The organism is Saccharibacillus alkalitolerans, from assembly GCF_011090185.1.
GTDB classification, from domain to species: domain Bacteria; phylum Bacillota; class Bacilli; order Paenibacillales; family Paenibacillaceae; genus Saccharibacillus; species Saccharibacillus alkalitolerans.
Genome location: NZ_JAAFGS010000006.1, coordinates 57,672 through 171,253, shown reverse-complemented (window position 1 = coordinate 171,253; position 113,582 = coordinate 57,672). Strand labels below are relative to the sequence as shown.

118 protein-coding genes and 3 pseudogenes (2 of these 121 cut by a window edge) are annotated in these 113,582 nt (G+C 58.0%); 22 read left to right on the top strand and 99 right to left on the bottom strand.

The window, feature by feature from the left end; translation table 11 throughout:
* From GYN08_RS17225 to GYN08_RS23985, 5 genes are all read right to left on the bottom strand, one after another.
* Positions 1-349: the 5' portion of an amino acid ABC transporter permease gene (locus GYN08_RS17225; RefSeq protein ID WP_166276702.1), read on the bottom strand. 296 nt of this gene lie to the left of the window's left edge; the window shows 349 of its 645 coding nt (coding positions 1-349); it begins with the start codon at positions 347-349; its stop codon lies beyond the left edge, outside the window.
* 42 nt (positions 350-391) lie between these two features.
* Positions 392-1,213 carry a substrate-binding periplasmic protein gene (locus tag GYN08_RS17220; RefSeq protein WP_166276700.1) on the bottom strand — a complete coding sequence of 274 codons (822 nt, stop codon included), beginning with the start codon at positions 1,211-1,213 and terminating at the stop codon, positions 392-394.
* Positions 1,214-1,233: 20 nt separating this feature from the next.
* A complete protein-coding gene (locus GYN08_RS17215) occupies positions 1,234-1,884 on the bottom strand; it encodes a TetR/AcrR family transcriptional regulator (RefSeq protein WP_235946357.1) in 651 nt (216 codons plus the stop codon).
* Positions 1,885-2,200: 316 nt separating this feature from the next.
* Entirely contained in the window at positions 2,201-4,219 is a 2,019-nt protein-coding gene (locus GYN08_RS17210; protein WP_166276697.1) for a hypothetical protein, read from the bottom strand.
* Positions 4,220-4,739: 520 nt separating this feature from the next.
* Entirely contained in the window at positions 4,740-4,874 is a 135-nt protein-coding gene (locus GYN08_RS23985) for a hypothetical protein (protein ID WP_268952892.1), read from the bottom strand.
* A 325-nt stretch (positions 4,875-5,199) separates the two neighbouring features.
* Here GYN08_RS23985 and GYN08_RS17205 point away from each other — a divergent pair.
* A pseudogene (locus tag GYN08_RS17205) lies at positions 5,200-5,406 on the top strand (MATE family efflux transporter); the annotation flags it as partial.
* Positions 5,407-5,907: 501 nt separating this feature from the next.
* On the opposite strand, the pseudogene GYN08_RS23815 reads toward GYN08_RS17205, so the two are convergent.
* Positions 5,908-6,048, bottom strand: a pseudogene (locus GYN08_RS23815) (sulfurtransferase); the annotation flags it as partial.
* Positions 6,049-7,184: 1,136 nt separating this feature from the next.
* Here GYN08_RS23815 and GYN08_RS24135 point away from each other — a divergent pair.
* Both GYN08_RS24135 and GYN08_RS17190 read left to right on the top strand, forming a co-directional pair.
* Entirely contained in the window at positions 7,185-7,364 is a 180-nt protein-coding gene (locus GYN08_RS24135; protein WP_166276694.1) for a matrixin family metalloprotease, read from the top strand.
* A 14-nt stretch (positions 7,365-7,378) separates the two neighbouring features.
* On the top strand, positions 7,379-7,990 hold the full coding sequence (locus tag GYN08_RS17190) for a hypothetical protein (protein ID WP_166276691.1): 612 nt from the start codon (positions 7,379-7,381) through the stop codon (positions 7,988-7,990).
* A 609-nt stretch (positions 7,991-8,599) separates the two neighbouring features.
* Here GYN08_RS17190 and GYN08_RS17185 read toward each other — a convergent pair.
* Complete coding sequence (locus GYN08_RS17185) at positions 8,600-9,562, bottom strand: sulfurtransferase (protein WP_166276689.1); 963 nt, start codon at positions 9,560-9,562, stop codon at positions 8,600-8,602.
* Positions 9,563-9,943: 381 nt separating this feature from the next.
* Between GYN08_RS17185 and GYN08_RS17180 the strand changes: the two genes are divergently transcribed.
* The 5 genes from GYN08_RS17180 to GYN08_RS17160 all read left to right on the top strand — a co-directional run bounded on the left by GYN08_RS17180 (position 9,944) and on the right by GYN08_RS17160 (position 15,799).
* Positions 9,944-11,248, top strand: coding sequence for a hemolysin family protein (locus GYN08_RS17180; RefSeq protein ID WP_166276686.1), 1,305 nt, complete (start codon positions 9,944-9,946; stop codon positions 11,246-11,248).
* 107 nt (positions 11,249-11,355) lie between these two features.
* Positions 11,356-12,420 carry a hemolysin family protein gene (locus GYN08_RS17175; protein WP_166276683.1) on the top strand — a complete coding sequence of 355 codons (1,065 nt, stop codon included), beginning with the start codon at positions 11,356-11,358 and terminating at the stop codon, positions 12,418-12,420.
* A gap of 221 nt (positions 12,421-12,641) precedes the next feature.
* Positions 12,642-13,316: an acetoacetate decarboxylase family protein gene (locus GYN08_RS17170; RefSeq protein ID WP_166276680.1), complete on the top strand. Its 675-nt coding sequence runs from the start codon at positions 12,642-12,644 to the stop codon at positions 13,314-13,316.
* Positions 13,317-13,451: 135 nt separating this feature from the next.
* Positions 13,452-14,870, top strand: a complete 1,419-nt coding sequence (locus GYN08_RS17165; protein WP_166276677.1) for an aldehyde dehydrogenase — start codon at positions 13,452-13,454, stop codon at positions 14,868-14,870.
* 212 nt (positions 14,871-15,082) lie between these two features.
* The gene (locus tag GYN08_RS17160; RefSeq protein ID WP_408015077.1) at positions 15,083-15,799 is read left to right on the top strand and encodes an S-layer homology domain-containing protein; all 717 of its coding nucleotides are present in this window, start codon (positions 15,083-15,085) and stop codon (positions 15,797-15,799) included.
* Positions 15,800-15,898: 99 nt separating this feature from the next.
* Here GYN08_RS17160 and GYN08_RS17155 read toward each other — a convergent pair whose 3' ends face one another.
* From GYN08_RS17155 to GYN08_RS17100, 12 genes are all read right to left on the bottom strand, one after another.
* Positions 15,899-16,771, bottom strand: a complete 873-nt coding sequence (locus GYN08_RS17155) for a CHAD domain-containing protein (protein WP_166276671.1) — start codon at positions 16,769-16,771, stop codon at positions 15,899-15,901.
* A gap of 232 nt (positions 16,772-17,003) precedes the next feature.
* Positions 17,004-17,930, bottom strand: coding sequence for an NADP-dependent oxidoreductase (locus tag GYN08_RS17150; protein WP_166276668.1), 927 nt, complete (start codon positions 17,928-17,930; stop codon positions 17,004-17,006).
* Between the two features lie 206 nt (positions 17,931-18,136).
* Positions 18,137-20,161, bottom strand: a complete 2,025-nt coding sequence (locus GYN08_RS17145) for a beta-galactosidase (protein ID WP_206023812.1) — start codon at positions 20,159-20,161, stop codon at positions 18,137-18,139.
* A gap of 708 nt (positions 20,162-20,869) precedes the next feature.
* Complete coding sequence (locus tag GYN08_RS17140; protein ID WP_166276661.1) at positions 20,870-21,748, bottom strand: carbohydrate ABC transporter permease; 879 nt, start codon at positions 21,746-21,748, stop codon at positions 20,870-20,872.
* Between the two features lie 42 nt (positions 21,749-21,790).
* Positions 21,791-22,681 carry an ABC transporter permease gene (locus GYN08_RS17135; RefSeq protein WP_166276658.1) on the bottom strand — a complete coding sequence of 297 codons (891 nt, stop codon included), beginning with the start codon at positions 22,679-22,681 and terminating at the stop codon, positions 21,791-21,793.
* Between the two features lie 167 nt (positions 22,682-22,848).
* Complete coding sequence (locus tag GYN08_RS17130) at positions 22,849-24,537, bottom strand: type 2 periplasmic-binding domain-containing protein (protein WP_166276655.1); 1,689 nt, start codon at positions 24,535-24,537, stop codon at positions 22,849-22,851.
* Between the two features lie 116 nt (positions 24,538-24,653).
* Complete coding sequence (locus tag GYN08_RS17125) at positions 24,654-26,294, bottom strand: response regulator transcription factor (RefSeq protein ID WP_166276652.1); 1,641 nt, start codon at positions 26,292-26,294, stop codon at positions 24,654-24,656.
* 27 nt (positions 26,295-26,321) lie between these two features.
* Entirely contained in the window at positions 26,322-28,094 is a 1,773-nt protein-coding gene (locus GYN08_RS17120; RefSeq protein ID WP_166276649.1) for a sensor histidine kinase, read from the bottom strand.
* A 214-nt stretch (positions 28,095-28,308) separates the two neighbouring features.
* The gene (locus tag GYN08_RS17115; RefSeq protein ID WP_166276646.1) at positions 28,309-30,042 is read right to left on the bottom strand and encodes a methyl-accepting chemotaxis protein; all 1,734 of its coding nucleotides are present in this window, start codon (positions 30,040-30,042) and stop codon (positions 28,309-28,311) included.
* Positions 30,043-30,177: 135 nt separating this feature from the next.
* Complete coding sequence (locus GYN08_RS17110; RefSeq protein WP_166276643.1) at positions 30,178-30,930, bottom strand: amino acid ABC transporter ATP-binding protein; 753 nt, start codon at positions 30,928-30,930, stop codon at positions 30,178-30,180.
* Between the two features lie 24 nt (positions 30,931-30,954).
* Entirely contained in the window at positions 30,955-31,623 is a 669-nt protein-coding gene (locus GYN08_RS17105) for an amino acid ABC transporter permease (RefSeq protein ID WP_166276640.1), read from the bottom strand.
* Between the two features lie 162 nt (positions 31,624-31,785).
* Positions 31,786-32,628: an amino acid ABC transporter substrate-binding protein gene (locus GYN08_RS17100; RefSeq protein WP_166276638.1), complete on the bottom strand. Its 843-nt coding sequence runs from the start codon at positions 32,626-32,628 to the stop codon at positions 31,786-31,788.
* Positions 32,629-32,985: 357 nt separating this feature from the next.
* Between GYN08_RS17100 and GYN08_RS17095 the strand changes: the two genes are divergently transcribed.
* The 5 genes from GYN08_RS17095 to GYN08_RS17075 all read left to right on the top strand — a co-directional run bounded on the left by GYN08_RS17095 (position 32,986) and on the right by GYN08_RS17075 (position 39,504).
* The gene (locus tag GYN08_RS17095) at positions 32,986-34,080 is read left to right on the top strand and encodes an AI-2E family transporter (RefSeq protein WP_166276635.1); all 1,095 of its coding nucleotides are present in this window, start codon (positions 32,986-32,988) and stop codon (positions 34,078-34,080) included.
* Positions 34,081-34,315: 235 nt separating this feature from the next.
* Entirely contained in the window at positions 34,316-35,410 is a 1,095-nt protein-coding gene (locus GYN08_RS17090) for a YsnF/AvaK domain-containing protein (protein WP_166276632.1), read from the top strand.
* Between the two features lie 168 nt (positions 35,411-35,578).
* Positions 35,579-36,721, top strand: a complete 1,143-nt coding sequence (locus GYN08_RS17085) for a YsnF/AvaK domain-containing protein (protein WP_166276629.1) — start codon at positions 35,579-35,581, stop codon at positions 36,719-36,721.
* A gap of 60 nt (positions 36,722-36,781) precedes the next feature.
* Complete coding sequence (locus GYN08_RS17080; RefSeq protein ID WP_166276627.1) at positions 36,782-37,762, top strand: Gfo/Idh/MocA family protein; 981 nt, start codon at positions 36,782-36,784, stop codon at positions 37,760-37,762.
* 173 nt (positions 37,763-37,935) lie between these two features.
* Complete coding sequence (locus GYN08_RS17075; protein ID WP_166276624.1) at positions 37,936-39,504, top strand: methyl-accepting chemotaxis protein; 1,569 nt, start codon at positions 37,936-37,938, stop codon at positions 39,502-39,504.
* A gap of 150 nt (positions 39,505-39,654) precedes the next feature.
* Here GYN08_RS17075 and GYN08_RS17070 read toward each other — a convergent pair whose 3' ends face one another.
* Both GYN08_RS17070 and GYN08_RS17065 read right to left on the bottom strand, forming a co-directional pair.
* Positions 39,655-40,749, bottom strand: coding sequence for a M23 family metallopeptidase (locus GYN08_RS17070; protein ID WP_166276621.1), 1,095 nt, complete (start codon positions 40,747-40,749; stop codon positions 39,655-39,657).
* Positions 40,746-41,906, bottom strand: a complete 1,161-nt coding sequence (locus GYN08_RS17065) for a hypothetical protein (protein ID WP_166276618.1) — start codon at positions 41,904-41,906, stop codon at positions 40,746-40,748. The genes GYN08_RS17070 and GYN08_RS17065 overlap by 4 nt, the downstream gene beginning before the upstream one ends.
* 282 nt (positions 41,907-42,188) lie before the next feature.
* On the opposite strand from GYN08_RS17065, the gene GYN08_RS17060 reads away from it, so the two are divergent.
* The gene (locus tag GYN08_RS17060; RefSeq protein ID WP_166276615.1) at positions 42,189-44,045 is read left to right on the top strand and encodes a DUF342 domain-containing protein; all 1,857 of its coding nucleotides are present in this window, start codon (positions 42,189-42,191) and stop codon (positions 44,043-44,045) included.
* A gap of 76 nt (positions 44,046-44,121) precedes the next feature.
* Here the strand turns inward: GYN08_RS17060 and GYN08_RS17055 are convergent, their stop codons facing one another.
* Entirely contained in the window at positions 44,122-44,757 is a 636-nt protein-coding gene (locus GYN08_RS17055; RefSeq protein WP_166276612.1) for an XTP/dITP diphosphatase, read from the bottom strand.
* Positions 44,754-45,512 (bottom strand): ribonuclease PH, encoded by a 759-nt coding sequence (gene rph / locus GYN08_RS17050; protein ID WP_166276609.1) that lies wholly within the window; start codon positions 45,510-45,512, stop codon positions 44,754-44,756. Before rph ends, GYN08_RS17055 begins: the two co-directional genes overlap by 4 nt.
* Positions 45,513-45,756: 244 nt before the next feature.
* On the opposite strand from rph, the gene GYN08_RS17045 reads away from it, so the two are divergent.
* Entirely contained in the window at positions 45,757-46,314 is a 558-nt protein-coding gene (locus GYN08_RS17045) for a phosphatidylglycerophosphatase A family protein (protein WP_166276928.1), read from the top strand.
* A gap of 11 nt (positions 46,315-46,325) precedes the next feature.
* Here the strand turns inward: GYN08_RS17045 and GYN08_RS17040 are convergent, their stop codons facing one another.
* From GYN08_RS17040 to GYN08_RS16975, 14 genes are all read right to left on the bottom strand, one after another.
* Positions 46,326-47,096 (bottom strand): enhanced serine sensitivity protein SseB C-terminal domain-containing protein, encoded by a 771-nt coding sequence (locus GYN08_RS17040; protein ID WP_166276606.1) that lies wholly within the window; start codon positions 47,094-47,096, stop codon positions 46,326-46,328.
* 213 nt (positions 47,097-47,309) lie between these two features.
* On the bottom strand, positions 47,310-47,462 hold the full coding sequence (locus GYN08_RS17035; protein WP_166276603.1) for a hypothetical protein: 153 nt from the start codon (positions 47,460-47,462) through the stop codon (positions 47,310-47,312).
* A gap of 284 nt (positions 47,463-47,746) precedes the next feature.
* Positions 47,747-49,474 carry a copper amine oxidase N-terminal domain-containing protein gene (locus GYN08_RS17030; RefSeq protein ID WP_166276600.1) on the bottom strand — a complete coding sequence of 576 codons (1,728 nt, stop codon included), beginning with the start codon at positions 49,472-49,474 and terminating at the stop codon, positions 47,747-47,749.
* Positions 49,475-49,905: 431 nt separating this feature from the next.
* On the bottom strand, positions 49,906-50,919 hold the full coding sequence (locus tag GYN08_RS17025) for an MBL fold metallo-hydrolase (protein WP_166276597.1): 1,014 nt from the start codon (positions 50,917-50,919) through the stop codon (positions 49,906-49,908).
* A 61-nt stretch (positions 50,920-50,980) separates the two neighbouring features.
* Positions 50,981-52,213, bottom strand: coding sequence for a sensor histidine kinase (locus GYN08_RS17020; RefSeq protein WP_166276595.1), 1,233 nt, complete (start codon positions 52,211-52,213; stop codon positions 50,981-50,983).
* 55 nt (positions 52,214-52,268) lie between these two features.
* Positions 52,269-53,009, bottom strand: coding sequence for a class I SAM-dependent methyltransferase (locus tag GYN08_RS17015; protein WP_166276593.1), 741 nt, complete (start codon positions 53,007-53,009; stop codon positions 52,269-52,271).
* 162 nt (positions 53,010-53,171) lie between these two features.
* Positions 53,172-53,975 (bottom strand): DUF429 domain-containing protein, encoded by an 804-nt coding sequence (locus GYN08_RS17010; RefSeq protein ID WP_166276591.1) that lies wholly within the window; start codon positions 53,973-53,975, stop codon positions 53,172-53,174.
* A 3-nt stretch (positions 53,976-53,978) separates the two neighbouring features.
* Positions 53,979-54,977, bottom strand: coding sequence for a GNAT family N-acetyltransferase (locus tag GYN08_RS17005; RefSeq protein ID WP_166276589.1), 999 nt, complete (start codon positions 54,975-54,977; stop codon positions 53,979-53,981).
* Between the two features lie 178 nt (positions 54,978-55,155).
* Complete coding sequence (locus GYN08_RS17000) at positions 55,156-56,418, bottom strand: metallophosphoesterase family protein (RefSeq protein WP_166276587.1); 1,263 nt, start codon at positions 56,416-56,418, stop codon at positions 55,156-55,158.
* 80 nt (positions 56,419-56,498) lie between these two features.
* Positions 56,499-56,834, bottom strand: coding sequence for a DMT family transporter (locus GYN08_RS16995; protein WP_166276585.1), 336 nt, complete (start codon positions 56,832-56,834; stop codon positions 56,499-56,501).
* A complete protein-coding gene (locus tag GYN08_RS16990; protein WP_166276583.1) occupies positions 56,831-57,625 on the bottom strand; it encodes an HAD family hydrolase in 795 nt (264 codons plus the stop codon). The genes GYN08_RS16995 and GYN08_RS16990 overlap by 4 nt, the downstream gene beginning before the upstream one ends.
* 182 nt (positions 57,626-57,807) lie before the next feature.
* Entirely contained in the window at positions 57,808-59,160 is a 1,353-nt protein-coding gene (locus GYN08_RS16985) for an ABC transporter substrate-binding protein (protein WP_166276925.1), read from the bottom strand.
* 109 nt (positions 59,161-59,269) lie between these two features.
* Entirely contained in the window at positions 59,270-60,193 is a 924-nt protein-coding gene (locus GYN08_RS16980) for a carbohydrate ABC transporter permease (protein WP_235946356.1), read from the bottom strand.
* The gene (locus GYN08_RS16975) at positions 60,190-61,068 is read right to left on the bottom strand and encodes a carbohydrate ABC transporter permease (protein ID WP_166276581.1); all 879 of its coding nucleotides are present in this window, start codon (positions 61,066-61,068) and stop codon (positions 60,190-60,192) included. Before GYN08_RS16975 ends, GYN08_RS16980 begins: the two co-directional genes overlap by 4 nt.
* 271 nt (positions 61,069-61,339) lie before the next feature.
* On the opposite strand from GYN08_RS16975, the gene GYN08_RS16970 reads away from it, so the two are divergent.
* Complete coding sequence (locus GYN08_RS16970; protein ID WP_328802970.1) at positions 61,340-61,945, top strand: GbsR/MarR family transcriptional regulator; 606 nt, start codon at positions 61,340-61,342, stop codon at positions 61,943-61,945.
* 521 nt (positions 61,946-62,466) lie between these two features.
* On the opposite strand, the gene GYN08_RS16965 is transcribed toward GYN08_RS16970, so the two are convergent.
* The 5 genes from GYN08_RS16965 to GYN08_RS16945 all read right to left on the bottom strand — a co-directional run bounded on the left by GYN08_RS16965 (position 62,467) and on the right by GYN08_RS16945 (position 65,724).
* Positions 62,467-63,162 (bottom strand): Type 1 glutamine amidotransferase-like domain-containing protein, encoded by a 696-nt coding sequence (locus GYN08_RS16965; RefSeq protein WP_166276577.1) that lies wholly within the window; start codon positions 63,160-63,162, stop codon positions 62,467-62,469.
* A 326-nt stretch (positions 63,163-63,488) separates the two neighbouring features.
* Complete coding sequence (locus GYN08_RS16960) at positions 63,489-63,812, bottom strand: DUF3024 domain-containing protein (protein WP_235946355.1); 324 nt, start codon at positions 63,810-63,812, stop codon at positions 63,489-63,491.
* A gap of 53 nt (positions 63,813-63,865) precedes the next feature.
* Positions 63,866-64,336: a hypothetical protein gene (locus GYN08_RS16955; protein WP_166276574.1), complete on the bottom strand. Its 471-nt coding sequence runs from the start codon at positions 64,334-64,336 to the stop codon at positions 63,866-63,868.
* 249 nt (positions 64,337-64,585) lie between these two features.
* Positions 64,586-65,149, bottom strand: coding sequence for a GNAT family N-acetyltransferase (locus GYN08_RS16950; RefSeq protein ID WP_166276570.1), 564 nt, complete (start codon positions 65,147-65,149; stop codon positions 64,586-64,588).
* A complete protein-coding gene (locus GYN08_RS16945) occupies positions 65,146-65,724 on the bottom strand; it encodes a hypothetical protein (RefSeq protein WP_166276567.1) in 579 nt (192 codons plus the stop codon). Before GYN08_RS16945 ends, GYN08_RS16950 begins: the two co-directional genes overlap by 4 nt.
* A gap of 205 nt (positions 65,725-65,929) precedes the next feature.
* On the opposite strand from GYN08_RS16945, the gene GYN08_RS16940 reads away from it, so the two are divergent.
* A complete protein-coding gene (locus tag GYN08_RS16940) occupies positions 65,930-68,155 on the top strand; it encodes a bifunctional alpha,alpha-trehalose-phosphate synthase (UDP-forming)/trehalose-phosphatase (RefSeq protein ID WP_166276564.1) in 2,226 nt (741 codons plus the stop codon).
* 122 nt (positions 68,156-68,277) lie between these two features.
* Here GYN08_RS16940 and GYN08_RS16935 read toward each other — a convergent pair whose 3' ends face one another.
* Entirely contained in the window at positions 68,278-68,730 is a 453-nt protein-coding gene (locus GYN08_RS16935) for a RidA family protein (protein WP_166276522.1), read from the bottom strand.
* A gap of 164 nt (positions 68,731-68,894) precedes the next feature.
* On the opposite strand from GYN08_RS16935, the gene GYN08_RS16930 reads away from it, so the two are divergent.
* Positions 68,895-69,446, top strand: coding sequence for a shikimate kinase (locus tag GYN08_RS16930; RefSeq protein WP_166276519.1), 552 nt, complete (start codon positions 68,895-68,897; stop codon positions 69,444-69,446).
* An 80-nt stretch (positions 69,447-69,526) separates the two neighbouring features.
* On the opposite strand, the gene GYN08_RS16925 is transcribed toward GYN08_RS16930, so the two are convergent.
* From GYN08_RS16925 to GYN08_RS16855, 15 genes are all read right to left on the bottom strand, one after another.
* On the bottom strand, positions 69,527-69,841 hold the full coding sequence (locus tag GYN08_RS16925) for a hypothetical protein (protein WP_166276516.1): 315 nt from the start codon (positions 69,839-69,841) through the stop codon (positions 69,527-69,529).
* 40 nt (positions 69,842-69,881) lie between these two features.
* Entirely contained in the window at positions 69,882-70,673 is a 792-nt protein-coding gene (locus GYN08_RS16920) for a lipid II flippase family protein (RefSeq protein ID WP_166276509.1), read from the bottom strand.
* A gap of 54 nt (positions 70,674-70,727) precedes the next feature.
* A complete protein-coding gene (locus tag GYN08_RS16915; protein WP_166276506.1) occupies positions 70,728-71,144 on the bottom strand; it encodes a hypothetical protein in 417 nt (138 codons plus the stop codon).
* 71 nt (positions 71,145-71,215) lie between these two features.
* The gene (locus tag GYN08_RS16910; protein ID WP_166276503.1) at positions 71,216-71,869 is read right to left on the bottom strand and encodes a hypothetical protein; all 654 of its coding nucleotides are present in this window, start codon (positions 71,867-71,869) and stop codon (positions 71,216-71,218) included.
* 18 nt (positions 71,870-71,887) lie between these two features.
* Positions 71,888-73,018: a hypothetical protein gene (locus tag GYN08_RS16905; protein WP_166276500.1), complete on the bottom strand. Its 1,131-nt coding sequence runs from the start codon at positions 73,016-73,018 to the stop codon at positions 71,888-71,890.
* A 123-nt stretch (positions 73,019-73,141) separates the two neighbouring features.
* A complete protein-coding gene (locus tag GYN08_RS16900; RefSeq protein WP_166276497.1) occupies positions 73,142-73,603 on the bottom strand; it encodes a hypothetical protein in 462 nt (153 codons plus the stop codon).
* Between the two features lie 46 nt (positions 73,604-73,649).
* On the bottom strand, positions 73,650-74,012 hold the full coding sequence (locus GYN08_RS16895) for a hypothetical protein (protein WP_166276494.1): 363 nt from the start codon (positions 74,010-74,012) through the stop codon (positions 73,650-73,652).
* A complete protein-coding gene (locus tag GYN08_RS16890; protein ID WP_166276491.1) occupies positions 74,009-74,494 on the bottom strand; it encodes an NUDIX hydrolase in 486 nt (161 codons plus the stop codon). The genes GYN08_RS16895 and GYN08_RS16890 overlap by 4 nt, the downstream gene beginning before the upstream one ends.
* 48 nt (positions 74,495-74,542) lie before the next feature.
* Positions 74,543-75,037: an 8-oxo-dGTP diphosphatase gene (locus GYN08_RS16885; protein ID WP_166276488.1), complete on the bottom strand. Its 495-nt coding sequence runs from the start codon at positions 75,035-75,037 to the stop codon at positions 74,543-74,545.
* A gap of 101 nt (positions 75,038-75,138) precedes the next feature.
* Positions 75,139-75,453 carry a hypothetical protein gene (locus GYN08_RS16880; protein ID WP_166276485.1) on the bottom strand — a complete coding sequence of 105 codons (315 nt, stop codon included), beginning with the start codon at positions 75,451-75,453 and terminating at the stop codon, positions 75,139-75,141.
* 77 nt (positions 75,454-75,530) lie between these two features.
* The gene (locus GYN08_RS16875) at positions 75,531-75,851 is read right to left on the bottom strand and encodes a hypothetical protein (protein WP_166276482.1); all 321 of its coding nucleotides are present in this window, start codon (positions 75,849-75,851) and stop codon (positions 75,531-75,533) included.
* Positions 75,852-75,989: 138 nt separating this feature from the next.
* On the bottom strand, positions 75,990-76,394 hold the full coding sequence (locus GYN08_RS16870) for a GNAT family N-acetyltransferase (RefSeq protein ID WP_166276479.1): 405 nt from the start codon (positions 76,392-76,394) through the stop codon (positions 75,990-75,992).
* A gap of 3 nt (positions 76,395-76,397) precedes the next feature.
* Positions 76,398-76,994 carry a hypothetical protein gene (locus tag GYN08_RS16865; protein ID WP_166276476.1) on the bottom strand — a complete coding sequence of 199 codons (597 nt, stop codon included), beginning with the start codon at positions 76,992-76,994 and terminating at the stop codon, positions 76,398-76,400.
* Positions 76,991-77,461 carry an HIT family protein gene (locus GYN08_RS16860; protein WP_166276473.1) on the bottom strand — a complete coding sequence of 157 codons (471 nt, stop codon included), beginning with the start codon at positions 77,459-77,461 and terminating at the stop codon, positions 76,991-76,993. Before GYN08_RS16860 ends, GYN08_RS16865 begins: the two co-directional genes overlap by 4 nt.
* A gap of 114 nt (positions 77,462-77,575) precedes the next feature.
* Positions 77,576-78,175, bottom strand: coding sequence for a GNAT family N-acetyltransferase (locus GYN08_RS16855; RefSeq protein ID WP_408015076.1), 600 nt, complete (start codon positions 78,173-78,175; stop codon positions 77,576-77,578).
* A gap of 265 nt (positions 78,176-78,440) precedes the next feature.
* Here GYN08_RS16855 and pdxR point away from each other — a divergent pair, with 265 nt between their 5' ends.
* Positions 78,441-79,841 (top strand): MocR-like pyridoxine biosynthesis transcription factor PdxR, encoded by a 1,401-nt coding sequence (gene pdxR / locus GYN08_RS16850; protein ID WP_206023800.1) that lies wholly within the window; start codon positions 78,441-78,443, stop codon positions 79,839-79,841.
* 272 nt (positions 79,842-80,113) lie between these two features.
* Here pdxR and GYN08_RS16845 read toward each other — a convergent pair whose 3' ends face one another.
* On the bottom strand, positions 80,114-82,810 hold the full coding sequence (locus tag GYN08_RS16845) for an alpha-L-rhamnosidase (RefSeq protein ID WP_166276467.1): 2,697 nt from the start codon (positions 82,808-82,810) through the stop codon (positions 80,114-80,116).
* 174 nt (positions 82,811-82,984) lie between these two features.
* On the opposite strand from GYN08_RS16845, the gene GYN08_RS16840 reads away from it, so the two are divergent.
* Positions 82,985-83,881, top strand: a complete 897-nt coding sequence (locus GYN08_RS16840; RefSeq protein ID WP_166276464.1) for an AraC family transcriptional regulator — start codon at positions 82,985-82,987, stop codon at positions 83,879-83,881.
* On the opposite strand, the gene GYN08_RS16835 is transcribed toward GYN08_RS16840, so the two are convergent.
* From GYN08_RS16835 to GYN08_RS16725, 23 genes and pseudogenes are all read right to left on the bottom strand, one after another.
* Positions 83,878-84,366 carry a cysteine hydrolase family protein gene (locus GYN08_RS16835; RefSeq protein WP_166276461.1) on the bottom strand — a complete coding sequence of 163 codons (489 nt, stop codon included), beginning with the start codon at positions 84,364-84,366 and terminating at the stop codon, positions 83,878-83,880. The genes GYN08_RS16840 and GYN08_RS16835 overlap by 4 nt on opposite strands.
* Positions 84,367-84,464: 98 nt before the next feature.
* Positions 84,465-84,821, bottom strand: a complete 357-nt coding sequence (locus GYN08_RS16830; protein WP_166276458.1) for a type II toxin-antitoxin system HicA family toxin — start codon at positions 84,819-84,821, stop codon at positions 84,465-84,467.
* A 130-nt stretch (positions 84,822-84,951) separates the two neighbouring features.
* A pseudogene (locus GYN08_RS24130) lies at positions 84,952-85,095 on the bottom strand (glyoxalase superfamily protein); the annotation flags it as partial.
* A 14-nt stretch (positions 85,096-85,109) separates the two neighbouring features.
* Complete coding sequence (locus tag GYN08_RS16820; RefSeq protein ID WP_166276455.1) at positions 85,110-85,865, bottom strand: hypothetical protein; 756 nt, start codon at positions 85,863-85,865, stop codon at positions 85,110-85,112.
* Between the two features lie 96 nt (positions 85,866-85,961).
* Positions 85,962-86,510, bottom strand: coding sequence for a GrpB family protein (locus tag GYN08_RS16815; RefSeq protein ID WP_166276452.1), 549 nt, complete (start codon positions 86,508-86,510; stop codon positions 85,962-85,964).
* The gene (locus GYN08_RS16810; protein WP_166276449.1) at positions 86,507-86,986 is read right to left on the bottom strand and encodes a hypothetical protein; all 480 of its coding nucleotides are present in this window, start codon (positions 86,984-86,986) and stop codon (positions 86,507-86,509) included. The genes GYN08_RS16815 and GYN08_RS16810 overlap by 4 nt, the downstream gene beginning before the upstream one ends.
* 37 nt (positions 86,987-87,023) lie before the next feature.
* Entirely contained in the window at positions 87,024-87,488 is a 465-nt protein-coding gene (locus GYN08_RS16805) for a hypothetical protein (protein ID WP_166276446.1), read from the bottom strand.
* Positions 87,489-87,551: 63 nt separating this feature from the next.
* Entirely contained in the window at positions 87,552-87,863 is a 312-nt protein-coding gene (locus tag GYN08_RS16800; RefSeq protein WP_166276443.1) for a hypothetical protein, read from the bottom strand.
* A 90-nt stretch (positions 87,864-87,953) separates the two neighbouring features.
* On the bottom strand, positions 87,954-88,346 hold the full coding sequence (locus GYN08_RS16795; RefSeq protein ID WP_166276440.1) for a hypothetical protein: 393 nt from the start codon (positions 88,344-88,346) through the stop codon (positions 87,954-87,956).
* A 19-nt stretch (positions 88,347-88,365) separates the two neighbouring features.
* Positions 88,366-88,977, bottom strand: coding sequence for a histidine phosphatase family protein (locus tag GYN08_RS16790; RefSeq protein ID WP_166276437.1), 612 nt, complete (start codon positions 88,975-88,977; stop codon positions 88,366-88,368).
* 15 nt (positions 88,978-88,992) lie between these two features.
* Positions 88,993-89,475 carry a hypothetical protein gene (locus GYN08_RS16785; RefSeq protein ID WP_166276434.1) on the bottom strand — a complete coding sequence of 161 codons (483 nt, stop codon included), beginning with the start codon at positions 89,473-89,475 and terminating at the stop codon, positions 88,993-88,995.
* A gap of 29 nt (positions 89,476-89,504) precedes the next feature.
* Positions 89,505-90,002: a hypothetical protein gene (locus GYN08_RS16780; RefSeq protein ID WP_166276431.1), complete on the bottom strand. Its 498-nt coding sequence runs from the start codon at positions 90,000-90,002 to the stop codon at positions 89,505-89,507.
* Positions 90,003-90,472: 470 nt separating this feature from the next.
* Positions 90,473-92,680 (bottom strand): alpha-galactosidase, encoded by a 2,208-nt coding sequence (locus GYN08_RS16775; RefSeq protein WP_166276428.1) that lies wholly within the window; start codon positions 92,678-92,680, stop codon positions 90,473-90,475.
* Between the two features lie 210 nt (positions 92,681-92,890).
* Positions 92,891-93,211: a hypothetical protein gene (locus GYN08_RS16770; protein ID WP_166276425.1), complete on the bottom strand. Its 321-nt coding sequence runs from the start codon at positions 93,209-93,211 to the stop codon at positions 92,891-92,893.
* 85 nt (positions 93,212-93,296) lie between these two features.
* Positions 93,297-94,121, bottom strand: a complete 825-nt coding sequence (locus GYN08_RS16765; RefSeq protein WP_235946354.1) for an SRPBCC domain-containing protein — start codon at positions 94,119-94,121, stop codon at positions 93,297-93,299.
* A gap of 181 nt (positions 94,122-94,302) precedes the next feature.
* On the bottom strand, positions 94,303-94,452 hold the full coding sequence (locus GYN08_RS16760; protein WP_166276422.1) for a hypothetical protein: 150 nt from the start codon (positions 94,450-94,452) through the stop codon (positions 94,303-94,305).
* Positions 94,453-94,496: 44 nt separating this feature from the next.
* Complete coding sequence (locus GYN08_RS16755; RefSeq protein ID WP_166276419.1) at positions 94,497-95,084, bottom strand: cysteine peptidase family C39 domain-containing protein; 588 nt, start codon at positions 95,082-95,084, stop codon at positions 94,497-94,499.
* A 64-nt stretch (positions 95,085-95,148) separates the two neighbouring features.
* A complete protein-coding gene (locus GYN08_RS16750) occupies positions 95,149-95,631 on the bottom strand; it encodes a hypothetical protein (protein ID WP_166276416.1) in 483 nt (160 codons plus the stop codon).
* A gap of 9 nt (positions 95,632-95,640) precedes the next feature.
* On the bottom strand, positions 95,641-96,618 hold the full coding sequence (locus GYN08_RS16745; RefSeq protein ID WP_166276413.1) for a phosphotransferase enzyme family protein: 978 nt from the start codon (positions 96,616-96,618) through the stop codon (positions 95,641-95,643).
* 21 nt (positions 96,619-96,639) lie between these two features.
* Positions 96,640-97,005 (bottom strand): hypothetical protein, encoded by a 366-nt coding sequence (locus GYN08_RS16740; RefSeq protein ID WP_166276410.1) that lies wholly within the window; start codon positions 97,003-97,005, stop codon positions 96,640-96,642.
* A 3-nt stretch (positions 97,006-97,008) separates the two neighbouring features.
* Positions 97,009-97,512 (bottom strand): hypothetical protein, encoded by a 504-nt coding sequence (locus GYN08_RS16735; RefSeq protein WP_166276407.1) that lies wholly within the window; start codon positions 97,510-97,512, stop codon positions 97,009-97,011.
* 430 nt (positions 97,513-97,942) lie between these two features.
* The gene (locus tag GYN08_RS16730; protein WP_166276402.1) at positions 97,943-98,905 is read right to left on the bottom strand and encodes an alpha/beta hydrolase family protein; all 963 of its coding nucleotides are present in this window, start codon (positions 98,903-98,905) and stop codon (positions 97,943-97,945) included.
* 120 nt (positions 98,906-99,025) lie between these two features.
* On the bottom strand, positions 99,026-99,940 hold the full coding sequence (locus GYN08_RS16725; protein ID WP_166276399.1) for an AraC family transcriptional regulator: 915 nt from the start codon (positions 99,938-99,940) through the stop codon (positions 99,026-99,028).
* Between the two features lie 255 nt (positions 99,941-100,195).
* Here GYN08_RS16725 and GYN08_RS16720 point away from each other — a divergent pair, with 255 nt between their 5' ends.
* Entirely contained in the window at positions 100,196-102,241 is a 2,046-nt protein-coding gene (locus tag GYN08_RS16720; RefSeq protein ID WP_166276396.1) for a methyl-accepting chemotaxis protein, read from the top strand.
* Positions 102,242-102,400: 159 nt separating this feature from the next.
* Here the strand turns inward: GYN08_RS16720 and GYN08_RS16715 are convergent, their stop codons facing one another.
* From GYN08_RS16715 to GYN08_RS16705, 3 genes are all read right to left on the bottom strand, one after another.
* Entirely contained in the window at positions 102,401-103,048 is a 648-nt protein-coding gene (locus tag GYN08_RS16715) for a FusB/FusC family EF-G-binding protein (RefSeq protein ID WP_166276393.1), read from the bottom strand.
* Between the two features lie 286 nt (positions 103,049-103,334).
* Complete coding sequence (locus GYN08_RS16710; protein ID WP_166276390.1) at positions 103,335-103,886, bottom strand: GNAT family N-acetyltransferase; 552 nt, start codon at positions 103,884-103,886, stop codon at positions 103,335-103,337.
* 34 nt (positions 103,887-103,920) lie between these two features.
* Entirely contained in the window at positions 103,921-104,367 is a 447-nt protein-coding gene (locus tag GYN08_RS16705) for a DinB family protein (RefSeq protein ID WP_166276387.1), read from the bottom strand.
* A 229-nt stretch (positions 104,368-104,596) separates the two neighbouring features.
* Between GYN08_RS16705 and GYN08_RS16700 the strand changes: the two genes are divergently transcribed.
* The gene (locus tag GYN08_RS16700; RefSeq protein ID WP_166276384.1) at positions 104,597-105,358 is read left to right on the top strand and encodes an SDR family oxidoreductase; all 762 of its coding nucleotides are present in this window, start codon (positions 104,597-104,599) and stop codon (positions 105,356-105,358) included.
* An 82-nt stretch (positions 105,359-105,440) separates the two neighbouring features.
* Here the strand turns inward: GYN08_RS16700 and GYN08_RS16695 are convergent, their stop codons facing one another.
* The 14 genes from GYN08_RS16695 to GYN08_RS16630 all read right to left on the bottom strand — a co-directional run.
* Positions 105,441-105,869, bottom strand: a complete 429-nt coding sequence (locus GYN08_RS16695; protein WP_166276381.1) for a VOC family protein — start codon at positions 105,867-105,869, stop codon at positions 105,441-105,443.
* 33 nt (positions 105,870-105,902) lie between these two features.
* The gene (locus GYN08_RS16690; protein WP_166276378.1) at positions 105,903-106,283 is read right to left on the bottom strand and encodes a VOC family protein; all 381 of its coding nucleotides are present in this window, start codon (positions 106,281-106,283) and stop codon (positions 105,903-105,905) included.
* 35 nt (positions 106,284-106,318) lie between these two features.
* Entirely contained in the window at positions 106,319-106,765 is a 447-nt protein-coding gene (locus GYN08_RS16685; protein ID WP_235946353.1) for a pentapeptide repeat-containing protein, read from the bottom strand.
* A gap of 154 nt (positions 106,766-106,919) precedes the next feature.
* Positions 106,920-107,387: a GNAT family N-acetyltransferase gene (locus GYN08_RS16680; protein ID WP_166276375.1), complete on the bottom strand. Its 468-nt coding sequence runs from the start codon at positions 107,385-107,387 to the stop codon at positions 106,920-106,922.
* Positions 107,388-107,449: 62 nt separating this feature from the next.
* Entirely contained in the window at positions 107,450-107,923 is a 474-nt protein-coding gene (locus tag GYN08_RS16675) for a hypothetical protein (RefSeq protein ID WP_166276372.1), read from the bottom strand.
* A 43-nt stretch (positions 107,924-107,966) separates the two neighbouring features.
* Positions 107,967-109,445: a HEAT repeat domain-containing protein gene (locus GYN08_RS16670; protein WP_166276369.1), complete on the bottom strand. Its 1,479-nt coding sequence runs from the start codon at positions 109,443-109,445 to the stop codon at positions 107,967-107,969.
* A gap of 39 nt (positions 109,446-109,484) precedes the next feature.
* Positions 109,485-110,420 carry a DUF7638 domain-containing protein gene (locus GYN08_RS16665; protein ID WP_235946352.1) on the bottom strand — a complete coding sequence of 312 codons (936 nt, stop codon included), beginning with the start codon at positions 110,418-110,420 and terminating at the stop codon, positions 109,485-109,487.
* Positions 110,417-110,584 carry a hypothetical protein gene (locus GYN08_RS16660; RefSeq protein ID WP_166276366.1) on the bottom strand — a complete coding sequence of 56 codons (168 nt, stop codon included), beginning with the start codon at positions 110,582-110,584 and terminating at the stop codon, positions 110,417-110,419. The genes GYN08_RS16665 and GYN08_RS16660 overlap by 4 nt, the downstream gene beginning before the upstream one ends.
* 76 nt (positions 110,585-110,660) lie before the next feature.
* Positions 110,661-111,221, bottom strand: coding sequence for a P-loop NTPase family protein (locus GYN08_RS16655; protein WP_166276363.1), 561 nt, complete (start codon positions 111,219-111,221; stop codon positions 110,661-110,663).
* A 12-nt stretch (positions 111,222-111,233) separates the two neighbouring features.
* Positions 111,234-111,956 carry a metallophosphoesterase family protein gene (locus tag GYN08_RS16650; protein ID WP_166276360.1) on the bottom strand — a complete coding sequence of 241 codons (723 nt, stop codon included), beginning with the start codon at positions 111,954-111,956 and terminating at the stop codon, positions 111,234-111,236.
* Positions 111,957-111,970: 14 nt separating this feature from the next.
* Complete coding sequence (locus GYN08_RS16645; protein ID WP_166276357.1) at positions 111,971-112,330, bottom strand: hypothetical protein; 360 nt, start codon at positions 112,328-112,330, stop codon at positions 111,971-111,973.
* Between the two features lie 76 nt (positions 112,331-112,406).
* Complete coding sequence (locus GYN08_RS16640; protein WP_166276354.1) at positions 112,407-113,297, bottom strand: RCC1 domain-containing protein; 891 nt, start codon at positions 113,295-113,297, stop codon at positions 112,407-112,409.
* Positions 113,294-113,476, bottom strand: coding sequence for a hypothetical protein (locus tag GYN08_RS16635; protein ID WP_166276351.1), 183 nt, complete (start codon positions 113,474-113,476; stop codon positions 113,294-113,296). Before GYN08_RS16635 ends, GYN08_RS16640 begins: the two co-directional genes overlap by 4 nt.
* A 61-nt stretch (positions 113,477-113,537) precedes the next feature.
* On the bottom strand, positions 113,538-113,582 hold the end of the coding sequence (locus tag GYN08_RS16630; RefSeq protein ID WP_166276348.1) for a hypothetical protein. Its footprint extends 93 nt past the window's final position; 45 of the gene's 138 nt are visible here — the last part of the coding sequence; the start codon falls outside the window, past its right edge — the gene reads right to left on this strand; it ends in the stop codon at positions 113,538-113,540.

Below are 113,582 nucleotides of genomic sequence, written 5' to 3'. Positions count from 1 at the left end.
CTTCCAGCTGCCCTTTGGGAACCGAGAGAATCGCTCCGCGAAACGTCTCGGACAAATACGCGCCGGCATTTACGCTGAGCGCGATATAGGCCGCGGTCAGAGAACCCAGCGTAATCCCGTAATCCACGACCCCGTAATAAATAATGACGATCTGTACCAGAAGCGGCGTACCCCGGATGATGGAGACATAGGCGCGGGCCAACCACCGAATCGGCCGATTCCCTTTGAGGCGGGCGATCGCCACGACCAATCCGATCATCAGACCGAAGAACATGGACACGACCGTCAGCAATAACGTAAACCCTGCGCCCTTCAGCAAGAAGGGCAGATTGTCGAACACGAGCTGCATGGATTCTACCGCCTTTCTGCCGGAGGGCGAATGTTCCGGTTTTTAGTTGGCCGGCGCTTCGCCGAACCATTTTTCGAAAATCGTATCGTAGGTGCCGTCCGCCTTCATATCCGCCAAAGCTTTGTTCATGGCCTCCTGCAGCTGCGCATTGTCTTTGCGAAGAGCGATGCCGGCTTCGTCCGATTTGATCGGCTCGCCTACGGCTTTGATCTTGAACCCGTTCTCGTCCACGATCGGCTTCAGGGCATACAGATTGTTGATCGTGGCGTCGATGCGGCCCGCGTCCAGGTCTTTCAGCGACGTAATGACGTCATCGTACGTTTTGATGTCGAAATCGCCGACTTTCGGCAGAGCTTCGGTGCGCAGATACGTTTCGTCGTTGGTGCCGAGTCCGACTCCGACTTTTTTTCCTTTGAAATCTTCCAGCTTGGTGATATCGCTGTTGCTCTCGTTCACGATGATTTTGACCTGGTTCTTGATGTAAGGATCGGTAAAATCGATCTGCTTTTTGCGTTCGTCCGTGATCGTCACCTGACTGACCACGACATCGAACTTTTTGGCCTGCAGGCTCGGGATCAGTCCGGAAAATTCCTGGGTCGTGAATTCCGCCTTGACTCCGATTCGCTTGGCGATTTCTTTGGCGATGTCCGGATCGAAACCGTCGACTTCTTTTTGCTCGTTCAAAAAGGTGTACGGCGGATAAGTCCCCATCGTGCCGACCTTGATCACGCCGGCTTTTTTGATCTGCTCCAATTCGTTCCCGGATGCCGCTCCCGAGTTCGAGCTGCCTCCGCACGCGCTCAGAACCAGGCTGAACGTTGTCAATGCCGCGAGAGTCATTCCTGCCATTTTACGTTTAATCATCTTTTTCTCCCCTTATCCGCTTATCTAGGCTTTCCCATTAATCCGTAAAACTCGAAATTCGCCAACTCGCTCGCCAACTGCCCGGCAGTAGACTCCGCGATCTTGGCATACATGTCGTCCGAGCCGAACAGCCAGCGCGAGAGCAGGCCTTCGCACATGCTCATCAGCAGAGCGGCGCGAAGCTCGACGTCGATGCCTTCCGGCAGCATATGCAGCTCTTTCGCCCTTTGAATATTGCGCCTGAAGCCCTGCTCCATCGCGTTTCGGGCGGCGGAAATGCTCTGCCTGATCGTCTGATCGGCTCCATTGCCCATCAGCAGAATTTCCATCAGATGACGATTATCCGCAGCGAAAGCGAACAATCGGAGAAACAAAGCTTCCGAAGCCCGCACCATATCCTCGATCTCTCCGGGATCTTGGCGATAACCCTGGTCGATCACCTGCAGCAGCCGCTCCTTGCCCTGCTCGATAATCTCCAGCCCGATCGCTTCCTTGCTTTTGAAATGCCAATAGAATGTGCCTTGAGCGACGCCCGCTTCGGATACGATGTCAGATATTTTCGTTTGATGATAGCCGAGCTTGGCAAACTTCTCCAAAGCAATCTCCGTCAATTGAGCTTTTCGATCGATCAGTTCTTTGCGCGATTCTTCCTTGGATTCATCGTTAGGCAATCTGCATCCCCTCCCCGATTGACGAGTCAGTCAGTTTATTTTTAAATCCTATTGGATAACTCAGGTATTGTCAAGCGGATTTCTGAGCGCGTTCTAAACTCCCCTATTTTATCTGCTGCTCCTATTCAAAGTAAGGCCTTGTGTGAAATATTTCAGCTGTCGATATCGGTCGAAGGCAATGAGAAAGTATGGGATCTCGGGTACCGGGAAATGCAGTACTTTTGGGAGTGAGACTTGCGCGTTTATGATAAGGCAGACAAGCAGCAAGCCCGATTCCTTATATAGGAACGGGCTTGGGCTTAAGATCCTTTAATCGTTAATTCATCACATAATATGCGCTGGCTACATTATTATTGCTGCTTTCAACTACGAATATTTTTCCTTCTATTTCGTACCAGCGGACCATTTTCCCTCCGGTTTGGGTTGCCTTGGGCGTTCCGTAAACCGTAATCACCTGCGTAAATTTATCGATATCGAAAATGATGTTGCGCAAGGTCCGCCCGCCTGCAGTGTGGATAGCCGCCAGATTTACAAGCGCTCCGTCTTTAAAAATCAGTTTTGTCGAATTCCGGAACTGATAGGTGCTGGCTTCGGACAAAGACTTTGCTGCCGGCTTCCCGTTTTGCATCACATAGTAATTGTTATCCACTCTTAGCGGGGAGTTTTCAATGGCTTCGTACAGATCGGGCCGCGCCATGACATCCGCTTCCTTCAGGTCTTTCGAGAAAACACTCAGACTTTGAGACTCATATCCTTTCCCCAAGATCGGATGTACAAAGCCCCCGGCCATACCCAGCTTGGCGTTCAGCGTTTCCAGCGGAACGAAAGTTTGTCCAGCCCAACGCAGTGCCGTTTTGTCGGTCTTGGAGACGGTCATAGTGTAGGCGCCCCGGGTAATCGTCAATCCGCTTGCATTACGGGTTACTGTGGCATCCGCCGCTTTTGCAAAATCGTTCACCTCTACATACCAGCGGTTATCCATCGTCAGAAAAGGGCCCTGGCCTGCAAACTTCACCGGGTTACCGTTTACGTACATCTGCGGCGGAACCTGCATGGAGATCAGCTTTGACTGGTCACCGATATATTTGCCCGTCCCTTTTTGGATCAGTTGGGAATTTTCCATGTTACGAGTTATGATTCCGGTTGGCAGATGAATGTAATAATCCTTTTTTTCGAACCGGAACAAAGCGATCGCATCGCCGACTTCTTCAAAAAAACCGCCTCCGATATCCGGAAACTCCGATACGACTTTCGCCGTCGCGGTATCTATGATACGGATCGTTTTTTCTTTGGCGGTTTGCTGATGAATAAGCATGAAGCGTTTGCCCTTGGTAAAACGCATCGTACTGGAAGCTTCCGCTCGCGATAAGGGTTTGACTGCCGCATTTGCAGAAGTTCGATAACCGACCATGCGGTTTTCGTTCTTCGGATTTTTATACAAGATATAGGTGATGGCATCTATTTTTTCTTGAGCCAAAATGTTTTTCGGCAGCTCTTTGTAACTCTCTTGTTTCGTTCGGGTTCCATCAGCGTGTAACACCATCGTTTCCGTGAGGAAATATTCACCTTTGTAACCGTTATAATTCTCAATTTGAGCAAGAACTTTCGGGTCACTGGATATTTTTTTGTAATCGGTATAAATCAACGTTTTGCCATCATCGCTTTCTCTCGGATAATTGGTTGTTCGCGCCAGCAGTTTGTTGCTGATCAACGAGTACACCCGAACCTGACGCTTATTATAATCCGTTTCTGCGCTGCCGTCTTGAATGGCGTATCCTCCGAAATCAAAATACAAATCCAGCTGAGCTGGGTCGCCCCAATGTTTTTGTGCATGATGTATCACGCTAAGACGATTCTTTTCGATATCGTATCCATATAAGACGTAATTGTTTATTGCTTCTTTATCGATTTTCGGATTCACTTTTTTGTCCACCGTTGAATCGCAATAAACCGTAAACGCTCTCGGGCCTGTCTCCGTCTCCAGCACATGCGTACCGACGCCCCATCCGCAGCGAGGGAAAAACCGCTTTTTCAGCGACGGGTCATCTTTTATATTTTCGCTATCCGAAGATTGAGCTTCTTTCGATACAGGCCAAGCCTGCTCCGGGAATTCATGCTGCTTCGTCTCCACACGACCGTCATCAAAATAAATCTTGGTTACGTGAACTTGGGGAATCACTCTGGCCGCCTTTTCCTCATACTTGAACTCAAATTTCACGTCCGACTGATAACGCTCCTGCGCTGCCTCTGCCTGTTCCCCCAAATTTGGCAGCATACAACCCAACAAAATGATAATAGCCGTTAAGATAAACTTGGCTGCAAAACGTATTCTCATTTCCCCCACTCCCTTTTTCCTTTTAAATGATTTATTGGTTGCTTGCTTTATTATTATAAAAAATTACCTCTTTAGAGTAAAGCTCCAACAGATATCGCCGCCAAGGTGAACTCGATCCTGGTGCTGTACCGAAGCGAACGATTTTTGTGAATCCGGATACCATTTTGCTGCCTTGCTGTACATAAAATATTGGATACGTATCTTGAGCCTTTCTTTCTCAGTTCTATCGCCCTTGTTAATCCCTCATCTCTTGTTATTCATTCGGTTTATAACGTCATCGCGTTAATAGGGTATATCAGAAGTAGCTTTTAAAAAGAAGAAGATCCTAGAAAACCGGCTGAGCCGCTCCGGCAAACAGCTAACCCCAAACAAAAAGAAACCCTGCCTTCCGTTTTGGAAGACTGGGCTTCTCGACAATCTTGGCCTGCATCAACCGCAGGCTGGTTTTTCTATTACAATCCATCTTACACGTCTAACCCTCTTCCCTGCCGAAGCCTGCCGCTCATTTTCAGAGACGCTTTCACCGCATCTTCCCCTGTGTTCGCTTTCTATAGTCTTCCGCGCCGCCTGTTCCCCGCTCAAAGTATCTCAGCCCGATCAGCAGCATCTCGCAGATCATTTTCCACAAAATCACGATCAGAGCGGCCCCACCCATGATAGCTCCAAAATTCAGCCGGGTCTTTCATTTACCGCATAAAAATTGTCTGGTTGAAGAGACATAACTCGAACCGGGTACATGAAAGCAAATATCTCCCCAAATTGATAAGAGACGTATAGAATCGGCAGCATGCCTGCGTTGAACAAGATACGAATCAGCTCCAAAGGCGACTTGTGTCCAAATTTAAAAACTTGTTATCCATTTTTCACGTTCCTTTCCAGCGATTTTTGACGTATGACGCCGCCGTAGCAGCTTCTCTTCATGTTGAACGCATACAACCGACTCCATGTCTTTTGGAACACAAAAAATTGTTCCAAAAGTCGGACAAGGAACCGCCGCATTGGTCATGGCTGTTATTCAGGGCATCACGCTGATTCCGGTACTTTTTATCGCGAATTCCATGTACGGCTTCCACGGTGTGGTCTGGTCGCTTGTAGTCGCGGACGCTGTCGCTTTTGTTTTAGGCGGGATCATGCTGTGGGCGCTGCGCAGCAAGCTGCAGCCGGATCTGGAGAGTCTGGTACATTGACAACAGCAGGGCGTAGAACGTAGCTCTTTGTAACGCAAAAAAGCAGCCCTGTAGATTACGGAGGCTGCTTCAGTCTGTCGATCTAGTAGGCGCAGCTCGACGTTTCTAACGAACCCTGGTAACGCTATTTACCTTCCGCCTCGCTTTTTTCTATCCTAACGAATCGTCATCACGCTATTTGATCCAAATTGACCTTAAATCAACCCGATCACGCCTAATAAGGATATGACGATTCGTTAAATTGTTAAAGAGGCCGAATATCAGCAAATAGTGATATGAGGATTCGTTACAGTTAAATAGGGTGCGGAACTCACGGAGAAGCTCGGGGAATACATTGGATAACGACTTCAGCCTTTCGGGCCGCCAGCCAAAATCCGAATAACCAAAAGAAACCAGCCCTCTATATGGAGAGCCGGATTTCTCGGCACACTGACAGCCCACATTCACCGTGGGCTGTTTCCTTTTTAATCTGCAAATATCGGTACACTCGTTTCTTAATCGTCAAATCTCTTCCCCCGTCCCGATCGGATTATCCTCATACGAGATCCAATCGCTCCAGCTCCCGGCATACAGCCGTACGCTTGTGAACCCGGCCTGTTCCAGCGCCAGCACGTTCGGGCAGGCGCTTACGCCGGAGCCGCAGGGACAGGCAGAGACCCATCTTGAGGCCTATCAATAGGCCGAACTTGTGGTTCAAGAAGCATACCGCGACGTCTTCACCGGCTTAGGGGAAGGCGGAATCGTAGCGCTGACAGCGCGCTATACCATCGTGAACAATGCTCTACTCCTTTGGATCTGACAAGCATGAGCGCCAAAATCCAGGTCCCCGATGGGGAGTTAACGAGACGCCGGATCTATCTCCGGTCGCTGCTGCAACTCTGAAGCCACGAAGCGCCGAGGAACGGCTCACCGTATTCCTCTTTCTCCAATAGCTGGTCCAGGGCGAAGAGAACTCCAAGCTTGTCTTTGAAGGGCTGGAGACCGAAGGCGGTACGAATACCATTGACAGCGGCACGCCAACCTTTGAATTGGAAGCCCCTTACTGATCTTATCTCTCGTTTATCGTCGGCTTCAAATGATGTCCCGCCTGATCGGCAGGCGTTCTTTCAGGCGGGACTCGCTTCTTTTTCTCCTGTCGACGACATTACAGTCCCTAAGGTTAAAGCGTCAGCCGCAATGATCTGGATGCAGTCATCGAGAACGCCATGCTTGCCGTCGCGGCCAATCCATAATGATCTCGTCACCACCCAAAGAAAAGCTCGCGAAATTGCGGGTTTTTTTGTTGCAGGATCGGTTGTTCAACTTCTGTTTATAACGCATTTTTACATAACTAACACATAAAAAATCAAACTTTTTTTATATTTGTATCGTTAATTATTATATACCTATATTTTCTAATGAGGAAATTGAATGAAGCATTCAAAATTCAAATTAATGTTAAGGCGGGGAATTATTTCAGCAATGATCGTTTCAGCGATACTTACAGGAGCATCCAATAGTTTTGCTTACAAGTATTACTACTCTGGAAATACCGCTTTGAAAATGATCAATGGAATTCTGCTACTAAAGCAAACTTCGGTACTTCTAACCCTGGATTAAGGTCTGAAATCATTGCTTACGGAAGCAACTATGGCAACAATCAGCTAAATGGCTGGGCAACCATGTATAAATCTTCAACTGACACATCTCCAATGAACCCTGAACGTCAAGCGCCTACTACACAGTGAGCTTATGCAAAAGTATACGGAAATGCTTATCATTTTTATGATAAAGATCCAATGTCCTATGAAGAACGTCGAAGAGTTTATGTACACGAAATCGGTCATGCTCTGGGGTTAGACCATCCAGGCGCTTCGACTGTCTCAGTAATGAGAGAAGAAGTTCAGGTTAGAGGAGGAAATTGGAATATGCCTCAGCAAGGCGACATCAATGGTGTGAATAATCTTTATACCTATTAAGAGGGGTGAAAACGATGAAAAAAATATTAGCATTAGCCAGCATTACGCTGTTAACCTTTTCGGTATTGGGATGTTCTAAGCAGAGTCCATCAACCCGCGATTCTGCAAATGAAACGGTTAATGGATCGCCCATGGACTACGCTGCACAAGCAGCGCCTAATTATGCAACGATGGACTTGGCCGAACACTTTTCCACTCTAGATGCGTTAACGCATGACTCCCAACTCATCGCAGAGGTCGAACTGGACGGACAAACGGAGAAGATCGCTTATGAGGGAGCTGATTTTCTGCTATCTTCCGCACTCGTTACAGAAGTCATTAGCGGAGACGCCGCTTACCTCGATCAAAACATCAAAATCCTGGACGTTGAATCTTATAACATTCAATTGACCAAAGAGAGCAACCGCTTTATTTTATTTATGGATAAATATGAAGGGCCGGTCGCTTCCGAAGAAGCATTTGTCACAAAAGGCGTGTATCAGGGCAGATATAACATCAACGCAAATAACCAAGTCGATTACAACGCTGGCGAATACCAGGGGATCACGACATTCCAAGATGACATACAGAAGATGAATGTGAATAGTTTTAAAGAACTGATTAAATCTTCGCTCAAGAGCAGCTAAGAGTTCATTGTTTCCACAGCAAAAAGCCCGCAAAAAATGCGGGCCTTTTCCTTTTCCATGCTATGTTGTCGAAACACGGCAAATCAAAAATCAAGACTCTTTGTGTATCGACCACATCAGCATGGCCAGCGTAGATCGCTTATAGACCGGTCCGGGATTTTAGGCAAAATAAGAATAAAGAAGAGGTTCCAGGCCGCCTTCTTGTTCACGAACCAACTGTCCGAATCACGGTTCGTTCTGCGAGACGACTCCCAATTGCTCGGACAAAAAAGCGGCGAGCGAATCTGTCGTCGAGATAAATTGATTGATCACGCAGTAATGTTTCGAAGCGGCACTCATATTGAGCAGGCCATCTTTCGAGGGGACAGTCGGGCACATCGAAGCAAAAGTCAAATCGAAACGGGACTGCCATCCCGCTTCGGCATTTTGACGAGCCAGTTCCAGCATGTTGGCGGAAATGTCTGTCAGTGTTTTTGATATGTTTCATAATCAACTTTCCTTCATAATAGTCGAGTTGTTATCGATTCCGGTTTGATCCTTTATACAAACCCATCTGGTTCAAGCGCAAAAAGCCCACGCAGCACGCGGGCTTTCCTACTCTAACCAACCTTAAACCTCTTCCCCCGTCGCCACCGGATTATCCTCGTACGAGATCCAATCGCTCCAGCTCCCGGCATACAGCCGCACGCTTGTGAACCCGGCCTGTTCCAGCGCCAGCACGTTCGGGCAGGCGCTTACGCCGGAGCCGCAGTAGACGACGATTTCCGCTTCCTTATCGATGCCTTCGAAGTGCTTCTCCAGCTCCTCGGTGGTCTTGTACGAGCCGTCTTCGCGCAGCAGGTCTTTCCAGAAGAAGTTGACCGCTCCCGGAATATGCCCGCCGACCGGGTCCATCGTCTCGTTCTCGCCCAGGTAACGGTCGTGCGAACGCGAATCGATCAGCACCGGGGTGAAAAAGACTTTCGGGTTCACGGCCGGCGGCACTTCGATGTCCTGGATCGGCTTGTCGACTTCCAGCTCGCCGCGCTCCGCGGCCATTTCTTCCTCGACGCCGACGACGATCTGTTCCGCCTTGATCGTTCCGACGATCCGCTGCACTTCGTTCACGTCCGTCAGCAGATGATGCTGGACGTTCGGCACAAAAGTCGAAGGCACGCGTACCGCCTGCTTATCGTCGACCGGGAATCCCGCTTCTTTCCAGGCCGTGAATCCTTTGTCCAGCACCGTCACGTTCTCATGGCCGAGCCAGCGCAGCAGCCACCACAGCCGGGCCGCGTTCATGCCGCCCTCGTCGTCATAGGCCACGACACGGGTATCGCCGCCGATGCCCAGCTTCGCCAGTCGCCCGGCCAGCTCTTCCGGCTCCGGCAGAGGATGACGTCCCCCGTGGTCAGAAGCCGGCGCGGACAAATCTTTCTCCAGGTCCAGATAGACGGCCCCCGGGATATGTTCCTTGGTATAGGCTTCGCGCCCCGCTTCCGGCTGCCCCAGCGTGAACCGGCAGTCCACGATCGTCTGCTCCGGCTCGTATAGGCGGGCCAGCAGCCATTTTTGCGATACGATATTTTGCATGGTCGTCTCTCCTCTCGGCGTTCGTCCTGCACGATATACACCCGAATCCGCACGGACGAAACTTTTTAACAGAATATCACCTTCCTCCCGCGAAAGCCAACGGAGCCCCTTTTCGAACCTGCTGCTGGAATTTTGTCGTTTTATTGAACCGTAACGCGATGCTGCACGGTTACGAAAGGTTATGGTATAGTAAGAAGTAATACATTGAGGAGGGAGGCAGCAGACTTGGGAAGGCGCTTAACCATACGTTTTATCGTAAACCGTCGTTGATCACCGTTTCTTTGACCTGTCTCTTTCACACGAAATATGCAACCGAGAGGCGAAATTTTGCGTAAACGCTAAAACATCACTGGAGGTGAATCCCTCGTACGAGGGAACTTATTGGACCTAATGACAATCGTCAATTTATTGATTTTGGCCGTGCTGCTCGCGCTCACCGCATTCTTCGTCGCATCGGAGTTCGCGGTCGTTAAGGTACGCGCGTCCCGTCTCGACCAGCTGATCACGGAAGGCAACAAGAAGGCGGTCGTGGCGAAAAAAGTCGCGGGCGACCTGGACTACTATCTGTCCGCCTGCCAGCTCGGCATCACCGTGACGGCGCTCGGTCTGGGCGCGATCGGCAAGCCGGCCGTCGAACTGCTGCTGTACCCGGTGTTCGATTGGCTCAACGTCTCGGATGCGGCCTCTTCCGTCGCTTCGTACGCCATCGCCTTCTTCCTGGTGACGTTCCTGCACGTGGTCGTCGGCGAGATGGCTCCGAAAACGCTGGCGATCCAGTTCGCGGAAAAACTGACGCTGCTGCTGGCTTCTCCGCTGTACTGGTTCGGTCGCATCATGTACCCGTTCATCTGGGCGCTCAACGGCGCCGCGCGCGTCCTGCTTCGGGCGTTCGGGGTGAAGCCCGCCGGTCACGAGGAGGTCTACTCCGAGGACGAGCTGAAGATCATCATGACGCAGAGCTACGAGGGCGGCGAAATCAATGAAACGAAGCTGTCTTATATGGAAAACGTCTTCTCCTTCGACGAGCGCGTGGCGCGCGACATCATGGTGCCGCGCACGCAGCTGGTCACGCTCGACAAGGATATGGATTACGCGGAATTGATTGCCGTACTCGACGAGAACAATTACACCCGCTATCCGGTTACGGAAGAAAACAACAAAGACCGCATCATCGGGGTCGTCAACGCCAAAAAAATGCTTCCGCATGTCATCGCCGGACGAGCGCGCAGGCTGGAGGAATTCATCCGCCGCATTCCGATCGTTTCGGAAGCGACGCCGATCCAGGAAGCGATGCTCAAAATGCAGCAGGAGCGGATGCATATCGCCCTCGTCGTCGACGAATACGGCGGGACCGCCGGAATCGTGACGATGGAAGACGTGATGGAAGAACTGGTCGGCGAGATTCGCGACGAATTCGACGCGGACGAGATCGCCGAGATCCGCCAGACGGGCGAGCGCGAATACGTCATCAGCGGGCGGGTGCTGCTCGACGAGCTGGAGAAGCGCTTCGGCGTCAAGTTCGACGAGCGCAGCGACACCGACACGATCGGAGGATGGCTCCAGCACCGTCAGGGCACCGCGGTCGGCGAGGGAGCGAAGCTGGTCGAGAACGGACACGTCTGGACGATCACGGAAAAAGACGATCTGCAGATCAAGCGCGTGCGGCTGAATTACACCGAACAGTAAAGCCGGTTCGGTTCCGCGCTCCGCGGTTTTCGTAAGGGAACGTTGAACAGCAATCAAACCAAATATCTGAATATCCTGGAGGTGAATCCCTCTCGCGAGGGAATTTATTGGACGGAACAATTGCGTTAAACCTGTTTCTGGTCGCCGTGTTTATCGGTCTTACGGCCTTTTTCGTCGGCGCGGAATTCGCAATATTGAAAGTGCGCATGTCGAGGCTCGACCAGCTGATCGCCGACGGCAACAAGAAAGCGGTCATGGCGAAAAAAGTCGCCCAGGACCTGGACTATTATCTGTCCGCCTGTCAGTTGGGCATCACGATTACCGCGCTCGTGCTCGGCGCGCTCGGCGAACCGACGGTCGAGAAAATGCTCCATCCGGTCTTCGAACGTTTCGACGTGCCGGACACGATCGCGACCGTGCTGTCGTACGGCATCGCGCTGGCTCTCGTGACTTTCCTGCACGTCGTCATCGGCGAACTGGCTCCCAAGACGCTGGCGATCCAGTTCGCGGAAAAAATGACGCTGCTGCTCGCTCCGTCGCTGTATCGTTTCGGCCGCATGACGGCTCCTTTCATCCGCCTGCTCAACGGTTCCGCTTCCGCCCTGCTTCGCCTGTTCGGCGTCAAGCCGGCCGGACACGAATCGGTGCACTCGGAAGAAGAGCTCAAATGGTTGGTCGAGCAGAGCTACGAGAGCGGAGAGATCAACAAGACCGAGCAGGCCTACCTGCAAAACATTTTCGCTTTCGACAACCGTCAGCTCCGCGAGATCATGATCCCGGCGGACAAGATCGTCAAGATCGCGAAAGAAGTGCCGCAGGACGAACTGGTCGCAAAACTGAGCGAGCATGAGTACACCCGCTATCCGGTCACGAACGGAGACCCGGATTCGTTCATCGGCTTCGTGCACAGCAAAGAGGTGCTGACCGCCATCGCGGCGGGACGGGACGGCCGCATCGAAGGCTTCATCCACAAGCTTCCTCGCTTTACGGAGACCGCCACGCTGCGCGAAGTCATGCTCGCCATGCAGCAAAGACGCGTGCATATGGCTTCCGTCTCGGACGCGTCCGGACGAACTATCGGACTGGTCACGATGGAAGACATTCTCGAAGAGATCGTCGGCGACATTCGCGACGAGGCGGACGGCGTGAGGCTGCCGCTGGCTCCGCTGTAAAAAACGAACGGACAACCGCATGCCGGCTTATCCGTTTCCCCAAGCAATCCCCGGTCCGCCGTCATTCGGCGGGCCGGGGATTTTTGCCGCGCGGCTTCCGCGCGCGAACGCCGTTTGTTTTGCCGATTCGGACGTTTTCCCGCAATTCCTGTTCCCGCCCGCCGTTAATGTGGGTAATAGAGTTATTGAGGTTCATTATAGGCCGCAAAGGAGCGGAAATTATGAAAATCACCGAACCGCCCTGGCATCTGACCGGAACGGCGCTGGTCGTCGGTTTTCCGGCTCGCCCGAACCGCAAGCAGCGGGACGTCTCCGCTTCCGCTTCCGGTTCGACTCAATCGCCTGGCAGGGCGATCGGCGGGGCGGGCGCGGTCGTGCTGGCCGATTACCGGACGTCTGACGTCGGTCCTTACCGGGAACTGCTGATAGCGCCCGGACGCTTTCGTTCGGGGACCGACACGGGGCATACGATCACCCGCATCTTCGTCGACTCGGAAGCGAGCGCCGTATCCGGACGCGCCAACTGGGGCATTCCGAAAGAAACGGCGCTGCTGTCGGCGGGTTTCGCCGCGGACGGAAGCTGGCGATTCTCCGCGGCTTCGGCGGACGGGAACGAGGGCGGCAGCGGCGATGCGTTCTTTTCGCTGACCGCCCGGCCTTTCGGGCCCTCTTTCCCGGTTCCGTTCGGCCGCCTTCCGTTCCGTCTGCTGCAGGAAGAGGGCGGGCTTCGCTTCCTGACCCGGCTCGGCGGCAGCGCCAGAGGGCGATTTGCCAGGATCGAACGGGTATGGTCGGACCCTTCGGTCTTCCCTTTTCCCGATCGCAAGCCGCGAATCGTCTTGCTGCTGGAGACGTTCGCGCTCGTCTTCCCGCCGGCCGAGCTGCTCGATCCCTGAACGAAGTTTGCGCGTTCGGACCGTTCCCTTTTCGGCGAGTTTGACATTGCTCCCGCCGAAGCCCTATATTTTTTAGAGAATGTTTATTGGTGATTTCTGGTTTTCGCATTCCATTCCCCAAGGAGGTCAACACGTATGATCGCAAAGGACATGATTGCAAAAGAATGGAGTTCCGAGGAAGTCGCGGCAATGCTCGAGGAGCATCGCGCCTTCTACGATACCGACCGTACCCGCGGTTATAAATTCCGCATGCGCCGTCTGGAGAAATTGAAAGCGGCCATTCAGCGCTACGAACCGGCTCTGATCGAAGCGCTGCAGGCGGATCTCGGCAAGCCCGCTTTCGAATCTTATTCGACGGAGATCGGCTTCGTGCTGAACACCATCACCGAAATTTCCAAGGAACTGTACCGCTGGTCCAAGCCGCAGCGCGTCGCCACGCCGATGTCGCTCGCGGGCGGAAGCAGCTTCGTGATCAACGAACCTTACGGCACCGTCCTGATCATCGGGCCGTTCAACTATCCGTTCCAGCTCGTGATGGAACCGTTGGTCGGCGCGATCGCGGCCGGCAACTGCGCCGTCATCAAGATGTCCGACAGCACGCCGAACGTCTCCGCCGTCGTGAAGCAGCTGCTCGGCGACGTCTTCGAAGACCATTACGTCCGCGTGCTGGACGGCGGCAAAGACACGGTCAACGCGCTGATCAACTCGCCGTTCGACTACATCTTCTTCACCGGCAGCACCGAAGTGGGCCGCATCGTCGCTGAAGCGGCGGCCAAGCAGCTGATTCCGGTAACGCTCGAGCTCGGCGGCAAAAGCCCGGCGATCGTCGACAAACAGGCCGATATCCGCATGGCGGCCAAACGCATTATCTGGGGCAAGCTGGTCAACGCCGGTCAGACCTGCATCGCGCCGGACTACGTGCTGGTGCACGAAAGCAAGAAAGTGCAGCTGCTGATCGCCATGAAGAACGCGATTCGCGAATTCCTCGGCGAAGACATGTGGAGCAGCCCGGACTTCGGCCGGATCGTCAACGAACGGCATTTCGACCGGCTGACCGCGATTCTGGAAAAAGACAAGGACCGTATCGCTTTCGGCGGAAACGGCGACCGCGAGACGAAGTTTATCGAGCCTACGCTGCTGGATATCGACTCTTGGGACGCGGCCAGCATGCAGGAAGAGATCTTCGGACCGATCCTGCCGGTGCTGACGTACGAAGACATCAACGACGCCATCCGCCAGGTCAACAGCCATCCGCGTCCGCTGTCGCTCTATCTGTTCACGACCGACGAGGCCGTGCAGGAACGCGTGCTGGACAAAGTGCCGTTCGGCGGCGGTTGCATCAACGATACGCTGCTGCATATCTCGAACCCGAACCTGCCGTTCGGCGGCACCGGAGCTTCGGGCATGGGCGCTTATCACGGCGTATACAGCTTGACTACGTTCTCCCACCAAAAGAGCATTTTCAAACGCCCGTCCGCGGAGAGCGGCACGACGTTTCTCTTCCCGCCTTACGGCGAGGAGCAGATGGCGCTGATGAAAAAAACGATGAAATAAGGCGAAGCAGGCCGAAACCCTATAAGAGCTTCACAGAAAAAAGCCGTTTCCTCCGGATTCCCCGGCGGAAGCGGCTTTTTCTCGCGCGGGTTCCGAGCGGAAGTTTCGCGAGGCCGGCCGGAAGACAGCCGGCTTTCCGTACTCCCCTTTCCCTGCAACCTTTTCGCCGGCGCGCCCGTCTGGAAGGATAACACACCCAATCGAAGGAGGAGATCGAAATGAACAAAAAAGGTCTGACTTCCGCATTGGCCGTATCGGTATTATCCCTCTCGCTCGGAGGCCGGCTGTTCGCGGCCGGCGCGGACTTCGGCGATTTGAGCGGCGTCGCCGGCCGCGAAAAAATCGAATCCCTCAAAAGCGAAGGTCTCGTCAAGGGAGTGAGCGATACGTCTTTCAACCCGAAGGCCGCTCTGACGAACGCGCAGGGCATTCAGTTTATCGCCGGCGGCCTGCGGCTCAGCCTGGCGGCCGTTACGTTCGAAGCCGGCAAAGTACCGACGGCAAGCGATCTGTTCCCCGCCGCGAGCGACGATGCCTGGTACGCCGAAGCTTTCGTCAACGCGCACTTTAACGGCGTAGAGATTCCCGAATCCGTCGATCCTTCGGCTCGGATGACGAAGGAAACGTATACGCATTACCTGATGCAGGGGCTCGAAAAAGCCGGCAACCTCCCGCTGATCAACATCAAACCTCAGCCGATTGCCGACGAAGGCGAATTGACCGCGGAATATCAAGGTTCCATCCAGCGCGCTCTCTTCCGCGGCATCGTCCAACTCGACGCCGACGGCGAGTTCCGCCCCAAAGCCTCGATCACCCGCGCCGAAGCGGCCGTCATGCTGTACGACGCGCTCGAGTTCCTGAAGCGCCAGCCGGATGCGCCCGCTCCGCTGCCGGAAAATCCGGGAGGCCCGGAACGGCCGGCCGAATAAGTCCGGCTGCCCGGAGTTTCGGCGGAGCGCGCAAGTAAAGGCCGACCGCTCCCGCTTCCTTTTCGCGCAAAGAGGCTCCCTCTCGGGAGCCTCTTTCCTTTATAGTTCGCCCACTTCGGCCATCGCTTCGCGCAGCTGTTCGTCCAGCCGTCCCCGGAAGCTGCTCCAACTGCTCTCGTCCGCGCCGAGCGCTTCGGGACCGTAATCGTCCGCGATGACGATCCGCACATGCCGGTCGTTGACTTCGCCGAGCTGCTTCTGGATCAGCTTGAACTGTTCCGCTTCCTCGGCCTGCTTGTCGTCGATCGCGAATTCCGCCGCCTCCGCCGTATATCTGCAGCGCTTTGCCGCGATTCGCACCTGATGCAGCGCATCGAGCGCTTCGTTGCTGTACCGGCCTTCGCGGTCGGCGGTCACCTGATAGAAATGGCGACGCTTGCGGTAATCGTCTTTCAGATCGCGCAGGCTGCCGCGAACGTCCGCGCTGCCGGCGAACTCGGGCAGGTCCTTTTCGAGAAAAGCTTTCCACCGGCGGTCAAGCTTGCCGTTCACGATCTTCGGCAGCTTGCGGCTCAGCTTTTTGCGCTGGTCTTTCCGTTCCTCTTTCTCCAGCTTTGCCATCCGTTTGAACAGCGAAGCTTCCTCGTCCCGCCCTTCCTGCTTGGCCTCTTTCCGCAAAGTCTTGAACTCGCCGATCAGCACGTCCGCGTCCCGCACGCGTCCGAAGCGTTTTTGCGCCTGCTTGATCGGCCGGTACAATCCCGTTTCGCCGTCGGGCTCGAGTACCGTCAGCAGGGTCAGCAGCTTGCGCGCGCTTACCCGGGCCTGGTGCACGTCTTCCTCGTCGTAGTCTTTCAGCGCGGCCCGGCTCCGCTTTCGAAATTCCGCATACAATCCTTCCAGCGCTTCGCGCCATTGTTCGACCAGATCCGGCGCGGCGACCGCTCCGGCTTGTTCGCGTTCATTTCCCATGACATTCGACTCCTTCGCTAGAGATTCCCTCTGTGTTCTGTGCGCGCTGTCTATCTGTATCATTACCCGAAAAAGGCAGCGCCGCGATGACATTTTGCAACAAACTCCGTCGGGAATGATCCGTATCCGGAATCGTTTGCCCGCGAAAAAAAGCACGGCCGCCCTCACCGCGTACAGCGGCAGGAAACCGTGCTTTTTTCGCAAATCGGCTGTTCCGTTCTTTTTTCCCGTCTTATTTCTCGCGAATGACGATCTTGCCGACGGCGTGATGACTCTCGCTCTTCTCATGCGCGTCGCGCACGCCCTGCTCGTTCAGCCAGTAGGTCGAATCGATGATCGGCTTCAGCTTGCCCTGATCGGCGAGTTCCGCCAACTTCTCGAGCTGATCGCCTTTCGGTTCCATCATGAAGTGTGTCGCTTTAACGCCGAGGTCTTTGGCCAGATGTTCGTCGGGCTTTTCCAACAGCGAGACGAGGCATCCGCCCGGCTTCAGCACTTTGAAGCTTTTGTGCTGAATGTCGCCGCCCATCGTGTCCAGCACCATATCGTAATCCGAGAGCACCTCGGAGAAGTCTTCTTTTTCATAGTCGATAAAACGGTCCACGCCGAGCGTATTCAGCAGTTCCGCATTTTTGCCGCTCGCCGTCGAAGCCACTTCCGCGCCCAGGTATTTGGCGATCTGGATCGCCAGCGAACCGACGCCGCCGGAGCCCGCGTGAATCAGCACTTTGTCGCCCGCTTTGACTTTGCCGTGGTCCACCAGCGCCTGCCACGCCGTAAGACCGGCCAGGGGAACCGCCGCCGCTTCCTCATAGCTCAAGTTCTCGGGCTTTTTCGCTACTACGTCGGCATCTACCGCCACATACTGCGCATACGTGCCAAACGTTCTCGGACGCGCAAATACCGGATCGCGGGGCTTGAAACGGCTGACGTTGTCGCCCACTTCCTTGACGATGCCCGCGACGTCGCCGCCCAGAATCAGCGGAAACTCGCCGGCCGCCTCTCCCATCGCGCCTTCGCGAACTTTGGTGTCCACCGGATTCACCGATGTGGCATACAGCTTGATCAGGACTTGGTTCGCATCGATCTTCGGTTCGGGTACGCTCTGCTCATGCAGCTTGTCCGGTCCGCCAAACTCTTCAATCACGATTGCTTTCAAATTATCCTCACCTTTCTGTAGCAGGTTGGTCTTGCTTCCAATGCTATTACCCTGTCGGATTGTTAAGACCCTGTAAAATCGAAAAAACCCTTCTTCCGGAACGGAAAAAGGGTTCGAACGGGCTTGTTTCATCGATGTCAAGCCGCAAACGGCGTTCGCGGGAACCGGGTCTCAAGCCGAGTCGCCGGGTAAAACCCGTAAAGACGCTACTTCCGGCGGCGTTCCAGCACGCGGATCTCGTAAGGCGTCAGTTCCAGCTCCGTTCCGGCAGGTTCCCCGTTCTCCAGGTCGGAGTATTCGCGGCCGTCCAGCGGGAACGTCACGGCTTCCGGCGTATAATTTTGCACGAAGACGAAGTCGCTCTCGCCGTCCGTGCGCAGATGCGCCGACGTGCCGGCCGGCAGCCGGACGTCCAGCGTCCGGACGATGCCGGTCTGCCGGACCAGCGCCGCGTAAAAATCGTCGTTGAACGTACCGCCGATACGCGCCGCCACGTAATACGCGCGGCCGTCGCCGAAAGCGTTCACCGTCAGAGCCGGACGTCCGGCGTAGAAATCGGAGGCGTATTCGCCGAGGCTCTGCGCGCCCTCCAGGTGAATCAAGTCGCACAGTTCAGAAATTTCGTATTCGCCGGCCAGGCCGAGATCTCCGCCGCCGTTCGGACGCAGCGCGTTCCGGTCCCGGTCGTGCAGCCCTTCCAGCTCCTCCGACCAGATGCCGAGCACTTGACGGAGAGGCCCCGGGAATCCGCCCAGGAAGCACAGATCGGTCTCGTTCACGATGCCCGACCAGTACGTGACGACGAGCGTGCCGCCTTGCCGGACGAACTTTTCCATCCGCTCGCCCACGCCTTCCCGCACCATGTACAGCATAGGAGCAATCAGCAGCTTGTACTTGGAAAAGTCGGCGTCCATGTTGATCACGTCCGTCGGCACGCCCAGCTTCCACAGCGCTTCGTGGTGCTTCCGCACCGTCTCTTCGTACTTCACGCCGATGTTGCGCGGGCCCTGCGAGTCCTTGACCGCCCAACGGTTCTCCCAATCGAAAATGATCGCGGCTTCCGCCGGCACCGACGTGCCGACGATCCGGTCCATGCTTTCGAGCGCCCTGCCTACGTCCGTCACGTCCTTGAACACGCGCGTATGCTCGTGGCCGACATGGTCGACGACCGCTCCGTGCAGCTTCTCGCTGGAACCTCGGCTTTTGCGCCACTGGAAGTACTGCACGCTGTCCGAGCCGTGCGCGACCGCCTGCAGCGACGACAGCAGATGCATGCCCGGCCGCTTCAGCTTGCTCACGTCCTGCCAGTTGGTCAGGCTCGGCGTGCTCTCCATCAAAAGGAAAGGCTGCCCGCCCTTGATCGAGCGCACGATATCGTGCATCATGGCGATTTTGGCTGCCTGATCGGAGTCTTCGTCCGCGTCGTGCCACGTCGGATAGCTGTCCCATGACAGAAAATCGAGAACGTCCGCGAACTTCCAATAGTCCAGCCCTTCGTAGAACTCCATGAAATTGGTCGTGACCGGCAGATCCGGGTTGATCGCTTTGAGCGGCGCCGTCTCGTGCTTGATGAAGTCGACCGTGCGCTGCGTGACAAAACGGCGCCAGTCGAGGTTCATCGCGTGCACCTGCTTTTCCCCGTGCGGCGCGGGCGATTCCACCTGCGACCAGTCCGTCACCGTATGGCTCCAGAACGTCGTCCACCAGGCGTGGTTCAGCTCGTCCAGCGTGCCGTACTTCTCCTGCACGAACTTGCGGAACTCCGCCTGGCACAGTTCGCAGTGGCAGTCGCCGCCGAACTCGTTGGAGATATGCCAGCCGATGACCGCCGGATGGTCGGAGTAGCGTTCGGCCAGCTTGCCGTTGATGATCCGCGTCTTCTCGCGGTACACCGGCGAAGTCGGGCAGTGGTTGTGCCGGAAGCCGAACAGGTTGCGGACGCGGTTCTCTTCGGTTCTCAGCACTTCCGGGTATTTCTGCGCCATCCAAGCCGGACGCGCCGCGCTCGGCGTCGCCAGCAGCGCATAAATGCCGTTCGCCGCGAAGCGGTCCAGCACTCCGTCCAGCCAGTCGAACGCGAAGACGCCTTCTTCCGGTTCGAGCATCGCCCACGAGAAAATGCCGACGGACATGACGTTGCATTTCGCCAGCTTCATCAGGCGGATGTCTTCTTCGAGCACTTCCGGGTAGCGGAGCCACTGCTCGGGATTATAGTCGGCTCCGTGCAGCATGTGAGGGACTTTGCCGCTCACGGGCGGATAAACGTAGGTCACTTGTTTCACTCTCCTTTTTTTATGGGAAGCTTGTTGAGGCGGGAGAGAAGGACGGCGGCTCGGAGGGCGCTGCGGACAAAGGAGGCTTCGATCGCTGTCGAAAGTCGCTTCCCTCTGATTGGATGAAACAAGCCGGATGCACGCCGCCGTCCTTCTCTCTTAAAATCGGGAAACCTTACCGCGCTTCGCTCCCGCTGCCGGCGGGGGAAGTTTCCTCCTTTTTCGCCGTTCGCGAAAAAGGAGGAAGAGATAGAAGGCCTGGGGAACACGGGAGGTTCCGGGTAGGCGGCGCCGAGTTATCCTTTAAATCATTCGCCTTTGATTTCCATTCTCCTGGCGCTCCTTTCCGTCAGAAACGAGCCGCGATCATCCGATCCCGTCTGCCGCGGGCGGACAAACGCCGTTCATCCCTCAAAAAAGGGAGAACACCGACGCCGGGGCGACCGGATTACGCTTTCGCGAAAGAAGCGGACACCCGCGTACCCAGCGGAGGGGCGAAGGAGTCGAAGGTCGCCTTTGGACCCTGATTGTCACCGCCGAGTCTTTTATTCCAATCGAAAAATCAGGGGGAGACAGCGACCGCAGACCCTTCGCCCCGCAGCGCCTTCGTACGCGCGATCTCCGCTTCATTCGAAGCAGCAGCGGATTCCCGGAATGACAGCCGGCTCAGCCTTTCACCGAGCCGACCGTCATTCCTTTCACGAAGTACTTTTGCAGGAACGGATACACGATCAGGATCGGCGCGCTGCCGATAAAGATCTGCGCGGCTTTGACCGTCGTCTGCGAAATCAATTCCATTTCTTTCGGATTCACGCTCATGGAGCTCATATCCTGCTGGATAATGACCGTCTGCAGGAACGTCGCCAGCGGGAAATCCTTGGCGTTATTCAAGTAGAGCAGACCGTCGAACCAGGAGTTCCAGTGGAACACCATGCTGAACAGCGCGACGGTCGCGATGGAAGGCATGGAGATCGGCAGGAAAATGCTGAACAGCGTCCGGAAATGGCCCGCTCCGTCGATCAGCGCCGCTTCCTCCAGCTCTTTCGGAATCCCGCGGAAGAAATTCAGCATCAGGATGACGAGGAACGTGTTGACCGCACCCGGCAGGACAAGCACCCAGAACGTGTTGATCAGGCCGAGCTTTTGGATCACGATGTAAAAAGGAACCAGGCCGCCGTTGAAGATCATGCTGAACACGAAAATCCACGAGTACACGTTGCGGCCTTTGAAGACGCTGTTTTCCTTCGACAGCGCGTAAGCGGCCAGAAAGGTGATCAGCAGCGTGATTGCCGTGCCGACGACCGTCCGCAGCACGGATACCCAGAGCGAGTGCAGGAACAGCGGATTCGCGGCGGTCTTTTTGTACGCTTCGAACGAAAATCCGACCGGCCACAAACCGACCAGGTTGGCGTCCGCGGCCGATTTCGCGCTGAGCGACACGGCCAGCACATGGATCAGCGGGATGATGCACAGCACCGCGAGCAGAATCAGGAAGCAGGTATTGAATACGTTGAATATCCGGTAGCCTGTCGTTTTATGATACATGCGAACCCCTCTTTCAAACCGCGCCGGGGCGCGGAGGTTGAATTAGAAAATGCGATAGCCGGCCCATTTGTAAGCGAGGCGGTACGAGATCAGGATCAAGACCATGCTGATGACCGACTTGAACAAGCCGATGGCGGTACCGAAGCCCATTTCGCCGTTCAAGATGGCCGTGCGGTACACGAACGTATCGATGATGTCGCCTTTTTCGTACACAAGCGGGTTGTACAGATTGAAAATTTGATCGAAGCCGGCGTTCAGCACGTTGCCGAGCGCGAGCGTGCCGACGACCATCAGAATCGGGATCAGCGACGGCACGGTGATGTGCAGCGTCTGCTTGAGTCGGGTCGCGCCGTCGATCTCGGCCGCCTCGTACTGCGACGGGTCGATGCCGGCGAGCGCGGCCAGGAAGATGATCGTGCTGTAGCCGAATTCTTTCCAAATGTCCGACAGGATGACCGTGAAGCGGAACCAGTCGTTATCCCCGAGGAAGAAATAAGGACCCAGTCCGAAAAATCCGAGGAAGCGGTTCACCAGCCCTCCGGTAGCGAGCAGGTCGATCAGGATGCCCCCCAGGATGACCCAGGACAGGAAGTGCGGCAGATACACGAGCGTCTGGATGCCGCGCTGGAGCGCCGTTTTGCGTATTTCGTTCAGCAGAATCGCGAATACGAACGGGACGATCAGGTTGAACACCAGTTTCAATACGGCGATAAACAGCGTATTCCAGATGACCTGCACGCTGTCTTCGCGCTCGAACAGGTAGCGGAAATTATCGAGCCCGATCCATTCGGAACCGCCGATGCCGAGCCACGGTTTGTAATCCTGAAACGCCATGACGATGCCGCCCATCGGGATATAGCTGAACAGAATCAGGAAGATCATCGCCGGCAGCAGCATAAGGTGGAACGGCCAGGTTTTTCTTAATGTTCTCAAACGAAACTCCTCCTTCGACTAAAAAAGGGCATGGGAAAGCAGAGGCCGCAGGGTAACTCCCCTGCCGCCTCCGGTTTCCGCGCTTGCCGCAAAGCGCTTTGATTGTTGCCCTCCCCCGGCACCCGCCGCCTTCGCGGCGGGCCGGATCGGAACCTGCGAATCGCGGCTTACTTTTTGACCTGATCGTACCAGTCGTTGACCTCCTGCGTAATCTGGTCTCCGCCGCCCGCTTTCCAGGTGCTGACGAACTCGTCGAACGCGTCCGCCGTTTTTTTGCCGTAAATGATCTCGTTGAACATCTGGTTCTCCATTTTGTTCAGGTAATCAAGCTTCGTCTTCATCGTATCCGTCGTAGGACCCGTAAACATATTTTTGAACGAGATGTCATCCTGCGCCAGCAGCACCTCGGCCGCTGCCGGCGTCTCCGGTCCGTAGTTCACGGCCACGTCTTTTTCCAGCTTGGTCTTCGGTTCGCTGCCTTCGGCCAAGCTCTTCAGCGCCTTCATCTGGGCATCCGGAATCCGGGCGCCGTCGCGAACGAGCAGATAGCGCACGCTGTTAACGTATCCGCCGTCGATGTTGTCGATCGGCACCTGTTTGCCGCTTGCGTCCAGTTGATAATCGTAACCCTCGAACAATCCGTTATCGTACGGGCTGCCCGGCTCCGGATTCGCGTAGTTGTCGAACAGATAGTTCTGGTAAGTGAAGAACGCTTCCGGGTGTTCCATGCCTTTTTTGATCAGCGTCACGCCGTTGGTGAACTGCGTGCCGTGTCTCATCGCTGTGCCGTCCGGACCCGTCGGAATTTCGATCGGCTTCCATACCGCGTTCGGCGCGTTTTTGACCGTGTCTTTCAGCGGCCAGCCGCTCATCCAGTAAGGCCCCGGAATGATGCCCGCCGTGCCGGCGAAAGCCGGTTCCGCCGTTTTGTTCTCGTCCCACAGCGCCGCTTCCTGCGGAATGTAGCCTTTTTGCAGCCATTCGCTCAGCTTCTGCAGGCCTTCCTTCATGCCCGGTTGGATCGAGCCGTAAGCCAGTTTGCCGTCTTCGCCGACGTTCCACTGCTGCGGCAGCGTGCCGTAAGCGCCGAAGATCCAGGACGGATCGCCCATCCACGTATTCATCGACGTTTTGAAGCCGATGCTGAGCGGAACGACTTTGTCCGGGGACAGGCCGTCCGGGTTCTGGTTCTTGAACGCCTCCATGACTTTCTCGAGCTCGTCGATCGTCTTCGGCGCTTTCAAGCCCAGCTTGTCCAACCAGTCCTGGCGGATCCACAGGATGTAGTCGTGGTTATACGCGTAATCGAGCACAGGAATGCCCATCCGCTTGCCGTCTCTCATATAAGCGTTCCAGACGTTCGGGTCCTGGTTCATCGCTTCTTTCCACGTCTCGGACGCGTATTTGTCGAACAGCGGCCCCACTTCTTCGTACATGCCCGAGTCGATCAGGTCCTGCGCGATCTGGTTGTCGCCCGTGCCGATCGTCAGAACGTCCGGCATATCCTGTCCCGAAGACATCGCGAGACGAAGCTTGGTGCCGAAAGCCCCGTTCGTATCGGTCACCGACCACAGCGACTTGATGTCGATGCCGAACTGCTCTTTGGCCCATTTAGTCGCGACGCTGTTTTCGATCGTTTCGCCGTTTTTGAATTTCAGCTCGGGATCGATGCCCCAGGCCGTCGAGATCGTAACCGGCGGATCGTATTTTTCTTTGTATACGTTTTCAACGCTTGGCGAAGCGCTGGTCGAACTCTCTTCCGTCTTGCCTCCTCCGGAGCAGCCTGCGAGCGTGCTCGCCAGCATAACGCCGGCGGCGACCAGCGGCAGCCATCTTTTGCCGGATTTTGCCTTCATTTGATTTCCCCCTCGTTTGTTCTTTCCTGCTTCTTTATTATAAAATCGGGGGGCCCGGGCTTCCTATGTCGCTTTTGCAACATTCCTGCACCTTTTGCAACCTGTTCGTTTCAGCTTTACTCCCTGAATTCATTGGGCGTCATGCCGTATTGTTTTTTGAACATTTTGCTGAAGTACTGCGGATTCTGATAACCCAGCTCGCTCGTGATTTCATAGATCTTTTTGGAAGAGTGCTTCAACAAATGGGCGGCGCGTTCCATTCTCATGCGAATGATGTAATCGCCCAGCGCTTCGCCGGTTTCGGCTTTATAAATTTTCGACAAATAGACGGGGTGCAGATAGACCTGATCGGCCAGCGTTTTCACGGACAGATCGCCGGACAGGCCCGCTCCGACCAGTTGGCGGATCCGGCTGACCACTTTGCTCCGCCCTTCGCCGACGCCCTGCGACGTCTGTTCGGCATAACCGTCCAGCAGCCCGAGCGCCCAACCGCGCAGCCGCCCCGGATGTTGAACGATTCCTCGGGCCAATACGGGATCGAAGCCTTCTTCGCCGCCGATCTCTCCGATCGGCTGTCCTTCGCGATGCGACAAGAACATGAAAGCGTTCGTTGTCCATAAATAGATCTCGTACATCGGCGGGCCGGCCAGCCCGCTTTTCTCCGCGGCACCGAACACGCCCTCCATTTTCGCCTTCGCTTCCTCCCACTGATGCGACTCCAGCAGGTGCAGCAGCGTGGGCGGCGCATACATCAACTCGGCCACGCAGCCCCGCCCTTCCTCTGCGGAAGAAGCGGTTCCCGCTCCCGCGCGTTCGGAGGCCGAAGCGAAGACGGTCCGCCCTTCCCCTACGGCTGCATACAGCGAACCCAGCGTCTTGCGATAGGCCGCTCCCGGGCCCGCCCCGCCCAATTCGAACACGCCGGAGACGGCAATGGACAGTTCCCCTTTCAAATAAAGGCGAATATGTTCGCGCAGCGTATCCAGACGCCGATCTTTCCCCCGTGCCGTCTCCTCCAGGCTTCCCGCTTCGCCGTCCGTTCCCGCCTGCAGCAGCAGCACAAGACAGCCGTGCGGTCCGCTCCCGTGCCAAAGCGGCTGGCCGCGCAGCACTTCTCCCGCGATATTGCCCGCCGCAAAGTCCATCAGCTCGAGCGACTGCGCATCCATCGACGCCAGGCGTCCTTCCAACCGCGCCAGCAGCAGCAGCGTCGGTTCGCCCGCCCGCAGCGGCAGTTCGTACGCGCGCAGCTGCTCGTCCAGCGCCGGCCCGCCGAATTCCCGCCCGAGCATCAGCTCGTGCAGCAGGTTTTCTCGCAGCACCTTGTAATCCGATTTCCGGCTGTACAGCAGCCGGTGAACTTTGTCGAACTCGTCCCATTCTTCCCGCAGCGACCCGATCGCCTCCGATACGGCGGCAATGAATTCGTCGTCGTCCACCGGCTTGAGCACATAATCGCTGGCCCGCAGCTGCAGCGCTTTTTTCGCGTAGGCGAAGTCGCTGTGACCGGTCAGCAGGATGCATCGCACGCCCGGCCAGCGCCGACCGATTTCCTCGACCAGCTGAAGTCCGTCCATGCCGGGCATCCGGATATCGGTCACGACAAGATCGACGGCTTCCTCTTCCATGATGCCCAGCGCCTCCGCGCCGGAGGCGGCGCGGCGTACGGCGCTTACCCCTATTTCTTCCCAAGGAATCGTAAGTTCCAGGCTTTCCGTGACATATGTCTCGTCGTCGACGAGCAGCACTTCGATCATTCGGCTCTCTCCTTTTTCGCGTCGATCCTATACGAGCCGCTTCCGCGCGGCCGTCTCTCCGTCTTCCGGCGCTTCCGATTCTTCGCTCCAATCCAGGGTCACCGCAAGCCCGCCCAGCGTCGATTCCGCGGTATGGACGCCGGCTCCCCGTCCGCAGCGCAAATGCAGCCGCTGATTCACGTTCCATAGACCGCATCCGGTCTCTTCGCTCATCGGTTCCGCCAGCCGGCGTTCCAGCCTTTCCCTCCCCGCGGCATCCAGTCCCAGGCCGTTGTCCTCCACCTTCAGCACCGCCCGTCCGTTCTCGTACGAACCGGAGATGCGAATCATTCCCGCTTCGGCTTGGGGTTCGATGCCGTGAATGACCGCGTTTTCGACCAGCGGCTGCAAAATAAGCGGCGGCACGTATAAATCGAGCATTTCTTCGGGCAGTTCGACGACATAGTCCAGCCGGCTCATGCGCATTTTCTGAATTTCCAGATAATGCTGCACGAATTCCGTTTCTTCCCGCAGCGGCACCAGCTCCCTTTCCTGCCGGGTCGTATAGCGGTAATAACGCGACAGGCTGTGCGACATCGCCACGACGGCGTCCATCCGCCCGAGCTTGGCCATGCTGGTGACGAACGACAGACAATTGTAGAAGAAATGCGGATTGATCTGCGACTGCAGCTGCTTGAGCCGCGCTTCCTTGACATGCAGCTGCTCCAAATAGACGTGTTCGAACAAGTTCTGAATCTGTCCGACCATTTGATTGAAGCGTTCGGACAGGAAGCTGAACTCGTTGCGTCCCCTCGGCTTAATCCGCACCGCGTAATCTTCCCGCTCCAGCCGCTGGAACCCCCGAATCAACTGGCGAATCGGAATCTGCACCTGAACATAGAGCAGATAGGCCGCCACCGAGCCCATCACCAGCAGAGTCAGAATCGACGAGTAAAAAAGCAGATTCGACTTGCGGATCGGCGCCAGCATATCGGCCATCGGCATGTAATCGATCAGATACCAGTCCGTCTCTTTGGAGAGCGCGATACTCACCATGTACGGTTCCCCGTCCAGATGAACCGTCAGGTTATCGCTGTCCGGCAGAGGCGAAGCTTTCAACTTTTCCAACAGCCGTCCGGTCAGAACGCGATCCGACGTCCGATTATGGATCACGCCGGTATCCGGCTTATAGTAGAAAGGATCATGCCTCCCGTCCGTCTTGAACTTGTCCAGCATATTTTGGATATTGCGGCTGTCGAACTCCAGTTCGACGATCGTTTCCGCATTTTGCGCCGGATCGGAAATGCCGTAAGGCGCGACCGTAAACCACGAGAACCGGAAAATTTCTTCCTCCCCGTCCCTGTCCCTGCGTACCTGCCAGCCCGGCTTGATCTCCTGCTGCAGGGCGTCGGGATCGTAGGAACGCGCATCGTTTTCGGTAATGACCCGTCCGAGCGACGGCGAATACAGCGACAGGCGGCTTTTCCAGTTCGACGAGCTCTCCTGGATGCTCAGTTTGTTCTGGATTCGCTTGACCAGATTAATTTCGTCGAGATTGAAGTAACCGCCGTTTACGTACATTTTTCGAAAGCTTTCGATGTCGGGGTCGTGAATCAGCAGATTGGGCCACGAAGCAAGCAGTTCGATATCGGTATTGACCTGATTTTGAAAAAAGCCCAGCTGATTGCGATTCGACTCGCCGAGCTCCTGCTTCAGTACATCCGTCGTCGTTTTGTTGGAGTAACCGTACAGCAAAGCGACGGGAATCCACATCAGGGTCAAAATCAAGATCGTCTTGGTAAAAAGGTTGGTGCGGGGCATCGGAGTTTCCTCCCTCTCGGATGAATGCCGTCAGGCTGCGCCTGAGCGAGCTCTGCAAGCTTACTAATTGTAAGCGTTAACAAGGAAGGTGGCAATAGCACATTCGCAACATTTCGGCTGTTTTAATAACGAAAAAAGGCTCCCGAAAGGGAGCCCACGCTTTCCGAACCGATAAGGTCGTCCGCCTGCATGCGGCAGGACCGGAAGTCTTCGATCAAATTTTGAATTTCGCGATCAGTTCGCTGAGTTCCACGGCCATCGCGTTCAGGTCTTCCGAAGAGGAAGATACGCTGTCCAGCGACTCCCGCTGAATCTGGGACGCCTGCGTCACTTCGATCGCGCTGCCCGCGGAGTCTTTCGCGATGCCGGCCAGTTCCGATACCGAAGCGGACACTTCTTCGGAACTTGCGGACATCTGCTCCGTGACGGCGGACATGTCTTCGGTCTGCGTCGACACGCTGTCGATGGCCGTCTCGATGCGGCGGAACGCTTCGCCCGTCTGTTCCGACAGTTCCAGGCCCGTCTGCACTTCCTGGATGCCTTCTTCCATCAGCACGACGGCTTCGTCGGTCTCCCGGATCATCAATCCGAGGATGCCCGAGATTTGGCCGGCGGACTGCGCCGACTGGTCGGCGAGTTTGCGCACTTCCTCGGCGACGACGGCGAATCCTTTTCCGTGATCGCCGGCTCTGGCGGCTTCGATAGCGGCATTCAATGCCAGCAGATTCGTCTGGGACGCGATGCCGGAGATCAGCTCCGCGATGCCTTCGACTTCGCGGGAACGTTCCTGCAGCTGGCGAATCCGCGAAGCGGAACGTCCCACGGATTCGCTGATCGCCGACATCTGCCGAGCGACTCGAGCGATCGATGCGCCGCCCGATCCCGCTTCCGTTTTCATGTCGGAAGCCGCTTCGGATACGCCGTAAGCCGTCTGCGCGATTTCTTGAATCGCCCGGGACATCTCTTCCATGACTCTGGCCGTCTCTTCCGCCGCCGTTTCCTGGGTACGGGCGCCGCGGCTGACCCGCTCGGCCGTCTCCACGACTCCATCCTGAATGCGTACGTTCTGTTCCACGCCGCTCTTCAGAGCCGCGGACGATTCGGCCGCCAGCTGAGCCCGGCTCTGCACGCCGGAAATAATGCTTTTCATCTCATCGGCCATTGCGGCAAACTGACGGTTCAGATCGCCGAAGTCGTCGCGGCGTTCCGTATGAAGCTCAACGTTCAGATCGCCGTCGCTCATCTGTCCGATCGCTTTGAACAAGTCGCGAACCGGCTTCATCATCCGGCGCATCAGCACGAATTGGATCGCCAGCACGAAAACCGCGCAGAGCGCCAGCACGAGCAGGGAAGTCGACAAAAGCTGCTTTGTGTTCGCGGCGATATCGGCTGCGCTGATGTCGATCCCGAGGACGGCAATGACTTCTCCCGAATCGTCAGTGACCGGCTGGAGCACGCTCACCCAACTGCCGTAAATATCGGTATACACATTCGTGCCGCTCGGAGCCTTTTGTTCGATGACCTTCTGTATGACCTTCTGCATCTCCGCCGGGTTTTCGTACAGGGTTCCCGGCACCATGCCGTCTTCAATCAGGTGGCTCGGCGTACCGACTACCTGCTGGGCGCCGTTTTCCACTTCGGCACTGAATACATAGGCCTGCGCCACGTTCGGATTCGTCTTCGACACGTCGTCGAGCAGCGCGGTCAGCTGCTTGCCGACCTCGTTATCCGGTTTTGGGTCCTGCGCTGCCTCGGCAATCAGTCCCGCTCCGATCTGCTCGCGGACATAATTCGATACCCCTGCATATTGAGTACGCAGGTTGTCCAGGGCCATTTTCTGCTGCATCTTGACATTAATGCCGGTGAGCAGACCGCCGACGAGAAAAATTCCGATCGTGATCATCAGCATGTTTTTCGCGAAAAAGGTGAGCCTGAGCTTTCGTTTCATTTCTTTTGCCCCTTTTATTCGTGGTTTCTTATAGTCTTGGATATTTTCGACATAAATAGCCATTTTCTAAAGAGCAGATCCAAATTAAAACAAAAAAGCCGCCCGAAAGGGCGGCTTGCCTGGCCTAGAAATATTTCAAAGTTCTTTTTCCGTCAGCAGGTTCAGGAACTGCGCGGCGCGCTCGCTGGAAGGATGCTTCAGCACCTGCTCCGGCGGTCCTTGTTCAAGGATCACGCCGTCGTCCATAAGAACGACGGTATCCGCGGCTTCGGCGGCGAACTTCATCTCGTGCGTGACGACGACCATCGTCATGCCTTCGGCCGCCAGCTGCTTCATGACTTTCAGCACTTCGCCGACCAGCTCGGGATCGAGCGCGGAGGTCGGCTCGTCGAACAGCATGACGTCGGGGTCCGTCGCCAGCGCCCGGGCGATGCCCACGCGCTGCTGCTGACCGCCGGAGAGCTGATGCGGGTAGACGTCTTCCTTGCCGGACAGGCCGACCTTGGCGAGCAGCGCCGCGGAACGCTTGCGCGCTTCTTCCTTGCCCTTTTTCTGCACGACGATCTGGGCTTCCATCACGTTCTCGATCGCGGTCTTGTGCGGGAAGAGATTATACGATTGGAATACCATGCCGGTGCTCTGGCGCAGCTTCAAAGTCTGCTGCTTGCCCGGCTTGCGGCCGCCGTCGAAGCCGATTTCCGTGCTTCCCAGCTTCAGCGAACCGGCGTCCGGCGTCTCCAGCAGGTTCAGGCAGCGCAGCAGCGTCGTTTTGCCCGAGCCGGAAGGCCCGATAATGACGAGCACCTTGCCTTTTTCCAGCGACAAATCGATGCCCTTGAGCACCTGCAGCGACCCGAACGATTTATGCAAATTGCGAATTTCGATCATGGGACTTCTCTCCTTTCCGGCCGGTTAACGGGTTGAAAAGCGGGCCAAGCGCTTCTCCATGACATTTTGAGCCACGGTAAGCACGCTGCATAGAACGAGGTACAGCACGGCGACTTCGCAGTACAGCAGCAGCGGCTCGTACGTGGTTGACGCGATCTGCTTGGAGACCTGAAACATCTCGATCACCGTAATCGTATACGCGAGCGACGTATCTTTGACCAAACTGATAAACGAGTTGGACAGCGGCGGCACGGATACGCGGGCAGCCTGCGGCAGAATGATTCGGAGCAGCGTCTGGCCGCGCGTCATGCCGAGCGAGTATCCGGCTTCCCACTGCCCGTTCGAGATTGATTGAATCGCGGCGCGCACGATTTCGGAATTGTAAGCGCCCATATTCAGCGTAAAACCGATAATGGCGGCCGGGAACGGATCGAACTTGATCCCGATCGTAGGCAGTCCGTAGAAGATGATGAACAGCTGCACGAGCAGCGGCGTGCACCGGATAATCCAGACGTAAATGCCCGCGATTTGGCTCAGCACCGGAATCTTCCACAGCCGAACGAGCGCGACGACGATCGCCAATGCCAGCCCTAGCACGAACGAAATCAGCGTCAGCGTAATCGTATACTGCAGACCGGCCTTGATCATCGGCCACAGCGAATCGATCAAAATTTGAATTTTACGGTCGTCCATATTTCTTGTCACTCCTCTCCAGATCCGGGCGAAGCTTCAGACAAACGAAGCGGGGCTTTCCCTGGACCCGCGGCGCGAATCCGGGATAGCCCCGTGCGGTCAAAGCCTGCACAGGCTTCTTCCGTATCGTCGGTCCGGCTTGAAGCCGGCCCTCGATGTCGATTATTTCGAAACGTCTTCGCCGAAGTATTTCTCGGAGATTTTCGCGTAAGTGCCGTCGCTGTGCATGTCGGCCAGCGCCTTGTTCGCGGCTTCGACGAGTTCCGGACTGTTTTTCGCGAATACGGCGCCGCTCTGCGATGCGTCGTCGGCTTCGGCAACCACTTTCAGCGCGATGTCCGGCTTTTGTTTTTTCAGATCCAGGTACGACAGGTTATCGTTGATCGTCGCGTCGACGCGGCTGGAGTTGAGCAGGTCGATCGCCTGGTTGAAGCCTTCGATCGGCACGATTTCCGCGCCGTGGGACTTCGCGATATCGGCCAGGTTGCTGGTCAGCGACTGCGCGGACTTTTTGCCTTTCAGGTCGTCCAGCGACTTGATGTCCGTGTTGTCTTCGCGCACGATCAGGACGGCGCCCGAAGAGATGTACGGATCCGAGAAGTCGTATTTTTCTTTGCGGTCGTCTCGGATGGATACTTCGTTGAACACCGCGTCGAAGCGCTTGGCGTCGATGCCCGCCAGCAGGCTGTCCCACGGCGCTTCCACGAATTCGGCTTCCACGCCGAGACGCTTGGCGATTTCGCGGGCGATATCCACGTCGAAGCCCGTCAGTTCGCCTGCGGCGTCGTGGAAAGTGAACGGCGCGTAAGTACCTTCCGTTCCGATAATCATTTTGCCTTCGGACTTGATTTTTTCCAGAGAGTTCGATGCGGCGGCTGTCGTTTCTTCCGACGAACCCGCGTTATTCGTAGCGGCCGTGCTGCCGTTTCCGTTATTGCTGCCGCAGGCGGCGAGCATCAGGATCGTCAGGATCGCGGCAAGGCCGAGCAGAGTCGCTTTTTTCATAAGTAAATTCCTCCAAATGGATGATAATGACCGGGCGAGCGTCCTAGGTTCCAAGACCGTTGGCACGCGTTTAGGTCGTGCAAGATTGAATTTTAAACTCTTACGTTATGAAAGTCAATGGTTTTTCGTACAATTCCAATTAAATTCATCGGTTTTAAAAAACGGCCGAAAACCGCCTTTTTCCGCGATTTGCGCTATCTTCGACCGGTACGGCGTAAATCTCCCGTTTTTCGTTTAAATATAAATAGATTCGCTTGCTTGAGCCATACATAGTTAAGAATTCCGGTCTTTTCCTGTGTCCGGACGGGCGGCTTTCGACGATATAACCGGCGCAAGACGCGCCATAGGAGGACGTTCATGTTCAAAAATCGCTTTTTCGTTGTCGGTGCGGGCGTTGCCCTAGTGCTGCTCATCATCCTTCTGGGAACGATGGTCAAATTTATTTTCACGCCGGTCGTTTCGCTGGTCAGCTCGCTGGTGGTGCCGCTGTTGATCGCCGCTTTCTTCTATTATCCGCTGCGTCCGCTGGTTCGTTTTCTCGAACGAAAGAAATGGAAGCGATCCTGGTCGGTCATGCTGATCTTCGTCGCTTTCATTCTGCTGATCGTCGGCGCTTCCCTTTGGGTATGGCCGACACTTCGCGACCAGATCGAAAGCTTCGTCACCAATGCGCCTCAGATCGCGCAGGATGCGGTGTACCAGGTGCAGCAGCTGCAAAATAACCCGACGATCAGCCGTTTTGTCCCGAACGACGCGACCCAGAATCAGGAGCTGCTCGACCGGCTGTCCGGCGTGCTGGACGCTTCGCTGACCTGGCTGTCGGACAACCTGACCAATATGTTCTCGTTCGTTTCGAGCTTCGTGCTGGTCATCGCGACGTTCCCGATTCTGCTCTACTTCCTGCTGCGGGACGACAATAAATTGTCGCCTCAGTTGATGAAAGTGTTCCCGGAAAAAAACAAAGAGGACGGCAAAGCGATGCTGGGCGAAATGGACGACGCGCTCAGCGGCTTTATCGCCGGTCGGGTCATCGTCAACTTGATGCTGTGCGTGCTGCTGTATATCGGTTTCCTGATTATCGGCCTGCCTTATTCGCTTCTGCTCGTCATTATCTCTTTCTTCCTGAACTTCATTCCGTTCATCGGAGCATTTCTCGCGGGCGTGCCGGTCGGCATCGTCGGCTTGATCGAATCGCCGAGCATGGCTATCTGGTCGATCGTGATCGTCATCGTCGCCCAGCTGATCCAGAACAATCTGTTGGAACCGCTCGTGTTCGGCAAGCAGCTCGATATGCACCCGCTGACCGTCATCGTCCTGCTGCTCGTCGGCGGAGACGTCATGGGCATTCTGGGCATGCTGATCTGCATCCCGATTTATATGGTCGTCAAGATCGCGATCCGCCACGGCTATCAGATGTACGTCAAGAGCAAAATTAAGCAAACGCTGAGCTGAGCAAAGCCGCCTCCCTTCTGTGGGGGCGGCTTTTTTTAGTTTGAATCATTTTTCAAAAAAATATTGACTTTTAAATTAATTCGTGTCTAACCCGTTTATATTTTTCCGAGACGTTTAATTATGAAGCGTGGAAGGAAACATCGAAGCCCTTTGAAGAAGCATCGATTCATCGAAAAGAACGAGGACGAAATTTGAACTCAAAAATGATTACCAACAACGAGGAGGCATCATGGACATGAGTAAAAAAATCGTAGGTGTGTTCAATTCGGAAAGAGACGCTTCCAGCGCAATTCAAGCTTTGAAAAGAACAGGTTACAACACGGACGACATCTCGGTCGTAACCCGAGACAAGAAAGACATGCGCAAGCTTGAAGACGAGACCGGCACTATGGCGCCGGAAGGCGCGGCTGGCGGCGCGGCTACGGGCGGCGTGCTCGGCGGCATCGGCGGACTGCTGGCGGGACTCGGAGCGCTGGCCATTCCGGGAATCGGGCCGATTCTGGCAGCCGGACCTCTGGCGGCCACTCTGGCAGGCGCGGCGGTCGGCGCGGCCGGCGGCGGACTGGTCGGCGGATTGATCGGTCTCGGAATTCCCGAGAACGAAGCCAAGGAATACGACGAAGCGGTCGACAACGGCAACATTCTCGTTATCGTGGATACGGAAGAAGCGAATCGCAGCGAAATCTCTCGCATTTTCCGCGACAACAATTCCACTAACAGACGTTATGACGACGAATATGCGTCGGATCGTACCGATGCGGCCATGAATTCGACGATGAACGATACGACGGCTCAAGACCCGATGTATCGCGATACTCCGGCCATGGGCGCGAGCAACCTCGACGCCAACCGCATGGATACCGCGCCGATGGGCGAGCGCGGAATGGGAATGAAAGACGAATCCCTTCTCGACGACGAAGCGCGGCGCATGCAGCTGAGAGAAGAACAGCTTGATATCAACAAAAATACGGTGCGCAGCGGCGAAGTCGAAGTACACAAAGACGTGATCGAAGAGCAGGCATCCGTGGACGTACCGGTGAATCACGAAGAAGTCGTGATCGAACGCCGTTCCGTAGGCGATATGCCGACCGACCAACCTGTCGGAATGGACGAAACGATCCGCGTTCCCGTAAGCGAAGAACAAGTCGAAGTCAATAAGCGCAACGTCGTAACCGGCGAAGTCGAAGTGCATAAACGCAACGTGCAGGAAACGGAGCAGGTACGCGATACGCTGCACCGCGAAGAAGCACGAATCGATAAAGACGGAAATCCGCAAGTTCTGGAAGGCAGCGAAACGCTGAGAGAAGGAGCGCCTTCGAGAAGACGCTAACATCCAAGGCGGCGGCGCGAGACCGCTTCGCGCCGGTTCCCCCTTCCAATCTGAACAAGCCCGGCAGCGCGCCCGGGCTTGTTCGCGTATCGCCGTAAAATCGTACGTACGTTTCAACCGCGGCGATGCGGCTTGAATCCATGTTCGCACAAAGAGGAGGACGACTGCATGACGGATAAAGTGGTAGGCGTATTTCTGACGGAACGGGAGGCTTCCGAAGCCGTCGAAGACCTGAAACGGTACGGCTATTCGGGAGACGATATCTCGATCATCGCAAAAAACCGCAAAGATACCGAAGCGCTTAACGAACAGACCGGGACCAAGGCGCCCGAAGGCGCGGCCGGCGGCGCTGCGGCCGGCGGCATTCTCGGCGGCGTAGGCGGTCTGCTCGCCGGCCTCGGCGCGCTCGCGATTCCCGGAATCGGGCCGCTGCTCGCGGCCGGACCGATCGCGACCACGCTGGCGGGCATTGCCGTAGGCGCCACCGGCGGCGGCTTGGTCGGCGGTCTTATCGGGCTCGGCATTCCCGAAGACGAAGCCAGAAGTTACGACGAACATGTAGGCGGCGGCCGCCTGCTGGTCATCGTGGAGGCGGGCGAAGGACATCGGACAGAAGTCGAGAACATCTTCCGCAATCATTACGCCTTGAATCATACCCAATTCGGCGCCGAAGAGAACGGATCCAATCTCACCGCCGAATCGCCGCGCCCTATGCCGAGCGCCGTCGATTCCGCCGCGCCGGTCAGAGAAGACGCGGGCTTCGACCGCAGAGAACGCTTCGACGATGCGGCCGGTGCGGACCGCGCCCCGGCGGCGTCCCCTTCTTCCGGCGAAGAAACGATGCAGCTTCGCGCCGAACAGCTCGAGATCGACAAGCATCGGGTGCGCACGGGCGAAGTCGACGTTCGCAAAGAAATCGTCCGGGAAGAAAAAACGATTACCGTGCCCGTTACGCACGAGGAAGTGGTCATTGAACGCCGCGCCGTCAACGACATGCAATCCGACGAATCTGCCGGCCGGGACGAAACGATCCGGATTCCGGTCAGCGAAGAACGGATCGAAGTAAACAAGCATAACGTCGTGACCGAAGAAGTCGAAGTCGGCAAACGCAGCGTCGAAGGCACCCGGCATATCGAGGATACGGTAAAACGCGAGGAAGCCCGCGTGGAGCGGACGGGCCGGGCCCCGCTCGAAGAATCGGCACCCCGTCCTGCCGACGTATCGGGCAATCCCGCCTATCGCGGCGACAATACGGTCGATGCCGGAGGAACGTCCGGGCTGCCTCCGCGCAGCGAACGGCCTCGCCGTTAAACGAACAGGTAGATCGAGGATGTCCGATTGCCGATTAACGAAGAAAGGCTGGAATGACGCATGAACGAACCGAACAGCATGCCGAAATGGGCCATATTCGGTCCCGGACAGATTGCGGACGACTTCGCTTCGGCGATCCGCTCCGTGTGCGGAAGCATCGAAGCGGTCGGAGCCCGAAATCCTGACAAAGCCGAAGCGTTCGCCCGCAAGCACGATATTTCCAAATCGTACGGAAGCCTGGACGAACTGCTGGACGACGAACAAGTCGATGCGGTCTATATCGCCACTCCGCACAATACGCATCATGAATTCGTTATGCGGTGCCTCGAAAAAGGCAAGCACGTTCTCTGCGAGAAGGCGATCACCGTCAACGGAACGCAGCTCGGGCAGGCCGCCCAAGCGGCGAGCGAGCGCGGGCTGCTGTTGGCCGAAGCGATGACCGTTTACCATATGCCGCTGTACCGGGAACTGCTTGACCGCATTGCCGAAGGCGAGCTCGGCGCGATCAAAAGCATTCACGTCGCGTTCGGCGACGTAAAGGAATACGAGGCGCAGAACCGCTTTTTCAATCCCGACTTGGCCGGCGGCGTCCTGCTTGACATGGGCACTTACGCGCTTTCGCTGGTCAAAATGTTCATGCCCGGCGGACCGGATCGCCTGCTCACCGACGTCCGCAAAGCCGACACCGGCGTGGACGAGGAAGCGGTCATCATGCTGCACGGCGGTCTCGGCGAAACGGCTTCCGTCTCGCTCAGCTTCCTCGCCGATACGGGCCATCTGGCTACGATCGTCTGTGAAAAAGGAACTATTCTGCTCAAGGACTTTACCCGCGCTACCCGGGCCTTCGTCTCGTACGCCGACGGAACTTCGGAGACGATCGAATCCGGAAAACGCGGCGAAGCGCTCAACTACGAAGTAGCCGATTTCAGCGAATGGGTGCGTCTGGGCAAGACGCCGCCCACGCTCGGCTGGTCGACCGGCGTAATGGCCATGATGGACGAGGCGCGCCGCCATTGGGGGCTTCGTTACCCGTTTGAGTGACAACCTTCGAAATGGACATAAAAATTTCAAATCGATATTGTTTTCGATCAGCTTTCCGAAAAAGTGCATGCTTTTTTGCTTTAAGCCCCTACACGGTTAGGGTCTTTTTGCCGATAATGGAAATAGGTCTTGCGCACCGTGCAACTGAATATATAGATGGGGGAAGTGAGCTCTTGAGCAATCTTGACCGAATCATGTATCAACGAAACAAACTCGTGATGTGGATCCTGTGGGCCGTATTTCTGCTGTTGGGAGCGGCAAGCTTGAATCTCTCGCTGCCGTCGCAGATCGCCGCGGGGGCGACGGGCGTATTCGCGGCCGTCTTCACCTGGCTCACGTTTCGCAAAAAAGCGCTGCACATTTTGCCTTATGCGGCGGCATTGTTTTTCTTTGCCGCTTATGCCGCCGTCCTTACGGACACCATAAACGTACTCGCGGCGCTTGTACCGGCGGTCCTGCTTCTGCTCTATCCGCGCTACCGCTACGTGCTGCTGTATTCGGTTCTGACGGCCGCCGCGCTGCTGATCTCCTGGCTGCGCGGTGCCGAAGTCTTCGTGCCGGAAGGACGCGTCGTCACGCTGATCTTCACGGTAGTCCTGTTCGCCGTCGTCGCCGGCATCGCCGTGGCGGTCGGCATCCTGAACGAGAAGCTGTTCTCCGACTTCGCGAAGCAGCGCGAGAGGAGCCGGGCCGACGCCGAACAGCTTGACCTTGTCTTTTCGCAGATCAAAGCTTCGGTTGACGAGCTGAGCAAATTCGCCCGCAAGTCGAAAGAAAACGTCACGTTGAACGAACTGATTACCGGCGAAATCACAAACGCTTTCACTCAGGTGGCGCAGGGTGCGGAAAGTCAGGCCGACAGCGTATCCGACATTTCGGATAAAATGTCTGCCACCGACGAGGAGATCGAAGGCGTCGTGCAAAATTCTTCGATCATGCGCGATCTGTCCGAACATACGGCCAACGTGACCCAGGAAGGCGCCGGACGCATGGCCGAACTGCGCAGGCATATCGATCAGGTGTATTCGGTCATGAACGACACCGCGCACGACATGGAGATGTTCCGCGAGCAGAATCGCCAGATCGCCCAGATCCTTTCCACGATTTCCGAGATCGCCAGCCAGACCAACCTGCTGGCCCTGAATGCCGCGATCGAAGCCGCGCGCGCCGGGGAAGCCGGACGCGGATTTGCCGTCGTCTCCGACGAAGTCCGCAAGCTTGCCGAACATTCCCGCGAATCGGCCGAACAGATCGGTGGCATTCTCGGCGAACTGCAGACCGGTACCGAACGGCTCATGAGCCAGGTGCTTCGCGGGCGCGAAGCCGCGGAGAACAGCCTGGGCGCCGCGCAGCGGTCCGAAGAAGCGCTGACCGAAATCAACGACAATACGCATAAGCTGCTCGATCAGGCCGGCGAAGTGGAAAGCCGCTCCGAGAAAATGAAAGTGTCATCGTCGGAAGTCTCCGGCCGGGCAGCCGTCATCTCGGCCGTTACGCAGGAAACGAATGCCGCCATGGAAGAAATTCTGGCCGGCATGGGCGAACAGAAGTATATCACCGGCCAGATGTCCGGCAGCTTCGCCCAACTGGAGAAGTTGATCGGCAGCCTGCAGGAACTGACCGCCGCGAGAACCGAGGAAGAGCAGGCCGAGGCGCTCCCGGAAACCCAGAAACGCAAGAAGAAGCGCCGCGCTTCGAACGAAGAGACGCCGACGCAAAGCGAGGAACCGATCGCCGGCTGAACGCTGAGCGAATCATGCGGAGCCGGACGGACCGGCGACGGCGTCAGCGCGCCGCGTCCCTGCCGTTTCGATCCTTCCCGCAAAAGTTCTTCCAACGCCAAAAAGCCTTTCCGCCCGCGTTTTCTCGGGAGCGGAAAGGCTTTTTTTCGATTATCGAATCGTGAAGACCCGCGAAGCCGCGTCCGCCTTCGCCGAAGACGATGCGTACAGCACCCGGTCCGGCTGCTTGTAGAACTGCGGCCACAAGCCGTGACGGTAGGAGGCCGAATTCGGGAACGTCGGATCGACCGCTCGGATGGCGGCGGCATACGCATACACTTTTTGCCCTTTTCGGGCGCCGGTCGCTTTCTGCAGATCGATCCGGTAGCGCAGCGTGTTCGCATCGTACAGACTGAAGCGCACGGGGGACATCTTCCATTGCCCGCTCGAGCCGATCTTGTAATGAAGCTGAATTTCCGCCGGACGATTCCGGTCGTACCGGTTGGTCCGCGGATTGTCGGTTCCCGCATAAGCCGTCAAGTACAGCATATTGCCGTCCTGCCAGTCGGCGGAGACGTAATCAAGGTCCGAGCCCGCGTTCCACGTCTCCAGGGAAGCGTGACGGTAGAACAAATACATCGGCATCGTTTGCGCGTCCTTGGCGCCGCTCCGGCCGCGGCTGACTTGCTGGATATGCAGATGCGGATTGTAGCGCTTCGCCCGGTCGACCGTGCCGATGACCGTCGTCTCCGTCACGTAATCGCCTACGCGAATGCCGAAGCCGCCGGAGCCGGCCGGATCGATATGCACGTACTGCACGTAGACGCCGTTCGGCGCACCGTCCCCGTCGGTATCGTGGTCGACGATGACGCTGCCGAGTTGGGAAGACGTATCGGACTTGACTTCCGTAACTTTGCCCGGCAAAATGGCGTATACTCGCTCCCCGGAAGCCATCGCCAGATCCGCTCCGTTGTGCGGGTTGGTGCCGCTGACCACATTGCGCGGCTGGTTCGTTTTGCTTTCGACCGGCGAATACCGCTCGAACAAGCCTTCGGCGTCGCTGCGCGCCGGAGTCATGGCCGGAGCGATCGAAGCTTTGACGCCGTACTGCTGAAGAAATCTTGCCCCGTAATCGGCCGAGGATGCCGTAGACCCCGCTCCGAGCGCCAACAGCACGCACGCGGTCGTCCCGATCTTCCGCAGAATCCCGCCGGCGAAGCGCCGTCTTTTTTCGCAATAGGCTTCGTCCCTGCGCGCTCGGTTCATTCGCCCATCTCCTCCTTCATATCGACGGCATACGTCGATTCGGCCGCCGTCGTCCGATTCCGCGACTGAACGAGGAGCGTCTCGCCGTCCTGCCAAGCCGCCCCGATAATCGAACTGCCGGCCGGCTCTTTGATCGTTCGGCTCTTCAGCGTCTTCGCGTGGATCAGCATCAGCGTCGAGACCCCGCTCGAACGATCGGGGGCGTTGACGACGGCGAACCATTCGCCCGCGCGGGAAGCCGACGCGGAGCGAAGAATGTTCAACCCGCCGCCCCGAAACGTTCTGCTCTTCCCTGTCGACAGGTCGCGCACGTTCAACGAGCCGGCCGACGTCTGGTACAGCAGATGGCTTTCGGATACCGCCGCGACGGAGTATCCCGAGACCAGCTTGGCCGACGCGCCGCTTCCGCTGTCGACCTGAACGATTCCTCCGTCGCCGAGATCGAGGTAAAAGCGGTTTTTCGCGTCCCAGCCCAGCACCGTGTAACCGGCCCCGTACACTTTTTTCTCCGTGCCGGTACGCAGGTCTTTGACCCAGTTCTCCCCGTCCTCGCTGCCTGATGCCGTCATGCCGCGAGTCGTCCAATAGAGCAGCTTCGCGCCGTCCGGGCTGAGCGAAGCGCGCTGCCCCCAGACGATCATTTTCGGCGATCCGCCGGATACCGGTCCCCGATCCGTTTTTCGATAGTTCCCCGTTTGCGCTTTCAAAAAGACGGACAGCGCGCGCTTTTCCGGGTCGAGCCTGTAAATGGACGCCGCATATTCCACCAGCGCGTCTCCGTCCGGAAGAGGATGCAGTTCATAGCCGAGATCCGGCGAAGGCAAGACGACCGTTCGGCCTCCCGACCGCGCGTAACGGAACGTCAGCGTATCGTTCAGTCCGTCCGCGGTCAGTCTCGCCGTAAACGTGCCCGTCGTTCCTTCCGCCGCCGCCGTGCCTGCCCGCTTCGAAGCTCTGCCCGTTGCCGGATCGACGGAGGCCGCCGCAAGCCGCTTCTCCTCCCTGCCCGGCAGATCGACCGCGATCCCCTGCTGCGCGCCCCGCCGTCCCGTCTCCTTGTCCGCGCGCGTCCATACTCCCGCATCCGCCAGCGCGGCTCCCGAGGCGAGCGCCAGCATCAGCGTGCCGGCCGCGGCAATTTTGAACGTTTTTCGCATATTCCCTTTATCCTCCCGTTCCCCTGCGGAATCTCTTGATGCGCCCTAATGTACCCGAAAAATCCTCCGGATGCAATAAAGCGGACTTTTTGGAAAAAGTTATTGAAAAATAGGTCTAAAGGTATTATTCTATTCTTTAACAAAGACCTTTCGCCCTCTTTACATAGTCCTGTCCTGCACGTTCCATAATCGAATCCATGCTACAGACCCAGACTCTTCCCGGCAACTCTGCCCCGTCGTCACGCTGCCAGACCGCCATCATCCCAGAGGAGGCTTATTCGCATGCCGGAATTTTGTTTTGCGCCGGAAAAAGCAAGAAATGCCGAAACTTCGGGCCTTCCCGCATCCGGCGGCGGCTTCGGAACTTTCGATGCCGATGCCCGTTCGGCCGACGGAAGCATCGCGATCAAAAACGGACGCCTGCATGTGGCCGACCCGCTCGGAGACGGCGCATGCGCCGTTCTGATCCCGCTTCCGCCGCTCCGTTTTTGGCTTAACGGGAGCGAGATGCTGTCCGCTTCCCCGGTCCGTTCAACGGATCGGGTCGAATGGGAACAAGCCGCCGAACCCTTGTACGAAATCGAAGTTTCGCCGGACCGGATGCAGGCCGCCGTACGCATTTTCGGCGAGGTGCAGTACGCCTGGAAGCTCGAAGACTGCCCCGCTTCCGCGTTTCTCTCGCCGAAGGCGGTACCCGACCGCGAACGCCCCCCGCTCCGCCGGCTCGAAATTGCCGAACTGATGGCCGAGATCGGCTCGCTGGGCATCCGCAAAAATCTCGATGTGCCCGGTATCGTGCAAGCGCTTCAAGAAGCGGACGGCCGCCCGTACCGCTTTGCTTTCGGACTCGAGCCGCATCCCGGCACGGACGCCCGGGTCGAACTTCTTTTCGGCGAAAAAATCGAAAACGCGTTCGAAGAAGTCGGCGGCGCGCTCGATTACCGGAACCATCTGCGCATCCCTTCCGTGCAGCCGGGAGACCTGCTGGCCCGCCTCTTCCCTTCGCAGCCGGGAACGCCGGGATACGACGTATACGGAGAGCCTATTCTTCCTCCGCCCGTGCGCGAAATCGATCTGCGTGCGCGTCAGCATGTCGAAGCCCGCGAAGACGGTACGTTTATCGCCCTTAAATCGGGACGTCCGTGCATTACGGACGGAGCCGTCCGCTATCTCGACGTCTCCGACGCCTATGTCGTGGCGGGCAACGTCGACTTGAAGACCGGGCACATCGTCTTCTCGGGCGACGTCACGATCCACGGCAGCGTCACCGACAACATGATCGTCGAGTCGCTGGGCAACGTCTACGTCTCGGGCGGCGTCTACCATTCGACGATCACGGCCGCGGGCAGCATTATCGTGCAGGGGAGCACGATCGGCAGCCGCCTGTATTCGGGAAGTTTCGGCCTTTCTTTCAATCGGCTGTATCACCTGTCCAAGCAGCTGACAGGCGACATCGCCATGCTGCTTCAAGCTTCCCGGATGCTGTTTCTCGAAGTGGGCCGGCGCGGACAATCCGCCCGTTTCGGCCAGGTCGTGCTGCTGCTGCTCAAGAGCAAGTTCAAGGACATCCAGCCGAAAATTCGCGAGCTGCTTCAGGTGCTGATTACCGTGCAGCGCAGCACCGGATCTTGTTCGAATGCTTTTGCCGATGCGCTGAACTTGATGCTTTCGCCGGCGCAGATGATCGAATCGCTCGACGAAGAGCTGCTGCTGTCCCTGCAGGCCAACCTGGAGCGCGAGCATTCGTTCGTGACCGATATGCAGCAGGGCGATTCGCGGATCGAATTGTCCCGCTGCCAGACCAGCACGCTCAAGTCGAACGGAGACATTTTGATTCATCGCGAAGGAGTCATGCAGAGCGATCTCTACTCCACCGGTTCGATCGTGTTCAGCCATCCTTCTTCGGTCTGCCGCGGCTCCAGTCTCGAAGCCGAGGATCGGATCGAGGCCCGTACGGTCGGCAGTTCCGGAGGCGCTCCGTGCCTTCTCCGAGCCCGAAGAAGCGTATACGTCGGGCATATGTTCGAAGGGAGGGTTTCCGTAGGCAGTCTGCACCGCGAGATTCTGTCTCCGATCCGGGATTATAAGTTCGACTGCTTCGAAAACGGTCCGTCGGTCGTTACGGCCGAACCTCGGTAAGCGCTTGCCGGACTTGCCGTTCTCTTCTTCATCCAAAAACAGGCCGGCGAAGGGAAGCCTTCGCCGGCCTGCTTTTTCAACTCAATTTCTCCATCAAACGCCGCAGCGCCGCTCCGCGGTGGCTGATCCGCTGCTTCTCTTCGATGTTCAGCTCCGCCATCGTGCGCTCGTACTGCGGCACGAAGAAGAGCGGATCGTAGCCGAAACCGCCCGCGCCGGCCGTCTCCGAAGTAATCCAACCTTCGACCTGCCCTTCCGCCTCGACGCTGCGGCCCGTCGCCGGGTCGTACAGCACCAGCGCGCAGACAAAGCGCGCGGGGCTGAGCAGCGGCTGTTCCGTGTCGTCGCCCTGACGGCGGCGCATCAGCTCGTCCAGCAGCTTCGCGTTATTTGCCGCGTCGTTTCCGTGTTCGCCGGCGTAGCGCGCCGAGTAGATCCCCGGCGCATCGTCCAGCAGTTCGACGCACAGACCGGAATCGTCGGCCAATACCGGAAGGTTCAGGAAATCTCCGATTTCCTTGGCCTTTTTGAACGCATTTTCCGCAAAGGTGGCTCCGTCCTCCACGACTTCCGGCGCATCCGGATAGTCGTGCAGGCTGCGCACTTCCCTGTCCAGCGCGGCAAACGCATGCTGAAATTCCCGCACTTTCCCCATGTTCCGGGTAGCCACGACGACGATTTCTTTGCCTGCTCCGCCCGCCCGTTCGCTCATGCCAGCCCTCCGATCCCATGATTGCCGATCTTCAGCGCGTTTGCGCCGAGCGCTTCCTTCTGAACGAAAATCATCTGACGCACGCCGGTCTCTCCCAGTTCCAGCATTCGGTTAAGCTCCTCGCGGCTGAAGGGACGCTCTTCCCCCGTGCCCTGCAGCTCGACGAATTCCCCGGAGCCGGTCATCACCACGTTCATGTCCACCTTCGCGGCGCTGTCCTCTTCGTAACGCAGATCGAGCAGGGCTTCGCCGTCCACGATGCCTACGCTGACCGAAGCCAGGAAGTCCGTGATCGGATAGCGTTTCAGCTTGCCCTGCTCCTCCAGCTTGTTCACGGCAAGACACATCGCCACGAACGCGCCGGTAATCGAAGTGGTGCGCGTACCGCCGTCCGCTTGAATCACGTCGCAGTCGACGATGATCGACCGCTCGCCGAGCGCCTGCAGATCGACGACCGAACGCAGCGCGCGGGCGATCAGACGCTGAATTTCCATCGTCCGTCCGCCCAGCTTGCCCTTCGCCGCCTCGCGCACGTTGCGCGTATGCGTCGCGCGCGGCAGCATCGAATACTCCGCCGTTACCCAGCCCCGTCCCTGTCCTTTCATGAACGGCGGCACCTTTTCCTCGATCGTCGCGTTGCAGATGACTTTCGTGTCGCCCACCTCGATACAGACCGAGCCTTCCGCGTATTTGTTCGTATGAATCTCTAATTTGACCGGACGAATCTCGTCCGGCTTTCTGTCGTTTCGGCTCACTTCGTTGTCCTCCCGTATCCGTCCTTCGACGCTTCGTTCCCCCATTTTAACAAAATCATTCGCCGGACGCACATCTCTTCCGCATTTCGGCGGAATTTTGATTCAGGCATGCCGAATATGTACAGATGTTAGGTATGGAACGATCCGTGCACAGACGCGGTTTCGTCCGAAAGCGACTCATTACTGCGAATCCGAGGTGAATACGATGGAAACTCCAGACAAACCGACTCCGCAAGAAGAACAAATGGGTATTCCGGAACGCCAGGCTTATTCGCTCAACAGCCGAAAAGTAGCGGAAGCGACAAGAAGCTGGCTGCAAAAACGCGGCGTCAAAATCGAAGAAATCGCCGAACTGGTCCTCTTTTTGCAAAAAAAGTATTATCCCAACCTGACCATGGAAGAGTGCATCCACAACGTGGAGAAGGTGCTCGAAAAGCGAGAAGTGCAAAACGCCGTCCTGACCGGCATCCAGCTCGACGTGCTCGCGGAAGAAGGCAAGCTGCTGTCGCCGCTGCAGGAAATGATCAAAAACGACGAAGGGCTTTACGGCGTGGACGAGATTCTCGCTTTGTCGATCGTCAACGTTTACGGCAGCATCGGCTTGACCAACTTCGGCTATATCGACAAGCTGAAGCCGGGCGTTCTCGAACGGCTGAACGACAAAAATCTCGGCCCGGTCCATACGTATCTCGATGACATCGTCGGAGCGATCGCTTCCGCGGCCAGCAGCCGAATCGCGCACAACAAGCAGAGCGAACGCGAAGTCGAGATCGAAATGCCGAAAGAGCCGGGCGACGATTGACGGCCTTCCCGTCAGCGGGCGGACAAGCCCCGACGTTTGCGCTTGCGGTAAAAAGGCTCGCAGTCCGATTCGAAGTAGGTCTCGAGCCCGCTCGTCCCGTCCAGCCGGAGAAAATCGACCGGCGGGTCGGGCACGGGAGCCGAGGACGCCCGCCGTCCGGCTTCGCGGATAATTTCGTTCCAATCTCCGTCGGCTTCCACCGCGATCAGCGTATGCGGAGGATCGCCGGTCGCCGGATTGTAATAATGCGCGTTGTACGCCAATTTCACCCCCGGCATCGCCTGAAAGACTTCCGTCAACCCGCTGAGCAGTTCATCGGGTTCTTTGGCCGGCCTGCCGAGCATCACCTGCGTATCCCGATCGACCGTGTAGCTCTGCGGCGCGTCGAACATGCTGCCGTCCAGAATCGATTCGATCTCGGAAGCGGGAAACTCCTTCCCGAATTCTCCCCCCGGATTCAACCACACGTCCGAACCGCGTACCAGCCCGAACAGATCCATCGCGTTCAGCGACAAGTAACGCATTTCCCGATCGATAAAGCGCTGCAGCATCTGCAGCGAACTGAAGACGGGCAGGTAAGCTTTGCCGCCGATATCCACGCTGGGCAGCCGCACGGTCGTTTTTTCCTGCAAAACTCCGTTCGCCTCCGGCACATCCCCGCCCATATGCAGGGTATACAGCTCCGAGCGCTGAAGCTCTTCGTAAAATTCCATTCTTCGCGACGGATCTTCCACGGCGATAGACAGAATTCGCTCCAGTTCGTTTTGAGGCTCGAAACTCATAATCTTCCTCCTTTTTGTCGCCCGATTGGTTTGCCCTGTACAGGACAGACGTCTCTTCGTTCACAATTTCGCCAAAAAAAGGCTAAGAAACGTTTCATTGGATATTTTATACCCGTTTGCTGACGGAATCAAAAAAAGAGGATTCCCGCCTTCGGGAAATCCTCCTCCATTGGTGCAAAATGCGGTTCCGACGCCAAGCGCCGCTTCGCGGGATCACATCGATTTACGCTCCGCTTCTTCGTCCTCGCGATTGCTGACTTCTTCGAAGCCGTCGTCTCTCGGACCGACATATCCGCGCAGCACGTCGTCATAATAATCGTCATAGTCGTACCAGTCTTCATAAAGGCGGGATTTTTTCTCGAGCATCGAAATCTCCTCCTTGTCCTGATGCCGGGAATCGGACGCAGAGTCCGTCCCGATCAAAAGTTTCGGGAATCCGCGAAAGATCCGTACGCCGGACATCCGCTTCATCTCCGTATGAAGTCTTTCTACCGTTAGACTACCAACGGCTGCCGGGATCGTCAAAAAAGGAAAACGGCGCAGAGCGGGCCGGAAACGCAATAAAACCGCGATGCCCGCAAAAGAAGCGGGCACCGCGGCGAATTGTTGCGATTTGCGAGCGTATGCTCGCTCGGGCTCCTGTCCGGAGCTTACATCGATTTGGTCAGCGTAATCATCCAGTTGCTGCTGTTGACTTGGAAATCCCAGCCCAGCAGACCGGTGATGAAGCGCAGAGGCACGACGGTTCTGCCGTTCTCGTCCGCGAACACTTTGGCGCCGACCGCTTGTCTCTTGCCGTTGACTTCCATGAAGTCTTTGCCCAGCCAGAATTTCAGCGTGTCGTTTCCGGCCATGACCGTGACTTGGTTCGCTTTCTTGTTCCATTTCACTTGGGCGCCGATGCCTTCGCTCAGGAAGCGCAGCGGCACGTAAGTCGTGTTGTTCCAAACGCGAGGCATCGTATCCATCTTGGTCGTTTTGCCGTTCAGCGTCAGGTTCGGGCTGCCGATCTGCATCTTGACGGTCGTCATGCTCGGGTTAGCCGGCATGGACGGCTGGGAAGGCTGCGGAGCCGGCATAGCCGAAGGAGTCTGGAACTTCGAGTTGAACTGGTCGACGATCGCGCCGCTCAGCAGCTTGCCGACGTCGAACATCAGGGCGTAGCCTTCGCGTTCCGTTTTGTACGAACCCGTATAGTTTTTGGCCGCGTATTGATCCAGAACCTGCTGAACCTGATTTTCGTGCGCAGTCAGACCTTCCAGCGCGCCGGCTTCCGGGATGCGTCCTTCCGTCGCCGCGCTCAGGAACGCCGCCATTTCTTTCGTGAATTTCGTGATTTGAGCTTTAGCCGCCGCGATCGCCGCCTGATCGCCGCTCTTCACCGCCGCCACGTACTGCGCCTGCACGTTAATGTGGTCGGTCGTCCAGAGCTTTTCGAACTGATCCGCGCCCGCACTGCCGTATACCGAAGCGATCGCCGCTTTGAAGTCTTTGGTGTTGCCGGCTTCTGCGGTTACGAGGGCACTGCTGCTTGCGCTCATGCCGTCATACTGCTCCTGCATCTGCAGCGCAGCCAGCGCGAAGTGCTCGGCGAACAGACGGTTCAGCGCCGATCTCAGATCGCCTGCCGGCGTATCGGCTTTCGTGTTCTGGAATTTCTCCGGCATCTGCGTCACGATAGCCGTCGACAGCGCTTTGCTGATCGTGAACATTTCGTTCAGGCCTTCGCGGTAAGCCGTGTACGCTCCCGTATAGTCGCCGGCCACGTATTTGTCGAACGCTTCCTGAACCTGGTCTTCATGCAGACGCAGCACCTTCTCTGCCGTCGCCTGCGGCAGTTTGCCGCCCGTTGCCGTGCCCAGGAACGCGGAGAATTCTTTGACGAATTTCTCGATATTGGCTTCTGCCGCTTTCGCCGCTGCCGTATCGCCGGATTTCGTCGCTTTCACCAGATCGTCCGTGTATTTGTTATGGGCGCGGAAGATGCGGCCGAACTCGTCCGCTCCCGCCTTGCCGTACAGCGATTCGATGGCCGGCAGCATGTCGAGCGCGTTCTGGTCGAGCGCTTGATAAGCCGCCGCCGCGTCCGGTGTTCCTTCGTACGCCTTAATCATCGCGTCGACTGCCAGTTGGTAGTGCTCGGAGAGCAGGTTGTCCAGCGCGGCTCTCAGTTCGACCGCCGGCGTATCGACCGTCGCTTTCATCATGGTCGGTTGAGCGGCTGTCGCCGCAATGTTCGTCGCTGCTCCCGCGGCCTGTACCGGAGCGGCCCCCGCCACTGTCGGAACGACCAGAGCCAGGCCGAGTACCGGCACAGCCAATTTCTTCACATTGAACTTCTTGGAATCGAGATTCTTCGTATTGAACATTTTAAACATCTTAATCCCTCCATTTGTGTGTGTATCTGTTGGATGCGGTTGAGTGTTCTTCTGTGTTCCTGTTTGTTCTTGCGTCTCTCGCTTACATCCGATGAAACGCAGACTTCGAAAGTTTGGATCACCGAATTTTGAATTTTTTTAAATATGTTTTTGAATAAACTAGGTTTTCCGTAATCAGGTTGCGGGAAATCTAGTTGTCGACCCTCTTTATTTAAACGCGGTTCTTAGGAACTAACCAAGCGGGGACGGATATTTTAAATTTTATTTTCAGGAGCGATTTTCGGTTGTGCGGCGTGGCTTGGGTCATAGAAAAAAAGCCTCCCCCGCGCCGGGAGAGGCTTTAAGTTCTATTTCTTGCGGGACCGTAAGCAGAAGCGGACCCTATGCGCAGACCGCCAAAAACGCTTATGCAAGCCCCGGCGCGTCGGCGTTCAATCCGGCGTGGCGATCCGGAACGCGATCCGTTCGTTCGTTTCCTCGCCGCGCACCCTTCCGCGGTCTTCCAATTCGACCAAATGCGCGATCGTTTCCGACAGGGCGAAGCGCAGCTGATGGATGCCGAGCGAGTCGCCGAACAGCGAAACGCAGACTTCGTAAGCGCTGCGCGGCTCGCCCCGCAGCAGTTCTTCCATTCGGTCCAGCCGCTGTTCATGATGCTCCAGCAGCTGCCGGGTCCGGCCTTCGAAATTCTCGAACGGATCGCGGTGGCCGGGGAACGCTTTTTGCGCATTCAGCGCTCCGAGCTTGCGAAGGCCGTCGAGATAGGAGCGGAGCGGATGCGCGTCGCCTCCCGGTCCGTACGAGATATTCGGGGAAATGCGCGGCAGCACCGCGTCCCCGCACAGGATCAATCCCGTCTCCTCTTCGTAAAAGGACAGATGGCCCTCCGCATGTCCGCCCGTCTCGACAGGCTGCCACAGCCGGCCGCCGAAGCGGATCGGCAGACCGGCCTCGATCACGGACACTTCAGGCTGCGGCTCGACCTGCTCCAGGAAACCCGACAAATGCTCCGGCAGCTGCCCCAACCGTTCGGGCGCCATGCCGTGACGGCGGTACAGCGCGATCGAAGCTTTGGTAAACCCTTTGCCGGCGTCCGCTCCTTCGAAGCCCGGTCCGCCGCCCCAATTGCGCCATGCCGCTTCGCTGGCCGCCTTCGACATCCAGACTTGAGCCCCGCTGCGCTGCTGCAGCCAGCCGGCCAATCCGTAATGGTCCGGATGGTGATGCGTCAGCACGATCGACGCAATCTCCCGCGGACGGATGCCCAGTTCGTCCAGCGCTTCGTTCCAGGCCGCCTCGTTTGCCGCCGAACGCGGACCGGGATCGACGATCGTCCAGCCTTCTTCTCCCCGCAGCGCATAGCTGTTGACCCAGCGCAGAGGAAATGCCATGGCCATCTTCACCCGCGTCAATTCTTCGTAACGGGTCACTTGCGATTTGCTCATCGTATATACTCGCGTCCTTCCCTTGCCTGTTTTCCGCCCGGAAAACGTCACGAAGCTCCGATTAATCGCGGCTGTTTTTGTCCATGGCCAAAACGGCGTTGAGCAGATGCAGCTTGCGAATCGGCTTGGTCACGACCGAACGGAAGTGGATTCTTTCTTCATCCTCCACTTTTTCGCCGAGCTTCGCAAGCAAAAAGAGGTGAAGTCCCGGCGTTTCCCGCAGCGATTGGAACACTTCGTCTTCGCTCACGGTCCCCCGATCGGCAAGCACCACATCGAATTCGCCCTTTTCCGCACGACCTGCCAGCTCGGGAGTGAGCCGCTCCGCCTGTTCGACGACGGCGCCCCAGCTTTGCAGCATGTCGACAATTACCTTGCTGCCGGTAGACGGACGGTCAAGCAGCAGCAGACGCAGCGCGTCGAGCACGTCGTCTTCGAACGGAATCGAAGGAATATCCGTATACCGTTCGAACGACAGGATCACCTCGATTTCCGTGCCTTCGCCCGTTCGGCTCGATACTTCGATTCTGCCTCCCAGCAGCTCGATCAAATTTTTCGTGATGGTCAGCCCCAGGCCGGCTCCCCCGTAATGATGGTTGGACGAATCGTGCACCTGCGCGTAGACGTCGAACATCCGGGCGAGCTGCTCTTCCGACATGCCGATCCCGGTATCCCGCACGGAAAATCCGACCACGACTTTATCGTCGCTGAGCGACGGAAGCCGCTTCAGACCGAAGACGATCTCGCCTTCATGCGTGAATTTGATCGCGTTTTGCAGCAGATTGAGGAAAATTTGCCGTACTTTGAAAACGTCGCCGACCACGAACAGCGGAATTTCCGCTTCGATATCCATGACGACGTCCACGTTTTTCCCGAACGCCTGGGGCGCGAGCATGTACACCAGATCTTCGATCGTGTTGATCAGATCGAACGGGTTGTTCGCGACCGTCATCTTCCCCGCTTCCAGACGGCTCATGTCGAGAATGCCGTTGACCAGTTCCATCAGCGAATCGCTGCTGCTCCGGACGATGTCCAGATAGCTGCGCTGCTCCTCGTCCAGCTCGGTATCCGTCAGCAGATCGCTCATCGCGACGATTCCGTTGACCGGATTGCGGATCTCGTGACTGAGAACCGCGACGAAGCTCGCTTTGTTTTTCGATTCCTGCCGGGCCGCCTCGCGGGCCGCCCGTTCTTCGCCGAGCCGAAGCTTCAGCTCTTCCAACTCCGCCCGGCAGTCGTTTCTTTCCTTTTTCAATTCTTCTATTTGTTGAATACAGTTTTCGCTATTTCCCATGGGTATGCACCTCTTAAGCAAGCATAATAGTGCTATATACCCAACGCCTGCCTGCTCAGAACCTTTTTCCGACAAAAATCATTCGCGGCGAGTCCGATTCATAGCGTTTTTCGTCGTAACTGCCGCGGACTTCGTCCAATTCAAGCCCCGCTTCGGCCAGCATGTCCGTAAACCGTTCCAGCGTATACAATTTGACCCGTTCATCGTACTCCCGCCGTTCCCCGCCGTCTTCGTTTTCCGGAATGATCGTGATATGTTTTTTGACGAATCCTTCCTCGATGCTGCGGCGTTCCTCGATCTTCAAGCCTTCTTCCTCGCGTTCCGTGTACGGCTTCAGATGACGCTTGACGTGCGGCGGATTCATGAAGTCGATGATGAAGCGTCCGCCCGGACGAAGCACGCGGCGGATTTCGTTGAGCACCCGGACATGCTCGGCGTCTTCCTCGAAGTAGCCGAACGACGTGAACAGATTGACGACCGCGTCGAATTCCCCGTCCGCAAAAGGCAGCTCCCGCATATCGCCCTGCACCCAGCGGACCCGCTCCGCGCCTTCCTCTTTTTTCGCTTCGTCCAGCAGCACGTCCGACAGGTCCATGCCCGTCACTTCATAGCCTTTTTCCGCGAGCGACAGCGAATGCCGTCCCATGCCGCAGCAAAGGTCCAGCACTTTTGCGCCGCCCTCCAGCTTCAGCCAGGAGATCATCTCGTGCACCTCGTGCGCAGCGCCCTGCTCGTCCCTGTAGTTGTAGACTCGCAGATAATCTTCGCCGAAGCTTTTTTCGTACCATTCGCTCATCGCCTTGTCCTCCTTTTTCTCGATCGCTGCGGCGCGGCTCTCCGATGCTTGCGATCCGCGCCCCCAGTGGTATATTTACACGAAAAAAGAGGCGGTGACGTCCGTATGCCGGAAGTCCGCCTCTCGGGACCGCTTTTCTTCAGCCGTCCGTCCTTTTCTTCGTCAAACGTATACGATGTTCATTTCCAGTCGGCCGCCGTAATCGTACTGCCGCCGCTCGCCTTCGGTCACGTACCGGGCGGGCGACTGTCCGGAAGAGATGCGGTACGCGGTCAGCGCCAGCGCCGCCGCGTCGAGCAGATCGTCCCGCGCCGCCTGCTTTCTCGGAAAAAGATCGAGCAGGCGCTCCAGTTGTTCTCGCGGAATTCCGGCCTCGGCCAAAATGCCCAGCCGTTCGCTCAGCCCTTCCGCTTCCTTTTTGCCGTGCGGCGGCGCTTCTCCGCCGTTCAGCCGCAGAAAGCAAAGCTCCGGGTGACACTCCGCCAATACGGCAGGCACAGGCAGACCGCTCTCCAACGCTTCGGCGACAAACTCGTCCAACTCGCGGATCTTCGGCAGGATATTGAGGCTCTGGCGGCTCAGCTTCCGGCCGATCGCGGCCAGATTGGCCGCCGAGGGACCGTCCGCATACAGCGCTTGACGGGCGGGAACGGGGAACACGCTCGATTTGCGCCGCGGCGGAAGCAGCTTGCGGCAGTCGCGGTCGCAGTGCCGGTCCGCCGCCCGGTTGCGAACGCCGTCCGCTCCTTCCGCCAGGCCGATCGGCATGTCGATCAGCATGCGATCGAGCGCAGGATTCGGTTCGAGCGCCGCCCACAGCGACGAAATGTCCGGGTGTACGGCCGTATTCAGCGTCAGAACCTCCGTATCGCCGCCCGCGCTCTCGACGCTGACAACCGCCCAGCCGCCCGGGCAGCCGTCGATTCCGATGCCTCTGGGCTCCCCGCGCGCGTTCGTTCTTCCCACGGCCTAATGCCGCTCCAGAAAAGCGCGCAGGATCGCCAGATCGCGGCAGCGGATAAAATGTCCCGAGTAACTCGCCGGCCGGTCGTTTTGCATCAGCTCCAGCGCGTCTTCCGGTTTCACCCATTTCGCCGCGAATCCGCCTTCCCGTTCTTCGTCGGTGAAGTTCGATTCGCCCGGGGAACCGACCACGCGAGCCGAATAGGCGTAAGAAAATTGAATCAGCCGGTAATCGGCGACGTATTCGGCCGTCATGCCGATCTCGCCCGTCACTTCGATCGACGCGCCGGCTTCTTCCTTCATCTCGCGCCGCAGCGCCGCGAAGACGTCTTCGCCTCCCTCGATCCCGCCTCCCGGCAGCTTATGGTAGCCGTCCTTCGCGACATGCATGAGCGCCATGCGGCCGGCATCGTCCAGCAGCACCGCGCGGGCGGCCTGACGCAGCGCGTACGCCGATTCGTCCGCGGCCGGCGGCGAACTTCCCTGTCCGAACAGATCGGCATCGCGAATTTCCCGCAGCAGCGGCAGCTTCGCGTAATCGAACAGGCAGAAATCGGACGCCGGATCGGGCCGGCTTTCTCCGACTTTTACGTAACCCGCTCTCGCGTAAAAGCGCTGATTGCGTACGCTGCCCGCCGGCGTATCCAGCGACCAGCCAACGGCCCGCGGATACCGCTGCTCGACGTTTTGCAGCGCGGCTTTGCCGATTCCGCGTCCGTGAAGTTCGGGATCGACGAACAGCGAACCGAGCCGGAACCGGCCTTCGCCCAGATCGAACACCCGGGCGCCGCCCGCAAGCCGTCCACCGGCCGTAACGGCGAGATAACTTCCGTCGTCGCGGCCTTCCTCATGCCAGGCGAGCGTCCCGATCCCGTCCGGCATGGCGCCGTAACGGCGAGCGTCTTCGGCAAAAGCTTCGACGGCGATCGTTCGCAGCGTCTCCAAATCGGCGGTTCGGACGGGCAGCAGTTCAACGGTCCACTCTTTTTCTTTTAACTTGGGCACGGCATTTCCTCCTTGGCTGTCTCGCGTATCGGAATAGGGCTTGGGCAGCGGGCCTGCCGCCACTTTTTCAGTATAACAAGGCGCCTCTGCCAAAACAGCCCAAAAAAGCACGCTCCCGATTCCCCGGGCGCATGCCTTTTTCTTCCTTGCTCGCAAGTTCGCTTAAACGGGAAGCCCGTCATGAATAACGCGGAGCCGCCGACTGCATGGAACGGCTGACGGGATAGCTCACCGCATACTCCGCTCCCTCGATCCAGCCCCGGTTGACGAAATCCCGTCCGCGCACGACGACCCGGTCCTCATGGATCTCGACCTGAAGCCCTTCGCTGCCTTCCAGATGCTCGTCCCGATCCGTCCAAAGATAGCCGACCGACGAAGCGTTGAACATCGTCGGCAGAGCGCCCCGCCCGTCGAACATCGTCCGCTTCGCTTGGATCTGCCAATGCGTGTGCCCGGTGAACAGGATCGCCTGCGGACAACCGGCCAAAATCTCTTTAAGCGCCGCATCTTGATTGACGCCGTGCCAGCCCTGCTCTTCCGTCGAACCCGCCACTGTGTTCTGCAGCGGCTGATGCAGGAACAGAAAGACCGGTCGGTCCGGCGAAGACTCTTCGGCCAACCGCTCCTTCAGCCAGGCCAATTGGGCCGGCGAAAGATCGCAGTCTTTCGGATGCGGACTCTCGCTGCCGAGAAAAACGAAATGATAGCCGCCGAGCCAGTGATCGTGGTACGGCGCGGCTTCCCCCGTCCCTTCGGCGAAGCGGCGCATCCGGCGCTCCCACAGCTCGCGGGCGCGGCGGTCCGCCTCCTCGGAACCGGACAACCGCGCGGCCATTCCCGCCAAGTCCAGTCCGATCGCCTCGGCGGCGGCCGCCAGAGACTCAGCCGCGTTCGGCGGCCGCTCTTCGTCGTCCGCGCTTCCCGCTTTTTCCGCTGCCGTCACGGGTGCGGCGGAAGCGGCGTCCGCGACGCTCTTTTTCTCTTCCTCTTCGCGGCTCTCGCCGCCGTCTCCGCCGGAAAAACGTCCGTCCAGCGCGTCTTCGATCTCGTATCCGGGCAGGGCGCTCAGATCGAGCGGCGTTCCGCCTTCTTCCCACAGCACCGCGCCGATATCGTGATTGCCGAGCGTGACGTACAGATCCGGCAGTCCCGCAGGACGTTCCCGCCAGATGCGGCGGAATTCGGCGTACTCCGCCGCCAGCCCGCGATCCGTCACGTCGCCGACGTGCATGAGGCCCAGGCTTCCTTCGCCGAAGGACGCAAGGTCTTCGAGCGCCGCTTCGAAGTGGCGGTTATGAACGTGATTCGCGTCGTCGCGGATATGGGTGTCCGTTACGACCTGGAAGGTCGCAAGCGGCCTGGTTTCGCCTTCGCCGGCTCGGCCGTTCCTATCCGCCGGCCGTCCCGCCTCCGTGCCGGACTGTTCTTCGTATCGTTCCATTCGTCATTCCTCCGTTGTCGGCTCGGGCCCGCAAGACGGACGCCCGCCGGTCTTATTTTTCAGGATCCACGTTTCCGTGCTCACGATTCGCTCCATTTCAATCCGACGATGCCGATCAGGATGAATCCCATCCAGACCAGGGAAGCCATCTTCAACCGTTCGCCGAAAAAGTAATGGCCGACCACGCCGATCATCGTAATGCCGACGCCCGACCAGATCGCGTAAGCGACGCCGAGCGGAATGTGCTTGACCGAGAAATTGAGCAGCGTAAAGCTGGCGCCGTAACAGGCGAACATAAATACCGAGGGCCACAGCCGGGCGAATCCGCCCGACACCTTCATCAGAATCGTTCCGCTCAGCTCCAGCGCGATCGCCAGCGCCAGCAGTCCCCAGCCGAGAGAAGCGTTCCCGCTCATCGTTTCACCGCGCTTTCGAGCAGCGATTCGAACGACGGCACCGTCAGATCGGCCAATTTCAGAGCACCCGGTTCGCCGATGCCGATCTTGAAGCCTGCCCCGGCCGCGCGCGCCATTTCCATGTCGCCGTCGGTGTCCCCGATCACGACCGTGCGCCTCGGACGCACGCCGAGCCGTTCGCAGGCCAGCAGGCACAGATCGGGAAACGGCTTGCCCCGCTCCGCCAGATCCGTGCCGATCACGGCGCCGAAATAGCCTTCGATGCCCAGCCAGCGAAGATGGCGCAGCGCGCTGTCCGTCTCGTCGGCCGTCACGACGGCCGTCGGGATGCCCAGATCGCGGCAGCGCTCCAAAAATTCCCGGACGCCCGGCAGCAGGCGCGCGGGGCGGACAAGCTCCATCTCTTCGTCCGCCCGTTCCAGACAATCGCGTACCGCGATTTTGGCTTCCGCCCAGGAAAGCCCGGCCCGATAGCCGTGCCAGATCAGAATCGCGCGGACTTCGTCCATCGTGCCCATCGCCAGCGGTCCCCGCTTGTCGTAACCGATCGTTCTGCCGGACGTCTCGTGCTCCGTCCCCCAGATCTGCGGCACTTTTTCCGGCGCGATGCCGAGCCTCCGTTCCGCCAGCAGCGTCCGGAAGCGGCTCAGCACCCGGTCCGACCAAAATCCCCACATTGCCGTAAAATCGAGCAGCGTTCCGTCCTTATCGAACAAAATCGCGTCCGCCCCGAATACGTCGAAATCCCTTTCCGATTTTCGATCCCCCGCTTCCGGCTTCCGATCTTCCATATCCGTATCCCCTCCCCGCTCCTTGATCCGCTCAAAAAGAAAACCGCAGGGCGGCGCGGCATGCGCGCTCCCTGCGGCCGGCAGGCTCTTCGGCGGCCAATGCGCGATTCCCCGCGCCGTCTCGCCTGCCCGCGCCTCTGCCCGCCGACCGGCCCGTATGCGCCGGCACGGCGGAGAACCGCTTATTTCGCGACGCGATCGAGCTCGCTCTGCGCCTTCGCCTGCGCTTCCTTCAGCGCCTTCTCGGCCGGCACGTTGTTGATCTGTACCTGGTCGGCGGCCACTTTCAGCGCGTCGGTAATTTTGCCGCCCGTCGGGTCCTGGAACGGAGCCGAGGCGTGCGAAGCCTGCTTCAGCGGAACGCCGATCTGCGGGTTCTTTTCGCTGAACGCTTTGAACGCCGGATCTTCGAGCGCCGATTGGCGCACGGCGATGTAACCGGTATTCATCGACCAGTCGGCCGTATTTTCCGGCTGCATGAAATACTTGAACCATTTGAACGCCGCCTGCTGCTGTTCCGGCGTCGCTTTTGCCGGGATGCCCGCCTGGATGGCGCTCGCGACCGGCTTGCCTTCGCCTACGCCTTCCCAGCCCGGCTGCTCCATCGCGGCCACGATGCCGAAGTCCAGATCGCCCTGGTCGCCGCTGGAACCGGTATAGCCGGCCGCTTGGCCTTTCATCACGTCGTCGATCGTTTTGTACCAATATTCCCAGCCTTGTCCGCCGGAATGGATTCGCATGATTTTGTCTTCATGAATCCATTTGCGGAACTGCTCCCACGTCTCGATCCATTCCGGGGAATCGATCGTGACCGTTTTGCCGTCTTCGCTCAGAACGCTGCCGCCGCGGCTGTATACGGCATCGGCCATGTTTTCGTAGCCCCACATCGGCTCCCAGCCGTAGAAGCTCGTCTTGCCGCCTTCCTGCTTCGCCATCTTCGCCGCGGCTTCGCCGAGCGCTTCCCACGTCGTCAGGCTCGCCGGATCGATGCCGTTTTCCTTCAGCGCGTCCTGTCTGTAGTACATGACCTGCGTCGTACCGTACATCGGCAGGAAAACCTGCTTGCCGTCCACCTTGCCCTGGTCGAGGAACGTCTGCACGAAGTCTTCGCTCTTGAATTCCGGATCGGCCGCGATCAGCTCGTCGAGCGAAGCGTAGTAGCCTTTGCGCGCCCAGTCGACGTTCGAGCTGAGCACGGCGGCCGGCACGCTGTTCGACGCGATCGCCGCCTGCAATTTTTGCTCCGTTTCCGTATAGTCCGCCTGGGCGATGCCTTTGACGACGACTTCGTCCTGGGAAGCGTTGAACGCGTCGATCTTCTTCTTCATGTTCTCGCCCAGGCTGCCGCCGAGTCCGTACCAGAATTCGATCTCGACCGGCTTGGCCGATTCCGCCGCCGCCGGCGTTCCGCTTGCGGCAGCGCTCGGCGTCTCGCCGGACTGGGAACCGCAGGCGGCCAGCAGGGTAAAGCTTGCGGCGAGCAGCACCGACATGCCGCCCTTCCAGCTCGGCTTTTTGCCCTCGGGCTTTTTCATGGCGAAACGTACTGCGTTCAGACCTTGTTTCATTCGTTTTTCTCCTCCAATGGGTGTGGGATATCCCTCTTTTTTATGAATGAATGGGTTGAATCCGTAAGGTGGACGATCAGCTCTTATTGACGCCGGCCGACATGTTGACGCTCTGCATGATCGTTTTCTGCGCGAAGGCGAACAGGATTAGCAGCGGCGCGATGGTGAAAGCGCTGGCGGCCATGATCTGCGGCCAGGCCAGCCCGTAGGCGCCGCCTTCGACGAAGAAGCTGCGCAGGCCCGCGGACACGAGCCGCAGATCCGGATCTTTCGTAATCAGCATCGGCCAGAAATAGTTGTTGTACTGGTCGATGAACGTGATCAGGATCATGACCGCGAACGACGAACGGATCAACGGCGCCATGATGGTCCACAGAATGCGGAAATGCGACGCGCCGTCCAGCTGTCCGGCTTCGACCAGCTCGTGGGACACCTGCAGGAACGCCTGCCTCAGCAGGAAGATCGAAAATACGCTGACGCAGTTGGACAGGATCAGTCCCGCATATGTATCCAGCAGATGCAGCTCGTTCAGGATCATATAGCTCGGCAGGTACACGGCCGTGCTCGGGATCATGTAGCCGATCAGAATGATCGCGGTAAACGCGCCTTTGAGCCGGAACTTCATATGGGTCAGCGCGTAAGCCATCATGCTGGCGTTGATCACCTGAAGCGCGCAGATCGAGACCGCCACGAAAATGCTGTTGAACATGTAGCGGGCGAACGGCGCGGAATTCCAGGCGTCCGCATAGTTGCTCCAGTTGACCGACTCCGGCCAGAACGTCGGCGGGAAGCGCCAAATTTCGTCGTTCGTTTTGAGACCGCTCGTGACCATCCAGTAGAACGGAAAAGCCATCGCCAGACTGATCAGCGCCAGCAGCGCATACCGTACGATCCGTCCGATTTGTTCTCCCGCGGGAACGGATTTCCGGCTGCGTTCGCGGCTGCCTTTTCGCTGAAGTTCCCGTTCCCGCTCCATTTTTCTCGCTTCGGTTATGTTCATGAGTAATGTACCAGGCGCCGGCTGAGCAGGAACGACAATCCCGACAGCAGAACGCAGATCAGAATGATGATGACGGCAATCGCGGAAGCTTCGCCGACGTTGAACGTTTCGAAAGCCGATTGATAATACATGTACAGCAGCGTGCGCGTGGAGCCGGCCGGGCCGCCCTGCGTCATGACGTTGATCTGGTCGTACGCCTGCAGCGACTGGATCGTCAGAATGATCGACAGGAACAAAGTGGTCGGCGAGATCAGCGGCAGCGTGATGCCCCGGAATTTGTCCCAGCCGCCCGCTCCGTCGATCGAAGCGGCTTCCAGCAGGTCGGCCGGCAGATTGCGCAGCGCGACGAGGTAGAACACCATCGACCAGCCGATCGACTTCCAGATCGTCACGATCATGACCGCCGCGAGCGCCCAGTTCGGGTCCTGCAGCCACCCGACCGGCGAGAGCCCCAGCCAGCCCAGCGCCAGATTCGCCAGGCCGACGTCGGGCTCGAAGATCCACGACCAGGCGATCGACACCGCGACCGTCGGCGTGACCCACGGCGAGAACATCATGGCCCGGAACAGCCCGGTCGAACGCAGCTTGCTGTTCATCAGCAGCGCCAGCGCGAGTCCGCCGACGATGATCGGAACGACCGTGCCCAGGCCGAACGTCAGCGTAACCTTGAGCGCTTGGTAGAAGTCGGCGTGCGTCAGCAGATAAGTGTAGTTGTCCAGGCCGACGAACAGCTTCTCCGGACTCATAAAGTCCCACTCGGTAAAACTCAGATAGACGATGTAGCCGAGCGGTCCGAGCCAGAAGATCAGCAGCGGGACCAGGGCCGGCAGCGTGAACAGAACCGCCTCCCCTTCCCGGAGTGTTTTCAGACGCAAAACCCCAACTCCCTTATGTTCAATTTTTTTTGATAAAAAGGTGAAAGACCAGGCATTATCGGGTTATTCGCTCTTATGTACAAAAATAATTGTACACTCGATTTGAAAAATGGGGATTATCGGTATGTTAAATTCTCGGACGGTCATGTAAAATATGAGGAAAGAAGACGAAACGGCGAGCGTAGAGGCACGGACGATAAAACGTCCTTTCCCGCTCGCCGAAACCTGTATGCGCATGCCCGATTTCAAAATTCGATTCAGGGGTGACATTGTGGACAAGGAATCCGCCGGCGCGGCCGGCTCTTCCGTACTGCCGGAGCGGCGGGAACTGCGGGAGAAAGTGATCGAAGCCATCGCGACGACGATGGATCTGTACGGGGTCAACCATTCGTTCGGCCAGCTCTACGGCATCATGTATTTCGAGGACCGGCCGATGACGCTGGAAGAAATGAAGGATTATATGAACATGAGCAAGAGCAACATGAGCTACGCGGTACGTTCGCTGACGGAATCGCAGATGATCTACAAACTCGACGAAAAAAAGGACCGCAGGGACCAGTACGTCGCCGAGACGGACTTTTTCCGCACGTTCCGCAACTTCTTCGGCGCCAAGCTGCAGCGGGAAGTCGACGTCATGCTGGCAAGCATCCGCGAGGTGACGCCCGACCTGTCGGCGATCGTGCTGGCGCGGCAGACGACGCCGGAAGAACGCGAGCAGGCGCTGCGCGACCTGCACAAGCTTCAGCATGCGGAGCAGTATTATAGGTGGCTGCAGGATTTTGTGGATCGGCTGCAGGGCGGGGAGATTTTCGGGACGGAGACGGGCGCCGAGGATAACTCCGAGGCGCCCGGCGGAAGGAAGCCGGAAACGGAGTAGCCGGCAGGAAGTGCGGCGGGCGAGGCGGGAGCGGCGAGGCGGAAGCGGCGAGGCGGGAGCGGCGAGGACGGAGCGGCGGCTGGAGCGTTTAGCGAAACGCTGGCGACGGAGGACTCTGCCCAGTCGACAGACAGACCAACCGACCGACAGCACCCATAACAAAGGCCCGTCCTCAGGGACGGACCTTTAACATGTCAAGATTCTCGGACTCGGCAGGGGAAGCAAAAATAAGTGCAGGAGAGCACTTATTTATGTCCAAAACCTATTTTTTAATCAAATAAGTGCGTATGAGCACTTATTTGGTGACTTTAGCCGTCTTTCGCTCCCATTTACGCAAAATAGCTGCTCTCCTGCATCTATTTTGATTTTTACCGATGATTTGCGCCAAATAACTGCTCTACTGCACTTATTTATGCCCTATTTAGCGCCGAGGCGTGCCGCGCAGCTGTTCCTATGCAGCTGTTCCGATTCGGCTGTGCTGCGGCGCATCAGACAATGCGACATCCGCATCGCCATCGGCCTCAGAAGAGCGGCTCGATTTCCAGCGCCGTCTCACTGACCTCGCCGTCAAGCGCTTCGACTCGGTACGCCCCGGCCCGCGGTCTCGAAGTCGCGACCCGGTACAGCTTCCCGTCCCGGTAATGCAGCGCGGCGCCGTCGTCGGCGGCGATTCCCGCGCCCACTTCTCCGGAGCGAAGCAGCGCATGATAAGCGGGGCGGCGTTCTTCCTCGCCGTCGTAGTGCGGGCAGTGGCTGCCGGACAGAATCCCGAGTCCCCGTATGCCGCCCAGTCGGCCCGTGACCGAATCGGTCACGCCTTCTTCGAACCAGCAGATCGATCCGGCGCTGAGTCCCGCCAGTACGATGCCTCGCTCGTACGCTTCGCGCAGGATGTCATTCAATCCCCATTCCCGCCAGAGCGCGAGCATGCTGCGGGTATTGCCGCCTCCGACGTAGATCACGTCCTGATCCAGCACCTCTTTTTCCAAGCCGCTTTCCGGCAGCTTGAACAGGGACAAATGCGACGGCTCGCAGGGAAGCGTGCGAAAAGCGGTATAGAATCGCTCGATATAACCCGGCGAGTCGCCGCTTGCCGTTCCTAAGAAACAGACTTTGGGCCGTTCGGCCGCGGACTGCTCCAATATGTACCGATCCAGCAGAAGATTCTCCGGCTCCATCGAGAAGCCTCCGCCGCCCATCGCGATAATCTGTTTCATCGTCATCGCCCCTCCCCTTCAAGTTCGCGTTCGCCGATCGCGCAGATCGGCCGACGAACGGCGCGAACGGGCAGCCGCCAGCCGCCCCGTTTAAACCGCCGCCCGGCCGTTCTGCCCGACACGCGGCTCCACTGCCCGACATGCGGCTTTACTGCCCGATACGCGGCTTTACTGCCCGACACGCGGCCCTACTGTCCGACACGCGGCTTTACTGCCCGATACACAGCTTTACTGCCCGACACGCGGCTCCACTGCCCGACACGCGGCCCTACTGCCCGACACGCGGCTTTTTCCCGGCCGCAGCCCCCGCGCTCGCAACGGAGAGCCTAAAAAATCCCCAGCTCGTTCCGCGTCACGCGGCCGAGCTGCAGCTCGAAATCTTCGCTCGCCGGAATCTCCGGCACGAGATGCCAGCGTCCGCCGCTGTCCAGCCCGTACACGCGCCAGCCTCCGGCGTCGAGCCGGAACTGCGCGACGGGAAGCTCGATCCAGCGCGTGCCGTCTTTCGACGGACGCTGCTCGACCAGCGTCACTTCGTCGCCTTCGAGCGCGTAACCGATGCTCCGCCGATTGCGCAGCTGCTCTTCGGCGGTGCTTTCCATATAATGCCGCATCACTTTCTCGATGCGCTTCTTCGTGAAATCATCCATCTTCGATCGGCCTCTCTTCTCTCTTCTCTCTCTCTTTTTCCTTCGGCGGCTCTTCACTCGCCCGCTTCGTTCTCAAGCGCCGGCGCAGGCTCTCCGCCGGCCGCTTCCAGCCGCGCCGCCAGCTCGCGCGCCAGCGCCGAAGCCGCGTCCTGCCGCCGGTAAGAACGCGGCGGCGTGTACCCGAACCGCTCCCGCAGCTCCGCGAGCGGCAGCGGTTCGATCTCCCGCACGGCCGATACCGGCAGCGCGAAGCCGCGCTCCAGGCCGTCGAAGTACCGGAACGTCTCTTCGAACGTTCCGGGCTCGTCCGCCTCGGCCAAGGCGGCCAGTTCCTCCGGCGTGCCGGCCAGCGGCCGGCCGAATGCCGCGTACGCGGCGATCGCCGAGACCGGCGCCGCCAGGTACAGAAAAGCGCCCGGCATTTCGCCGGACAGGCGACGGCGGAATTCGTGGCGCTTCGCGCCTTCCAGCAGCCGGGCATAAGGCCCGGGCCGAAGGCTCATCACGATCGGCCCGCCGCTCACCGCAGCCCTCCGCCGCGCAGCCCTTCTCGGCACCGCCCGGCACGCGCGCTTTTGAAGCTGCATGCAGGACGCTCGAGACGTCCCGGCTTCTCCTTGTCAATCCCGCTTCGTCGTGTCGTCATCCCCTGCCTCCTTAGTCCGCCTTCTCGGCTTCGCCTTCATGCTTCAGGATACCACTTCGTCCCCGGCTCGTTTCCTTCGTTCACCAATTTGTGACATTGAATCGACCGCGTGCCGAATAAGGCTGTCCTATTCCTCTCGTCCGTTCCTTCGCGGATTTCCCAGTGCGGCGGCCATCGTGATCGACGTGCCTTCCCGGCCGACTTCCTCGAAGCCGAACCGCCGGTACAGCTTCATCGCCGGACCGTTGCGCGGGTCGACGCTCAGCGATACCCGGCGCGCGCCCGTCTCGCGCAGCCCCGTCAGCAGTGCCCGCAGCAGCGCCGTTCCGATCCCTTGTCCCCGGCTGTCCGGCATCAGCGCCATGCCCAGTTCCGGCACGTCCGGCGCCACGCAGCCGTAGCCCGGATCGTCCGCCGCGAAATATCTCGCCGTCGCCGATCCGAGCGGCGTGCCGTCCGATCGTTCGGCGATTACGCCGAAATCTCCTTCCCGTCCCCAACCTTCCGCATACTTGCGCATGAAAGGCTCGTTCAGAACGGATCGATCGAACGGCGGCTCCCCTTCCGGCACGTACAGCGACCGGAACAGCATTTCCCGCAAGAAAGGAAGATCCCGCTCTTCGACAAGGCGAATCCGATAGTCGTTTTCGCCGCCCTCTCCTTTATCCGTTTCCTTCGCGTTCCCGCTCATCTTCGCTCTCCTTTCCTTTTCGTCCGCCATACAATGAAGCACACTCCCAACAGCACGACCGCTCCCCCAGCCCACAGCAGCGCGTTTCGTTCGCCCGTGTCCGAAGCTCCGCCGTCTCCCTGGAGCGCCGCCGCCCCGTACCTTGTTCCCGTTCCCAATTCTTTTAAGTCCGCGGCCGCCATCTCGTTATCCGGCATCAGTTTTCCCGAACGCCCGCAGTTGATCACGTCAAGGCGTTCCTGATTATCGTAAGCATAGATCAGATAGCGTTTGCCGGTCTCGAACCCGAACGAACAGCTGCCGAAATCGGAGTAGACCGTAACGTTCGCTTCGTCCACGCCCTTCCAGCTCTCGTCCGCTTTCATTTCCGCTTTGTAGTAAGCCTCGCTGCCTTTCCGCACGGTTTTGACGCTTTCGACCGTTCCCGCAAATACCGCCGCGGACTTCTCCATCGCCGCCCGCGCATTATCGGGTATGATGCAGCTGCACGCCGCCGCACGCCCCGGCGAAAATGCTGCAGCCCCTGATAGAACCAACAGGACAAAAACAAGCGCGACCCTTCCGATGTTCCGCATATCCGGCCTCCTTTTCGCTGACTTTTTTCATCTTCGGTTATCGGACGCCTCCCGCTTCTCAAACGTTACGAAAAGCCTGCAGATGCGCTTTGCCGCGTTCCGCCGCCGGGAATCTGAGTCTGAGCGCGCGGTTTCGGGTAATGAGTGAGGAATTTGTTTACCTTTATCATCCATTATTATTCAAGAAGGAGAGCTGGTCCAATCTATGAGTAAAACGATTTTTGTATCTAACCGTCTGCCCGTTACCGTAAGCAAAAGCGAATCCGGCCTGGACTATAAGGAAAGCATAGGCGGTCTGGCTACCGGACTTAAAAATTATCATGAACAGGGCGACACGATTTGGGCCGGCTGGCCGGGCGTGGCGAAGGACGAGCTGAGCGAAGAAGAAGTGTCCTCCGTCGCCTCCACCCTCAAAAATGATTATAAATGTCTCGCCGTTCCGCTGACATCGGAAGATATCGAAATGTATTACCACGGCTTCTGCAACGAAACGATCTGGCCGCTGTTCCACTACTTCACGAGCGCGGTCGAATACCGTTCGAAGACGTGGGAAGCTTACAAGCGCGTCAACCGTACCTTCTTCGAAGCCGTCGATCCGCTGATCGAAGAAGGCGACACGATTTGGATTCACGATTACCAGTTGATGCTGCTGCCGCAGATGATTCGGGAAAAGCATCCCGACGTCAAAATCGGCTTCTTCCTGCATATTCCGTTCCCTTCGTTCGAAATCTACCGTCTTCTGATCTGGCGCAACGAGCTGTTGGAAGGCCTGCTCGGCGCCAACCTGATCGGCTTCCACACGTACGACTATGTTCGCCACTTCCTCAGCACGGTGCGCCGCCTGCTCGGATACGAACATAATCTGTACAAAATTCAGTTCGAAACGCATCTCGCCCAAGTGGATGCTTTCCCGATGGGCATCGATTACGATTACTTCTCCAAGTCGCCGACCGAAGAGAACGTCTCGCAGGAATCGCTGGACTTCATCGAAAGCACCAAAGACCTGCGCAACATCATTTCCGTCGACCGGCTCGATTATACGAAAGGCATTCCCGACCGGATCAAGGCGTTCAAGCACTTCCTGGCCAAATATCCGGAGTATCACGAAAAAGTGCGTCTGAACTTGATCATCGCGCCTTCCCGCGTAGGCATCGAGAAATACGATAACCTCAAGCGCGAGATCGAAGAGCTGGTCAGCGAAGTGAACGGGGAATACGGAACGTTCAGCTGGATGCCGGTCTGGTTCTTCTTCCGTACCGTGTCCCAGGACGAATTGATCGCCTTCTACCGCAACAGCGACGTGCTGCTCGTGACGCCGCTGCGCGACGGCATGAATCTGGTCGCCAAAGAGTATGTCGCGTCGCGTACCGACAACAAAGGCATGCTCGTCATGAGCGAAACGGCCGGCGCGGCGAGCGAGCTCGGCGAAGCCGTCATCGTCAATCCGAACGACCACGAAGCGATCGCGAACGGGATCAAAATGGCGCTCGAGATGCCGGAAGACGACAAAATGGACCGCAACATAAATATGCACCGCCGCCTGTCCCGCTACAACGTGAAGTTCTGGGCGGAAGAATTCCTGAATACGCTCTGGAGCGCGCCGGAAGACCGCATTCCTACGGAACCGCTGGACAGACTGACTTCCGGTTCTTCGGACCTCGAAATCGCCTACCGGACGGCAAACAATCGAGTTCTGTTCCTCGACTACGACGGCACGCTCGTCGGCTTCAAGCCGACGCCGGATCAGGCCCGCCCGGACAAGGAACTTAAGCAGCTGCTGACCAAGCTGGCGGAAGATCCGAAGAACACGGTCGTCATCATCACCGGCCGCGACCGCTTCACGGCGGAGAAATGGCTGGGCGACCTTAACCTGACCATCGTCGCCGCGCACGGCCTCTGGCTGAGAGTGCCGGGTCAGGATTGGGTCATGACGCTCAACATGGACAACGAATGGAAAGAAACCATTCGCCCGATCATGGAAACGTACACCGACCGGACGCCGGGCTCCCTCATCGAAGAAAAAGATTATTCGATCGCTTGGCATTACCGTCAATCCGAACCGGAAATCGCCGGCATGAAGCGCAACGAACTGAAGGAAGCGCTCATGTCCGTTACCCAGTCGATGACGGTCGGCGTGCTGGACGGCAATAAAGTCATCGAGGTCAAAGACACCCGCGTCAACAAAGGCCACGGCGCGCATCTGGTGCTGAACCAGGGCGAGTACGACTTCGTATTCGGCGCCGGCGACGACCGGACGGACGAGGATATGTTCGCGGCGCTGCCGGAAGGCTCTTATTCCGTCAAGATCGGCAAGGAAGTGACGGCGGCCAAGTACCGGCTGAAGTCTTCCCGCGACATTCGCGGACTGCTGGGACGCTTCACGGAAGTGTCCGGCGAAGCGGCGGCGGAAAAAGCGACCGAAAGCAAGTAAGCGACAGAACGGGCAGAATTCGATACGAAAAACGAGCGTTCGGCCGAACGCTCGCCTACAAAAGAAGCCGCGCGGCTGCGCGGCTTCTTTTTATTGGGCTTCCGGATTTCCCGGTTACCCGATCATTCCACTTCGAATATCGAATCGACGATGATGGGCAGATTGTCCCGCACCGAGACGGCGCCGAACACGGATCGGGCATGCGCGCCGCGCTCGCCGAAGACGTCGGCCATCAGCTTCGAGCAGCCGTCCAGCACTTTGTGATGCTCTTCGAACTCCGCCGTCGCGTTGACGAATCCCTGCAGTTTGACCACGCGCTTGATTCGGTCGAGCGAACCGAGTTCGTCTCGCAGGACGGCCAGAATTTCGATCCCCGCCTGCCGGGCGAATTCGAATCCCTGTTCCGTCGAATACTCCCGGCCCAGCTTGCCCTTCGGCGCGCCGGACGGACCTTTGCCTGCGACGAACATCAGGCCGTTCACGCTGACCGCGTTGGCGTATGCCGCAGCCGGCGCGCTTCCTGCCGGCAGCGTAATGCCCAGACTTTCCAACCGTTTTTCAATCGTCTCCGTCATGCTTCATTCGTCTCCTTCGTCTCTCAAATATGCAAAGCATACATGTCGGCAAACTTCCATTATCGCGTCTCCTCCTCTGCTTCGCGCTCCCTTGCCGAAGATACGCCGGCGTCCTATAATGAACATACTGATTCCGTGCACAGCGGCAAAGGAGTAAGGTAATCATGACCAAGAGCATCCAAGTTCCTCTTAACCAGAAAAACATCATTTTGATCGGCTTCATGGGTGCGGGCAAAACGACGATCGGCCAACTGCTGGCCGAGAAGCTCGGCCGGGAGTTCCTCGACGCCGACCAGGAGATCGAACGCAGACACGGCATGCCGGTGACGGAGATCTTCAAATCGATGGGCGAACCCGTTTTTCGGCAGATGGAAAAAGAGTACCTCGTCGAGCTGTGCCGCACGTCGCGGGAAAAAGTCGTATCGCTCGGCGGCGGCTCGTTTATGCAGGATGAGATCCGGAACGCCTGTCTGGACAGCGGTATCGTCTATCATCTCGATTTGGACTGGGAATCGTGGCTGAAGCGGTTCGAAGCGCTGATCGACACCCGCCCGATTTTGCAGAGCAAGTCGCTCGAAGAAGTGCGGGCCTTGTTCGACAGCCGTAAGCTGATCTACGCCGATAACCATTACACGGTGGCGGTCGACCAGCTGAGCCCCGAAGAGATTGCCGAAAACATGGCGCGCCAGATCCGGGAAGGGCGGGAACGAGAGTAAACGTTACGCAAAAGGCGAGACTGCGCGGATTCCGCGCGGTGCTCGCCTTTTTCCCGTTCGGTCGCCGCCTTCATTCCTTATTAACGTTCGATCGCGATATGCAGCACGGCGCGACCGGCAGCGTCCATGTAGACATGAGCGCCGCCGATGTCGTCCGGAGTAACCTCCATCCAATTGTCGTCTTCCAGCTCGGCCGCATAGAAACGCACGACGATGCAGCCTCTCCCCTCGTATTCGTCTTCCCGCATCGAGATATGTACCTTGTTCACATCATAGCGATCCGCCCAGGACGTCCGCCGCACCGCCTCGATCGCCTTGAGCAGGAACGGAGTATACTTCTTGTCGATCTTCAGAAACGCTCTGTTTTCCGCGTCGTCCGGGTTCGCGCGCATCATGGCTTCTCCTCTCTTTCCGGTAAAAAGGGGTTGCTTCGCGTTAAATCAGCTTCACCGCGAACGCGATAAAGTAGGCGGCCGGCAGCAGCAGCGCTTGAGCCAGCAGCGTGCCCGCCAATCGGGAGCCCATCAGCAGGACGTAAACTTTGCCCAGCCGGTCGCGGTACGTCTCGTCGTTCATCGCTTTGTCCGTAATGAGGCCGACCTGCGGATCGATGAATACCGTAAGCAAAATGGTCGCGATCCCGTTGATGAGCCCGGACGACTGCGAAGCGGTCGTGCCCAGCTCGGGAACGAGGTAGGCCGCGTACAGCGACGCCAGCACGCCGACCGTGTAGATCGCGGTCACGAATACGTTGATCACGATAAAACGCTTGGAAATGCCCAGCAGGCGAAACGTGTTCCGGTTCAGCGACGGTCTGCGCAGGTAGTGACGCGTATTGCGCAGCTGGCCGATCGTGACGCTCGTCATCAGCTTCGGCAGCGAGCCGGCGACCTCCAGTTTGACGATCACCCTGCCCCACAGCAGCACGAACGTCGGAAACAGCAGGATCGCGATCGCCGTACCGAGCGAAGCCGCCAGCAGGATCATCTGCATATGGCCCAGCAGGCCGAACGTCGGATCGAGCTTGGCGGCGTCGACGAACTTGGCCGTCAGCGGCGCCTGGATCAAGTTAGCCGTCCGCGATACCAGCACCACAATGCCGGTCAGCGACAGCGCGACCGCCAGCTTGCCGATTTTCACGCCCGCGTAACGCAGCGAATACGACAGCGTTTCGGCGGCGTGAATGACGGTGGTCAGGATAAAAATCGTGATCAAATGGTTCAGCATATTCTTCTTCGCTCTCCCGTTACGGCGGCTTTCTTCGTTTTGCGTCAGTCGTCGTTATTTCTGCTCGGCTTCGCGGGCGGCCAGCCAATCTTTGCCGGTCTCCCAGCTTTGCTCTGCCCCTGCCGAAGCTTCTTCCCCGCCCAGCATATCCGCGCAGGCGCGGGCGAGAATCCATTCCTCCAGCCCGTCCTCCCGGCTGCGCGCGATTCGCTCGGTCATGTACACCAAGCCTTCTTCTCCGCTGCCGGCGATCCGGTCATACGCTTCCCGCTCCGCTTCGATATAAGTTCCGGGATTGCTCGACGCCATCGCGTCCGGATTGGTCACGATGACATGCAGATCGGACTCGATCTGCCGCGCCGCTCCCGAATCTCCGGCATTTTCGCCGCCGGGCAGGCAGCCGGCCAGAGAGAAGACCGCCGCTGCCGCGGCAATCGCCGCCATCCATTTCCGCATGCCGTTGATTTTCATCCTGCAGCCTCCTTTTGAATGCCCCGCTCCGCGGCACGCGCATCGAACTCGCCTTTACCTTTACTTCGGATTTACCGGGAATTGGCCTTCAACAGCTGCACCAGTTCGACCATGGATTTCTCGACGGCTTCCAGCTCCTCGTACAGCAGCGAGAACTTCTGCGTCGACTCGTCGAATTTCGCATCATCGTTTGTGTCCATCGCGTCCACATACAGCGCCGTCGCTTCGGCGCCGCTGCCCGCAATAGTCAGCATATCGCCCTGGAATCGATCGACTTTCTCCTGAAGTTCCGAAGACTCCAGCCGGGGCACGTCCGCCTGCTCCATCGTTTTCTTCATTTCCTCGAATCCGCTGTTCGCTTCTGCGAAACGGGCCCGAAGTTCAGCGTAGTCGACTTCGCCTTCGCCCGCTTCCAGTGCCTCTTCGATCGCCTGCGACCACTTCTGCATCAACGGATCGAGCGCCGTGATTCCGGGTTCGACCGCCGACATATACCGATCCATCAGCGCAAGGTCCGCCTGAGAGACAAAGCCCGGGGCGTTCGCTTTTTCGGCCGAATCGGACGTCCGCTGCGCTTCGTTTTGCGCCGCCTCGCCCTCGCCCGCTGCGGCCGTCTGCGTTGCTGCCTGCTTCGCGGGCGTTTCCGCCGACTCCTCTCCGCTTCCGCATGCCGCCAGAAGCAGCAGCGAAGCCGCGGCAGCGCTCATCCATAATTGCTTTTTCATTTCGTTTCCTCCGCTTTTCTAATTTCCGAGGTTCGCAAAATCTTTCGACGATTTTGTGACCTGCTCGCTTTCTTCGGACATCCGGTCAAAAAGGTCAACCGCTTGGTCCAGCTTGGATTGATCCCCGGTCTCGAGCGCTTCGACGATCAGCGCGGAGCCCTGTTCGCCGTACGAAAAAGCCGACTGCGTATGGCTGTGCATGTCGGAGAACTTTTCGTTCAGCATAGCCGAGCCGACCTGCGGAACCGAAAGTTTTCCGAATTCGCCGCTGAGTTTTTCGAAAGAAGCATGGATCGCGGTCCATTCTTCGTACATTTGGTTTACGTCGCCTTCGCCGCCCTGAAGGACCGTAAAAGCCTCTCTCAAGCGGATGCCCAGAGGCATAAGCTGCTCCATCAGCGCTCCGTATCGGGCCATGTAATCGTCCAATTTCCGCATATCGGCCTTGGACGTTTTGTTCAACTCCGCCTGAAGACTGCCCGACTCCTGTCCCTTAGGGCGATCTTCTTGATACGCTTCCCGGCTCCGCTCCTTCAACTGACCGAGCAGCACGCGCGAACGTTCCAACGCCTCTTCGATGCGTCCGTTCACTTCGGCCAGCCAGGCGACCGTGTCGGGATCGTCCGACTTCTCCGCCTCGGCCGCGGCTTCCGTGAGCTGCTGGCCCAATACGGCGGCCGAACGGATCTTTTCGTGCAGCTCGGTCAAGTCCTCATAGTCCGCGAACGAATTCAGCCTCGGAACCGGATTGGCGTCGAAGACAGTCTGGACGTTCAGGAAATCGGCTTTGATCCGGTCGAAATCGAACTGCTCCGCGGCTTGCGAAGGGGAGTGAATTTCCGTCAGCGTCGCGTCGAGCAGCTTGACCGCTTCCCGCGTTTTCATGAAATAAGCCGGAAACTGCTCGCGGTCTTCGTCGGTCAGAGACAGCTGCATCAGCGCGTCGAAATCGTCCAGCAGCGGAGCATGCTCTCCGTTCGATTTCCGGGCCGCCCCTTCCTTTTCTTGGGAAGACGTCTGCTTCACGGCGGCTCCCGTCTGGGGCTCTCCTGCCGTCGGCGACGCCTGCCGTTCTCCGCCGGCGCAGGCCGGCAGCAGCAGCAGCCCGCCCACGATCATACTTTTCACCCATACCGAATGCTTGTTCAAAACCTGACAACCCCTTTTTTTATGTATGCGTTCCGGCCCTATCTATGTAAGCCGGACGTTTCTTGATTGCTGCGGCATTCGCGGCGGCCGTTCCGTCGGCACCGTTCCGCCTGTTTGCCGTATTTACCACCCGCGTTCTTCCGCGAGCCAGCTCTCCACGCGCCGATGCCGTCCCAATCCGACCGTGTCGAATTCGTCGACCTCTCCTTCCGCGGCGGCGACGCCCAGCCGCTTCAGCGCATGGTTGATCGCTTTGGCGGTCCGGACTTCGCGCAGCAGCTCGCTTCCCGACTCCCACACGATGCAGGACTGGTCGCCCCAGCCTCCGAAGTAATCCGCCTCCACATAAGCGATACGGCCCTTCTGCGAAAGCTCGATGCCCAGCGCTTCGATCCGGTCCGTCAAAATATCCCAGAGTTCGATCAAGCCGCCTTCGCCCGCATTGATCTCGTCCTCCAGCTTCTCGCCCAGCGGAACGGTGAACCATCCGCCGGTCAGCTCCAGCACCCTGGCGTGGCGCAGCCGTTCGGCCGCGGCGTTCAGCACGTCCGCCGAGCCGATAAACCCTTGATACGTATAGCCCATCGCGCACTCTCCCCGCCTTCGATTGCTTTCCGCGCCGCGAGACCCTCTATGCGCGCCGGCGCTCTTTGCGGGTCAACCAGTTTCGCACCGGCACCAGAATCAGCGGCGGAAGCAGAATGAACAGCCCGTAAAACACATAAGCGAACGGCAGCCAATCCCGCGTTTCTTGGACGCTGCCCATCCGCATGTAGTCGACCTCCGTCGTCCAGAGCAGAACGGAAGCGACAAGAAGCAGCAGATTGGACAGCAGGACGTAGCCGATATTTTTCCACAGCACGCAGTAGACCAGCATGGCGAATACCGCCTCGATCCAGAACGCTTCCGGCGTCCAGACGAAGAGGCTGCCGACCATTACCGCATACAGCACCGCAAGTCCGACCTGCAGCCGAGCGTTTTCGTGAATTTTCATGTTCGAGGCTCCTTCGGTCCGTGTGTTTGTCCGGCAGACTTCGTTTTCAGATAAGCGGCCAGCACCGGGCGATCCGCCGGGTTGACGTCTTCGGGCAGTTCGTCCGGGCGGAAAACCCGCAGCTCCGAACTTTCTTCCCCGTCGGCGGCCGCTTCCCCGCGCGGATCGGCGCAGCGGTACGCCGCAATGACGTTGTAGACCTCGTCCCAGTGCGGATAGCGATAGTACAGCTCCTCGCCCGAGAACACGCCGAGCAGCTCCAGTTCTCCGGCTTCCAGCCCCGTCTCCTCCATCAGCTCGCGCCGCGCCACCTGTTCCATCGACTCTCCCGGTTCAAGCGAGCCGCCGGGCAGACCCCAGCAGCCGTTGTCGGTCCTTTTTTGCAGCAGGATGCCGCCGTCCTTCTCCGCGATGACGCAGGCCCCCGCCATGATCAGCGGACGGCTGCCGACAAGCTTGCGCAGCTCCATGATGTAGCCCATTCTTTCACCTGCTTCTTTTTCGTTCTCGTTCGCTTCGCAAACCGGCGTTCAAGTCCGCTTCGTCGCTTCCTCGAGCATGATCTCCGTGTCTTCGTCATAGATTTTATGCACTTCGAAAGTCCCTTCCTCGAAAAAGAGCGGAAAGCGCCGCGCGAACCAGTCCTGCATCGGATAATTCGCCGCTTCCGCGATCGGAATCCATCTCAGTTCCCCTTCCGGGGGATTCGCGAGCAGCTCTCCCTCGAACGAAGACGTCACATAGTTAAAGACCATGTAGCGGAAATTCCGTTTGGGATCGACGTATTCGTCCAGCCCTTTATAGACAAGATCCGTGACGTTCAGACCCGTTTCCTCTCTCACTTCGCGCGCCGCGCCTTCGGTCGGACGCTCCGGAAATTCCAGTTTCCCGCCAGGCGCGATCCAACCCGGAAACCCTTTGGCGGACGGGCGGTTCAGCAGCAGCACCTTGTCTCCGTCGCGGACGAGGCACATCGTGTAGAGCGCGATTTGCGGTTCCTGCACGGTATCGGACTTATCGGACATGATGAATATCCTTCTTTCTGTTCAAAATCGAAACGCAGTAGGGCGGGTGAAACATTCTCGCCGGCAGCGCTTATTTCGCCTCGGATACGCCGCCGTTCTTCTTACTGCCCTCCAAACGGCCATTCCCCTTCCGTCCATTCGGTCGGCGCTTCGCCGACCGGGAAAAACTTCGTCCAATACTGCGCCGTCTGCCGATCGAAAATGACGGCGCTGCTCTCGTTGACGCTCACGAACTCGTACCGGTTCATTTCCGCTCCGCTCCCGGAAGAGACGGAGGGCGGGAAAGAAGTGCCCAAATTGCGCAGCGCCTCGTTACGTTCGCTCTCGAAATAGCCTTGAATCAGGCCGAACAGGGCGAAGCCGACCACGATCGACCCGCCTATGATCCAACTTGACTTCGTATTTTTGTTATCCATGCTGTCTCCTCTCGCTGCTCATTGATTCGTCTCGGCGCATTCGGCGCCGGATTCCGCTTCTTTCGGCGCTTCCGGTTCTAGGACCGGCCGCCGTTCTCCCGCTTCTCCAGCTCCGCTTCCGTCTGCCGGTCGATCTGCTCGCGCTCTTCGTCACCGAGCGTATCGGCGCGCCGGACTTCGCGGTCAAGATCGTAGCGCTTCTCTTCTTCCTGCTCCATCAATCCCAGGTGCCGCCGAATTTCTTCCATGCCGGCATGCAGCTCCTGCGTGCGGCGATAATTCGCGACGCCTACGGCAAACACGATCCCGATCACGACCACGATTCCCAGACCTCCCGGCGTATACAAGGCGACCACCGCTCCCGCCAGCGCCAGGCCGACCATATAAAAGAATGACATCGTCTGCGGCTCCTCTCTGATTAAGGTTGGAGTCAAAAGTTTCCTTAACGTGATAAACGTCTTCCGGACCGCGGCCGTTACGGAACCGAGAAAAATTCTCCGCCTGCCGGAAGCGATCGGATTCGGCGCCGCGTTCGCTCAGCCGCCGGTCCTTTTTCGCGCCATGAATCTGTCCGCGTCCCGCTCGAACCCGTACGCTTCGTACAGGCCGTGCGCGTCCGCCGTGCGGAGATAGCCGGACAGATTGCGCAGCTCCTCGTGTCCGACGATCGCTTCGACCAGCCGTTTGCCGAGTCCTTCCCCGCGAAAACGTTCGTCGATCAGAAGATCGCACAAATAGTACATCGTCGCTCCGTCCGTCACCGCGCGCGCGAAGCCGATCTGCTCCCCGTTCCGGTACAGGCCGAAACACATGGAGTTGGCGATAGAGACGCGAATAATCTCCTCGTCTCTCCCGGCGGCCCAGTAGCTGACGTCCAGCATTCGCTTGATCGCGCCGAGCTGAAGCAGACCCTTATCCGTGCTGATGACGATGTCCGGCATCCTTTATCCCTCCCCATCGAAATACGCGCCGTACCGCTCCAGCAGGCCGGCGGCGGTCACTTCGTCTTCTTCCGCAAACGAAATTTCTTCCCGGTCGATCTGGTACAGCTTCGCGCCGAATTCCTCTTCCGTCAGCCTGCGCAGCAGATTCATCAATTCCTCGTCGAAGTCGAATTCCGCGATCAGGCGGTTCGTTTCTTTTTCGAAACGCCAATTACCGGGGAGCGCCTTCCCGATCGCGCATGCTTCCGCCGGCAGCACGGCCGCGACGCGGGTCAGTTCCATATCGTCCATATCCGCCAGTTCACGCCCGATTCGGGCATTCCGCCGCCGCAGATTACGCCAGTGTTCCAGCGTCAATTCTTCGCCCTCTTCGTCGTCCAGCAGCCGTACTTCGCCGCCCAGCGCACGAATCTTCCGGATAATCCCGTCAATCTCTCCGCTGCGTTCTTCGTCGAACGAATCGAAGGCGAGCAGCGGTTCCCCGGTTTCCAGACGGCGTTTCAGCTCGGCCATCCCCAGCCCGGTCGCTCTTCGCAGCGGCGGGATGAAGGGAACGAACGAGCCTGCGGGAGCGACTTGCAGCAGCAGTCTCGTCATCCTGCTCCTCCTATGTCAGAAGCCTCCCGCCGCAGTGCGGCATACAGCTTCCTTTTCAGCTCGGCCAGTTCGGCTTCGTCGGGTCTGACCTCGTCGGCGTACATCTCCTCGCGCTTCGTCCACCAGACGGGATGGCGCGGACTCGGCTCCGTCAGCCTGCGGGGAAAAAGATGCCAGTGCAGATGCGCGTCGCCGTTGCCGAGCAGCTCGTAGTTCATCTTGTCCGCGCCGAACGCGCGATGCGCCGCTTCGGCGACCTGACTCATTTCGATCAAATATCGCTCCTTGAACGACGGCTCCAAATGATGCAGCTCGCTCTTATGCTCTTTGCACAGAAACAGCGTATATCCTTTGAAATATTGATGGTCCCCGATGACGACATACCCCGTCTCGAGTTCCGCCACGAAGTAAGGGTTGTTTCCCTTCTTGATCGCTTCGATCCGGCCGCAAATCAGGCAATCGTCCATGCTCGCGATCTCCTTCCCGCTATAAGACTGAACTTCCACATTTTCCGTCCTACCATTATTGCACAAAAAAAAGACAGCCCCGAACAAGCGGGAGCCGTCTTGCGAATCCTTCGTTTACGTATCGATCTTCCGCAAAGGCGAGATTTGATTGCCGTGCTCGTCGAAATTGCGGTCCGACAGCCAATTTTCGAATCGGTTCTTCAAGTCTGGCCATTCCTTGTCGATGATCGAGAACCAGGACGTGTCCCGGTTTCTTTTTTTGTATACGAGCGCCTGCCTGAAAGTCCCCTCGTATCGGAATCCTAACCTTAAAGCCGCCTTTTTGGACGAAGCGTTCAAGCTGTCGCACTTCCATTCGTAACGCCGATACCGCAGTTCTTCGAACACGTAACGCGCCAGCAGAAATTGAGCCTCGGTAGCCGTTCGGGTTCTTTTCAACCGTTCCGAATACACGACATGTCCGACTTCGATCGAACTGTGTTCCGTATTGATCCGCATTAACGCAAAACAGCCGACGGCTTCGCCGCTTTCGTTGTCGACGATTGCGAAGGAATACGGGTCTTCGGCATTGATGAGTTTGGCCAAATGTCCCGCAAAATCCGGTTCGGAAGCAAACTTTTCGATCGGCAGATAGGTCCACTGCTTGTCGTCGCTGCCGGGCCCGTAAACGTTCCGGTACAGATCGTCAAAATGTTTCTCGGATACTTTTTCCAATGTGCAAAACCTGCCTCTTATTACGTGCGACGTCGGGAAGAGAGCAGCTTGATAGTCTTCCGCCGCTTCGCCGATTTCCTGCCCGAGTGAGTTCGTTCGCATCTCGTTTCCCCGCCTTCCTGTCGGATAAGCGCGATTTTCGCGGATAGCTTCAAAACGTCGTCGCTTTTCCGCACGCTTCTGATAAAATGACTTTAAAGAATTTCTGTGCATCGAAAAAGTGCCAGAATCGAAAAAATCAATAGGGACAGGTGGAGAATGCGCCATGGAAATCACGCCGTTTTTACAACGAGAATCGCCCGAACCGCTGTACGGCCAACTCTGCGATTGGATCAGGAAAGAGATCGAAGAAGGCAGGCTGCTGCCGGGCATGAAAATGCCGTCGATCCGTCATCTGATGACGCACTTGAAGGTCAGCCGAAACACGATCGAAACGGCTTATCAGCAGCTTCAGTCGGAAGGATACCTCGAAAGCATTCCCAAACGCGGGATATGGGTCGCCGAAATAGAGAAGCCTTTACTGCCTATGAGCGCGGCGGAGCGGGAGGAATACGTTCGTCCGGAAAACGGGAACGCAGGCGAAAGGATCGTCGATTTCAAATACGGCACCGTCGATCCGCACAAGTTTCCTTTGAAGCATTGGAAAAAAGCTTTGGCGGACGCGGCCGATCAAATGCTTCAGTACGGCGATAACCAGGGCGAACCCGAGCTGAGGAGAGAGATCTCCAACTATCTGCTCCAGTCCAGAGGCGTGCGCTGCACGCCGGAACAGATCGTCGTAACGTCCGGGACGCAGGCCTCCGTGACGTTGATCTGCCGGCTGTTGGAGCTTCGGGGGAAAACCGCCGCCATGGAGGAACCCGGTTATTACCGAACCCGTTCGGTGCTAAAAGACCAGGGATGCCGCATAGCGCCCGTGCCTCTCGAAAAAGACGGATTATCCGTGCAAGCTGTCGAAAGAAGCGGCGCAGATGCCGTCTACGTCACCCCTTCCCACCAATTCCCGTTCGGCATGATTATGTCCGTTTCCAAAAGGATGCGTCTGCTCAAATGGGCTTACCGAACGGGCGGATATATTATCGAGGACGATTACGACAGCGAGTTCAGGTACCAGGGACAGCCGATTCCTTCGCTCAAATCTTTGGACGAACAGGAAAGGGTGATTTACCTCGGCACGTTTTCCAAGTCGTTCCTGCCTTCCGCCCGGCTAAGTTATCTTGTCCTGCCGCCTTCTCTTACGGTTCGATATTCGCGGAAGTTTGCCCATTACCACCAATCCGCTTCTCCCGTTATTCAAAAAGCGATCGCCGGGTTTATGCAGAGCGGCGAATTCGAAAAACATATCCGAAGAATGCGCAAAGCGTACCACCGAAAACATCAGGCTTTGCTGAAAAGCATCAAGCAGTACATGGGATCTCAAGCGGACATCGTCGGAGAAAAATCCGGTCTGCATATTTTGCTGAAATTGAACAACGCATCCGCTTTCGAGACTGCCGAAAAAGCGCTGCAAAAAGGCGTCAAGGTCCATTCCCTGTCCGACTATTGGTCGGAGCCGAACGCCGAAGCCGATGGTTACCTCATGCTCGGATTCGGCGGCCTGTCCGCCGAAGACATCGAAACCGGAATCCGATCGCTCGCCGCATGTCTGCCGCACACCGCGCGATAGAGCCTAACGCCGGCCATTTTGACTTCTCTTTTTAACAAAAAAGAGACCTTTAAGGTCTCTTCAGGCTGTCGAAAAAGTCACGTAGTAGAGAGAAGCAAGCCGGCTCCGAGAGAAATTCGTTCCGGTCGCGTGTTGAAATCGGGAAAAGAGATCGAATTTTAGCGGAATTTTCCCGATTTCAAAGGCGAACACTATCGTTCCTTCACTGAATTTCTCTCTCCGCCGTCTCGCTTCTAGCTACGTTAGATTTTCTCGACACGTTGAAGAGACCTTTAAGGTCTCTTCTCCCCTACCTTCACCGTATAACGCCCCGAGCCCAGCTCGAACGTCACGCTTCCGTCCTCTTCCCGCGTCGGCGGCGCCGCCAGCACCTCGGCCGGATCGCGCTCGTCGATCCGCATCTTTTTGTTCGCCGCGTCCGGCAGGCGCACCCGGGCCGTCGTGTTCGGCGGAAGCTCGAATTCGTACGTCACCGCGCCGTCTGCCGTCTTGCTCCATCCGCTGACCGTTTTTCCGTATACCGAATCGTACTGCGCGCGCGCATGGGTCAGGCCGGAGTCCGGCTTGGGCCGCAGCACGATCCTTTTGCAGCCCGGCTCGTTCTCGTCCGTATCCAGGCCCGCCAGGGCCCGGTACAGCCAGTCGCCGACCGCGCCGTAGGCATAATGGTTGTACGAGTTCATGTCGTCGCTCCAGAACGAGCCGTCCGGCTTGATGCCGTCCCAGTGTTCCCAGATCGTCGTCGCCCCCTGCTTGACCGAATACAGCCACGACGGGTACTCCTCCTGCAGGACGAGCTGCACCGCGACGTCGTGATGGCCGTTTTCCGACAGCACGTGGCACAGATACGGCGTACCCACGAAACCGGTCGTCAGATGCATGCCTTCCGCGCGAACGTACTCGGCCAGCGTGTCGGCCAGCCTCTTTCTCGTCTCGCCTTCGGCCAGTCCGAACATCAGCGCCAGCACGTGCGAAGTCTGCGTATGGCCCGCGAGCCGGCCGCTCGGGGTGATAAACTCGTCGGCAAAAGCCCGAACGATGCGTCCGTGCAGTTCTTCGTACTTGGCGGCGTCCTCCTCCCTGCCGAGAACGGCGGCCGTCTTGGCGACCAACGACGTCGAATAGGCGAAAAAGGCGGTGCAGATCAGGTCCCGCGGCGTCGCGCCGACGTAGCTGTTTTCCTTGGCGTCCAGTCCCAGCCAGTCGCCGAAGTGAAAGCCCGTGTTCCAGAGAAGTTCGCTGTCTCCCTGCGAGCGGATATATTCCACCCAGCCCGTCATGCTGCCGTACTGCTCTTCCAGGATGCGTTTGTCGCCGTAGCACTGATAGATCGTCCACGGACAGATGACCGCCGCGTCGCCCCAGGCCGCCGAGGAATGCGAGCCTTCGTCCAGAATGTCCGGCACGACGAACGGAACGCCGCCGCTCGGCAGCTGCTCGGCCGCCAGGTCTTTCAACCATTTGGCGAAAAAGGGCGCGACGCCGTAGTTGAACGCCGCCGTGCGGATAAACACCTGCGCATCGCCCGTCCAGCCCAGCCGCTCGTCGCGCTGCGGGCAGTCCGTCGGGATGTCGAGGAAGTTCCCCCGCTGACCCCAGACGATGTTGCGCTGAAGCCGATTGATTCGCGGGTCGGAACATTCGAAGAAGCCCGTCGGCCGCATATCCGTATGGATGACTTCCCCGGCGAAATCATCCGGATCGATAGGCTCGGGAAAACCGGTCAGCCGGACGTACCGGAAGCCCTGGAACGTGAAGGAGGGCCGGTACGTCTCCGCTCCGCCGCCCCGGCAGAGATACGTCACTTCCTGACGGGCGGTACGCAGATTGCCGGCGTAGAAGTTCCCTTCCCGGTCCAGCACCTCCGCGTGATGCAGCGTCAGCTTCGTACCCGCGGGCATGTTCACGGTAAAGACCATGCGGCCGACCATATTCTGCCCCAAGTCCAGTACCGTTTCCCCGGCCGGCGTGGAGATGACGGACACCGGCCGAATCGTTTCCGTGACTTTGACTCGCTCGCTCTGCTCGCCGATCAGCGTGTCCATGGACCGGTCCAGCGTCTCCGCGGGATGCCAGCCGGAATCGTCGAAGCCGCGTTCGCTCCAGCCCGGCAGCTCGAACGAGGCGTCGTACGTCTCGCCCTCGTAAATGCCCGACATGCGAATCGGTCCGTTCGCGGTCGCGCGCCACGACTCGTCCGTCGCGACGATTCCCTCCGTCCCGTCGTCGTACCGGATATGCAGCTGAAGCAGCAGGCCGCGACGGTCGCCGTAAATGGCGCTGCGGCCTTCCCAGCCCAGCCGGCCTTTGTACCAGCCGTCCGCCAGCGCCGCGCCGAGGACATGACGATCTTCGCCGGCGCCGGCCAGCCGATCCGTCACGTCGTAAGCCTGGACCTGGAGCCGGTGATCATAGCTCGTCCAGCCCGGCGTGAACAGGCTGTCGCCGACGCGCCGACCGTCCAGCTCCAGTTCGTACAGGCCGAGCGCGGTCGCCAGCAGCGTCGCGCGGCGCACCTTTTTGCCGTCCGTTTCGAATTCGCGGCGCAGATAAAAAGCTTCTTTCGCCGCGGGATCGACTTTGTCCGCCGCCGGCGTGATCCATCGCGCCCGCCATTCGGCGGCATTCAGCAGTCCCGTTTCCCAGTAAGCGCTGTCGCTCCACGGCGACTCTTCGCCCTGATCGTCCCAGACGCGGACCCGGTAGACATAGCGGGTAACGGACTTCAACTCCTCTCCCGCGTATTCGACGTGGGCGCTCTCGTCCGATTCCAGCCGGCCGCTGTCCCAGACCAAATTTTCTTCGGCAAAAGTCTCGTCTTCGGCCGCCACCTGAATCCGGTAAGCCGTTTGCAGCGCGTTTCTGCGGTCCGTCAGCAGCTTCCAACCCAAACGCGGACGCGAAACGGTCAGTCCCATCGGGTTCTTCAAATATTCGCAGCGCAGTTCCGTCACCATCATTGCACGCATAAGCCAGATTCCTCCCGGTCGGTCGTTATAGTGGATGCTTGTTCTTCTCCTCCTCATTGTAGGAAACTTCTCCTTAGGAATAAGGGGGCGATTCGGACAACTTTATAGGCCGATCTGGACAATCCGGATAAAAAGGGTTAGGGTCGGATTAGCGAACCTTAAGGAGGAAACGGCATGAGGCGAAGCGTGGAGCGGCTGTTGGGAACGTATTTTTTCGAAAGCGGACTGCCCGTGTACGTGAACCGGGCGAGGGAGACGTTCGAGATGCTGGAGCACACGCACGATTTCATCGAGCTGACTTACGTCAGCGAAGGTTCCGGCGTGCATTATATCGGGGAAGAGAATCTGCGCGTTTCGCGGGGAGACGTTTTTTTCATTCCGGTCGGCGTGCCTCACGTATTTCGTCCGGCCGCTCCCGGGCGGGGACGCGAGCTGATCGTGTACAACTGCATTTTTCCGGCCGGTTATCTGCAGGAGCTGGAAACAAAGTTCCCCGAGGCCGCCGCGCTGCTGGCCGCTTTTCGCGAGCCGGACCGTCCCTGGTGCCGCCTGCGCGACCCCGGCGAATTCCGCGGCTGGTTCAAGGAGCTGTACCTCGAATACGCCGCGCGCCGGCCGGGCCGCGAAGCGATGCTGGCGGCGCTGATCGTCCGCATGCTGATCGCGCTGCATCGGCAGCTCCCGTCCGAGGCAGCACCCCCGCAGGAGAAAACGCCGCGCGGAGCGGGGCCCTCTATCGACGATGCGGTGCGCCGGATCGAGGAGGGTTACGCGGAAGCTCCGACGCTGAAAGAGCTGGCGCTTCAAGCCGGACTCGGAGAGCGCCAGTTCAGCCGGCTGTTCGCCAGGCGGACCGGCATGAACTTTTCGGCCTTCCTGCAGAACACGCGCATCGAGGCCGCCTGCGAGCTGCTGACCGCCTCGAACCTCGGCATCCCCCAGATCGCGGCGGCCGTCGGCTACGGCGACCTGAAGTTTTTCCATCGGCTGTTCAAACGCAAGACCGGCATAACGCCGCTGGCCTACCGAAGAAAGGCAGGCCAGCGGCAGATTCCGGACGGTGAGCGCTAGGCGTTCGCCAGCCACTCCGCGGCCGGATACGAGATCAGATTGCGGTCCCGGTAAGCGGCGGCGACCGCGTCGTCGTGCCGGCTGAGGATGCCGTTCTGCAGCAGAACGGGACCGAAGCCGCGTTCGATCGCCCCGTTGTACGTAAACTGCACGCAGTGCTCGGCAGCGAAACCGGCCAAAATCAGCCGCTCGATCTCCTGCCCTTTCAGCACGTCTTCCAGCTCCGTTTTCCAGAAAGCGTTCGAATATTCCTTTGTCACGAACAGGTCGGAAGCGTCCGTCGCAACCTCCCCGATCGTCCGGTAATGCTCACGCGTCTCTTCCGTCATGCCTTCGATGTCCTGAATATGAATGACCGGATGTCCCGCTTCGCGCATGACGCGGGACACGTAATTGATGTATTCGCAGACGCCGTCGATTTTGGGCTGCGGTACGCCTCCCAGATGAACGGTCTGCATGTCGATGATCAGAAACGCGATTTTCACGGGTCGAATCCCCCTCGTTTGAATGGTCGGCGCGCGCGGGCGCGACTACGACTTCCATTATGCGGGAAAACGACGCGAAAAAGCGAACCGTTTTGGCTTTATAGGCCTTTTTCCAACTGAATGCGCACGGTGTGAGTAGACAGCTGCTTGGTCGTGACGACCGTCTTCCGGTTTTCTTTTTCGAAAAAGTAGCCCGAACCGTCCTGCTCCCTAAACGTCCAGCCGCGTTCCTGCATAAGACGCTGCATCTGCCCGAACGCCTCGTCGTCTTTGGCCAGATACCGGTCGAACCGGCTGTCCCCGTCCAGCTCGACCAGCTTCTCTCCGGCAGCGTTCAATTTGGCCATGGCGATCGTCGTTTCCGTCCCGTATCTCGCGACCGGCACCGCCGCGCCCGCGCACAGGACCAATGCGGCGCAGGCACAGACGATCGCGACCCGTTTTTTCTTGTTCATCTTCGATTCCTCCTTCGATTCGTATCTAGTTTCAAGCTCCGCCGTTTCGTTCGGGCAGATTCCGAAGCCAAGCGGCATCTGTCGGTCGCCCGCCCCTCGTCTCCTGCCTTCCGGCTCTGCCTACAGAGTGTCGGGACACCTGAAGATAGAGCGGCAGCCCTTCCTCGAACCGATGCTCCCAATCGACTTCGAACCCCAAATACTCCACGTAAAAATCTTTCGCTTGACGCTCGTCGAATATCCGCAAAACCGGAATCAATCCCGTGATCTCCACCTTATCGCCTCTTTCTAGTGATCTGCCGGTATCAATCGCCCGCTCAGCCAGAATGTCCCGCTCAAGATCCCGCCTTCCCGAATTTCGCGCTCCCCGACCAGCCGCTCGTCCGCCACCACGTCGATATCGCCGCCCAGCGTGCGCACCAGCGCCCAGTGAAAGCGAAGGCCCGTCAGCTCGTTTTTCATCCAGCCGGCGCGCAGCACGCGGCCGCCGAAGGCCGCCGTCGAGATCGGCTGTCCGCCGTGCTCGGTGAGTCCGTTCGAGACGAACGATTCCGGCGGAGCAATCGGCTCTCCCGGCGACTGTCCCAACCGAAACAGATTGTATTCCGCCTCGCTCCCGAACACGTTCAGCTCGTGCGCGAACGCCGCCAGCTGCACATGCTGCAGAATCGGCTGCGTCAGCGGCCCGTAACGGTCCCGGTCCGGCAGGTCGAACACGAACGAATACAATCCTTCGCCCGGTCTTCCGGGTCCGGCCCAGGCGTAAAACGTCCCGTCCAGCTCGTTCGCCTCTTCGCGCTGCACCTCGCCTTCGATTCCGATCTCCATCAAGCCCGCTCCCGTAAAATGCGGCTGCATGCCGATCGCCACCTGCTCGCGGTTGAGCTGCAGCCACAGTTCCGCGCCGCCTCCGGCTTCAAGGCGGACATAGATGCCTTTTTCCGTCTCGAACGGGGTGCCGTTTTTATAGGCGTAATCCGCCAGGTCCAGCAGTTCCTCTTCTTCCTGCAGGTGAAAGCCGAGCGTCGTCATATGATTGATCATTCTTGTTCCTCCCGGGCCGTATTGAAGTCATGCCGCTCGACTTCGCGATTGCCTTCCATTTGATCTCTCCTTTTAAGCCTTTACGGGCGGGAGAATTCAAGGTTCCTCTTTTTCCGCTCTCCATCCCGTCCGCTGGCTCCATTTGCTTGCTTCCCGCATGATGCGCCAGATGATCGGGTCTTTGCCGTCGACGTACGAATGCCGCTCGTGCGGCTGCGAATACCGGGCCGCCAGCGCGCGTTTTTCCTCTGCGTACAGTTTTCTGAATGCCTCGTGCCCGCGAAGAAAGTCGCGGAACAGCAGCGGGAACTGCTCCGACCAACTGCCGGCCTCGCGCACATGGATATGCGTTCGCTTCGCGCCTTCCCGTTCGCGGAAATAGCGCTTGGTCAGGTCGGGATTATCCGCGCGATGCACGTATCCGGCCGCTTCGATGCCCGCACGGTACGTCATCGGCTCAAGGGCGCGCACGGAAATTTGGATGTCGATCACCGGCTTGGCGTCGAGCCCCGGCACGGCCGTGGAGCCGATATGGTCGATACGCAGCGCTTCGCCGCCCAGCTCTTCCTTCAGCCGCCGGGCGATTTCGCGAAACTCTTCGCGCCAGGCTTCGTCGTAGGGCACGACGGTTACCGCTTCTTTCACGGCTCATCCTCCTCTTCAACCTGTCGGCGTATCACATCCATCCCGTTCTCCAACGCATGCTCGGCCACTCGGGTCAAATCTTCGAACCGTTCAATCAGATCTTCCTTGCGATAAAAAAGTTTTTCGTACGTTCCGTTTTGCGGATCGGCTGTCCAGCCGTAATTGCCCGTCAGCGTCATCCGTTCGGGTCCGACGCCGAAAAGGTTCTTCCACGCCTGCGCCATGCCGCGCAGCTTCCGGATTTCGTCGCGGCCCCGGATCACCGAATAAGCACCGCTGCCGAGCCCGTTCCCTTCGCTCCCGTCCGGATACTGCGCCCGGATCCATCGGAACGTATCGTACAGATAATCCAGAAGCTCGTCGTCGAACACGGCCTGGGGCACGATCTCCGTGCCGCCCTGCCGAATACGTCCGTCCTCCCATTCGAAAGATTCGTCTTCCGCGTCCCAGCCGGCGATGAATTGATGATACCGCATCTTTTGGTTTCTCCTTGTCGAATCGATATCGTTTTGGTCAAATGCCGAAGTGAATCACGTAAACGCCGTCTTTCAGCGCTTTTTCGGTTACCTTGACCAAATTGTCCAGCTGAAGGACGATTTCCCGCTGTTCGAACCAGAGCTCTTCGTAGCGGCCGTTTTGCAAATCCGCGCCGTCCCAGCCGTAATTTCCGGTGAGTTTGACGGAAGGGGGAGCCAGTTCGAGCAGCCTTTTCCAAGCTTTCGCGATTTCGCCCAGCCGGCGGATGTCCCCCCGATCTTTAATGAGCGAGTATCCGTAGGAATCGAGTCCGTTCCACCATTGCCCGTTCGGAAACTGCGCCCGTACCCATCTGAACGTATCGTACATGTAACTGAAAAGATCGTCGTCGATTACCGCCTGCGGAACGACCTTCGAACCGTCGGTCCATACGCAACCTTTCTCCCAACTGAAGGACTCCGCGTCAGGATTTAACCCCGCGATGAATTGATGCTCGGGCATTCCATCTCTCCTTTTCGATAACTCTATGATCCCTCGTAACTTTCGTCCTTCCGGACCGAATCTTCACGCGCCGCGCGCATTCTTTTTTTCCTCCCGCAAAGACCGGAACACCGCCGTCAATCCGAGCTGCGGCATCATGAACAAGAACGCGTATCCGATATACAGGACGATCATCCAGGCTCTCAGGTTCATCGCCGATACCGGATTGGAAAAAGAGACGAACCAGAGCGCGAGCGGAAATACGGCGGCCATCAGCAAAGCGGTGGAGATCAGCACGTCCTTGACCTTTCTCCACAGCAGGCAGAACGCGATCGAGACCCCGATGATCAGAGGCCAGGATGCGATCGGCGTCACGAACATCGAGCAGCAGAACAAGATCGGATGCAGCCCGACAATGATCCATCTGGCGATTTCGCATTCCTCCTTTATACGAAAGACTCGTTTTTTCGGCTTTGCGCCTTATGTTCAGATCGAAGAACTGTCGATGCCCCAGCACTCGAACTCCGCGTCCGCATCGCGCGCGAACCAGGACACTTCCAGTCCCAAATAATCCTGCTCGCCGTCCCCGGCGCCTTCCGTAAGCCGTGCCTCGATCGCGATCCCGAAGCCGACGGGACCCGCGTTTCGGCTGTAGGACACGGCTCCGACGTAAGCCCGGCCGGACAATCGCGCGCGAACGGGGAACATCCCTTCTTCGCCGAAACAAAGCTCGTCGTCGTTGACGTAGCCCTCAAGCTGTCGCAGCGTCAGTTCCAGAAGCTCCTCCCACCGCTGCGACAGCAGCCGGTATTCGCCCAGCGAAATGCCGTCGTAGAACCGGGGATCGGGCGCCGCTTCTTCTTTCCACCGAATATTCATGCCTCGCCTCCCTGCTTCGTTATCCGTGCGGCAGCGCGTTTTCCGAGATCATCTTCCAACCTTCGTCCGTTTTCGCTACGGTATGCATGCCGGTCTGGGCGATGGGGTAAAAAGCGGCCCGGTTCGTCCATTCCCGCCCGTTCAAATGATAATACAACACATTGATGACGCCGCCGTGCGTGACGAGCAGCACGTTCGCTTCCGTCCCGCCGCTCTCGATTCCCGCGCACAGCTTCCCGAAAGCCCGGCAGATTCTGGCTTGAAAATGCGCGGGCGACTCCCCTCCCGGATAAGGAGTATCCATCCCGAGCGTATTGAAATAAAGACCCGGGTATTTGTTTTCCGCTTCGGGATTCGGCATGCCGGCCAGCTCGCCGTTGTTCATCTCCCGCCACTCTTCCGAATAAACGCAGCCCAGCCCGGTTTTTTGTCCGATTTCCCGCGCCGTTTCCGCCGCTCTCGGAAGGTCGCTTGCCAGCAGCGTGCGAATGCCGTACGTTTCCGAATGATCGCGCAAATGATCTCCCAATCTCCTCGACTGGGCGACGCCTTCCTCCGCGAGTCCCCGCCGGCTCCAGCCTCCGCGGTAACCTTCTTCGTCCATCCCGTGCCTCACCAGATAAATGTTCATTTTCCCTCCCGCTCCTTACTGCTCGTAAATCCGCACGCGCCGCTCATACACCCGATCGCCGTACCGGATTTCCTGCGAAAAGTCCTTTTTCCCGATTTCCTGCCGCGGCCCGCCGCCTTCGCTTTCCCGAATCTCTCCGACCGGCTCGGCCTGACTGCGCAGCGCCGCCAGCAGTTCGACGATCGGCTGTCTCAGCTCCCGTCCGCACCGAATGCCCAGTTCGACCATCCCGTGCTGATCCGTGAAGTCCCGGAACAGGTCGATCAGCACGAAACAATCGGGATCGCCCGTTCGCCGGAACAGCAGCAGATCGCCGCATCCCGCCTGTTCGGGCCCGCTGCCGCAGGAGCCGTACTCGTCTTCCAGCATACTCAGGTCGATCCGAAGACGAAGCCGTTCCGCCAACTGCTCCAAATACGCGGGCGCATTCTCTGCTTCGGGCTCGGCGATCAAGTCGTAAAAGGGAAGACGGAGCTTAAACTCGACTATGCCGTTCATCGCAGCTCCCTCCCCCTTATGTCTCGGTTTCAATCCGGCTCGTATTTGTCGTACTTTATCCGCCGCAGCGTCGTATCGAACGGTTCGGGCCTTTTTCCGAACACCTCTTCTTCCAGCAGTTGAAACGCTATCGATTCTCCCCACTCGTCCCACGGTTCGACGCCCCGGCTTCGCAAATAGCGGCGGCCCTCTTCGATATCGGCGATCTGCCGCTCCGCGCCGCCTTTTCGGATTATTCCGTACCGGTAGTCCCGATAGATAAACGCTTCGGCGATCCAAAACGTTTTGATTTTGCGCCGTTTGGACAAATCGGACAGGAACGGCATGTCCCCGTGCGTCCATCGCCCTTGCGTATCGATCACGATCGTCCATTCGCCGAAGCTGCCCACGGCGAGCGCCGATTCCATCATGACGGAACTCGCTTCCTCGAAATGCAGCTCTTTTTCGGTCCTGCGGAAAACGTCCGGCAGCAACGACGCGGCGTCCCCTTGATCCCGAATGCACAAGATGTCGATATTCCATGCCATAATCATTCACGCTCCTTACTGTTTCCGTTTAATCGCCGACTTACCCGTTGTTTTCACTATAGCATTTATTCAAAAATAAGGATGATCGCGTTAAAAAGAGAGTCCGAGTTTGTTTGCGGAAAATAAGTGCGGGAGAGCAGCTATTCGGCATAATTATCCGATTAAACGAGAAATAAATGCAGAAAAGCAGCTATTTCGCGATAAAGGGCTGAAATATAAGCAGAAATAAGAAATTAGCTGTTTTATGCACTTATTTTCTCGAAAACGACTGTAAAAGCCGAAATAAGTGTTCTCTTGCATCTATTTTGCGCTGCTTCGCGGAAGTCGGCCGGAACTGAGCCGATCGGGCCCGCCCGCTCTCGTCAAAACGCGGAAAACCCGACGCTCCCCACGGAGGCCGGGCTTTCCTTTTTCCTTTTCCTTTTCCGGTCTTCTTAAGTGTACAAGCTTAGCGCTTTCACCTGCCGCGCTTACGCTTCCTTGATCACGTACAGCACGCTCTGGAAGTCCCCGTTCAGCATAGGCAGCGACAATCCCATATACATCAGCTCGTCGCCTCCGTAGACCGCGCCGCTCTCGCCCGTGCCCAGGCGGCCTTCGACGGTGTAGCGTTTGCGCGGATCGAGGCCTTTCAGCTTCAGGCGGCGCAGCGGCGCGTAAGGCTCGCCGAGCACGCGGAAGTAGGCGGCGAACGCTTCGGAACGGTCTGCGGACACGTAAGTCCAGGCCGTATCGTTGCCTTCGAACGGACTCTTGATCCGGTAGAAGTCGCCGAACTGGATCAGGTCGCGCAGGTCTTTGTACTGCCGCACCTGCGCTTTCACTTCCGTTTTCTCCTCTTCCGTGAACTTGGTCAGATCGAGTTCGTAGCCGAAGTTGCCGCTCATCGCGACATGTCCGCGCATTTCGAGCGGCGTCACGCGGCCGACCTGGTGGTTCGGCACGGCCGATACGTGCGCGCCCATGCTGCTCGCCGGGTAGACGATGCTGGTGCCGTACTGGATCTTGAGCCGCTCCACCGCGTCGCTGTCGTCGCTCGTCCACGTCTGCGGCATATAATGCAGCATGCCGGGATCGAAGCGTCCGCCGCCGCCCGAGCAGCTCTCGAACAGAATATGCGGAAAGCGCGATACGATGCGTTCCAGCACGCCGTACAGGCCGAGCATGTAGCGGTGGGCCGTCTCGCGCTGACGCTCCGGCGCCAGCAGTTCCGACCCGATCTCCGTCATATTGCGGTTCATGTCCCATTTGACGTACGTGATCGGCGCGGACTCCAGCACGTTCGAGACGGAGTCGACGATGTAATCGCACACGTCCGGACGCGACAGATCGAGGATCAGCTGCTGACGGGCCTGCGTGCGGCTGCGGTTCGGCACGTGCAGGCACCAATCCGGATGCTCGCGGTACAGGTCGCTGTCCGGCGATACCATTTCCGGCTCGAACCAGAGGCCGAACTGCATGCCCGTTTCGGTGATTTCGCGGACCAGCTTCGCCAGCCCTTCCGGCAGCTTGCGTTTGTCCTCGACCCAGTCGCCGAGAGAAGACTTGTCGTCGTCGCGTTTGCCGAACCAGCCGTCGTCGAGCACGAACAGTTCGATGCCGAGTTCCTGGCCGGCCGCGGCGATCTCCTTGATCTTGGCCGCGTTGAAGTCGAAGTACGTCGCTTCCCAGTTATTGACGAGCACCGGCCGGGCCTTGTCGCGGAACTGTCCGCGGATCAGGCGGGTGCGGTACAGCTTGTGGTACGTGCGCGACATGCCGCCGAGCCCTTCCGACGAGCGGACCATGACCGCTTCCGGCGTCTGGAACGTCTCGCCCGCTTCCAGCTTCCATTCGAAGTCGAACGGCTGCAGGCCGAGCTGCACGCGCGTGGTTCCGAACGGCTCCACTTCCGCCTGTCCGAGGAAGCTGCCGCTGTATACCAGACTGAAACCGTACACTTCGCCGTGGTCTTCGCCCGCGTTTTTCTCCAGCAGGGCGATAAACGGATTCTGGCTGTGGCTGCTCGCGCCGCGCTTGCTGTCGATCCGGTGAATGCCCGGCACCAGCTCGCGTTTGTGAATATGCCGTTCGCGAATCCACGATCCCGACAGTTGGAGCAGTTCGAATTCGCTGTGGTTGAAGTCGACGCTCACGCTGAGCGCGCGTCCCAGCGCGATCGAATCCTGCCCCTCGTTGGCGAAACGCACGGAGCGGGCGATGGCGTCCAGTTCATGGAACACGGTATAGCTCAGCACGGCGCGCAGTCCGGTCAGCTCGTCGCGCAGATACAGTTGCAGCGTGTCCGCTTCGGCGTCGTGCTCGACGTAAGTGGCCGGCAGTCCTTCCAGCTTCGGCTTGCCGGGCACGATTTCATGGCGTTCGTACGCCAGGCGGCTGACCGTCGAACCGTCCTTGTACCGGGCTTCGAACGCGGGCTCGCGGAAGTCGCCGCTGCCGTACGCCGGATATTCCTGCGGCAGCGTGTCGAGCGACACGTGCATCGCTTCCGGGCTCAGGTTGGGGCTGAACGACGCGCGCTCGATCGAGTGCAGATGCTTGTCGAACGATTCCTGCGCCAGCTTCGGTCCCCAATACACATGCGCGGGATGGGCGGACTGCACGAGCTGGATGATGTAGCTGGACGAGGCCGACTGCAGGTGGAACGTTCGGGCTGCGGAATCATAAAAAATAGGCAAAAGAAATCCTCCGTTTCGGGCTGGTTTCGGACTGGTTCCGAGCGGCTTGCGGGCCGGCGGCGGATACCGACCCCATCTTCCTGTCACTATGCAAGTCCCTTTCCCGGAACCCCATATCCCCATTATAGGAAAAGAACGGGCCGAGCCCATATGTCAGGATGCGTGATTCGCATGTCATAAAGCCAGATGATTTTTTTGGAAAAGGTTCTCTCAATCCTGGCGTCGCACGGTCGGCTCTTGATCGGTTTCGCGTTCCGGACGCGCCGCTTCCCGTCCCGCAGGCTTAAGGGCCCGGTTCAGACCGACGCCCAGCAGAATTCCCCCGATCGCCGTGTACACCAGAACATGCCCCGCCTCGTAAACGGCCATATCGACCTGCGACAAGATGTCTCCTTTTTCCCATCTTACGGTCATTTTCTTGACCGCCTGTTCCAGCCCCATCTCTACGCTGTTCAGCAGCAGAACGAGTCCGATCCCGGCTGCGACCGCTGCGGCGATTCGCCAAATCCACCATTTCTGATTGTTTGTCACAAGCTCCTCTTCTCCCCGCGCGGCTGTCGCCCGGCTCAATCGTTCAAGCGATAGCCCGCCGTATCTTTTTCTTTATTATTAAATTCTAGCTGACGATCCGCTCCAGATTCTGAAGAGTCGAAGCCAGCGCCTGTTCATGCTCCCTTTTTCCGATGCCTCCCGGCACATGTTCGCAGACGACCGTGACCTTGGTTCCTTCCCCGTCGGCCTCCAGCTTCCAGGTCATCAGCATCTCTCCAGCAAAGGCAGGGTCGGGCGAATCGAACGCGACCGCCTGCACGATCTTCTCGCCGGGCACCAGTTCCACGAAACGGCCTTCGACGATGTCGGTATCCGGCGACGATTTCCCTTCGAACGAGTCCGAGGCTCCCGTATAGGTCAGCACCATCCGGTAAGCGCCGCCCGCCTGAGGCTCGAACCGTTCGAGCCGGCCGCGCATCCCTTCCGGCGGAAGCCAGCGCACCAGCAGATCGGGATCGACGAACGCCCAGTACAGCTTCTGCGGCCGGACCTTGATCAGCCGCGAAGCGGAATCGGTTCGCGAACCGTGCGACGCCTGACCTGCGCCGTGCGCGAATTCGCTCGCCGCCCGGGAAGAACGGAGCGCGAAATCGCCTCCTTCCTGTTCCGAAGCCATGCTGATTTTCTGCATTTCCAGCCGGCTGAGCGGACGCAGCGCATGAAACAGTCCGACTCCCGCCAATATGGCGCCGAGCGTGCGATAAGCGGCGATGCCGCTCTGCTGAATCAGCCAGAACCGCGTGCCGGAACCGTATTCGTCCTGCCCTTCGGTGATCGAATCCGCCTGCGACAGCCCCAGTTCGGTACTTCGGATAATGATCAGAATGCCGACGATGCCCAGCAGCAGCGAAATGATTCTGAGCGCAAACGACAACGAAGATTTTTTCATCATACCCTCCCTTTCGGAAAAAGCGCTCCGGGAACTCCGACGTTTCCCGAAACGCTTCGCTTTAATTGCTGGCTATGATCAAAATTACGCTTAAATGCCGCTTACCGAATCACTTGATGCGAAATCGTTTTTCGCAATCCCGGCGCAAACCCGAAAAAAAACCGTGCCGGCGAGCTTTCCTTCAATCGACGTCCGCGGCCGACCCGGAACTTCCGAAGATCCCGTCGATCCGCGCCCGGTCGTAGTCCAGAATCCATTCGTATAGGTAAAAAAGAGGCGGACGCAGCGTCAACCCGGGAAAATGTTCGTGCAGATAACGCTCCAACGTCATTCCGTCTCCTCCTTTTTGAGCGAAAACAGCCGAGTCCCGCGCCGCTAAGGTTCGATCACGATATACGACCGCTTGTAAAAAAAGTTGGTCCGCCAGATCGAGTCCAATTCGGCGACCGGAAGCTTGCGGTTATAACCGGATCCGTCGCAGTTCGATTTGTGCTTCAGCGACTCGGCCAGATAGATATGTTCGCGATCATAGCCGACTGCCGGAACGAAATGCAGATGACGCTTATCCGAAGAGACCTTGAGGAACAAAATGACCGGCGTCCCCCGGCTGATCTGCTTTTTGAGCGTGTCGACATCTCCCTGGCAGAAGCGGGCGTTGTAGCCGGATTGGCGAAAAAGGACGAGGATTCCTTTGGGATCGACCGTGCCGTCCAGCAGTTTGCGGGGGAATTTCCGGTAGAGCGAATCCCCGTCCGCTTCCACGCCCAAATGCCGCAGCACGTAAGCACTGGAGAACGCGGCGCACGCCTTGCCGTTTTGAAAATCGATCCGATTCCGCCGCGAAATCACGTACGCGTCCGGAACGTCCACGCCGCCCGCTCCGTCCTGCTTCGGCCAAGCCCGATAGCGGACAGCCGCGGCGGCGAGCGCCGCTCCGGTCGCCCAGAGCAAAAGATTTTTCATGCCCGTCCCTCCTTTTCGTTCGAATTTGACCCGTAGGCCGCGCACGGTCGGCGGCTCTGCGGCTTTAAGCCAGCGTTTCCCATAAAAAGACATAGTCCCGCTCTTCGTTCCGGCCGAAGATTTGCAGCAAGTTCCAATCATCGTAGATCGCCAGCACCCGCTCGCCTTCCCCGATCTCCCGCGTCAGTTCGAGCTCGTCCAGCTTAAGCCCCGCGATCCGCTCTTCGATATCGGTCCGGCCGTACGGCGCGAAGTCTCCGTTTTCCGTGACGTAATAGAGCAGCCGGGGCAGCACGGCCGATCTCGCTTCCCGGGCTTTCTCCTCGCTCCATTCCCATTCCCGCTCCGCGTACTCCAGCCTTTCCAGCAGGAGCAGCAGCGCATCTTGTTCCGACAATCCTCTTCTGTTCAACCCGACGAAATACGCCGAAGCTTCCCACCGGGGATGATGCAGCTCCCGGATTTCGAAGTCGGCGATAAAAGGCAGCGGATATCCGCCGCGGCCGATCTTTTCGCGGACGGCGGACAACGACGTCTTATCGATCATGGCTCCTCCTCAAAATCCGATCCGCTCCAGCATCGGTTCTCCCGCCAAGAACGGAAGGCAGTATTCCCTGCACAGCATGGGCATCCGCTCCCGCATCCAGTCGTGCATCTTCGCGTTGCCGAACTGGAATACGTAATAGCCGATGATCGCCACCAGCATGAATCCGTCAATTTTGCGCAGATCGGCTTCCGTCCAGCTTTTTCCTCCCGAATAGACTTCGAGGAACCGCCTCCGCCAATCCGCCGGCAGCATCATGACGCCCATCGCCGTATCGGTCAGCGCATACCCCCGGCCGTAGAAGCCGAAATCGATAAAACGGACCTCTCCGCTCTCCGTCAGGATCGTATTGGCCAGACCGATGTCGCCGTGAATCAGGCCGGGGCCTTCGCTGCCTGTGCCCGTCAGCCTGTCGTTGACCAGGCGCAGCGTCTCTTCTATCGTATCCGCGTCTCCCGCCGCAAACAAACCTTTTTCCGCGCCCGAACGGATGACGCCGGCCATCTTGTCGTTATACGCCCTGCCCTGATGCGGACGGGCTTCGAGACCGACAGGTTCGTACCGGCCGAAAAAAGCGTGCAGATTCGCAAGCTGCTCGCCAAGCTTACGGATCGTGTCCTCGTACGGCAGGTCGTTTTTGACCAGGTCGCGGCCCTCAAGCCAGGTGAGCAGCGAAGCGTGAATCTTCCGTCCGTTCTCTTCGAATGTCGTGACCAGCCCGCCTTCCCGGTTCCGCACCGGGACCTGGACCTCCCGTTCGTTCCAGCGCCCCCAGTGCTCGAGCATGTCCAATTCCGCGACGATGCCGTCGAAACGATGCTGCAGTCCCGCCATTCCCGGCACGAAAGGATCGTGGACGCGCAGCAGATACTTGTTTCCCGATCGGTCCTGCACGCGGTAAGTCCGGTTCTCGTTATGCCTTAAAAAGGTCGGTACGGGCCGATCGAGATCGTACCGCCTCAATATGTTTTCTAGCATTTCGTTCGTCATATGCGTCCTCCAGGCGATTCTTTATTTTCGGACGTGTCTGCGCCGTATCTTCTTCTGCATTCGCGGCTCCCGCTCTTTCCCGCCGCGCGTTCCCCGCTCGAAGTATCGCAGCGCGATCAGCAGCATTTCGCAGATCGCTTTCCATAAGATCGCCATCACGATCAGAGCGGCAGCGCCCATGATAAAGCCTAGTATCCAGCCGGGCCGCTCCACTCCGGTATAGAAATTGTCCGACTGACGGACCATGCTTTGGATCGGGTGCTTCAGAGCGAAACCTTTGCCGAATTGATAAGCGAAATACAAAATCGGCAGCGTGCCTGCATAAAACAAAGTGCGGACGATCTCCAACGCCGACCTGCGTCCGAATTCGAAATAGTTGTCGTTCATTCGTCACGTTCCTTCCGGATCATTTCCGCCATAAAAAGCTCCGGCCAGCTGTTCGTCGAAAAAGCGGCGCAGATCGTCTTGTTCGATCGCCGTGCGGTCGACTCTTCCCCAGGCATTGGTCCGGGTGAGGTACACTTGATCTCCGTTGTATTGAATGCGCAGCTCCCGATTGAAGGGCAGTTCGAACATTACGGCGGCCCTTACGGAACCCGGTATGTTTTCCATATGCGATCGGACGGAAAACTTCTGCTTGCCGATCCGGCTTAACAGCTCGTCGCTCTGTTCTTTCGTCAAGTCGACATCGACGAATTCGATGCGAACGGCGTCCGATCCTCCCAGCGATTCCTTATGATACACGGCTTTGGACATTTTCGAAGCCGCGACATCGTCGGCCGACAGCGCATGGAAGTCGCCGGGCTGATGCAGCCAGCTGAACAGTCCGGCCAGCAGAATGAGCCCTCCTGCGATGACGGCTCCCGCAGTCATGCGCTTGGATCCTTTTTTCATGAAATCCGTCCTTTCTTTCCGATATTTTCGGCGTGCAGCGTTTCCCTTTCTTATCACATACCCGCAAAAAGGCGGCCGACGCCGAAGCTTCTCTTATGATGAACGCGCCGAGCCGGCCCGATGTCGCCTTTAAACGCAAAAAAAAGACCGCTTCGAAGAGCGGTCAAATTGTCGTGAAAGTCACGTAGACGCGGGAAGCGAGCCGCCTCCGAGAAAAATTCGTTTCAGTCGCGTGTTGAAATTGAGAAGTGGATTGAATTTTAGCGGAATTTTCTCAATTTCAAAGGCGAACGCTATCGCTCTTCCACTGAATGTTTCTCTCCGACGTCTCGCTTCTAGCTACGTTAGGCTTTCAAAACATGTTGACCGCCAAGAATAACGGTCTTTTTCTAAAAGATTAACGTTTACTTTCCGATCGGAAGACGCTGTCTTATTTCTTGCGCTTGTTTTCCTTGTACAGGAAGTTGACGGTACGTTTGACGGCCGTATCGAGAGGTTCGCCGCTGTATACGTGCTCGCCGCCTTTGATCCGCACGAGCTTGGCGCCTTTGCCGTATACTTCTTTGTATTTCTCCGAATAGCTCATCGGAACGACGACGTCTTTGGTGCCGTGGACGATCAGCACGTCGCCTTCGTAAGCTTTGGAAATGCCGTAAATATCGAGACCGATGGCGTCTTCGAACCACTTCTTGCCGAAGGTGTACGCGCCGCCGAAGATCGGAATCTCGTTAGGAATATTGTTGACGTCGACCTGCGCGCCGAGCAGGCTGCCGCGTTCCGCATCGTCGACCAGAATCGCCGCTGCCGACCAGAGGGCCACGCTGCGGATCTCGCCCGCGCGTTCGCCGGCCGCCAGGCTTGTCGCCGCTCCGCCCATGCTGTAACCGACCAGGTTAATGCGGCTTTGGTCGACGTAGTTCAGCGTTTTGACATAATTGATGATCGCGTCCAGATCTTCTTTTTCCGACTTGATCGAGTTGTTCAGCAGCGTCCCGCCGCTCTCGCCGTAGCCGTTGAAGTCGAAGCGCACGGTCACGAAGCCTTTTTTCTGCAGGGCATCGGTCAGCTGAGTGAACATTCCCTGCTGATTGCGGTCGCCCAGAACGCCGTGCGACAAAATCGCGACCGGATAGGTTTGTCCCGCTTTGTAAGCATCCGGCAGGCGGACGGATCCGCGCAGCGTTACTCCGGCCGAACCCGGGTACTCGAACGGAATGTCTCCCGCCACCACCAGAGAGCTGCCCGCTTTTTCGTTAATGGCATCGTAAGCGGAACCTCCGCTTTGAACGGATGCCGCAGAAGCGGTCTGCACGCCTTCATTCGAACCGGTCACGGCTCCTGCCGCGGTAAAAGCGAGAACGGCACACAAAGAAACCAGCATTTTTTTGTACAAGGTTCTTCCCTCCTAGGAATATGTATCTAACTCGGCCTTCTCTCAGCGGAATCTTTCCGTCTTTTTGAGGAGGCCCCTTGTTATTGTAACAATTCCCTTAGGCCGGAAAAGGGCATGTTTTTAACCTAAACCGAGGCGATTTTTGGCCAATTCGGCATTTCCGCTGACCAGGGCTTGCGAACCGGGACGTTTGGTCTTACGATACTGATCTGGCGGCAGCGCATAGACTTCTTTGAATACACGGTTGAACGATTTCACGTTGGGGAATCCGTTCTCGCACGCGATCCGCACGATCGGACGGTCGGTATCGATCAGGTCGCGATACGCTTTTTCCAGCCGTACCGTGTTGATGTACTGCATGATCGTCATGCCGATATGCTTGCGGAAAAACCGGCACAAATAAGCGGAAGTGAATCCGAACTGCCGCGACAGCCCGTCGACGGACAGCGCCTCGCCGTAGTTGCTCTCGATGAATTTTGTGATGTCGGTCAGCGTGCCCAGATGTTTCTGCGACTGCAGGCCTCCGCTGTGCCGCTTCGGAACCGCAAAGTCTTTGAGCAGCAGATAGACCAGTTCGTAAGACAGGGCATGAATGCGGAGCGGGACATAAGGGTCTTCTTCGGATTCCCGGCACACAGCGACAAAGGCATCCAGCTTTTCACGCAGCCGGGCGTACTTCTCCAGCGTTTCGGGTCCGTCTTCGCCGCCCGAAACGCACCGGAAAGAGATCCCTTCGATCTCGGGACAGTGTTCCTTCAGAAAAGCGTAATCGACGATAACGGTAAGCGCCTCGTTCTCTTCGCTGTCGTTTGCCAAGAACGAATGCACTTCGTTGGGATTGATAAGCACAATATCTCCCGGTCCGGTCTTATAGATCGAACCGTCCACGTAAATCTCCTCGATCGAGCCCGACAGGGTGTAGGAGATTTCCACGCTTTCGTGCCAGTGTCTCGGAATGAAACGATGTCCCTCTACCGGATGCATGATCAACTTAACCGGCAGGTCTCGGTCAAAGGCGATAAGTTCATACTTCATTTCTCCACACTCTTTCTGCTTATTTCTTATGTAAAAATATTAGGTTTTTCTCTCTTTACTCATTATCGGACAAGACTTTAAAGCTTTTAATCCCTTCTCCGGAAGCCCTTATCCATACCTGCTCAGAAAATTAAACCTAAAAATATTCGTTCCTATATCCGAAGAAATATTTATATATATAAGAATTATTATCTTTTGGAGGAGATTAATGTGATAAAGAAAAAGAAGACATACCCCCTTCGGGAAAAGAACCCGTTGACGTTCAAAGAACGGCTGCGGCACTTGCGGACAGCAAGCCTGCGATCTCTCACTCAAATCCGGACCCTGCTGATCGCCTCGTTTCTGATCGTTCTGCTTGTCCCGAGCGTCATGATCGGCTTTTTCTCTTACGAGAGCGCCAAGACCGAGGTCGACCACAAAATTACCAACGGCATTTTGTCCAACGTCGCGCTGGTGCGCAGCGTCATCTCGCTTCAGACAAGCAGCTCGATCAGCAACCTGAACGTGCTGGCGGCCGATCTGGGTTCGGCCGGAATGAACGATGCGGACATTCAGCGCAAGCTGGATGCCTATACGGCCGCCCACCCGGAACTGCGCGAGGTGGTGCTGGCCGACGAGAACGGAGGCTACATCGTTTCTCCCAACGCGGAGGCGCCCGATTTTAAACCTTTGGAAGCAAGCTGGTACATAAAAGCAAAAGCGGCTCCCGGACAGCCGGCAATCGCGGAAACGAGCGAGCCGTCCTTGGCCGGTCCTCTGGTCTTCAACATTTCCCGCACGCTGGACGGCGGGCGCGGCGTGCTGAACTTCAGCCTGAATATCGACAAGCTGACGGAGTCGGTCCGCGCGGCCAAAGTCGGCGATACAGGCGCCCTGTTCGTAACGGATGCCCAGCAAAAAGTCGTGACCGGTTCGGGCGCCCTGTTCGAACAAGGCATCCTGCCGACCGGTGCCCCATATGCGGCGACCGGCAAACCGATCGACTCGTTCGTTCCCCAGGACGAAAAATATAACGACATTACCAAATTTGCCATGAGCGCGATCGGCCTCACGATGGACGGTTACAGCGTTCAGGACCCGGCCACGGGTTGGACCATTACGGCAACGCTGTCCGTCTCCGACTATTCCGCCGCCGTCAAGCCGATCCTGAACACGATGCTGTGGGTTATCGGGATTGCCGTCTTGCTGCTGGGCATTCTTATCTTCTTCGTCGTCCTTGCCTTCTCGCGGCCGATGAAAAAGCTGCAGCAGGGAATGGAGGATATCCGAAACGGCGACCTGTCCAAGACGCTCGAATTGAAAGGCAAAAACGAATTCGCCGTGCTGGCGGGCGGCTTCAACGATATGACGGCCGCGCTGCGCTCCATGGTTACGGAGCTGAACGACGCTTCCTCCACGCTGAACTTCTCGTCGAACACGATCAAGGAAAGCACGGAGCAGATGGCCCAGTCTCTGGAGCATGTCTCGGAGATCGTGAATGAAACGGCGGAGACCGCCCATGTAGGCGCCGAAGCTTCCCAGCAGGCGGCAAGCGCGGTCGAGGAAATGGCCAAGGGCGTCCTGTCCATTGCCGAGTCGGCCAGTACCATCGTCGGTTCCGCCGAGCTGACAGCGAAGCATGTCGAGCAGGGCAGCGAGAGCATCGGCAGCGTCAGCGGCCAGATGAACCGTATCCTGGAAGCCGTAGCCGAATCGACGGAGATCGTCGACAGCCTCGCCCTGCTGTCCGGCGAAGCCAAGACCATGAACGAAGCGATTGCCGAAATCGCCAGCCAGACCAATCTGCTGTCGCTGAACGCTTCCATCGAAGCTTCGCGCGCCGGCGAACACGGACGGGGCTTCGCCGTCGTCGCGGGCGAAGTCGGCAAGCTGGCTGAACAATCCAAACGCACGGCGGACGGCATCCGGGAAACGATCGAGAAAATGAACGACCTGATTCTGCGTTCCAACGAGACGATGAACGGCAACGTCCGCAGCCAGGTCACCGAAGGACTCCGTCTGAGCGGCGAAGCGGCATCGGTCTTCGTGGACATTCAGAAGTCCGCGGGCATCATCAGCGAGCAGATCCAGGACATTTCCGCGGTCGCCGAACAGATTACGGCCGGAACCGAAGAAGCTTCGGCTTCCGTTCAGGATATGTCCCGCCTCTCCGACCAGTCCGCCGGAGGCGCGCAGACGACTTCCGCCGCCGTCGAACAGCAGTTGGCGTCGATTCAGGAGATCTCGCGCTCCTCGCACGAGCTGTCGGACATGGCCGGCAAGCTGCAGCAGATCGTTCAGCGCTTCAAGGTAGACGCTTAAGAAACAACCGAATCCACACCGGACGATTTGTCCATGCGAAGACCCCGCTTACATCCGTAAGCGGGGTCTTCGTCGTCGATCGGGCCAAGCTTGCCCTTTCAATTTTTACACACAAAAAGACCGCTCCGAAGAGCGGCCTTCCCATCTTGATCGTCCGATTCACTTCCCCGTCGACAGCAGGAACTTCTCCAGCGCGGCCGGGTCGGTAATGCTATGATTGCAAGCTTCGTCATCCATGCATACGTACTGTCCCAAAGAGGCCATATTGTCCGGCGTGCTGCCTTTGAGCTTCACGTTGAAAAATCCCAGCTCCTGGTGCCGGTTGCAGAACATGCAGAATCCCTTCTTGTTGGTCGGCGTGATTCGGCCTTCGACGCCAAGAAACTCCCCGTCGCGGCGATAGACGATATACAGACGGTTCGTGGCGTTGTCCACCCATCTCAAATACGTCATATGCGCGTAATCCAAACGTTCGAGATCCGGGAGTTTAAGCTTTTTCGTTTTGGGAAACAGCTTCTGGGCCTGCTTCGCCGTCACTTCCGGGAACGGTAAGAGATACGGTTCGAGCGAGTCCAGATATTCCTGCAGCTCATGCGCCGCTTCCTGCTTCGCCATCTGCTCCAGCAGCGCTTTTTGCTCCGCGGTCAGTTCGTCGAAGACGTCCATCGCATTGGCGACGGCCGTATCGCGCACCGTGTCCAGCACTTTGCGGTCGGCGACGCTGCGCAGCGTTTTCAGAAGGAAATTAGCCTGTTTTTTGATGACGTTCAGTTGATGGTTATGAATAAACGGTGTTTGATTTTGCATAGCTTTCAGCCCCTTATTTTTGATGGTCAAACGATAAGGTGCAAAGCCTGCGGAGTGAAACGTTCAGGTGATACGCGGGGACGATCCAAACTTCCGCTCGCCTCGCCCTACACAAAGTCCGCCCCTGTTCAGGCTTCGCGTAAGGCCTTTGTGATAAACGAGCAATCCGGTGCGATCCACATTGCCACGGTATAACCCCCAGTGCGAATAAGATAGGTCAAGTATAGCAGGGGATCGGCGGATGAAGCAATCGGAGGACCTGTCGGGTCCCGCCGGACAGAATCCGTTAACTCCCGTTGAATCGGGCCATCATATACGTATTATGGAATTTGCCGTCCGACAGTACCCGGTCCTTCTTCATCAAGCCTTCGATCTCGAAGCCGAGCTTCTTGTACAGTTCGATCCCTCTTGCGTTGGTTTCGAGCACGCCGTACAGCACGATTTTGCGGATTCCGTTCGCGTCGGCCCAGTCGATGCTCTCGGTCATCAGATGCCGGCCCACCGCGAACCCCCAATAGTCTTTCCGTACGCCCAGGCCGAGTTCCGCTTTATGTACGAAACGCTTGAGGTCGCTGCCCGCGCATCTCGAATATCCGATAAGGCCCTCTTCGCTCTCGGCCACGAGAAACAGACTGCGGGGATGATTCGTGTCGGCTTCGATCACCGCTGCGAACCCGGCCGCATCGAGGAAATCCTCGCCCGGCTCCCGGTCCATGTTTTCCGATTCCCCGTCGATCCGCAGCCTCAGCGCGGACAAGCTCCCCGCATCGCCGGCTGCGGCGGAACGAACGGTATAACGCAGTCCTTTGACCTCGAACGGTTTGGCTTCGATTCTCATGTCTTCACTCCGTTTTCCGTTTTACGAATGCTTTCTATCGAACAAATAAAATATAATCCACGCCTACCGGCTCAAGTCCGCTTTCCCGAAGGCAGCTGTTGATTTGTCCCCGATGATACTGTCCGTGAAGCACTATGTGCGTCAGGATATCCCCTGCCGACGTCTCGAACGGATTGCCTTTGCTGTCGGAATAGGCGACGACGCGCTGCGGGTCGGCGGCGATGTCGTCGGCCAAAAAAGCTTCGAATTCTTCCGCGTTCCGTTCCATAAGTTCCGCGCAGAACGCAAGGTCCCGGTCCGACCAGATCGGCAGCCCCGAGCTGTCTTGTCCCCGAAGACGGGTCAGCCAGACCCGTTCGGCATGAAGCGTATGGGCAAACAGGCGCAGCGCCCTGCCGTCCGCCTCCCCGCTTTGCAAAGCGCCCAGAATCGCCCGGTTCGCCCAATCGAGATGGTTGAACATTTTTCGGATCGTGTCCATCGTGCATGCCTCCTTTTTATGCTCATTCTTTCGCTTCGAGCCGGGCAAAATCCTTTTTCGAACGCCCCACGACGTCTCCGCCGAACCGGGGCTTGACTTCAACCCCGGTTCAAGTTCTATGATGATCATGTCGACAGAACACGTTCATATTCGGTGGCTTCACCAAGATCAAGATCGGCGGCTGCGAAGAACGCTTGCGAAATTCCACTCCAAGAAAAGAGGTCCAATCATGAAAATGACGGGAAACACGATATTGATCACGGGCGGAGGCTCGGGGATCGGACTGGCTTTCGCGGAACGATTCCTAAAGTCGGGCAATACGGTCATCGTCTGCGGCCGGAGGGAAGACGTGCTGCGAGGCGCGCAGGAACGTCTGCCCGGACTGGTGACGCGAGTCTGCGACGTCGGTGACGAACGGGAGCGGGTCGCGCTGTTCGAATGGGTAACGGCGAATCACCCGGACGTGAACGTGCTGGTGAACAACGCGGGCATCCAGCAGCGGTTCAATCTGTTGAAGACGGACGCGCGAACCGATTGGCGAGAGTACGGACGCGAGATCACGATCAATGTAGACGCGCCGATCCACCTCTCGATGCTGTTCGCTTCTTATTTTGCGGAAAAAGACTATGCGGCGATCCTGAACGTCACGTCGGGCCTGGCCTTCACCCCGTTCGCGATCGCCCCGATCTACTCCGCGACGAAAGCGGCTCTGCACTCTTTCACGATGAGCCTGCGGCTGCAGCTGTCCGGGACGCCGGTCGAGATCATCGAGATCGCGCCTCCGGCCGTGAACACGGATCTGGGCGGCGCGGGCCTGCATACGCAGGGAGAGCCGCTGGACGCTTTCGCGGACAGCATCTTCAAAGGGCTTGAAGAAGGACGCGCGGAAATCGGGTACGGCACTTCGGAAGCCCGTCTGCGGATGTCGCGAGACGACGTGGACAAGTACGCGGAGCAGATGTACCAGGCGACGAAAGGGCTGATCGAGTAACGTTTCCCCTGCTGCTCCGCTCCCTTCGAAGCCAAAAAAACCGCCGAAGACCGGCGGTGAATGCTGGATGCCCTATATGCCTTCACTGCCGGCTTTCGCGCATTGCCCCCAGAACCAGGCGATATCCGTCCGGGTCTTGAATAATAGCGTTCTTGAATTCCCACTTCCCATGCGAATCGGTATACGGTTCGACCGCGATTATCCCGCCTCTTCCCCGCACTTCCTCCACGAACATGTCCAAGTCGTCCCAGCTCACATGGGTAAAAGAGTCCCAGCCGTGAGGTGGTCCTTCCCACTCGGTCGGATAATCCGTACGCTTCCGGGCAGCCGCGTTGGGAACGGCGTCCGTGCCGTTAACGGCCTGCTGCAAAATAAAAACCATATCGTCCCGTTCCGCGTGTCCCCAGCCGTCCACTTTGTAGCCCAATATATCCCGGTAATACGCCTGAGACTTTGCCAGGTCCGATACCAGTCTCACCTGAAAGGTACGACCCAATTTGATTTCGGGCATTCCCGATCTCTCCCTTATGCTGTGCCGAGCCTTTTAACTGAAGCAGGTACAGATCGCGATGACATTTCCGTCCGGGTCCCGGAACGAGAACTCCGACAAATCTGGAAAATGCCGAATTGCGCTTGCGATCTCCGCGCCGATCGACATGACATGCCCGTAGGCCGCCTCGATATCCGAAGTGCTCAAGTTAAAAATCGGATGATTCGTCGGCTTGAGTTCGTATATGTCGTCGAAGCGATGATCATCCAGGGTCAGACCCGGCCGCCCCGCCCCCATGTCAAACGTGTAAATGGGACTCTGCACTTCTCCCTTCACTTCTGCGCCAAGAAGCCTGCCGTACCACTCGACGGCCCGTTTCAAATCTGTGACATGCACAAAAATCGTGTCTACTCTGTTTGCAATCGGACTTTTCACCGATGATCAGCCCCCTGGTTATCGCTTTTGCAGCATTACTTACTCTTCAGCAGGTCTTCGATCAAAATGCCGTCAATCTTTAACCCGGCGATATTGCAGTTCCGGATTTCCATATGACGAAGATCGCAGCCGTCGAATACGATGGGCGGATATTGGCCGTTCGGCTCGTAATTCCCGTCGCCCTCCTGCGGGAGCACAATGCCGCTGAATTCGGTTCCGAACAGGTGAACATGGTCGATCTTCATTCCGCTCATATTCGCATGCCGAATTGAAGCGTTCGACAAATTCGCATTGCTGAGCTTTAACCCGCCGGCATTGATGTCATTGAAGGTTCCCTCGCTCAGGTTCGCGTTGTCGATCTTCGTCTTCGACAGATTGACGTTCGCGAAGCTCAACCCCTCCGCATTGACTTCCGTAAAAGTAGAGCCCGAAATGTCCTTCCGTTCCAGTTCCAACTTTTCGAATTCCAATCCCATGTCCATGCCCCTTCCCTCTTCCGTTTTATTATGCAGCGCTGCCGAGCGGTCCGGCCTTTCCAGTATAGCAGCGGTCGAATAAATTGGAAATATGTAAGGAATTACCGTGTATATAAGAACACATGTTCCGAAAATTTGATTATCGTTTCGTCCATCTAGGTTACAGCTCGCATTCCATCGTCTTCATAGCGGCGGCAAGTCCGTTTTTTTCATAGAAGGCGATTCCCCGGACATTCTCTTCGAATACCGACAACCGCAGAAAATCCAGTCCCCGCTGCCTTCCCCATTGTTTCGAAGCTTCCAGAAGCAGAGCTCCGATCCCTTCGCTTCTATGCTTCTCCGAAACAATCAGTTCGAGGACATAGACATACCTTTTCTCGAGCAGGCAGCTGATCGGAGGCGTCGCTTTTTCCTGCAAAAGCGAAAAACCGACAACTCCCTCTTCTCCCTCCGCCGCGAGAATGCCGGAATCGCTGCCTTCGATGATCGACAGCAAAAATTCGTCCGGCCGCTCGGCCAGCACAAACCGCTTCGGCTGATAAAATACCGCATCCGTATCCAGTTCCCAACACAGCTTTTTCAGATCGGGCAGATCTTCCGCCCTCGCTTCCCTGATCGACCATTCCATACGTTCACTCTCGCTTTCTTTTTCACTTACCTTCTTGATCCGAATGTTTCTTTCCGCTGCGTTCAGCCGCCGAACACCTTTAACTGCTGCTCGTAGCGGTAAGGGTCCATCCGAATGTCCAGCGGATAATTGGCGGGATTGATCATGTTATGCAAAATGCCCTGTCCTTCCTCGTAGCGGATCTGCACTTCGCACCCGTCGTGCAGTTCCCGGAACAGCCGGCGTACGCTCGGCAGACGTTCGTCCGTGCCCGCAATCTGCGCGCCGAACCGCACCACATTAAGCTGATCGTAAGGCTCCCGGTACGTGTCGATCACGATCAAATTTTTTCCGCTTCCCGCCCGAAACAGCAGGACGTCCCCCGTGTTTACCCGCATCTTCAAATATCGATCGTAAATTTCCGTCATCGGAAAATCGATCCCCAGTTCTTCGGCCAATTGACGGACCGCCGCCTGCGCTTCGTGGTATTCTTCGAATTCATCCGGGTAGAAGATAAGTTCGCTGATCGACAGCGTAATTAAAAACTGATAGTTCATCGTTCGCCGTCCTTCCTTTTGTCCGAGGGCATTTTCGATCCCCTCAATCGTTCCGGATCGCTCCCCGCCGCTCCAGGATCTGCCGAGCTTCTTCCTTTACATAGGGATTAGGGTGACTCAGCGCCGTTTCGCGCAGCAGCGGCAGGGCTTCGTCTCCGAATTCCTGCAGCCGTCCCATCACGTTGCCGACGATATGATCGCTGCGCTCCGCATGTTCCTGCAGCAGCTTTCCGTACAGCGGCAGCAGTTCGGGGTCCGCTACGTCTCTAAGCGCCTGCACGGCATACAATCTCACCTTAGTGTCCGGGTCGAGCAGCCCTTCCCGCAAAACGTCCACATGCCGCGCCTTATCCGGAAGTTTCCCCGCAGCATAGAATACCTTGCTCCGAATCCCGGCTTCCGGGTGGGCAAACAGCGGCCGAAGCACGTCGAAATCCAGCGCCTCCGCCTCTTCCAACAGCATCAGCAAGGAAAAAAAGGCGTCGCTATCGTTTTCTCCGTGCAGCAGCCGAATCAAGCTCGGCAGCCATTTTCGCAGCCTCTCGGCCGGCATGTAGGTCGAAATCAGCCGCGCGGCCGCCTGGCGGTCCGCCGACTCGGGGCCGCGGCGAATATAATACAGCGTGTCCGCTTCCACGTAAGGAAAATCGACACTCGCCAAATGTCTCATCGTCATATGGGCAAGAGGAGAAAAAGGCTCCGCTTCCCGAAAAATGATCCGAAGCCGCGCTATCGTATCCGGCTGCAGCGAGGGCAGTTTGAACAGCCCCCGGATCGCTTCGAACCGCGTATCTTCGTCGTCCGTTTCGTCGAACAGAGCGAACAGCTCTTCTTCGCCGCCGTGACGCAGCTTGCCGAAACTGTCGACGTTATAGCCCGCGAGCAGCTCGTCGAGCCAGCGTTCGTACCAATTCAGGAAGTTCTCTTCGTACGTGAAAAAAGGCTGCTGATAATCTCGGTCGATATACGCGATTCTGCCGCGGTACGGTCCGTTCAGCACCAGCACCGTATCGTACGTGCAGCCCTGCGTCCCGATGCACAGCGTCCCTTGAAACATCCGTTCTCCGGCCGCAGCGTAAGCCTGATCGTCTTCTTCCTCCGCCTGTTCTTCGCACCGGGCGTCCAACTGCCGCCATTCGTCCAAAGTGAAATCCGGCCGCAGCAGGCACGGCTCCGCCAGCCGGGCCGATTCTTCCTCCATCTCCTCGAGCGGGTAAATGCCGTAATGAGGTCCCGCGCCCCCATTGCCGACCAAGGTCAAGAAATCCGTCAATTCCTGCGGCAGCGAGATGCCGTGCTTGCGTTCGAACGCTTCGACCGTCTCGGGAGAAAGCGGTTCTTTCAGCGCGTACTTATGGCTGCTTGCGCCGAACACTTTGCGCAGATTGTCTTTGCGGGAGGCGAGCGGCACTTTTGCGATAATCCGCTCCGTCTGGGTAGGAACGGCCGGCGGCGGCGCTTGTTCCCGCATTTGCTCCGGTTCTTCGGAACCGGCGGCTTTTTTTCTTTTCCAAAATTCCACCGAATTCACCTCCTATCCGAACGGCTCCCGGCTGCACCGTCACACTTCGCGCGTATCTTCCGGCGTATACAGAATTCTTCGGTAATCTTCGTCCCTCGTATCCATGTCGCCCAGGTACAGGCGCTGATGCTCGGGAACGTCCTCGTACCGCTCTTTCAAAAAAGCTCTGCGCCGCTCGGACGGCTCTTCGAGGTAGCGGTGATAGGCGTCCCGGCACAGCTCCAGCGTCGTTTTTCCGCCTTGCAGTTTGCCGAGCAGGTCGGCCGCTTCTTTCCGTTTTTCCCCGACCGGAGCCGCGTTCAGAACCGCGGACAGCCGCAGTTCGCCGAGTCCCGCGATCGTGACGTCGACGGGCCGGTCGAACTCGGTAAACAGCGTCCCGTCCGCGAACAGCGCTTCGACCTCCGCCATCGACGAATACGCTTGTTCGCGGTCGGCGTCGCAGATCTCCGCCGTGCCGTCCTCGTAGACCGTCAGACGGATCAGATCGCTGCGCCCTTCCCGCCGCATGAACAGGAAAATGCTTCGGCCTTCGGCCGTCTCGTAAAACGTTTCGCTCCGCACGTAAAAAGGAACGGCTTCTTCGATAAATTGAACGCGTCTGGATTCGGCCAGCTTTTTCTGCGTTTCGGTGACGGTATACAGATTGCTCATTTCCGGATTCAGCCGCTTGAGCCGATCGAGAACCGCTTCGTAATACGTGCCGGTATCGTGCAGCCAGCGGGCCGATTCCACGACATAACTGCCCAGGCCGTGAATCGACAGCGGTCTGCCCGCGGGAATCGTCGGCGTTAACCAGCCCGACTCCAGCTTGCCCCTCAGACCGTCCAGGTCGACCAGCTCCCAGCAGTCGGCCATGCCGTCTTCGTAAATATTCAAATCGATCATAAAATACTGTCCGCCGTTATGGATGATTCCCGGCATCGTTGTGCCTTCGATCGTCCGCTTTCTGCGAATTTTTTGCATCGTCATCATCCTTCGTCAGCCGCCGAAATTTCCCGTTCCATCTTCACCTGGATTTTGGGTTGTCCTTCGATCGTCTCGGGATAAATGCCCCGGTACGCGGATGTCCAGGCGTCGCGGGCGACCGCCTGAATCCGCGGAATGTCGCCCTGCTCGGCGAATCGGATCGTAATCATGCGGCGTCCCCCCTTTTACGGATGTATTTTCATAGCATTCGGCAGCCGAATCCCGGATTCGTTCTTCCGGCGGCCTCTATAGTCCGAAGCGCTCCCGGATCAGGTCCGCGACCTGCTCCGGCTCCATATTTTCGTTGTTGATGCGTATGTAATTGGGCTTCTGAATCTCGCCGGGGCGGGAATTCAAACGGTGCTTCTCGTAGGTCGCGACCAGTTCGCCTTCCGACCATTTCACGTCCCGCTTGCTCGGTTTGTGCAGCAGCCGGTTTTCCGTGACGTTGCGCTTCTTCCGCTCTTCGATGTCCGCTTCCAACTCGACCAGACAGACCGTGCCTCCCCTGGACTCGAACAGCTTCGACACGGCTTCGATATAATCCCAATCGCTCTGCAGGTCGAAGCCCCAGACGAACGTGAAGATCAGGCCTTTCAAGTCGCTGCGCGACACTTCCTCGAAGATCTCCTGCCGGATCAGGCTCACCAGCCGCTTGCCGGAAGGCGTGCCGTAATCGAAAAATTGGGAGACGAAATCGATCGACATATGATTGTGGAACAGTTTCAATCCGGTCTGCTCCGCCAGATGCTGGCCGACCGTCATTTTGCCTACGGCCTGAGGACCGAAGACGATGACAAGTTTCATAACCGTTCCCCCTTATGTGTTAAGCTGGTTCCCGTGAAAAACGCGCAAAATAAAGTCCCGATCCGGAACCTGCAGCCGTTCGAACGATTCCAGAAAGTCCCGGTTGTCGTAAGCGACGCCGAGCAGATGCACGCGGATCGTTCCGTTTTGCAGCTCTGCTATCGCATACCGGGCAGCGGCCCGGTCGCCGCAGCCCAGAGCGCCGGGATTTACGTAAGTGCGACGCTCCGTTTGAAAATGGTGAATCGGGTGATGATGGCCGAAGCAGACCAGATCGTAAGGCGAATTCGCATAGGTACGATCCAGCTTGGTTCCCGAAGGCGCCTCGTCGATGGGGTCGAGTTCTCCGCCGCTCCTATGATAATGCGTCATAAGCAGACGGAGCCCTTCCGCTTCGATCTCCAGCGTCTGCGGAAGGCTCCGAATAAACTCGACGCTGCGCGGCGTCAGACGGCTGCCGATCCATGCGTGATGCTCCGCGACCGCCTCGTGTCCCGGCAGCGCTCCTTGTCCGTCCAGCAGATGCAGTACCGCCTCTTCGTGATTGCCGGAAATCGCCGACGCGTCTCCCCGGTTCATGATCGCTTCGAGCACTTCGTCGGAATCGGGACCGATGCCGATCATGTCGCCCAGGCAGCAGATCCGGTCGGTACCGCCGCGCCGGTCGATATCCGAGAGCACGGCACGCAGCGCGGGAGCGTTGCCGTGAATGTCGGTCAATATGGCCAGTTTCATTCTGTGCGCCTCCTTTACGTCCGTTCGTCCAGCTTCCGGACCGCCGCGTTCAAGGCTTCGATTCTTCGGCGAAGCAGCGTCTTCTGCGGACTGCCCGCTTTCGCTTTTTCGAAGCTCTCTTGTACGGACGGGATCAAGCCGGATAAAGTTTGCCGGGCGTCCGCCAGCTCTTCCCGTCCGTAAGCATACGGGGTCCCCTGCCAGTCTTCTTCCAGCGCGGCCAGTCCGATCCGCAGCGCGCGCAGCCTTTTATCGACCAGGGTCAAGCCGGCGCCTTTGCGGGACATCGCCGCGAGCGCCGTTTCCGATTTGCGCACGGCAGACCTCAGAGCTTCCAACGATTCGGTCTGCGAGGCGTTCGGGATTCGTTCCATAGGGGGTCATCCTCCGCTTTTTTCCATTCATTATAGCATTCCGAACAGAACAGGCCGAAACGCAAAAAAGCCCCGTTCAAGGCTTTCTGCCGTTCGGCAGCCGAATCCCGCTCCAGCCGCCGACTTCGCACTGCCCGTACTCGTTCCGGCCTACCGCGACCAGCGTGCCGTCCGACTTCAGGCCGATCGTGTGCGCGCAGCCCGCAGCGACCGCGACAAGATCCCTCCAGCCGCTCACGGCGCACTGACCGTGGGCGTCGGAGCCCGCGGCAGCCGCCGTCCCGTCCGATTTCAAGCCCACCGTATGGTAACTGCCCGCCGAGACGGCGATCATCTCCTCCCAGCCGCCGACTTCGCATTGGCCGTGCTTGTTCGATCCGGCCGCCGAGACGCCGCCTTCCGCTCTCAGCCCGACCGTATGCAAATAACCGGCCGAGACGCCTACGATGCCGCGCCAGCCGCCGACGTTTCCTTGTCCCATACGGCTGCTGCCCGCCGCCAGGAGCGTCCCGTCCGCCCGGAGGCCGACCGTATGCCAATCTCCCGCCGCGACCGCGACGATCTCCCTCCAGCCGCCGACTTCGCCTTGGCCTTCGCCGTTCCTTCCGGTCGCGACCGCCGTCCCGTCCTCCCGCACTCCGACGGTAAAGCGCCAGCCCGCGGCGACGGCCGTCAAGTTCCGCCAATCGCCGACTTCGCACTGTCCGTGCGCGTTCCAGCCTGCCGCGACGGCGGTTCCGTCCGCCCGCAGCCCCACCGTATGCGAACTCCCGGTGTTGGACGCCAAGTGGACGCTGCCGGCGGCCACGGCGACCAGGCTGCGCCAATCCCCGACGTCGCACTGCCCGTACCGATTATCCCCCGCCGCGACGGCGGTGCCCTCTTCCAGAAGCGCCACCGTGTGGCGGCGGGCGGCGGCTATGGACGGGCGGGCGCACGGTTTTCCGCCGAATCCGGCGCCCCTCACAGCGTCACCACCGTAACGGATTCGCCGTGGCAGACTTCGCCGTTCTCCCGGAATCCGAAGCGTTCGTACAGCTTTTTGGCCGCCGTACTCAGCCTCAGTAGACAGTACCCGTCTTCCGCGACTTCCGGGTTAAAATGGCCGCGCCGGTTCTCCAGCGTGATTTTGCGAAGTGTGATCATCGAGTTTGTTCTCCTTGGTTTTTTAAGGTTCGGTTCATCTCCGGTCCATCCCTCAGCTTTTTCAAAATAAGGCGACCACGAGACGGAAGACCAGCATCAGGACGGA

Coding starts and splice junctions, on each gene's coding strand:
- GYN08_RS17220 (WP_166276700.1), bottom strand. CDS start 1,213: ATGATTAAACGTAAAATGGCAGGAATGACTCTCGCGGCATTGACAACG.
- GYN08_RS17210 (WP_166276697.1), bottom strand. CDS start 4,219: ATGAGAATACGTTTTGCAGCCAAGTTTATCTTAACGGCTATTATCATT.
- GYN08_RS23985 (WP_268952892.1), bottom strand. CDS start 4,874: ATGGGTGGGGCCGCTCTGATCGTGATTTTGTGGAAAATGATCTGCGAG.
- GYN08_RS24135 (WP_166276694.1), top strand. CDS start 7,185: ATGTCCTATGAAGAACGTCGAAGAGTTTATGTACACGAAATCGGTCAT.
- GYN08_RS17190 (WP_166276691.1), top strand. CDS start 7,379: ATGAAAAAAATATTAGCATTAGCCAGCATTACGCTGTTAACCTTTTCG.
- GYN08_RS17185 (WP_166276689.1), bottom strand. CDS start 9,562: ATGCAAAATATCGTATCGCAAAAATGGCTGCTGGCCCGCCTATACGAG.
- GYN08_RS17170 (WP_166276680.1), top strand. CDS start 12,642: ATGAAAATCACCGAACCGCCCTGGCATCTGACCGGAACGGCGCTGGTC.
- GYN08_RS17165 (WP_166276677.1), top strand. CDS start 13,452: ATGATCGCAAAGGACATGATTGCAAAAGAATGGAGTTCCGAGGAAGTC.
- GYN08_RS17155 (WP_166276671.1), bottom strand. CDS start 16,771: ATGGGAAATGAACGCGAACAAGCCGGAGCGGTCGCCGCGCCGGATCTG.
- GYN08_RS17145 (WP_206023812.1), bottom strand. CDS start 20,161: ATGCTGCACGGAGCCGACTATAATCCCGAGCAGTGGCTCCGCTACCCG.
- GYN08_RS17140 (WP_166276661.1), bottom strand. CDS start 21,748: ATGTATCATAAAACGACAGGCTACCGGATATTCAACGTATTCAATACC.
- GYN08_RS17130 (WP_166276655.1), bottom strand. CDS start 24,537: ATGAAGGCAAAATCCGGCAAAAGATGGCTGCCGCTGGTCGCCGCCGGC.
- GYN08_RS17125 (WP_166276652.1), bottom strand. CDS start 26,294: ATGATCGAAGTGCTGCTCGTCGACGACGAGACATATGTCACGGAAAGC.
- GYN08_RS17120 (WP_166276649.1), bottom strand. CDS start 28,094: ATGCCCCGCACCAACCTTTTTACCAAGACGATCTTGATTTTGACCCTG.
- GYN08_RS17115 (WP_166276646.1), bottom strand. CDS start 30,042: ATGAAACGAAAGCTCAGGCTCACCTTTTTCGCGAAAAACATGCTGATG.
- GYN08_RS17110 (WP_166276643.1), bottom strand. CDS start 30,930: ATGATCGAAATTCGCAATTTGCATAAATCGTTCGGGTCGCTGCAGGTG.
- GYN08_RS17105 (WP_166276640.1), bottom strand. CDS start 31,623: ATGGACGACCGTAAAATTCAAATTTTGATCGATTCGCTGTGGCCGATG.
- GYN08_RS17100 (WP_166276638.1), bottom strand. CDS start 32,628: ATGAAAAAAGCGACTCTGCTCGGCCTTGCCGCGATCCTGACGATCCTG.
- GYN08_RS17095 (WP_166276635.1), top strand. CDS start 32,986: ATGTTCAAAAATCGCTTTTTCGTTGTCGGTGCGGGCGTTGCCCTAGTG.
- GYN08_RS17090 (WP_166276632.1), top strand. CDS start 34,316: ATGAGTAAAAAAATCGTAGGTGTGTTCAATTCGGAAAGAGACGCTTCC.
- GYN08_RS17085 (WP_166276629.1), top strand. CDS start 35,579: ATGACGGATAAAGTGGTAGGCGTATTTCTGACGGAACGGGAGGCTTCC.
- GYN08_RS17080 (WP_166276627.1), top strand. CDS start 36,782: ATGAACGAACCGAACAGCATGCCGAAATGGGCCATATTCGGTCCCGGA.
- GYN08_RS17070 (WP_166276621.1), bottom strand. CDS start 40,749: ATGAACCGAGCGCGCAGGGACGAAGCCTATTGCGAAAAAAGACGGCGC.
- GYN08_RS17065 (WP_166276618.1), bottom strand. CDS start 41,906: ATGCGAAAAACGTTCAAAATTGCCGCGGCCGGCACGCTGATGCTGGCG.
- GYN08_RS17060 (WP_166276615.1), top strand. CDS start 42,189: ATGCCGGAATTTTGTTTTGCGCCGGAAAAAGCAAGAAATGCCGAAACT.
- GYN08_RS17055 (WP_166276612.1), bottom strand. CDS start 44,757: ATGAGCGAACGGGCGGGCGGAGCAGGCAAAGAAATCGTCGTCGTGGCT.
- GYN08_RS17045 (WP_166276928.1), top strand. CDS start 45,757: ATGGGTATTCCGGAACGCCAGGCTTATTCGCTCAACAGCCGAAAAGTA.
- GYN08_RS17040 (WP_166276606.1), bottom strand. CDS start 47,096: ATGAGTTTCGAGCCTCAAAACGAACTGGAGCGAATTCTGTCTATCGCC.
- GYN08_RS17035 (WP_166276603.1), bottom strand. CDS start 47,462: ATGCTCGAGAAAAAATCCCGCCTTTATGAAGACTGGTACGACTATGAC.
- GYN08_RS17030 (WP_166276600.1), bottom strand. CDS start 49,474: ATGTTTAAAATGTTCAATACGAAGAATCTCGATTCCAAGAAGTTCAAT.
- GYN08_RS17025 (WP_166276597.1), bottom strand. CDS start 50,919: ATGAGCAAATCGCAAGTGACCCGTTACGAAGAATTGACGCGGGTGAAG.
- GYN08_RS17020 (WP_166276595.1), bottom strand. CDS start 52,213: ATGGGAAATAGCGAAAACTGTATTCAACAAATAGAAGAATTGAAAAAG.
- GYN08_RS17015 (WP_166276593.1), bottom strand. CDS start 53,009: ATGAGCGAATGGTACGAAAAAAGCTTCGGCGAAGATTATCTGCGAGTC.
- GYN08_RS17000 (WP_166276587.1), bottom strand. CDS start 56,418: ATGGAACGATACGAAGAACAGTCCGGCACGGAGGCGGGACGGCCGGCG.
- GYN08_RS16995 (WP_166276585.1), bottom strand. CDS start 56,834: ATGAGCGGGAACGCTTCTCTCGGCTGGGGACTGCTGGCGCTGGCGATC.
- GYN08_RS16990 (WP_166276583.1), bottom strand. CDS start 57,625: ATGGAAGATCGGAAGCCGGAAGCGGGGGATCGAAAATCGGAAAGGGAT.
- GYN08_RS16985 (WP_166276925.1), bottom strand. CDS start 59,160: ATGAAAAAGCCCGAGGGCAAAAAGCCGAGCTGGAAGGGCGGCATGTCG.
- GYN08_RS16980 (WP_235946356.1), bottom strand. CDS start 60,193: ATGAACATAACCGAAGCGAGAAAAATGGAGCGGGAACGGGAACTTCAG.
- GYN08_RS16965 (WP_166276577.1), bottom strand. CDS start 63,162: ATGAAACAGATTATCGCGATGGGCGGCGGAGGCTTCTCGATGGAGCCG.
- GYN08_RS16960 (WP_235946355.1), bottom strand. CDS start 63,812: ATGGATGATTTCACGAAGAAGCGCATCGAGAAAGTGATGCGGCATTAT.
- GYN08_RS16950 (WP_166276570.1), bottom strand. CDS start 65,149: ATGAGCGGGAACGCGAAGGAAACGGATAAAGGAGAGGGCGGCGAAAAC.
- GYN08_RS16945 (WP_166276567.1), bottom strand. CDS start 65,724: ATGCGGAACATCGGAAGGGTCGCGCTTGTTTTTGTCCTGTTGGTTCTA.
- GYN08_RS16940 (WP_166276564.1), top strand. CDS start 65,930: ATGAGTAAAACGATTTTTGTATCTAACCGTCTGCCCGTTACCGTAAGC.
- GYN08_RS16935 (WP_166276522.1), bottom strand. CDS start 68,730: ATGACGGAGACGATTGAAAAACGGTTGGAAAGTCTGGGCATTACGCTG.
- GYN08_RS16930 (WP_166276519.1), top strand. CDS start 68,895: ATGACCAAGAGCATCCAAGTTCCTCTTAACCAGAAAAACATCATTTTG.
- GYN08_RS16925 (WP_166276516.1), bottom strand. CDS start 69,841: ATGATGCGCGCGAACCCGGACGACGCGGAAAACAGAGCGTTTCTGAAG.
- GYN08_RS16920 (WP_166276509.1), bottom strand. CDS start 70,673: ATGCTGAACCATTTGATCACGATTTTTATCCTGACCACCGTCATTCAC.
- GYN08_RS16915 (WP_166276506.1), bottom strand. CDS start 71,144: ATGAAAATCAACGGCATGCGGAAATGGATGGCGGCGATTGCCGCGGCA.
- GYN08_RS16910 (WP_166276503.1), bottom strand. CDS start 71,869: ATGAAAAAGCAATTATGGATGAGCGCTGCCGCGGCTTCGCTGCTGCTT.
- GYN08_RS16900 (WP_166276497.1), bottom strand. CDS start 73,603: ATGGGCTATACGTATCAAGGGTTTATCGGCTCGGCGGACGTGCTGAAC.
- GYN08_RS16895 (WP_166276494.1), bottom strand. CDS start 74,012: ATGAAAATTCACGAAAACGCTCGGCTGCAGGTCGGACTTGCGGTGCTG.
- GYN08_RS16890 (WP_166276491.1), bottom strand. CDS start 74,494: ATGGGCTACATCATGGAGCTGCGCAAGCTTGTCGGCAGCCGTCCGCTG.
- GYN08_RS16885 (WP_166276488.1), bottom strand. CDS start 75,037: ATGTCCGATAAGTCCGATACCGTGCAGGAACCGCAAATCGCGCTCTAC.
- GYN08_RS16880 (WP_166276485.1), bottom strand. CDS start 75,453: ATGGATAACAAAAATACGAAGTCAAGTTGGATCATAGGCGGGTCGATC.
- GYN08_RS16875 (WP_166276482.1), bottom strand. CDS start 75,851: ATGTCATTCTTTTATATGGTCGGCCTGGCGCTGGCGGGAGCGGTGGTC.
- GYN08_RS16870 (WP_166276479.1), bottom strand. CDS start 76,394: ATGCCGGACATCGTCATCAGCACGGATAAGGGTCTGCTTCAGCTCGGC.
- GYN08_RS16865 (WP_166276476.1), bottom strand. CDS start 76,994: ATGACGAGACTGCTGCTGCAAGTCGCTCCCGCAGGCTCGTTCGTTCCC.
- GYN08_RS16860 (WP_166276473.1), bottom strand. CDS start 77,461: ATGGACGATTGCCTGATTTGCGGCCGGATCGAAGCGATCAAGAAGGGA.
- pdxR (WP_206023800.1), top strand. CDS start 78,441: ATGGAAATCACGCCGTTTTTACAACGAGAATCGCCCGAACCGCTGTAC.
- GYN08_RS16845 (WP_166276467.1), bottom strand. CDS start 82,810: ATGCGTGCAATGATGGTGACGGAACTGCGCTGCGAATATTTGAAGAAC.
- GYN08_RS16840 (WP_166276464.1), top strand. CDS start 82,985: ATGAGGCGAAGCGTGGAGCGGCTGTTGGGAACGTATTTTTTCGAAAGC.
- GYN08_RS16830 (WP_166276458.1), bottom strand. CDS start 84,821: ATGAACAAGAAAAAACGGGTCGCGATCGTCTGTGCCTGCGCCGCATTG.
- GYN08_RS16820 (WP_166276455.1), bottom strand. CDS start 85,865: ATGATCAATCATATGACGACGCTCGGCTTTCACCTGCAGGAAGAAGAG.
- GYN08_RS16810 (WP_166276449.1), bottom strand. CDS start 86,986: ATGCGGTATCATCAATTCATCGCCGGCTGGGACGCGGAAGACGAATCT.
- GYN08_RS16805 (WP_166276446.1), bottom strand. CDS start 87,488: ATGCCCGAGCATCAATTCATCGCGGGGTTAAATCCTGACGCGGAGTCC.
- GYN08_RS16795 (WP_166276440.1), bottom strand. CDS start 88,346: ATGAATATTCGGTGGAAAGAAGAAGCGGCGCCCGATCCCCGGTTCTAC.
- GYN08_RS16790 (WP_166276437.1), bottom strand. CDS start 88,977: ATGAACATTTATCTGGTGAGGCACGGGATGGACGAAGAAGGTTACCGC.
- GYN08_RS16785 (WP_166276434.1), bottom strand. CDS start 89,475: ATGAACGGCATAGTCGAGTTTAAGCTCCGTCTTCCCTTTTACGACTTG.
- GYN08_RS16780 (WP_166276431.1), bottom strand. CDS start 90,002: ATGGCATGGAATATCGACATCTTGTGCATTCGGGATCAAGGGGACGCC.
- GYN08_RS16765 (WP_235946354.1), bottom strand. CDS start 94,121: ATGAAAAAATCTTCGTTGTCGTTTGCGCTCAGAATCATTTCGCTGCTG.
- GYN08_RS16760 (WP_166276422.1), bottom strand. CDS start 94,452: ATGACGTTGGAGCGTTATCTGCACGAACATTTTCCCGGGTTGACGCTG.
- GYN08_RS16755 (WP_166276419.1), bottom strand. CDS start 95,084: ATGAAAAATCTTTTGCTCTGGGCGACCGGAGCGGCGCTCGCCGCCGCG.
- GYN08_RS16750 (WP_166276416.1), bottom strand. CDS start 95,631: ATGATCGATAAGACGTCGTTGTCCGCCGTCCGCGAAAAGATCGGCCGC.
- GYN08_RS16745 (WP_166276413.1), bottom strand. CDS start 96,618: ATGACGAACGAAATGCTAGAAAACATATTGAGGCGGTACGATCTCGAT.
- GYN08_RS16740 (WP_166276410.1), bottom strand. CDS start 97,005: ATGAACGACAACTATTTCGAATTCGGACGCAGGTCGGCGTTGGAGATC.
- GYN08_RS16735 (WP_166276407.1), bottom strand. CDS start 97,512: ATGAAAAAAGGATCCAAGCGCATGACTGCGGGAGCCGTCATCGCAGGA.
- GYN08_RS16725 (WP_166276399.1), bottom strand. CDS start 99,940: ATGAAGTATGAACTTATCGCCTTTGACCGAGACCTGCCGGTTAAGTTG.
- GYN08_RS16715 (WP_166276393.1), bottom strand. CDS start 103,048: ATGCAAAATCAAACACCGTTTATTCATAACCATCAACTGAACGTCATC.
- GYN08_RS16710 (WP_166276390.1), bottom strand. CDS start 103,886: ATGAGAATCGAAGCCAAACCGTTCGAGGTCAAAGGACTGCGTTATACC.
- GYN08_RS16705 (WP_166276387.1), bottom strand. CDS start 104,367: ATGGACACGATCCGAAAAATGTTCAACCATCTCGATTGGGCGAACCGG.
- GYN08_RS16700 (WP_166276384.1), top strand. CDS start 104,597: ATGAAAATGACGGGAAACACGATATTGATCACGGGCGGAGGCTCGGGG.
- GYN08_RS16695 (WP_166276381.1), bottom strand. CDS start 105,869: ATGCCCGAAATCAAATTGGGTCGTACCTTTCAGGTGAGACTGGTATCG.
- GYN08_RS16685 (WP_235946353.1), bottom strand. CDS start 106,765: ATGGACATGGGATTGGAATTCGAAAAGTTGGAACTGGAACGGAAGGAC.
- GYN08_RS16680 (WP_166276375.1), bottom strand. CDS start 107,387: ATGGAATGGTCGATCAGGGAAGCGAGGGCGGAAGATCTGCCCGATCTG.
- GYN08_RS16675 (WP_166276372.1), bottom strand. CDS start 107,923: ATGAACTATCAGTTTTTAATTACGCTGTCGATCAGCGAACTTATCTTC.
- GYN08_RS16665 (WP_235946352.1), bottom strand. CDS start 110,420: ATGATGACGATGCAAAAAATTCGCAGAAAGCGGACGATCGAAGGCACA.
- GYN08_RS16660 (WP_166276366.1), bottom strand. CDS start 110,584: ATGATTACGATCCGATTCGCCGAGCAGGGCGACATTCCGCGGATTCAG.
- GYN08_RS16655 (WP_166276363.1), bottom strand. CDS start 111,221: ATGAAACTTGTCATCGTCTTCGGTCCTCAGGCCGTAGGCAAAATGACG.
- GYN08_RS16650 (WP_166276360.1), bottom strand. CDS start 111,956: ATGAAACTGGCCATATTGACCGACATTCACGGCAACGCTCCCGCGCTG.
- GYN08_RS16645 (WP_166276357.1), bottom strand. CDS start 112,330: ATGGAACGAATCCCGAACGCCTCGCAGACCGAATCGTTGGAAGCTCTG.
- GYN08_RS16635 (WP_166276351.1), bottom strand. CDS start 113,476: ATGATCACACTTCGCAAAATCACGCTGGAGAACCGGCGCGGCCATTTT.